Raw genomic sequence first — 95364 nt, 5'->3', positions numbered from 1 at the left:
CGCGGAGGGCAACGGGCGCGCGGAGGGCAACGGGCGCGCGGAGGGCAACGGGCGCGCGGAGGGCAACGGGCGCGCGGAGGGCAACGGGCGCGCGGAGGGCAACGGGCGCGCGGATACGACAGTGGTCGCCGGGGTGTTCCCGGCGACCCGCTCGTCGCGGTGTACGGCCCGCCTCAGCGGCGGGACGGGCTCAGCGGTGCCCCTCCGGGCGCTGCCGCCACCTGTCTTCCATCCGGTCCAGGATCGACCGGCGGCGACCGGACCGGCCGCCGCGGGAACGGCGACGACTCGTCGTGCCACCCACCACGTGCAGGTCGGGTGACTGCGCCCGCCGGTGCGACTGCACCGCGTACGCGGCCGACGCCAGCATGACGACGAAGCCCGCCACCGCCAGCGGTGGAGTCTTGATCACCGCGCCATAGACCAGTAGAGCCAAGCCAGCGATGATCACGCCGGCAGCGACGAGCAGGCGACGCCGCGCGTGGAAGCGCGGATCGCTGGCGCGCACGGCCGAGGCGAATTTGGGGTCCTCGGCAAGCGACCGCTCGATCTGCTCGAACAGCCGCTGCTCGTGCTCCGAGAGCGGCACGGCACTCCTCCCCGGTCACGTTGGTCGGGCCCACTCGGGCCGACAGACCGTGGCAGCCAACCGGCTGCTTACCCGCAAGTCTACGAGGGGGGTCGCGCGTCGGAAAGCGGGACGACCTACGGGTGGGGCGGATTTTCCTTTCGATGGGCGTCACGGTCGCCCATCAGACTGGCCGGACCTATGACGGACCGCCCGAATCGGGCAGCGGCGGCGTCCGCGGCAGCTTCCGCCTCCCGCCAACCGCGCTCCGGCGCGCCGAGGGTGAGTTGGCGGGGAGCGCCCTGCGCCGGGGCGAGCCCCTCCACCCGGACACCGACGAGCCGGATCCGCTCCCCCGGGTCGAGTGCGGTGTAGAGCGCCCAGACGGTGTCGAACATCTCGCGGGCCGTGTCGGTGGGCACGCCGAGGGTGCGTGAGCGGTTGACGGTGCGGAAGTCGGCCAGCCGTACCTTGAGAGTGACGGTGCGCCCGACCTGGCCGGAGCCGCGCAGCCGGACGCCGACCTTAGCGCTGAGCGCGAGCAGGGCGCGGCGGATCTCCACCGGGTCGGCCACGTCGACGTCGAAGGTGACCTCGGCGCCGATGGACTTGTCGATCTGCTCGGGGCTGACGCGCCGCGGGTCCCGGCCCCAGGCCAGCTCGTGCAGGTGCGCGGCGGACGCCGCACCCACCGCCCGGCGCAGCATGCCCACCGGCGCCTCGGCGAGGTCGCCGACGGTGGCCAGGCCGAGCCGGCGCAGCGCCTCGGCGGCGCGCTCCCCCACCCCCCACAGGGCGTCCACCGGAAGCGGGTGCAGGAAGTCGAGGACCTGGCCCGGAGGCACGACCAGCAGGCCGTCGGGTTTGGCCCGGGTGGAGCCCAGCTTGGCCACGAACTTGGTCGGCGCCACCCCGACCGAGCAGGTAAGCGCCTGCTCCTCGGCGACCCGACGCCGGATCAGCCGGGCGATGGTCGCCGGGGAGCCGAACAGTCTGCGGGCGCCTGTCACGTCAAGGAACGCCTCGTCGAGGGAGAGCGGCTCGACAAGCGGAGTGACGTCCCGGAAGATCTGCATGACCGCCCGGGACGCGGCCGTGTACGCGGCGAAGTCCGGAGGAAGGTAGACCGCGTGGGGGCAGCGGGCACGGGCCTGGCTGGTCGGCATCGCGCTGCGGACGCCGTACCGGCGGGCCTCGTAGCTGGCCGAGCTGACCACGCCGCGCGGCCCCACACCGCCGACGATGACCGGCTTGCCGCGCAGCTCGGGGCGGCGGCGCACCTCGACGGCGGCGAAGAAGGCATCCATGTCGACGTGCAGGATCGGGCTGGCGGAGTCGTCGGCGTCCGGCCCGAAGCGCGGATCGTCGCCCCGGGGCAACGACTGGCTGCGGCCCATCCCGGCAGGTTAACCCGGGGGTACGACAGCACCACCGACCGACCGGCCGGACCACGCGGCCTGCGCGCCGCACCGGCCCGGACCACGCGCGGCCCGGATCGTGCGTCGCTCAGCCTCGGACGACCAGCAGCGGCACTGTCAACTCGGCGGCGGTGTCCGCCCCGTGGTACGCCACCAGCTTCGACGCCATCGGCCGCTCGGTGCGGCTGGCCATGACGGCGTACGTGTCGTTGCAGGTCACCACCACGTCGCCGATCCGTTCCAGGTGCTCCTCGGGCACCGGCCCGAACCAGCCGGTGGCCACCGTCTCCGCCCGGGTACGCACCCGGGCCGCGTCGCCGAGCACCCCCGACCAGGCGGCCACCACGTCGTCGATCGCGCCCGGCTCGACGTGCAGGTAGCGCACCCGGGCCTCACCGGCGACCACGCGGACCCCGTCGCGCAGCCGTGGATCGGTGTCCAGGTCGAAGCGGTGCGCCAGAGGCACGTCGAGCTGGCCGTGGTCGGCGGTCACCAGCAGCGCCGCGTCCGGCGGCAGCCCGTCGACGAGCCGGGCGAGCAGGCCGTCCACCTCGGTGGCGGCGACCCGCCAGGGTGCCGAGTCGACGCCACTGAGGTGCCCGTGCCGGTCCAGGTCGGCGTGGTAGCCGGAGACCAGGGTCGGCCCCGGGCCGGCGGACAGCGCGGCGAGCATGGTGGCCGCCACCTCGTCGGCGCCGGCGGCGCCCCGGAAGTCGCCGCCCCGGTTGGCAGCAAGTGTCAACCCGCTGCCGCCGAACTCCGGCCGGCTCACCACGCTCACCGCCACCCCTGCCGCGCGGGCCCGTTGGAGCTGCGTGGGCACCGGCTGCCAGCGCAGCGGCGACGGGTCGGCGGCCCAGTCGGTGTGCGTGAGCACCCGGTCGGTGCCGGGCACCCGCACGGTGAAGCCGAGCACCCCGTGCGCGCCGGGCGCGACGCCGGTGCCCAGCGTCACCAGGCTGGTCGGGGTGGTGGACGGGAAGCCGGCGATGAGCGGCCGACCCACGGTCGCGGCCAGCCCGGCGAGCGTCGGCGCGTACGGCGCGGCGGTCGGCACCTGGTACCAGCCGAGCCCGTCGACAAGCAGGACGGCGATCCGGCGTACCCCGGCCAACGCGGGCACGAGCCCGAGCGGGTCGGTCGACCCGGGCACGCCCAGCACGGCGAGCGCGCTGGGCAGCACGTCGGCGAGCCGGTCCCCGCCGTCCGTCGGGCCGAGGACGGTAAGCGGCGGCGGCCCGGTCGGCGCGACGGTCATGCCGGCCGGCGGGCGAACAGGTGCAGCTGCGCGGCAAGATCCCGGTACGGCGATTGCGCCGCCAGCGCCAGCTCCAGCTCGACCAGGGCCGCGGACTGCCCGTCGGCGACCGCGGCCGGCAGCAGATCGGCCAGCACGCGTACCCCGTGGATCTCCTCGACCGCGAGCCCGGCGGCGGTGAGCAGCGCGGCGGCGCCGGGGGCGTCGTAGCGGCGGCGCAGCGTGTCGCGCGGCCCGGCGCTGCCGGCCGGGTCGGCGGCCAGCGCCGCCGCGACCTCCAGGTGGCCGTTCATGGCGCGGCCCAGCACGGCGGCGGCCCGCCCCGCGACCAGGACGCTCACCGCGCCACCGGGGCGCAGCGCGGTGGCGAGCGCGGCGACCACCGGCGTGGGGTCGTCGACGACCTCCAGGACGGCGTGGCAGAGCACCAGGTCGACACCGGCCGGCTCGACCAGCCCGGCCAGGGCGTCGCCGTCGCCCTGGACGGCCACGACCCGGTCGCCGACCCCGGCCTCGGCGGCCCGACGGGTTAGCGCCGCGAGGGCGTCCGGGCTCGCGTCGACGACTGTGACCCGGTGGCCGGCGCGGGCCAGCGGAACGGCGAAACCGCCGGTGCCGCCGCCCACGTCCAGCACCGTGAGCTCGGCGTCACCGCGCCGGTCCAGCTCGGCGCGCAGCACCGACCAGATCACTGCGGTACGGGGGGTCAGCGGCGGCACGGCGAACCGGCCTCGGGTCTGCTCCACCCGGTCGAGCCTAGTGGTCAGGACTCGGTGCCCTCGACCGCATCCTCGGCCCGGGATCGACGCTCGTTGGCCACCGGGCCGTTCGTCACTTCGTACTCGCGGGGGTCGGCGAGGTGTGACGGCATCCAGCCGGCGCCCAGCCGGGTCCGTCGGGCGTTGGCGATTCCACCACCGGTGTACGTGTGGTTACCCAGCACTGTCGTTCCCCCTTACGGATCACGGGCCGCTCTGCCCGTTCAGGACGAGTCTCCCGCTCGGAGGCGTCGAAAACCGTAATGTGGATCACTGTCTCAGCGGAAGTCGCGGGAGGCGGGACGGACCGGCGGGTCGATCGCGTCCAGTCGATCGGCGACCAGGTTGGTCACCCCCTCGTGCCGTTGCAGTCGCCCCCGGACCACAAGCGCGGCGCTGGTCCGGGCCACCCGCCGGTAGCGCTGCCACAGCCCCGGTGAGCAGGTGACGTTGAGCATCCCGGTCTCGTCCTCCAGGTTGAGGAAGGTGACCCCACCCGCGGTCGCCGGGCGTTGCCGGTGGGTGACGATGCCGCCGACCCGGATCCGTTGGCCGGGCTCCACCCGGCCGAGCCGGGCGATCGGCACCGCGCCGAGCACGTCGAGCTGACCCCTGATGAAGCGGGCCGGATGGCTCTCCGGCGACAACCCGGTGGCCCACACGTCGGCGACCAGCCGATCCACCGCCTCCATGCCGGGCAGCGTGGGCGCCGTCGCGCCGGTCACCGTGCCGGGCAGCCGGCCCGGTCGGTCCTGGGCCGCCGCGCCGGCCGCCCAGAGCGCCTCCCGTCGGGTCAGCCCGAAACAGGCGAAGGCGTCCCCGGTGGCCAGCGCCTCCAGCTGCGCCGCGGTGAGACCGACCCGCCGGGCCAGATCAGGCATGTCGCGGTACGCCCCGCCGGCCGCCCGCTCGGCCTCGATCCGCTCGGCCACGTCGGCGCCGAGGGTACGCACGCTGGACAGCCCCAGCCGTACGGCCGGGCCACCCAGCCCCCAGGCGTGCGGCGGCTCCCCCGGCCCGCTGCCCCACCGGGTGTCCGGGGTGGACTCCAGCACCGCCAGAGCGCCGCTGGCGTTGATGTCCGGGCGGCGGACCTCCACCCCGTGCCGGCGGGCGTCGTCGACAAGGGTCTGCGGTGAGTAGAAGCCCATCGGCTGGGCGTTGAGCAGCGCCGCCAGGAACGGCGCCGGGTGGTAGCGCTTGAGCCAGGAGCTGGCGTACACCAGGTAGGCGAAGCTCATCGCGTGGCTCTCCGGGAAGCCGTAGCTGGCGAACGCGGTGAGCTTGCGGTAGACGTCGTCGGCCAGCTCGCCGGTGATGCCCCGCTCGGCCATCCCGGCGTAGAGCCGGTCGGCGATGCGGGTCATCCGCTCGACCGAGCGTTTCGCGCCCATCGCCCGGCGCAGCTGGTCGGCCTCGGCCGCGTCGAAGCCGGCCAGATCGATGGCGAGCTGCATCAACTGCTCCTGGAACAGCGGCACACCCAGGGTCTTCTCCAGCGCGTTGCGCATCAGCGGGTGCGCGAAGGTCACCGGCTCCTGGCCGTTCTTGCGCCGGATGAACGGGTGCACCGAGCCGCCCTGGATCGGGCCGGGACGGATCAGCGCCACCTCGACCACCAGGTCGTAGAACTCGCGGGGCTTGAGCCGGGGCAGGGTGGCCATCTGGGCGCGACTCTCCACCTGGAACACGCCCACCGAGTCGGCCCGGCAGAGCATGTCGTAGACCTCCGGGTCGTCCAGCGTCATGTCACCCAGGTCGAGGCTCTCACCGATCATGTCGTAGCCGTAGTGCAGCGCGGAGAGCATGCCGAGCCCGAGCAGGTCGAACTTCACCAGGCCGACGGCGGCGCAGTCGTCCTTGTCCCACTGCAGGACACTGCGGCCGGGCATCCGCCCCCACTCCACCGGGCAGACCTCGATCACCGGTCGGTCGCAGATCACCATGCCGCCGGAGTGGATGCCCAGGTGCCGGGGGAACGTCTGCAACTCGTTCGCGTACTCCACCACCTGCTCCGGGATGCCCTCGACGTCGACCGTGGCGACGGACCCCCACCTGTCGATCTGCTTGCTCCAGGCGTCCTGCTGACCGGGCGAGAAGCCGAACGCCTTGGCCACGTCCCGTACCGCCGACCGGGGCCGGTAGGAGATGACGTTGGCGACCTGCGCGGCGTGTTCCCGGCCGTAGCGGGTGTAGACGTGCTGGATCACCTCCTCTCGGCGGTCGGACTCGATGTCCACGTCGATGTCCGGTGGGCCGTCCCGCTCCGGGGCGAGGAACCGCTCGAAGAGCAGCCGGTGTCGGACCGCGTCCACGTTGGTGATGCGCAGCGCGTAGCAGACCGCCGAGTTGGCCGCCGAGCCCCGACCCTGGCAGTAGATGTCCTGCTCACGGCAGAAGCTGACGATGTCGTAGACCACCAGGAAATAGCCGGGGAAGCCCAGCTCCTCGATCATGTTCAGCTCGTGGTCGAGCTGCGCGTACGCCGTCGGGTGCGCCTGCGGCGGCCCGTAGCGCTCCCGCGCCCCGTCGGCGGTCAGCTTGCGCAGCCAGCTCATCTCGGTGTGCCCCGGCGGCACCGGGTACGCCGGCAGTTGCGGCGCGACCAGTTGCAGGTCGAAGGCCAGCTCGGCACCGAACTCGGCGGCCCGGGCCACCGCACCCGGGTACGCGGCGAACCGGGCCGCCATCTCCGCGCCACTGCGCAGGTGGGCGGTGGCCGCCGCGGGCAGCCAGCCGTCGATCTCGTCGAGGCTGCGCCGGGCCCGCACCGCGGCGACGGTGGTGGCCAACCGACGCCGGCCAGGGGTGGCGTAGTGCACGTTGTTGCTGGCCACCGTCGGCAGTCCGGCCGCGGCGGCCAGCTCGGCGAGCGCGTCGTTGCGGTCGGCGTCGATCGGATGACCGTGGTCGGTCAGCTCCACCGCCACCGTCTCCGCGCCGAACAGCGCGGTCAGCCGGTCCAGTTCGCGAGCCGCCGCGTCCACCCCCTCGGTGAGCAGCGCCCCCGGCACGTGCCCCTTGCGGCAGCCGGTCAGCACAAGCACGTGGTCGCGCAGCTCGGCGGCGACCTCCTCCAGCTCCCCGTACACCGGGCGGCCCTTCTCCCCACCGCGTAGCTGGGCGCGGGCGATGGTGGTGGCCAGCCGGGCGTACCCCTCGTGGCCGTGCGCGAGCACCAGCAGGTGCGCGCCGTGCGGGTCGGGCTCGCCGTTCTGCGGGCCGGGCAGCCCGAGGGACAGCTCCGCGCCGAAGATGGTCGGCAGGCCCAGCGTGCGGGCGGCCTCGGCGAAGCGGACCACCCCGTAGAAGCCGTCGTGGTCGGTGACGGCGAGCGCGGTGAGCCCCAGCCGGGCCGCCTCCTCGGCCAGCTCCTCCGGGTGGCTGGCACCGTCGAGGAAGCTGAAGTTGGTGTGCGCGTGCAGCTCCGCGTAGGGCACCACGCCGTCGGGGCGGGCCAGCTCCGGCGGCTGGTACCGCTCGCGCCGGCGACTCCAGGCCGGAGAGTCCCCACCGTCGGCGTCCACGGCGAGCGGGTCCACCACGTGCAGGTGCCGCTCCTCGCGCGACCGCCCGCCGCCGGAGCCGCCGCTGGCCCGCCCGGAGAGCACCCGCTCCAGCTCCGACCAGGGCATCTTCGGGTTGTGGAAGCTCACCTGGCCGCCACCTCGCCCGGCCAGAGCTTGATCGACTCGACCTCCTGAAAATCGGGCGGTCCGCACAGGCGGGACACCGCGGTTTTCAGGATGTCGAGTCGATCACGGCCCGGGGACCTGTGCTCAGTCATAGATCGCCTCCACCAGCCACTGCCCGGCCTCGACGGCGAGCAGCAGAGCGGTGCCGTCGGCGAGGCCGACCTGGAACCGGGCCCGACGGCGGGCCTCGGCCGGGGCCCACCACCGCTCGTCCACCGGCCACGGGCCGGCCCAGCCCACGATCTCCGCCGGCCGACCGGCGCCGACCACCAACCGAGCCGGTGGGGCGCTCACCGCCAGCCGCGCGCTGATCACCACCGGCTCGCCGGAAGCGTCGTGCACGGTCGCGGCGAGCGGGCTGGGCAGCACCACGGCGGGCGCGGGCGGCGGCAACCGGCCCGGCCACGGCGGAACTGCGCCCCCACCGTGGTCAGCGAGCCGACCGGCACCGCCGGCACGGCCACCGCCGGCACGGCCACCGCCGGCACGGCTACTGCCCGCACGGTCACTGCCCGCACGGCCACCGCCGGCACGGTCACTGCCCGCACGGCCACTGCCCGCACGGTCACTGCCCGCACGGCCACCGCCGGCACGGTCACTGCCGCCGGCACGGCCACCGCCGGCACGGCCACCGCCGGCACGGTCACTGCCCGCACGGCCACCGCCGGCACGGTCACTGCCGCCGGCACGGTCACTGCCCGCACGGTCAGCCCGGTCACCGCCGGTGGCCGGATCGGCGCCGGCAACGGCCGGGGGGCCGGGCCGGGCGGGGAGACGTTCGTCGCCCCACGGCACCAGTCGTACCTGGTCGGCCGGGGAGCGGCCCCCGCCGAGCACAGCGGTGACCACCGCCTCCGGGCCGAGGATGCCCTGCACCCGACTCAACGCCCGATGCGCCCGCTCCCGCTCCTCACCCGTCTCCCCCCAGAGGCCGGTCTGCAGGCCGGCCTGGGCGAGCACCCCGTCCGGGATCAGCCGCAGCCGGATGATGCCGGCCGTCGGCCGGGCCGGTCGGGCACCGGCGCGACCGTTGCTGCCGGAGAGCCAGCCGTCGAGCTGCCAGCGCACCCGGTCGGCGATGGCGGCGGCGGTGAGCAGGCCGTCGTGCCGCCACACGCGGTGCAGCTCCTGGCCGTGCTCGGTGACCGCCTCGATGCCGAGCCGGGTACAGGCCAGCCCGTGCCCGGCGAGCCGGTCGTGCAACTGCTCGGCCAACGCGCGGGCGGCGAACGCCGCAGCGTCGACCCGGTCGATCGGCTCGTCGTACGTGGAGGTCACCGTCAGGTCGGTCGGCGGCTGCCGGACGGCGAGCGGGCGGTGGTCCCGGCCGGCGGCCAGCCGATGGGCCAGCGCACCGTCGAACCCGAATCGGGCCAACACGTCGCCGGCCGGGAGCGCGGCGAAGTCGCCGAGGGTCCGCACCCCCAGCCGGCGCAGCAGATCGGCAAGTGCGGACCGGCCGAGCGCCTCGACCGGCATCCCGGCCAGGAACGCCGGTGTTCCGCCCGGCGCCACCACCCGGCCGGCGCGGGCGGCCAACCCCGCGGCGAACACCCCGTCGGCGATGCCCACCTGGCTCTCCACCAGACAGGACTGGGCGACGTGCTCGATGAGCCGTTCGGCGGCCGCCTCCTCGCCGCCGAGGTAACGACTCGGGCCTCGGGCGGCAACCGCACAGGCGCCCGGACGGACCACCTCGACCCCGGCGACCAGTTCCTCCAGCGCGGCGACCACCGGCTCGAACGCTCGGGTGTCCCGGCCCGGGTCGTACTCGATGACGGTGAGCTGCGGACAACGGCCCTGCGCCTCCCGCTTGCGCAGTCCTCGGCGTACGCCCTCGGCGCGTGCCCGCTCGGAGCAGGCGACCACCCGGTTGGCGTGCAGCACGACGACAGCCTCGGTGGCCGGCACTCCGTCGACGATCTCGGCGGCGAGCACCGGCCAGTCCGGGCACCACAACAGCAGGGTCCGGATCGGCGCGCCGGTCACCCCGAGCCGACCAGGGCGAGCGGCACGGACGGACGGCTCACTGTCGACCGCACCGTCCGGGGAATGACCCGCGTGAGTTCGGCGCCGGGGAGCCAGACCTTGATCTCCTTGGGTCGGGCGGCTGCTCCGCGCCCCCGCGCCGAGACGGTGACCTCCCGGCGACGCAGCCGTCCCCGGCCCTGGCCGAGCCCTTCCCAGACGCCACGGACCACCTGCAACGTCACGTCCGCGCCGTCCCACCTGCCGTACGGAACGAGCACACTGCCGCGCTGCCGGGCCCGCGCGGCCAGCCGGGTGGCGACCGAGGCGGAGACCGCGGCGGGTACGGCGGTGACCACGACGTCCACCCCGTCGATCAGCGCGGCGACAACGGTGGCCCACTCGGGGCCGGGATTCGGCACCAGAGCCAGCCGGTCCAGTGCGATGCCCAGCTCGGCTGCCGCACCCGCGCCGAACGTCGGCACGCCGACCACGGCGCACCACGAACCGGCCCGGGACGCCTCGGCCAGCAGGGCCAGCACCAGCGAGGTGCCGCCACTGCGTCGGGGCTGACCGGCGGCGACCGCGATCGTGCTGCCCCGGCGCAGGCCCCGGTTGGGCAGCAGGCCGGTCAGCTCGGGCGCGACCGGCAGCACCCGGTGGCCGCCGACCGGATCGGGTGCGCTCGCCGGACGTACCAGATCGGCAAGTGCGGCGGAACCGACCACCATGCGGCCCGCCATGGGACCAACCCCCCGTCGTTGCTGTGGAACAGATCAGGACCGACGCACCGTGACGCCGCCCGCCCGGCTTCCCTTCCAGGCGGTCGGCGTCACGGTGGGCTCACGCGGCGAGGCCGTCCAGGGCCGGTTGGTGCGCCACGCCGAGCGCGGTCTCCACCACCGTGACGAACTGTTCGGCGGCGCGGAGCAGATCGTCGGCCTCCCGGGCGCTGACCACCCGAGGGATGCCTGCTTCGGCGGCGGCTCGTTTGCTGGCCCCGGCGGCGAAGAACCGGGACCACTCGTCGAGCTCGGGGGCGACGGCGCAGAGCAGGACCCAGACGCTGGTGATCCGGTTACGCCGGCTCGGGGCGGGTCGGGCCCGGGCGGCGAGCAGGGCGGCCGCCGCGCGCAGCGCCGCCAGGTGGGCGGCCGCGTAGCGCAGGCCGTCTGGCCGGGTCTGGCCGGCCTCGACCAGCCCACGGCGGGCCAGGGTGAGGAGCTGGGCAGGGGTGCGGTGCGGCAGCACGTGCGCCGGCACCGTCGGTGCCTGAGCCGGGTTGGTCGGCATGGACTGTCTCCTCCACGTGGCCGGGGCGTCGGCCGGGGCAGTGGTGCCGCCGACGAGACGCCGAGGTCGGGTGGTGCGGAGGAAGACGCACCGGGGGCGGCCGGCCGGGTGTGGATGCTTCCCCACACCACACCCGGCCGGCGTACCGGCGGGTTCGTCGCCCGCCGCCCGGGGGTCGTGGGCGGCGAGCGACGCTCCTGCCTGATGGGACCGGGCTCGCGACTGCCCGGAAACCCAGGTGCGGCCCGCGAAGCCACACCGCCCGGAGCTGGCGCCGCGAAACACCGCGCTCCGGCTGGTTGGAACGGGCGTTCGAGGCAATCGAACACTCGTTCTAACTGCTGCTGACAGTACACCTCCCCTCCGACGAAAATGCAACGTGTGACGCGCCGTGGCTCGCCGTCGATGGACACCGGTGTGAAACGACGCACGGCAGACCGGGAAGAATGCCCCCATGCAGCCACACCCGAACGTACGGGCGGTGCAGGACGCGCTCGACGGGGCCGGGGCGCGCGACGGCGCCGGCCAGCCCAGCACGGTCCGCCTGCTGCCCGACGCGGTGCACACCGCGGCAGCCGCCGCCGAGGCGCTCGGCGTCGAGGTCGGCCAGATCGCCAACTCGCTGATCTTCGACGCGGACGACGCGCCGCTGCTCGTGCTCACCTCCGGCGCGCACCGGGTCGACACCGCCGGCCTGGCCGCGTCCATCGGAGTCACCCGGCTGCGCCGGGCCACCCCGGAGTTCGTTCGGGAGCACACCGGGCAGCCGATCGGCGGAGTCGCCCCGCTCGGGCACCCCCAGCCGCTGCGCACCGTGGTGGACACGGCGCTGGCGGCGTACCCGCAGATCTGGGCCGCGGGCGGCGTACCGCGGGCGGTCTTCCCGACCACCTACGCCGAGCTGCTGCGCGTCACCGCCGGCACCCCGGCCGAGGTGGCGTGAACGCCGTACCGGAGCTGGTCACCCTGCACGTGTGGCGGACCTCCCGGGGCGCGCTGCCCCGGGCGCTGACCCGGATGGCGGTGGACCCGCGTCGGCTGCGGGCCCTGCCGGGCGTCCGGTTCGGCAAGCTGCTGGGCACGGGGACCGGCACCGGCTTCGGGCCGGGTGACGCCGACCTGACCCGGTGGGCGGCGCTTACCGTCTGGGACTCCCCCGCCGCGGCGGCCGGCTTCGACGACTCGCCGGTCGGACGCGCCTGGGCGCGGATCGCCCACGCCCAGGCCCGGGTCGACCTGCGGCCGCTGAGCAGCCGGGGCGAGTGGTCCGGTCAGCGGCCGTTCGGCGAGCCGCCGGGCGGCCGGGTCAGCGGCCCGGTGCTGGCGCTGACCCGGGCCCGGTTGCGAGCCCGCCGGGCGGCCACCTTCTGGCGGGCGATCCCGCCGGTGGCCGCCGCCCTGCGCGACGCGCCCGGATTGCTGGCCCGGTTCGGCGTCGGTGAGGCCCCGCTGGGTTGGCAGGGCACGGTGAGCGTGTGGCGTGACCCGACGGACCTGGTGGCGTTCGCGTACCGTCACCCGGAGCATCGGGCGGCGATCATGCGAACCCCCACCGCGGGCTGGTACGCCGAGGAGCTGTTCGCCCGGTTCGAGGTACGCGACGTGGTCGGCGACCGGACGGTCCTCGGGTGGGTCGCCGACGACGACCAGGCGACAGTGAAGGGTGGACGGGCATGAGGTTGGTGCGCTGGACGCCGGACGATCTCGTCCGACGGCTGGACGACGTGGTGGCCGTCTACGGCGAGGCGATGGGATACCGCACCGACCTGCTGGAGGCCCGGCGCGGTTACATCGCCACCCACGTCCGCCGGCCCGGGTTCCGGGCCGTGGCCAGCCTGACCAGCGAGGGTCACCTCGCCGGCTTCGGGTACGGCTATCTGGGCGGTCCGGGCCAGTGGTGGCACGACCAGGTGTACCGGGCGCTGGACGGCCCGACCCGCAAGCGTTGGCTCACCCACTGCTTCGAGGTGGTCGAGCTGCACGTCCGCCCGCCGGCGCAGGGGCACGGGCTGGGCGCCAGGCAGTTGCGGGCGCTGCTCACGATGGCCGAGGGCGACACCACGCTGCTGTCCACCCCGGAGGCCGAGGAGCAGACCTCGCGGGCCTGGCGGCTGTACCGGCGGTTCGGCTTCGTCGACGTGCTGCGCGACTTCCACTTCCCCGGTGACGAACGGCCCTTCGGCGTACTCGGTCGAGATCTGCCGCTTGAGCCGTCCGCGTCATGACCCGGCGGATCTCCTGGACGCTGCTGGCCGTCCTGGTGCTCGCCCAGATCTGCTACCCGCTGACCACCGGCGCCACCCGGGCCGGGCTGACCGTGGCCACCGTCGTGCTCGGCTGGCTGCTCTCGGTCGGTCACGCGCTGCTCAGTCGCGGGCCCCGGGTCGCGGCGGCGCTTGTCGCGGTGGCCACCGGCGGTGGGTTCGCGATCGAGGCGATCGGGGTGGCCACCGGTGTGCCGTTCGGCAGCTACGACTACTCGGGTGAGCTGGGACCCAAGCTGGCCGGTGTGCCGTTGATCATCCCGTTGGCGTGGACCTGGATGGCCTGGCCGGCGTGGTTGGCCGCGGTCCGCCTGACCGGCGGCAGCGGCACGCCGACCGGCAGCGGCACGCCGACCGGAAACGGCACGACGGTCGGCCGGTGGGTGGGCAGGATCGCGTTGGCCGCGGTGGGGTTGGCCGCCTGGGATCTCTTCCTCGACCCGCAGATGGTCGCCGAGGGCTACTGGGTCTGGCGGGACGCCGTCCCGGCGCTGCCCGGCCTGGCCGGCATCCCGGTCAGCAACTACCTGGGTTGGCTGCTCTTCGCGGTGCTGCTGATGAGCGCGCTGCGCCCGCTGGCCGGGCCGGCCGCCGAGCACACCGATCGGCGGGACCATCCGATGATCGCGCTGTACCTGTGGACGTACTTCTCCAGCATCCTGGCCCACGCGGTCTTCCTGGACCTGCCCGCGTCGGCGCTCTGGGGCGCGGCCGGCATGGCGGTCACCGCCGTGCCGTTGGCGGTGACCCTGCTGCGCGCCCGCCGGCCCCACCACGCGCGCCGGGACGACCACCAACCGCACCGTCCCGGCGTCGACGCGACCCGATGATCGTCCTGGTCGCCCTGCTGCTCGCCGTCGCCGCGCTGACCGGGCACACCTGGGTCAACGCCGCCGGATGGCTGCGCCGACCCACCGACCGGCCCGACGACGTCGACGAGCCGGTGGCCGTCCTGCTGCCGCTGCGCGACGAGGCCACCCGCGTCACGCCCTGCCTCCGCGCCCTGCTCGCCCAGCGTGGCGTGCCGGCGCTGCGCATCGTGATCCTCGATGACGGTTCCACCGACGGCACCGCCGACGTGGTCCGCGCGGTCGTCGGCGACGACCCGCGGGTCACCCTGCTCAGCGGGGTCGCCCCGCCGCCGGGCTGGCTGGGCAAGCCGCACGCCTGCTGGCAGTTGGCCACCCGGGCCGACCCGTCGGCCACCGCGCTGGTCTTCGTCGACGCCGACGTGGTGCTCGCTCCGCACGCCGTGGCCGCCGCCGTCACCGAGCTGCGCGCCGCCCGCGTGACGCTGCTCTCGCCGTACCCCCGGATCGTGGTGGCGACGGCCGCCGACCGGCTCGTACAGCCGCTGTTGCAGTGGTTGTGGTTGACCTTCCTGCCGCTGCGGGCGATGGAGCGCTCGCGGCGGCCGTCGCTGGCCGCGGCGGGCGGGCAGTTCCTGGTGGTGGACCGGGCCGGCTACACCGCCGCCGGCGGTCACGCCGCCGTCGCCGACAAGATCCTGGAGGACGTCGAGCTGGCCCGGGCGCTCAAGCGCGCCGGCGGGCGGATCGCCCTGGCCGACGGCTCCCGGCTGGCCACCTGCCGGATGTACGACGACTGGCCGCAACTGCGCGACGGGTACTCGAAGTCGCTCTGGGCGTCGTTCGGGCACCCCGGCGCGGCGGCCGCCGTGGTGACGCTGCTGCTCCTGCTCTACACCGCCCCGCCGCTGGTCGCGCTGGTCGGCCTCGTGGCCGGCTCGGCGCAGGTGGCCGTCGTGGGGCTGGCGGGCTACCTGCTCGGGGTGGCCGGACGGGTGCTCACGGCCCGCGCGACAGGCGGCCGGTGGTGGCCCGACGCGCTCGCACACCCCGTGTCGGTCGTGGTCCTCGGTTGGTTGACGCTGCGGTCGTACCATCTGCGAAAGCGACGCCGCCTGACCTGGCGGGGTCGCCCGGTCAGCTAGGAGGCGCGGCATGGCGCGGATCGTGGTCGTCGGCGCCGGGGTGGGTGGCCTCGCCACCGCCGCCCGGCTGGCCGCAACCGGGCACCAGGTGACCGTCTTCGAGGCCGCCGACACGGTCGGCGGCAAGCTCGGCAGGTACGCGCACGACACCCCGGCCGGGGCGTTCCACTTCGACACCGGGCCGAGCCTGCTCACCCTGCCGCAGGTCTTCCACGACCTGTTCGAGGCGACCGGGGCGAAGCTCGACGAGTACCTGGACCTGGCGCCGCTGGACCCGATCGTCCGGCACGTCTTTCCCGGTGGCGGCCCTTCCCTGGATTCGTGCGCCGACCCGGTGGAGTTCGCCACCCGGATCGGAGCTGCCCTCGGGGACCGGGCGGCGGCCGACTGGCAGCGACTGTGGCACCGCGCCGAACGGGTGTGGCAGGCCTCCGAACGGGACATCCTGCGCCGTACCGTCGACTCCCCCCGCGACCTCGCGTCGCTGGCCTGGCGCGTCGGTGACCTGGCCGCCATCGCCCCGGGCCGCACCCTGCGCGGCCTGGGCCGCCGGCACCTGTCCGACCCGCGGCTGCGGATGCTGTTGGACCGGTACGCCACCTACACCGGCGCCGACCCGCGCCGGGCGCCGGCGGCGCTTGTCGCGGTCCCCTACGCCGAGCTGACCTACGGCGGGTGGTACCTGCGTGGCGGGCTGGGCACGCTCGCCGACGCGCTGCTGACCCGCTGCCTGGACCTCGGCGTGGTCGTGCAGACCGGCACCGCGGTGACCCGGATCGACGCGGCGGGCGGGCGGGTGCACGGGGTACGCCTCGCCGGCGTCACCGCGCCGGTGCCCGCCGACGTGGTGGTGGCAAACGTCGACGCGCTCACCGTCTACCGCGACCTGCTGCCACACGCGCGCCGGCTGGCCACGTTGACCGACCGCAGCCTCGCCGGTTTCGTGCTGCTGCTCGGCGTCTCCGGCGACACCGGCCTGGCGCACCACAACGTCTTCTTCCCGCGCGACTACGACGCGGAGTTCGACGCGGTCTTCGGCGACCCGGGGCGGGGCGTACGGGCCCGGCCGGCGACCGACCCGACGGTGTTCGTCACCGTGGCCGACGACCCGATGGTCCGCCCGGCCGGGCACGAGGCGTGGTTCGTGCTTGTCAACGCCGCCCGGCAGGGCACCGCCGGTGGCGCGGTCGACTGGCGACGCCCGGGGCTGGCCGACGCGTACGCCGACCGGATCCTGGACGTCCTGGCCGAGCGCGGCGTCGACGTGCGGGACCGGTTGCTGTTCCGCGAGGTGCGGACCCCGGCCGACCTGGACGCGGCGACCGGTGCGCCGGGCGGCACGATCTACGGCACCGCCGGTGGGCTGCTCCGCCCGGCCAACCGGGGCCCGGCGCACGGGTTGTGGCTGGTGGGCGGCTCCAGCCACCCCGGCGGCGGCCTGCCCATGGTGACCCTCTCCGCGCAGATCGTCGCCGACGAGATCGGCCCCGCCTGGTAGGACGCCCGCTCAGCTCAGCCGGCGTCGAGCAGGGCGCGGCGGACGGTGGAGAGCAACTGCCCCAGCCCGAAGCCGGCCAGCAGCACCCACACCGCCGTCGCCATGGTGATGGTGCCGGCGGCCAGGTCCGGTTCGATCAGACCGGCCAGCCCGGCGACCACCAGGCCCGCCAGCGCGACCGAGACCCGGGTGGGTCGTTCGCCGACGGTCACCGCGCCGAGGTCGCGCATCCCGGCGGAGACCGCGCGGGCCCGGACGTACTCGTGCAGCCAGGACAGCGCGCCGCCCGCCACGACAAGCGCGCCCGGCGCGCCGACCAGCCAGAACGCCAGCAGCCACGCCACCTCGCCGAGCCGGTCGGCAAGCGAGTCGTAGACGTAGCCGAGCCGCGTGGTGCGGCCGGTGGCGACCGCCACCGCGCCGTCCACGCTGTCGGCCACCGCGGCGAGCAGCACGAACAGCGCGCCGAGGAACGGGCCGTCGCCGGGCCGGGTCGCCAGCAACGGTACGCAGAAACAGAGCAGCACCCCCACCACGGTGACCGGGGTGGGGCCGACCCGCAGCCGACCCAGCACATACCCGACGTGGTACGCGAACCGCAGCCAGGCGCGCACCACCGGCGCGGCGACCCGCGGGTCGAACCCGCCGTGCAACCGCGCCCACGCCGTGGCGTACTGGTCCCAGTTCAGCTGTGTGCCCACCTGAGGATCAACCGTAGTGCCGGGCATCAGGTGTCGCAGACTCCGGGTTCACACCCGCGCGCCGGCCTTGAGGTTCTGCCAGACCTCCCGGGTGGCGGTGGACCGGTTGAGGGTGATGAAGTGGATTCCCGGAACGCCCTCGTCCAGCAGTCGACGGCACATGTCGCTGGCCTGCTCGATGCCGAGCCGGCGCACCGCCTCCGGGTCGTCGGCCACCCGCTCGAAGCGCTCCGCCAGCGCCGGCGGGAAGGGCGCCCCGGACAGCTGCACGGACCGCTCGATGGTGCCGATCTGGGTCACCGGCATCACCCCGGCCAGGATGGGGGTGTCGCACCCGGCGGCGGCCACCCGGTCGCGCAGACGCAGGTAGTCGTCGGCCTCGAAGAACATCTGCGTGATCGCGAACTCGGCGCCGGCCCGGCACTTGCTGACGAACTGCGCGGTGTCGCTTGCCACGTCGGGCGAGCGGGGGTGCTTGTACGGGAAGGCCGCCACACCAACGCTGAAGTCGCCGGAGTCGCGCACCAGCCGGACCAGGTCCTCGGCGTAGTCGACGCCCTCGGGATGCCGGACCCACTCGCCGCCCGGGTTGCCCGGCGGGTCACCGCGTACGGCCAGCACGTTGCGCACCCCGACCCCGGCGAGGCGGCCGATCACGTGCCGCAGCTCGGCCACCGAGTGGTTGACAGCGGTCAGGTGCGCCATCGGCAGCAGGGTGGTGTCGGTGGCGATCCGCTCGGTCACCGCGACTGTGGTGTCCCTGGTCGAACCGCCCGCGCCGTAGGTGATCGACACGAACGACGGACGCAGCGACTCCAGCTCACGGATCGCCTGCCAGAGCAGCCGCTCCCCCGCCTCGGTCTTGGGCGGGAAGAACTCGAACGAGAAGGTCGGCTGGCGGTCACGGATGAGCTCCCCGATCGCCGGCTGCGGATTGGGGAGTACCGAGGGAAGACCGAGCGCCACGACCCGACTCTAGCGGGCGACGCCATCGACACCCAGACGCTTCCCACCGGCGGGGAAGACCGTCGTACCCCGGAGGTAGGAAGGAGGGGCGCGGGAGGGGCGGTGAGGGCCGGCCCGGGGGTCCGGCGCGGGGGTCATCGCAGCCGAGAGGTGCACCGGTCCCGTCCGCTCGGACGGGCGGGGTGTCACCGCGCCCACGCCCCGCCGGGAGGACCCATGACCTCGCCCCCACCACCGACCCGTACCCCGCTCGGGCCGCTCCTGGTCCGGCTGCGGCTGGCCCGGGGTTGGAGCCAGCGGCGCACCGCCGCCGAGTTGTGCGCCGCCGCGGGCGTGCCGACGTTGAGCCGCCACGAGGTGTCCCGGTGGGAACGGCAGCGACGCGTGCCCGGAGGGTTCTGGCTCGGTTGGCTCGCCGCCGTGCTGGACGTGCCGCTGGTGGTGCTGGCCGAGGAGGCCGCGCGCACCCGCCGAACCCGCCGGGCGGCAGCCGCCGGGCCGGGCCGGCGCGGGGTGGCGGGTGCACGGCCGGCCGGCCGGGCCGGTCCGGGTCACGCCGACGGGCGTCCCGGCGGGACTGCGCGTGGCGGTGGAGCACGATCCAGGGCGACCCGCTAGCGTCGTGGCGTGACCCACGCTGCTCCTGTGTCTCCCGTCGACCGTGCCGGCCTGCGGGAGCGGGTCGACAAGGCGCTCACCGAGTTCCTGGCCGCCCAGCGGGCCCGGTTGACCCGGGTGGACGAGGCCCTCGTCCCGGTGGCGGAGGCGATCGAAGCCTTCGTGCTCGGTGGCGGCAAGCGTCTGCGCCCGGCCTTCGCGTACTGGGGATTCCGGGGCGCCGGCGGGGTGGACGACGACCAGGTTCTGACCGCCCTCGCGGCGCTGGAGTTCGTGCAGGCCAGCGCCCTGATCCACGACGACCTGATGGATCGTTCCGACACCCGGCGCGGCGAGCCGGCGGTGCACCGGCGGTTCGCCACCCGACACCGGGCGGCCGGCTGGGGCGGCGACCCGGACGGGTTCGGCGACGCCGCCGCGATCCTCCTCGGCGACCTCTGCCTGGTGTGGTCCGACGAGCTGCTGCACTCCGCCGGCCTGGACCTGCGGGCGGTGGCCCGGGCCCGGCCGGTCTTCGACGAGATGCGCACCGAGGTCACCGTCGGGCAGTACCTCGACGTGCTGACCCAGGTCACCGGGGACACGTCTGTGGAACGGGCCAGCAAGGTCGCCCGGTACAAGTCGGCGAAGTACACAGTCGAACGTCCGCTGCTGCTCGGCGCCGCGCTTGCCGACGCCGGGGAGGACGTCCGGACGACCTATTCGGCGTACGGCTTGCCGCTGGGCGAGGCGTTCCAGCTCCGCGACGATGTGCTGGGGGTCTTCGGCGATCCGGCGCAGACCGGCAAGCCGGCCGGGGACGACCTGCGCGAGGGCAAGCGCACCTATCTGGTGGCGGCGGCCGTGGAGGCCACCGACGACGCGGGCCGGGAGCTGCTGCTCGGTCGCCTCGGCGACCCGAACCTGGACGAGCAGGGCGTAGGCCAGCTCCGCGAGCTGATCGACGCGAGTGGGGCACTGGCCCGCACCGAGCAGCGCATCGTCACGCTCACCGACTCCGCGCTGGCCGCGTTGACGGCCGTCGACCTGGACACCGAGGCCCGCCAGGCCCTGGTAGACCTGGCCATAGCCGCAACCCGCCGAGCCGACTAACCCGGCGCCACCTCCCCCCTTCCCCCCGCCCCCCGCCCCGCCCCCGCCCGCGCCCGCGCCCCGCCCCCGCCCCGCCCCCGCCCCCGCCCCCGCCCGCGTTGATCATGAAGTTATTGCCGCTCGCCTCGGCGTGTCGTGGCAATAACTTCATGATCAACGCGGGGAACGGGCCGGGGAGGCAGGGGAACGGGCCGGGGAGGGTGGGGAGGGGCCGGGGAGGGTGGGGTTAGAAGCCCAGGGCTTGGGCTCGGCGTTTGACCTCGCGGGCCTGGTCGCCGGAGAGGGCGGCGGCGGGGGTGTTGCCGGGGAGCGTGTCGTCCGGCTCGTAGAGCCAGCGCAGCGCCGCCTCGTCGTCGTAGCCGTTGTCGGCGAGCAGGTTGAGCACGCCGGGCAGGTGCTTGAGAACGACATCGTTGGCCACCAGCTCCGCGGGAATCCGGCGGATGCCGTCGCGGCGGACCGCCAACAGCTCCCGGTCGCGGATCATCTGGTGCACCTTGCTGATCGACACATCGAGTCGCTCGGCGACGTCGGGCAGGGCGAGCCAGCCCGCCGGGTCGGTGGGGCCGGCGAGCTCGGGGCCGGGTACGGCCTGGTCGGGTACGGATTCGGTCACCCGATCACCCTGCCACGCCGTCGCCGGCGAGGACCACCGGCACCCCGCACGAGCGGTCCGAGCCCACAGGCGATCACAACGGGACGGACCAGGTACGGCTCCTGGCTGTAGCATCCTGTTCAACTCCCACCGACTGGACACATAGACTCCCTGCCGATGGACACACAGGTCGCCGACACGTTGCTGGGCTCGCTGATCGACGGGCGCTACCGCATTCGCGGTCGCGTGGCCCGTGGCGGCATGGCGACCGTGTACACCGCCACCGACGAACGCCTCGAGCGCACCGTCGCGGTCAAGATCATTCACCCGACCCAGGCGCCCGAGGCGCGGGCTCGGATCGCCAACTTCGTGGCCCGGTTCACCGACGAGGCGAAGACCATCGCCCGGCTGACCCACCCGAACGTGGTCGCGGTCTACGACCAGGGCACCCACGCCGGCCTGCCGTACCTGGTGATGGAGTACGTCCGCGGCCGCACACTGCGCGACGTGCTGGCCGAGCGACACCGGCTCAACCCGGACGAGGTGCTGGCCATCGCCGAGCAGATGCTCGCCGCGATCGCCGCCGCGCACCGGGCCGGCCTGGTGCACCGCGACGTCAAACCGGAGAACGTCCTGGTCGCCGAGGCGCCCACCGGCGGCGTCGCCAACCTGGTGGACAGCGTCGTCAAGGTGGCCGACTTCGGGTTGGCCCGGGCGGTCGAGGCGAGCGCCGACGACGAGCAGGGCAACCAACTGATGGCCACCGTGGCATACGTCGCCCCGGAGCTGGTCACCGAGGGTCGGGCCGACCCGCGCACCGACGTCTACTCGGCAGGCATCGTGCTGTTCGAGATGCTCACCGGTCGAGTGCCGTACGACGGGGACCGTCCGGTGGACGTGGCCTGGCAGCACGTCGACCGGGACGTGCCGGCGCCCTCGACGCTGGTGCCCGGCCTGCCGCCGGCGCTCGACGGCCTGGTGCAGCGGGCCACCCGGCGTGATCCCGCCGCCCGGCCCGCCGACGCCGGAGCGCTGCTGGCCGAGGTCCAGGTCGCCCGGGATCGCCTGGGTGACGTCAACAGCACCAGCACCGCCGTACTGCGTCGGGTGACGGACGAGCCGCCGGTCTCCCAGCCGACGATGATGGTCGCCACGGTCCGCCCGGCCGAACGGCCGACCTGGGCCCGGCTGCCCGAGGGCGGCAGCCAGGGGCCGGGCCGGCGACGGGCCGCACCGGAGCCGGACGAGGGCCTGGGTGCCCGGCTTGCCGCGCTGCGCAGCGCCGTGATGGGCAACCCGCGCGGCCGGTTGGCCGTCGCCGCCGTGGTGGTGACGCTGGGCCTGGTGGCGGCGCTGGGCGGCTGGTGGTTCGGTGTCGGCCGCTACACGTCCGCCCCGCAGCTGGTCAGCCTGAGCAAGACCGACGCGCAGGCCCAGGCCGACCGCGCCGGCCTGACCCTGGCGTACGGGGAGCCGCGCTACGACGAGAAGGCTCCGAAGGACAGCGTCCTCGGTCAGGACCCGGCATCGGCCAGCAAGATCGTCAAGGGGGGCACGATCACCCTGACCCTCTCGCTGGGTCCGGAGCGCTTCCCGGTGCCGGATGTGATCGGCAAGGAGTACGAGCTGGCCGAGGCCGATCTGGTCAACGCCAAGCTGGTGGTGGCCAAGGGCGCTTCCCGCTACGACGACACCCTGCCGGCCGGCGTCGTCCTGGACAGCTCCCCGAAGGTGGGCGCCGAGGTCAAGCCGGGCACGAAGATCACGCTCATCCTGAGCCGCGGCCGGGCGCCGGTGTCGGTGCCGAACCTGGTCGGCAAGAGCCTCGCCGAGGCCCGGGCCACCCTGAGCGGGCTCGACCTGAAGCCGGTGGAGACCTACAAGGACTCCGACAAGCCCAAGGACGAGATCCTCGGCCAGAGCCCGGCCGACGGGACGGGCGTGGAGAAGGGCGCCCAGGTCAAGTTGGACGTCAGCAAGGGTCCGCCGCTGGTCGTGGTGCCCAGGGTCATCGACCTGCCCTGTCAGCAGGCCAAGCAGGTGCTGGAGAGCCAGGGCTTCCCGGTGACGGTCGCGCTCAACCCGAACGCGGTGGCCCGGATCCAGGCTCCCGGCGAGAATTCGCAGGTGCCGCCGGGCACCCCGGTCGTCATCACGTGCTTCTGATGACCGCGGTCTCCTCGCGTCCGGTGGGCGCGCACACTACGACCTCCGGCGGGCTGGCCCGGGCGGCCCTGCCGTACCTCGACGCGATCGGCGCCGAGGCCGTCCAGGTGTACGTCTCCAACTCGCGAGGCTGGGCGCTGCCTCCGGGCGACCCGGCGCAGGACGCGCTGTTCCGTGAGGGCTGCGTCGAGCGGGGCATCCCGGCGTTCATCCACGCCTCGCTGCTGGTCAACCTGGGCTCGCCCACGGCCGCCACGGTCGAGAAGTCGGCGCAGACGCTCGCGCACGCGTTGCGCCGGGGCGTGGCGATCGGCGCGCGGGCGGTGGTGTTCCACGCCGGCAGCTCGGTCGACGAGGGGCACGCCGAGGCGGCGATGCGGCAGGTCCGCCGGGAGCTGCTGCCCCTGCTCGACTGGACCGCCGAGGCCGGTGGGCCGATGCTGCTGGTCGAGCCGAGCGCCGGCGGCGGCCGCTCGCTCGCCTCCCGCGTGGAGCAGCTCGGGCCCTACCTCGACGCGGTGGACCGGCACCCGATGCTGGGAGTCTGCTTCGACACCTGCCACGCCTGGGCCGCCGGGCACGACCTGGCCGCCGAGGGCGGCATGACGGCGACCCTGGACACACTGGTGGCCACCGTGGGGTCCGACCGGTTGCGGCTGGTGCACGCCAACGACTCGAAGGATCTGTGCGGCTCCACCCGGGACCGGCACGAGAACATCGGCAAGGGCAGCATCGGCGAGCCGGCCTTCGCGGAGCTGATGACCCACCCGGCCACCGCCGGCGTCCCGATCGTGGTGGAAACCCCCAGCGAAAAGCACGAGGGTCACGCGGCCGACATCGCAACCCTCACCCGCCTGCGCCCCTGACCGGCCCACTGCTCGTCGATCAAGAGGTTTGCGTCAGATTCTGGCCTGCGAATGACGCAAACCTCTTGATCAACTGCGGTCTCGGGGTCAGGCGGCCAGGATCGTGGTCAGAGCGGTGGCCGCTCGATTGATCGCGGCGTCGTCGATGCCCATGTGAGTGACCAGGCGGGCGGTACGGGGGCCGAGCACCGAGACCAGTACGCCCTCCGCACGCGCGGCGACGGCGAGAGCGCGGGCGTCCAACGCGTGCTTGGTCAGGTCCAGCGGGACGAGATTGGTGCGGACCGTGCTGGCGAGCACCCCGAACGGCGCGATCGCCTCGGCGAGCCGGGCCGCCCTCGCGTGGTCCTCGGCCAGCCGGTCGACGTGGTGCGCGAGAGCGTACCGGCCGGCGGCGGCGAGGATGCCGGCCTGACGCATGCCGCCGCCCATCCGCTTGCGGATCATCCGAGCCCGTTCGATCTTCTCCGCGCTGCCCACCACCAGCGAGCCGACCGGCGCGCCGAGCCCCTTGGAGAGGCAGACGGACAGCGTGTCGAAGAGCCGGCCGTACTCGGTCAGCGGCACCCCGTCGGCGACGTGCGCGTGCCAGATCCGGGCGCCGTCGCAGTGCAGGGCCACCCCCGCCTCGTCGGCGACACCGCGCAGTTCCCGCAGGGTGGCCAGCGGGATCACGCCACCACCGCCCCGGTTGTGAGTCTGCTCGACGGCGATCGCGCGGGTGGGCACGGCGAAGTAGCCGTCCGGACGGATCATCCGGGCCACCAGCTCCGGGTCGATGTCCGCGCCGACCGCCGGCCAGGTCCGCGAGGAGATTCCGCCGTACGTGGCGGCGGCCCCGATCTCGTACGTGACGACGTGCGCGTCGGCGTCGCAGAGCAGCTCGTCGCCGGGCGACACCAGCAGTTGCAGGGCGATCTGGTTGGCCATCGACCCACTCGGGGCGAAGAGCGCCGACTCGTGCCCGAACAGCGCGGCGACCTCCGCCTCCAGCGCGTTGACTGTGGGGTCCTCGCCGTAGACGTCGTCGCCGACCTCGGCGGCGGCCATCGCCTCCCGCATACCGGCGGTCGGCCGGGTCACCGTGTCGGACCGCAGGTCCACGAACGCCTCAGCCATGATCATCCCTTCGTCCACCGACCGTGGCTGGACGATTCAGCCACGGAGTCAGCCTTTCGGCTGCCGACTGCGGGGCTCGCAAGCTCACTCCTCGCGTCAGCCACGGAGCATCTCCGCCACGAGGAAGGCCAACTCCAGCGACTGCTGGGTGTTCAGCCGCGGATCGCAGGCGGTCTCGTACCGGTCGGGCAGGTCGAGGTCCTCGATGCCCTGGGCGCCGCCGAGGCACTCGGTGACGTCCTCACCTGTCAACTCGACGTGGATGCCACCCGGGTGGGTGTCCAGGCCACGGTGCACCTCGAAGTAGCCGAGCACCTCGTCGACGATCCGGTCGAAGTGCCGGGTCTTGTAGCCGTTTGACGACTCGTGGGTGTTGCCGTGCATCGGGTCGCACTGCCAGACCACCTTGGCGCCGGACGCGGTGACCTTGGCGACGATCGGCGGCAGCGCGTCCCGGACCCGGTGGTTGCCCATCCGGCTGATCAGGGTGAGCCGGCCGGGGACGTTGTCCGGGTTGAGCTTCTCGCACAGCTCGATGGCCTCGTCCGGGGACGTGGTCGGGCCGAGCTTGACGCCGATCGGGTTGGCGATCCGGGAGATGAAGTCGATGTGCGCGCCGGTGATCTGCCGGGTGCGCTCGCCGACCCAGAGGAAGTGCCCGGACAGCCCGTACGCCCGGCGGTCGGAGACCCGGGTGAGCGCCCGGTCGTACTCCAGGGCGAGGGCTTCGTGGGAGCAGTAGAGGGTGACCGTCCGCAACGCCTCGTCGTCGGTCATCCCGCAGGCCCGGATGAAGGCCAACGCCCGGTCGATCTCCCGGGCGATCGCCTCGTAGCGCTCCCCCGCCGGGGAGGTCCGGACGAAGCCCTTGTTCCAGTCGTGCACCGCGTGCAGGTCGGCGAGCCCACCGGCGAGGTACGCCCGCAACATGTTCATCGCGGCGGCCGAGTTGGCGTACGCCCGGATCATGCGCTGCGGGTCGGCGACCCGGGCGGCCGGGTCGGCCTCCAGCGAGTTGATCATGTCGCCGCGGTAGGCGGGCAGGCCACGTGCGTCGGTCGGCAGCGAACGGGGCTTGGTGTACTGGCCGGCGACCCGGGCGACCTTGACCACCGGCAGCGACGCGCCGTAGGTGAGCACGATCGCCATCTGGAGCAGGGTACGGGCGTTGGCCAGCAGGTGGCTCTCGGTGTTGTCGACGAAGGTCTCGGCGCAGTCACCGCCCTGGAGCAGGAACGCCTTGCCTTCACAGACCAGGGCCAGCTTCTGTCGGAGCTGGTCCACCTCATAGGGCGCGACGACCGAGGGCACGGTGTCGAGCACCTTGCAGACCTGGGCGACGGCGGCCGGATCGGACCACGGTGGGATCTGCTCGCGGGGCAGGTCCCGCCAGCGATCCAGACCGAGGGCGGCGTCCTCGGCGGAGTCGACGGTCGGACGGCTGGTCTGCAGGCCCGGGCTGCCCACCGCGGGATGGCTCAGCTGATGCCACTCATGGCGCATGAGAGAAAGCGTACGGCGACCGTGGGCGTGCCCGGGCGGCGAGGGGGACGGTTCCGGCAGATGGGAGATCAAAATCCCTGGCTCTGCTCTGGAGGCGGCGAGGGCTAACCCTTGGGGCGCGGTGGGACTGCCGGCGACGACGGGGCGGTCGTCCTGCCCGGGGCCTCCCCTGCGATGCACCAGTCGCCGCCGTCACGGGTGACGGTGAACACCAGCGGGCGGGTGACCTTGCTCTTGCCGGCGGTGACCGAGACCGAGACGCTCACCTCCTGGCCGCGCGGGCCGGACCGGACGCCGGTGATGGTCGCCGCGGGCACCTGGAAGTGGTCGGCGAAGTCGCCGTTGGGGCCGGTTGCGGCGAGGTCGAACCCGTCGTGCAGCAGCTCGCAGAGCTGGCTGCGGCCGGCGGCGACGTCCTTGGCGGTCATCGCGTCGAGGTACGCCTGCACGCGCTCGCGGGAGCGGGTGCCGGCCTCCTCGGCGGGGGCCTTCGCGGGCTCGGCTGTCGACTCGTCCTCGTCACCGCCGCCGATCCCGCAGCCGACCAGGGCTGCCGGGAGCAGCACCAGCCCGGCGGCGGTCGCCGCCAGCCTGCGGTGAATCGGGCGCATGACCACCTCCGTCGACGGGAAATCGAGACGTGCCGAGCCGCGAGTCTGCCACATCGGGCCCGACCCACCCAAGGCCGGCGGTCCGGCCGCCCACCCACGGCCGGCGACCAGGCCGACCGACCCACGGCCGGCGACCCGGTCGACCCACCCACGGCCGGCGACCCGGTCGACGCTTGGCGTCGACCGGGTCGCTGCGTCACGGGCGAGGAGAGGCGGTGCGGGCCCCTCCCCGCTCGTGTGGGTGGTGCGCCGACCTTCGGCTCAGCCGAGGCCGCCCTTGATGGCGCCGATGAGCTCGCCGTTGCTGGTGTCACCGGAGAGCTCCCAGAAGAACGCGCCACCGAGGCCCTGGTTGTTCGCGTACGTCATCTTGCCGTTGATGGTCGACGGGGTGTCGTAGCTCCACCAGTTGTTGCCGCACTTGGCGTACGCGGTGCCGGCGACCGTGCCGGTGGCCGGGCAGGTGTTCTTGAGGACCTTGTAGTCCTCGATGCCCGCCTCGTAGGTGCCCGGCGCCGCGCCGGTGGCGCTGCCGCCCGGTGCGGCCTGCGTGACGCCCGTCCAGCCCCGACCGTAGAAGCCGATGCCGAGCAGCAGCTTGTTGGCCGGGACGCCCTTGCTCTTGAGCTTCTGGATCGCCGCGTCGGAGTTGAAGCCCTGCTGCGGGATGCCGGTGTACGAGGTGAGCGGCGAGTGCGGGGCGGTGGGGCCCTGGGCGTTGAAGGCGCCGAAGTAGTCGTACGTCATCGGCATGAGCCAGTTCAGGTTGCCGATGGCGCCGGCGTAGTCGGTGGCGTCGATCTTGCCGCCGTTGCTGCCGTCCGCGGTGATCGCGGCGGTGACCAGGGCGCTGGAGCCGAACCTCGACCGCAGCGCGCCGATCACGTTCTTGAACGCGTTGGGGCCGCTGGTGTCGCAGCTCAGACCGCAGGCGTTGGGGTACTCCCAGTCGACGTCGATGCCGTCGAAGACGTCGGCCCAGCGCGGGTCCTCGACCAGGTTGTAGCAGCTCTCGGCGAACGCGGCCGGGTTCTGCGCGGCCTGGGTGAAGCCGCCGGACCAGGTCCAGCCACCGAACGACCAGATCACCTTGAGGTGCGGGTTCAGCTGCTTGAGCTTGCGCAGCTGGTTGAAGCTGCCCCGCAGCGGCTGGTCCCAGGTGTCGGCGACGCCGTCCACGCTCTCCGCCGCGGTGTACGCCTTGTCGTAGTCGGCGTAGCTGTCACCGATGGTGCAGCGGCCGCCTGTGGTGTTGCCGAAGGCGTACAGGATGTGGGTCAGCTTGGCGGCCGAGCCGCTGGTCTGGATGTTCTTGACGTGGTAGTTGCGCCCGTAGACGCCCCACTCGGCGAAGTAGCCGACAACCTTCTTGCCGCCCGTGTTCGGCGGGGTGGTGGTCGGCGGGGCCGTGGTCGGGGGTGCCGTGGTGGGCGGGGCCGTGGTGGGCGGGGCCGTGGTCGGCGGCGCGGTAGTGGCCGGCGGGGTGGTCGGAGTGCCACCGCCGCCGCACGGCGCGCCGTTGACGGTGCAGTTCAGCGGCGCCTTGTAGGCGCCGGTGCCGTTGTAGCCCCAACTGAACGAGGTGCCCGGCGCGAGCCCGCCGGCCCAGCTCTTCTTGACCGCGACGTAGTGGTTGCCGCTGCTGGTGACGTCGGCGTCCCACGCGCTGCTGATGGTGGTGCCCGACGGCAGGTCGAACTCGATGCGCCAGGTGGCGACCGTGGCGCTGGAACCGTTGGTCACGGTCACCTTCGTCTCGTGACCGGTCCCCCAGTCCTGCGCCTTGGTGAACGTGGTGGTGACCGTGCCGGCGCCGAACGCGGTCGTCATCGGCACCGCCGCGACGGTCACGGCGACCACGGCACCGGCCCAGAGGGCCCGGCGGAGCGATCTTGTCATGAGGCGTCTCCCGAACTGTTAGGAAACTTTCCAAAAGAGATGGTGAGACGGTACTCACGCCGTCATCACTTCGTCAAGATGTCCATGTTTCGATTTCCTCTGGTGCGTGGAGTGCCCCTGCCCACCCCGTCTCGCGGCTCCTCACGCTGCGCGTAGCCTCGGCCCATGACCGTCTTCGACATCCCGATCGACGCCCTCAGCGGCGGGCCCGCCGACCTCGCCCAGTACCGGGGCCGGGCGCTGCTGGTGGTCAACGTCGCCTCCCGCTGCGGCCTCACCCCGCAGTACGCAGGCCTCCAGACCCTCGCGGACACCTACGGCGAGCGTGGCCTGGTGGTGCTGGGCGTGCCGTGCAACCAGTTCGCCGGGCAGGAGCCGGGCACCGCCGCCGAGATCAGCGACTTCTGCCAGGTCAACTACGGGGTGACCTTCCCGCTGACCGAGAAGGTCGACGTGAACGGGCCCGACCGGCACCCGCTCTACGACGCGCTTGTGGAGACTCCGGACGCCGACGGGCACACCGGGGACGTCCGCTGGAACTTCGAGAAGTTCCTGGTGGCCCCGGACGGCACGGTCGCGGCCCGCTTCGCCCCCACTGTCGAGCCGGAAGCAGAAGACCTCCGCACCGCCATCGAGAAGACCCTCCCCACCCCCGCCTGACTCCCTCCGGCTCAGCCCGCCGCCCACCGGAGGAGTGGAACGTTCCCGCAGGACCGGTCGGCGGTGCGCCTGAGCAGTACGTTGTGCACGACCCGCTCGTGGCGCGGCCGGGGTTCGGTGTTGGACCGCCGGAATAACCCACCGCGCCGGTCGGGAATGCGTCGTGGGTGGACGAAGTTGGGAAGAAGCATGACAACAGTGGGACTGATCGGCAGCGGCAACATCGGCAGCACCCTGGCCCGGCTGGCGGTGGCCGCCGGCTACGACGTGGTGCTGAGCAACTCGCGCGGGCCGGAGACGCTCACCGAACTGGTCGACGAGCTGGGCGAACGGGCCAGCGCCGGCACGGCGCAGGACGCGGCCCAGGTCGGCGACCTGGTGGTGGTCACCGTGCCGCTCAAGGCGTACCGGGCGGTGCCCGCGGAGCCGCTGGCCGGCAAGGTCGTCATCGACACCAACAACTACTACCCGCAGCGCGACGGCGCGTTCCCCGAGCTGGACGCCGGCGAGACCACCAGCAGCGAGCTGCTCCAGCAGCACCTGCCGACCTCGCGGGTGGTCAAGGTCTTCAACAACATCTACTTCAAGGCCCTGGCCGCGCTCCCCCGGCCGTCCGGGGCGGCCGACCGCAGCGCCCTCGCGATCGCCGGTGACGATGCCGCCGCGAAGGCCGAGGTGACCGCCTTCCTGGACCGGATCGGCTACGACGCGGTGGACGCCGGGTCGCTGGCCGAGGGGTGGCGCTACCAGCCGGACACCCCGGCGTACGGCACGATCTACTCCGCGACGCCTACCGACTGGGAGAGCCCCGCACCGGGTGACGCCGAGAAGCTGCGCGCCGCGCTGGCCGCCGCCACCCGCTGAGTACCCGCCGTCGCCCTGGGACGACCGCCTATCCGGTGGCCGTCGCCAGGACGGCGGCGAGTTCGTCGTCGTAGCCGGCGACGGGCCGGCCGTCCGCGGCGTACGCGACACGTCGGCCCTGCTCCTCACGCCAGCGCCGCCCGGCGATCCCGCATCGACCGAGGACAGAGGACCGTCACCGCCTGAGCCGAGCGCGACGCGTGGCGTCTGCCCTCGGGAGAACGGGGACCGCGTGTCGGGCGTCCGTTCGTAGCATCGGTGGATGGGAGCGACGAGCACACCCGCGTACGACGCCCACGCGGACTGGTACGAGGGCTTCATCTCCGGTGGCGGCGACTATCTCCGACGAGTGCACGCGACAGTCGCGGACCTGCTCGGAACCGGTGCGGGCCCCTGCCTCGACATCTGCTGCGGCACCGGCACGCACGCCTCGGTGCCGGGCGACCTGGGCTGGACGCCGCTGGGTGTCGATCTGTCCGGCGGCCAGTTGCGGCACGCGCGCGGGCGACTACCGGTGGCCCGGGGTGACGCGGGCGCCCTGCCGATCGCCGCCGCGTCGTTGCCGGCCGCGATGTGCGTCCTGTCCAGCACCGACGTCCCCGACTACCCGGCCGTGCTGCGCGAGGTCGGCCGGGTGCTGCGCCCGGGCGGGCGGTTCGTGCACGTGGGCGTGCACCCGTGCTTCGTGGGCGCGTTCGCCGACTGGGGTCGGCATCCGAGCGTCGTCGTCGACGAGCGCTACGCCGACCGGTCCCGCAGCTTCGACAGCTGGAACACCGAGGGCGTCCGGGTCCGGGTCGGCGCGTGGCACGTTCCGCTGGCCGACCTGCTCAACGCGACAGTGGCCGCCGGCCTCCGACCGGTCCGGTTCGTCGAGGCCAGCTCGGGCGGCGTGCCGGACCTGTTCGGCTTCCTCGCCGAACGCCACCGGTAAGGCCCCCGCCCCGGGACGCGCGAGAAAGTTCGCGTGTACAACTTGCGATGGAGTCCCACACACGGGACTCTGTCCGTGGGTTGCCGCCCGTTCACCGAACGTGCCTTCCGGAGGCGACATGCACACGCTTCGTACCGCGTCCCGTCGGCTGTTGGCCGGCGCTGGCGCGCTCCTGCTCGGCACCGCCCTCGCCGCCGCCACTGCGGCACCGGCCAGCGCGGACACCGTCGGATATGTCCGGCTCGCTCACCTCTCCCCCGACACTCCGGCCGTCGACGTCTACCTGGCCGCCCCCGACGCCGCGAAGCCGAAGGTGTTCCCGGGCGTCGGCTACGGCGTGGTCTCCGACTACCTCAAGTTGCCCCCGGGCCGCTACGCGGTGGCGATGCGCGTGGCCGGCACCCCCGCCAGCGAGCCACCGGTGCTCACCACCGAGGTCGCGGTGGTCAGCGGCCGCGCGTACACGGTGGCCGGCGTCGGCCGGCACGCCGACCTGGGACTGCGGGTGCTCACCGACGATCTGAGCGCTCCCGCGCAGGGCCGGGCCAAGGTGCGCGTCGTGCAGGCGTCCGTGCGGACGCCCGTCCTCGACGTGGCCGCCGCCGACGGGCCGACGATCGCCGACGGCGTGCAGTTCGCCACCACGACCGACTACCAGCAGGTCGAACCGGGCGCCTGGCGGCTGCGACTGACCGGCGCGGGCGGCCCGAGCACCGACGCCGAGGTGCGGCTCACCGGCGGCGCGGTCTACTCGCTGCTGGTGCTCGACGGCAAGCAGGGCGGGCTCACGGCGGAACTGCGCCGCGACGCCGAGGGCGGCTCCGTCGTACCCGCGGGTGGGGTGGACACCGGCGCGGGCGGCACGTCCGGTGCGGGGCTCGGCGCGTACCCCCTGATGGCCGGCGGGTTGGCCGCGGCGGCCGGCGTGGCGAGCGTGCTCCTGTGGCGTCGGCGGCGGCGCACCACCTGGTGAGCGTCGGGCCCGCCGCCGCGATCCGACGGCACCGCGACCGCCGGGCGCCGCTGGCCGCGCTGGTCGCGGCCGGCGCGGCTGTCTGTCTGGCCGCCGGGACGGGGGTCGGGCTGGCCACGACCGGCCCGCCGCCGCCGGCCGCGAGCTGGCACCCCGGTTGTGCCGACGGCTGCCCGTCGGTGGCCGCGTCGCCGCGTCCGGCGGGTCCACCCACTCGGGTACGCGTACCGCGCATCGGCGTCGACTCGGGGCTCACGGTGTTGGGCCTCGACCGTGCGGGCGCGCTCGTTCCGCCCACCGAATTCGACACCGCCGGCTGGTACGGCGGGGGCCCGGCGCCCGGTGACACGGGTCCGGCCGTGCTCGCCGGGCACCTGGACTCGCGGAGCGGCCCGGCGGTCTTCGCCCGGCTCGATGAGCTGCGTTCCGGCGACCGGGTCGAGGTGTGGCGCGGCGGACGGTGGCTGTCGTTCCGCGTGACCGGGTCGCTGCGTACCCGCAAGGATCGTTTCCCGACGGCCGTGGTCTACGGCCCGACGCCCGGGCCGGAGCTGCGTCTCGTCACCTGCGGTGGCGACTTCGACAGGCGGCGCGGGCACTACCGGGACAACGTCGTGGTGTTCGCGGTCGCCGACGGGTGATCGACTCGCCTTCCTGGAAGTCGGGGGTGTCCGGCTCGGCCGGATGCCCCGGATTCCCGAATCCCGAGTCGATCATGAACGGGAGCCGGCGGGCCCAGCGTCAGATCGGGCGGCGGCCGGCGAAGCCGCACTCGGCGCGGTGGTACCAGCGCACGTCAGAATCGCCCTCCAGCCAGCACCAGAGCACCGCACGGCCAGCCCGCTCGCCGGGGAAGTCGAGCAGCACCGGCGCGATGCCCTTGACCTGGATCTCGTGCTGGTGCAGCTCCTCGACGATGCCGTGCAGCCGGGCCTCCAACCCCTTCACCTCGGCCAGCCCACCGAGCGCGCTGACGCCGTGGTCGGCCAGGTCGACGCGCAGTTCGGCGAGGTCGGCGCGGAGCCGGATCAGCTCGTCGACCCGCGGCTGCAGGGTGGCCACCAGGTGCCGGGCCTGAGCGAGTGTGAACACGCCGCCAGTATGCGCCACGGGCCGCGCCGCGCACGCCCCCGCGAGTCGCGCCACTGCCGCGCCGCCCACGCCCGGCGAGTCCCGCAACTGCCGCAGCGGCACCCCCCGAGTCGCGCAACTGCCGCGCCGCGCACGCCCGGCAAGTCGCGGGACGTGTCGGTCGGCGGGCGCGGCCCGCTCGCCGAGACGTCAGTCGGCCTGGGCGGCCAGTTCGCGTGCGCGGTCCCGGGCGGCCTCCAGCGCGGCGAGCAGCGCCGCGCGGACGCCGTGCTTCTCCAGCTCGCGGATCGCGGAGATGGTGGTGCCGGCCGGCGAGGTGACCGCCTCGCGCAGCTTGACCGGGTGCTCGCCGGAGTCACGCAGCATCACGGCGGAGCCGATCGCGGTCTGCACGATCAACTCGTGCGCCACCTGCCGGGGCAGTCCGAGCAGGATCCCGGCGTCGATCATGGCTTCGACCAGCAGGTAGAAGTAGGCCGGACCGGAGCCGGACAGTGCGGTGACCGCGTCCTGCTGTGACTCGGGCACCCGGATGGTCTGGCCGAGGGGCTTGAACATCTCCTCGGCGAGGGCGAGGTGTTCCCCGGTGGCGTACGCGCCCGCCGAGATGGCAGTCATCGCCTCGTCGACGAGCGCGGGGGTGTTGGTCATGACGCGGACCACAGGGGTGCCCTCGGGCAGCCGGCGGTTGAAGAAGCTGGTGGGCAGGCCGGCGCAGAGCGAGATCACCAGCTTGTCGGCAGGCACCTTGGGGCCGATGTCGTCCAGCAGGGCGGCGGCGTCCTGTGGCTTGACCGAGACCGCGAGCACCGCCGCCTCGTCCACGGCGGTCAGGTTGTCGACCACCCGGACGCCGTAGCGGGAAGTCAACTCCTCGGCGCGGGCCGGTCGGCGGGCGGTGGCGAGCAGTCGCTCCACAGGCCATCCGGAGCGCAGCAGCCCGGAGAGCATCAGCTCGCCGATCTTGCCCGCGCCGATCACCGCGACCGTGTGCACCCCGGCTGACATCTCGGCCGTACCCCCTCGCGTCGTGCTGCGGCGCGACGGGCCACACGCCCGCTGCGCCGTCGAACGTCGGGTCACGGCGCGGCGTGGCCGCGGGGCCGTACGCGCCGTCGAACGTCGGTTGGCGGCGCGACGACCGCGAGGGCCGCCGCGCCGCGTACCGTCGATCAGCTGCCGAAGAAGACCTCGGCCTCTTCGTACCGCTCCAGCGGCACCGTCTTCAGCTCGCGGGTGGCCTCGGCCAGCGGGACCCGGACGATGTCGGTGCTCTGCATCGCAACCATCTTGCCCCAGTCGCCCTCGTTGACCGCGTCGATGGCCTGCAGGCCCAGGCGGGTGGCGAGCACCCGGTCGAAGGCGGTCGGGGTGCCACCGCGCTGGATGTGGCCCAGCACCACAGTGCGGGCCTCCTTGCCGGTCTTGGCCTCCAGCTGCTCGGCCAGCCACTGGCCGATGCCGCCGAGGCGGACGTGGCCGAAGGAGTCCAGCTCCTGGTTGGCGAGCACCATCTGACCGTCCAGCGGCTGGGCGCCCTCGGCGACCACCACGATCGGGGCGTACTGGTGCTGGAAGCGCTTCTCGACGTAGCCGGCCACCTGGTCGACGTCGAACTGCCGCTCGGGCAGCAGGATCACGTTGGCGCCGCCGGCCAGGCCGGCGTGCAGGGCGATCCAGCCGGCGTGCCGGCCCATCACCTCGACGACCAGGGTGCGGTGGTGGCTCTCCGCGGTGGTGTGCAGGCGGTCGATGGCCTCCATCGCGATGTTGACAGCGGTGTCGAAGCCGAAGGTGTAGTCGGTGGCGCCCAGGTCGTTGTCGATCGTCTTCGGCACGCCGACCACGTGCACGCCCAGCTCGTAGAGCTTGGTGGCCACGCCGAGGGTGTCCTCGCCGCCGATCGCGATCAGCGCGTCGACGCCCTGCTCGGCGAGGTTGTCCTTGATCCGCTCGACGCCGTTCTCGATCTTGAACGGGTTGGTCCGGGACGAGCCGAGGATGGTGCCGCCGCGGGGCAGGATGCCGCGGACGTCCGCGATGCCCAGGGGACGGGACAGACCCTCCAGCGGGCCCTTCCAACCGTCCCGGAAGCCCACGAACTCGTGACCGTAGGTGGCGACGCCCTTGCGGACCACCGCCCGGATGACCGCGTTGAGACCCGGGCAGTCGCCGCCGCCGGTGAGCACGCCGATACGCATGATCCGCTCATCCTCCTGGAGCATCAGGTAAAGCCCGATATGCCCCAGGGTATGTGTCAGGTCAGACCATCGGCGCCATTGCCGGCCCGGGGCGGGCCGTCACTGCGCACTGTAGTCGGCCTGCCTGCGCGACGACAGCGCGCCCCGGGGGCGACGGGTCAGTAGGTCACCTCGTGGTTCTCGCCGGCCGCCGGCGGATGGCCGGTGACGGCGGCCTTCGCGAACCCGAGCAGGTTGACCACGGTGCTGCTCGGCGAGTCCCAGTACTCGGCGGAGCTGGCGTGCACCTTGATCAGGGTCAGACCGGGCGTGTCCAGCCCGTCCGGGAACCAGGTCTTGAGCAGTGGGTTCCACAGCCGCTCGGCGCGTTCTCTGTCGAAGCCCTCGCTGGCGGTGCCCGAGACCGACACCCAGGCGTTGTGCTTCTGGTCGGAGAAGGCGACGTTGACCTCCGGATTCACCCGGATCTGGCGGGCCTTGGCCGAGTCGGCGTAGGCGAAGAACCACAGGTCACCGTCGAACTCGGCCTCCTGCAGCCCCATCGGCCGGCTCACCTGTCGCCCGTCCAGCGCGATCGTGGTGAGCATGCAGATCCGTGCGGCGCGGACCAGCTCGGTGACCCGCGCCCGGGCCTCGGCGACGCTTGTCGGATCGTTGCTCATGGCAGTCTCCCTCGGCTCGACTGGTCGAACCGATGCCCGGGACAGAACCGGCCAAACCTGCAAAGGTACGACGACCTCAGCGCGCCGTCATCGCCCGCCAGCGGGCCACGTTGTGCCGGGCGTCGACCAGAGCGTCGTGCCGGGCCGCGTCCGCGTCCGGCAGGGTCGGCCGGCCCCTGTCGTCCCAGAGCTGCCGCAGGTCCTTGGTGAACCGGGGGATCTCCCGGGGCAGCGCCGGCATCGCACCCCAGAGCTGGGCGAGGACCACATGGTCGTACGCCGCGTACCAGGCCCACAGCTCCATCTGCTCCCCCGGCCGGTCCCGGATCGGCTCCATGAGGAAGTCGTACAGGTCGTCACGGATGCGCTCCCGGGAACGCCAGGCCCGGTCCGCCGGCGACGGCAGCCGGTCCAGCACGTTGCGCCGGACCCAGGGCACGGCACGGGAGTCGTCGAACTCGGTGGAGACCGCGTAGAACTCGCGGCCGTACTCGTCGACGACACCTATCGACACGAGGTCGACGATCCGGCCGTCCTCGATGAACTCGCAGTCGTAGAAATAGCGGTAGACCATTCCGGCCATCCTCGCCCACCGCCGGGCGGCGACACCCGGCGGGTCCCGGGTGCGATCCCCGGCCGGTCCGCCGCGGACCAGCGACGACCCGGGCCGCCGACCTGCGACGAAGGGCCCGGGCAGGGGGTACGCACAGCTCGCGACGGTCACGGAAGTGCTTCGAGGGGTGTACAGCAAGCGACCGGACCGTCATGATCTGATGTGTACCGCTACCGGACGCCGAATCGGTGTCAGTTCACCTTGTCAGGGCCATCAGGTTCACCCGGTGAGCGATTGTGTGGTCCATGACCGGGGAGGGGTTGGGCCGTGGAGATGCGCCTGCCGGAGCCGGGTGACGCGCTCACGGGTGTCGAGATGTTCGCCGGGCTGGAGCCCGAGGTGCGCCAGCGTGTCATCGCGGCCGCCGTCCCCCGGACGTACCGCAAGGGGCAGTTGCTCTTCGTGGAGAACGACCCGGGCGAGTCGCTGATCGTGCTGCGCCGCGGCGCGGTCGCCGTCTTCCGCACCGCGCCGACAGGCGAGCGGGCTGTCCTGTCGGTGATCCGTCCGCCGGACGTGCTCGGCGAGGTCTCCCTGCTCGACGCCTCCACCAGGTCCGCGTCGGCCGAGGCCATCGAGGACTGCGCGGCGCTGGCCCTCTCCCGGGGCGCGTTCATGGAGCTGGTGCACTCCAACCCGCGCATCCTGGACGCGGTGATGCGCTCGCTGGGCGGGCTGATCCGCCGGCTCACCGAGCAGAACGCCGACCACGTCTTCCTCGACCTGCCCGGTCGGGTCGCCAAGACGCTGGTCCGACTGGCCGGCGAGAGCCAGGCCCCGATGATCACGATCGAACTCAACCAGAGCCAGCTCGCCGAGATGGCCGGCGGTTCCCGCCAGAGCGTCAACCAGGCCATCGGCTCCTTCGCCAGCCGTGGCTGGCTGCGGACCGAGGGCCGCCGGATCGTGGTCACCGACGTGGCCGCGCTGCGCCGCCGCGCCGGCATGAACGACCGCTGAGCCGCCGCTGCGGTTCCGGCGTCGACGACCGCCGAGCCGCTCGACGCCGCGGCACACCTGGACATGACACGGCCGGGTCGCCCGTGGGCGGCCCGGCCGGGTCGTCAGTTCACCGATGCGCGGTTCAGACCCCGGGGCTGCCCGGGCCGGCCCACTTGTCCGGGCCCTTGCCCTCGCCACCCGGGCCGTGGGACTGCTCGCTGACGATGCCCTCGGCCTGGAGCGTGGCCAGCGTGGCGGCGTCGACGTCCACCGACTCGCCCGCGGAGTGACTGACCCCCTTGCCGTCGGTCCAGTCGCTCTCCAGCTTGACGTACACCATTGACCTGTCCCCCTCTGGTCGCTGATCGAAGATGTGGCGGACTGAATGTAGTCCGCCAGACCCTTGGTGGACTGTCCACAAGCCAACAGGCCGGTTACCTGACAGGCGCGCGGGCGGGGATACTCCCTGTGACGGGACGACGGGGGGCGTCGGCCCGGTTCGCCATGGAGGGTGTGTCATCGCCGCGCAGTGTGGGCGCTGTGGACGCACGGCCGCCGACGGCGACCGCTTCTGCGGTGGCTGCGGTGCCGAGCTGGGTGCCGTCTGCCCGCACTGCCTCCGCCCGCTCGCCTCGGACGTCACGTTCTGCACCTCGTGCGGGTCACCCCGGCCGGGGGCGGACCGGGCGACCGCCGCCACCCCGCAGGAGGACCGCCGCCGGGTGAGCGTGCTCTTCGTCGACCTCATCGACTTCACCCCGTACGTCGAGCGGGCTGACCCGGAGCAGGTCCGTGGCATGCAGACCGGCTTCTTCTCGGCGGCCCGCCGGGTCGTCGGCCAGTACGGCGGGGTGGTCGAGAAGTACATCGGCGACGCGGTGATGGCACTGTTCGGGGCGCCGATCGCCACCGAGACCGACGCGCTGCGCTGTGTGCGGGCCGGGCTGGAGCTGCAGCGGGTGCTCACCCGGTTCGGGCCGACCGGCAGCACGGAGATGCGGTTCCGGGTGGGGGTGGCCACCGGGGAGGCCCTCGTCGACGTGGCCGCGGCCCGCGACGGCGGGCAGGCGATCGTGGCCGGCGACGTGGTGAACACGGCCTCCCGGATGCAGTCGGTCGCGCCTCCGGGCGGGGTGCTGGTGTGCGGCACCACGCACGCGCTGACCAGGGACACCATCCGCTACGAGGAGCAGCCCCCGGTCACCCTGCGCGGCCGGTCGTCGCCGACCGAGGTGTGGCTGGCGCTGTCGCCACTGCGGCGCCTGCCGACGGACCGCGAGCCGGACACCACGCCGCTTGTCGACCGGGAACACGAGCTGGGCATGCTTGTCAACGCCCTGCACCGGTCGCTGCGTGACCGGCTGCCACAGGTCGTGACGATCTTCGGTCGGGCCGGCATCGGTAAGAGCCGGCTCCTGCGCGAGCTGTACCGGCACACGGGCCGGCTGGTCGACGAGCCGCTGACGTGGCGGACGGGGCGCTGCCCGCCGTTCGGGGAGAACGTCACGTTCGCCGCGCTTGCCGACATCGTCAAGACCGAGGCCGGCATCCTGGACACCGACCCGGCCTCCAGCGCGGCGCAGCGGCTGGCCGGCGCGGTGAGCGAGCTGATCGGCCCGGGCGAGCGGGACCGGGTGGTGGACGCCCTGCGCCCGCTGGTCGGGCTGCCCGGCACGCCGCTGCCTGCGGAGGAGGCCGAGTCGGCGTGGCGGCGGTTCCTGCTGGCGTTGGCCGCCCGCCGCCCCACCGTGCTGGTCTTCGAGGATCTGCACTGGGCCGACGACGCGATGCTGCGCTTCGTGGAACTGCTCGGGGCGGCGGCCCGTGAAGCGCCGCTGCTGCTGCTCTGCACCGCCCGTCCGGAGCTGGTCGACCGGGATCCGAGCTGGGCCGGGTCCATCACCGGCTCGGTGACCATCACCCTGCCGCCCCTGCGCGACACAGGCATCGCCGCCCTGTACGCGCACCTGTTCGGCCAGGCCGCGTTCTCCGCCGACATGCTGACCCCGCTCATCGAGGTGGCCGGCGGCAACCCGCTCTACGCGCACGAGTACGTCCGGATGCTCATCGAACAGGGCGCATTGCGCCAGTCCGGGCGGGGCTGGTCGCTGGACAAGCAACTCGAACTGACCATGCCGGAGAGCGTGCACGCGGTGATCGCCAACCGGGTGGACCTGCTGGACGCCAAGGACCGCTCGGTGCTGCTGGCGGCCTCGGTGGTCGGGGTGCAGTTCTGGCCGGGTGCGGTGGCCGCCGCGCTGGGGCAACCGGTCGAGTCGGTCGAGCGCGCGCTGCGCCGGCTGGAGCAGCGCGACTTCGTGCACGAGCAGGCCGCGTCGACGATGGCCGGGCAGGCGGAGTTCCGGTTCCGGCACGTGCTGGTGCGCGACGTCTGCTACCAGCGGCTGCCGCGCACCGAGCGGGTGGCGCGGCACGAGCGGGCGGCGGACTGGCTCGACGCCCTGTCGCACAGCCGCGACACCGACCTGGCGGAGGTCCTCGCCCACCACCGCTGGGCGGCCCACGAGATCGCGCGTTCGCTGGGCATGCCGGTCCGCCGGTACGCGGGGCCGGCGCGGCAGGCGCTGCACCGGGCGGCCCGCCGGGCGTACGCCCTGCACGGGCTGGACGCGGCGGCGAGCCACGCGGGTCGGGCGCTGGGCCTGGCCGACGACAGCGACCCGGTGGGCCGGCTGCAACTGGAGCTGCTCAGCACGGAGATCTCGTTCTACCGCGACGGCAACGCGTTCCTCTCCGGGGGTGGGCCGGAGCAGGTGCACACGCTGGCGGACCGGCTGTCGGCGCACGGCGACGACGCGTGCGCCGCACGGGCGTGGACGCTGCTCGGCCAGGCCGCCTGGCTGCGCGCCGACCGGGGCGACGGGCTGGCCTGCCTGGATCGCGCGGTCCAGTTGTTCGAGTCGTTGCCGGACAGCCCGCAGAAGGCCGACGCGTACGCCGAGCTGGGCCGCCTGCACATGCTCAACTACGAGCGCGACCCGGCCGTGTCGGCGGCGGACACGGCGGCGGAGATCGCGGAGCGGCTGGGCCTGACCGAGACGCGCACCAACGCGCGGATCACCGCTGCCACCGCCCGCTACCAGGCCGGTGACAGGGTCGGCCTGGACGAGCTGCACGCGATAGTCGAGTTCGCCCGCGCCGGTCAGCTGCTCGCGCTGCCCCGGGCCACCCAGAACCTGGCCTGGGCCATCCGCGAGGAGGGCGACTGGCTGCGCTCGAACGCCCTGCTCTCGGCCGCGCCGGCGCGTACGGCCAGCGGCCAGACTCTCACCACCAGCTACTCGGCCGAGGCGATGCGGGCCTGGTTCGAGGGTGACTTCGGCCGGCTGCTCGCCGCGGCGGAGGCGTTCGTGGACACGCCGACCGGCAGTTGGGACATGCAGGTACGGGGGTTGCGCTGCTGCCTGCTGGTGCTGCGCGACGACGAGGATCCGGCCGATCTGATCGACGCGCTGACCACCGCGCGGCGCAGCGACTTCCACCGGCTGCGCTGGACGATGCTGAGCATGGCGGCGCTGTGCCGGGCGCTGCAGGGCCGCGACACCGAGGCGGCGGCGTTGATCGACGAGCTGGACCGGTCGTGGTCGGCGGTGCCGGCGCTGGCCAGTGGGGAGTGGATCGCCGCCGCCTCGTACGCCGCAGCCCTGGCCGGGCGGGACACCTCCGTGCGGGTTCGGGCGATGCTCGACCGGGTCGGGCATCGGACACCGTGGTCGGAGGCGGCGCTGCGGACGGTGACGGCGGCGGTGGCGGCCGCCGACGGCGACCACCGGCGGGCGGCCGAGCTGCACCTGGCGGCGGCCGAGACGTACGGGCGGATCCCGGACGTCAGCGACCGGGTTCTGGCGCTGGCCCTCGCGGCGGCGGAGCTGACCCGCGCCGGCGACCCGGTGGGCGCCCGGGTGCCGCGGGCCGAGGTCCGCACCTTCGCGCTGCGTAACGACGCCCCGGGCCTGCTGGCGCTTGCCGGCCGGCCGATCAGCCCCACCGGGCCGGCCGTGGCCTGCTGAGACGACTCGGGCGGGCACCGACCACCACCGCGGACGAGGCTCGGGGTCGAGGTGCCGCCTCGATCGCCGGCAGCTCATCAGTGCGGCGCACGGCGTGTCGAGTGACTCCGCTGCCAACGATCACCGAGATCGCACGTGTCGCGCAAGAACGGACAAAGAGCCACCGCCGCGACCTGCGGCAGCGCCCCTGACTTTGGAAGACGCGACACAACGCACTCCCGGAACCGGCCTCCGACGTGTCACGATTCAGAGCACGGCGTGCGGACGGGCGTCGAGGGGGCCGCGCCGCAGGGCGCGTTGAGGAGGATTGCCGGGTGTCAGCGGGTGGGGCCCGCCGGGGACGGCGGGACAACGGGCTCGACGCTAGCGAGTACGCCATCGTCGGCGACGTCGATCCGCGCGTCGGTGAGCACCTGCTCGACGTGCTGGCCGCCGGCGGGATCGCCGCGTACCTGCAGCCCTCCGCCGACCTCAACCCGGTCACCCGCACCACCACGGTTCCGGCCCGCCCGGTCGACCGGCTCTACGTCGACCGCTCGCACCTGACCACCGCCCGCGACTACCTCACGCAACTCGCCGACGAGAGCGCCCCGGAGGAGCCGCCGGCCCGCGACGAGCCGGACATCGACGCCGAGTGGGCCCGCATCGTGGCCGGCTTCCACACCACCTCGACGGCCGACGAACGCCCGTGGCCGGCGGCGGAGGACGTGGACGAGCACGACGACCGGGACACCCGGGACGAGTCGACGGCCGGTCCGCTCGCCCGCTCCGGCGCCGACGAGCCCGGGCCGACCGCCACCGACGTTCGTCGACTGCCGTCGGCGACCGACTTCTCCGGGATCTCGGTCGGCCGGAGCACCCGGGGCGACGAGCCCTCGCTGCTGGACGGTCTGGACACCTTCGGCGCCGACCTGCCCGACGACGACGAGGACGAGGGTTACCACCCGCCACCCCCGCCGCCGCTGCCGCGGATCTCCAAGTACGCGGTGGTCGGCGCGCTCGCGGTGGTCGTCGGGTTCGTGCTCTTCCTCTTCCCGTCGCTGCTCCCGGTGGACCGCTCGGCGGTCACCCTGTTCGGGTTCACAGGCATCCTGGCCGGCTTCGTCACGCTGATCTGGCGGCTGCGCCCCGGCGACGAGAACGACGACGACCCGGACAACGGCGCCGTCGTCTGACGCCCGCGCCCGCCGACCGCATCGCGGGACGACGACGCCCCCGCCCGGGGCGTAACAATGGTGTAACTTACTGTCAGTAGGAATACCGCTGTACGTCACTTCCCCCGCTGACTGACCGGTTTTTCCTTGCTCGTGGCGGTCAGTCCTCTGCTGATCGGAATGCCCGAGATGCGACAGAGTTCCCTCGTGGTGGTGGCCAACCGCCTCCCCATCGACGACAGCCAGGCGCCCGACGGGGCCTGCGAGTGGCGCCGCAGCCCGGGTGGGCTGGTCAGCGCGCTGCACCCCCTGCTCCGGCACACCCCGGCGATCTGGGTCGGCTGGGCCGGCGGCACCGGGTCGGCGCCCGCCCTGCCGGACGTGGACGGCGTCCACATGCACACCGTCGCCCTCAGCCAGGAGGATCTGCGCGACCACTACGAGGGCTTCGCCAACGCCACCCTCTGGCCGCTCTACCACGACGCGGTCGAGCAACCCGAGCACCACCGCCGCTGGTGGGAGGCGTACCAGCGGGTCAACCAGCGCTTCGCCGAGGCGACCGCCGAGGTGGCCGAGCCGGGTGGCGTCGTCTGGGTGCAGGACTACCACCTGCAACTGGTCCCCGGGCTACTGCGCGCGCTGCGCCCCGACCTGCGCATCGGCTTCTTCCTGCACGTGCCGTTCCCACCCCCGGAGCTGTTCATGCAGTTGCCCCGCCGCGCCGAACTGCTGCGCGGCATGCTCGGCGCCGACCTGGTCGGCTTCCAGCGCGCCCAGGCAGCGCACAACTTCGCCCAACTGGTCACCCGCGTGCTGGAGCTGCCGGCCACCGACCGCCGGATCGGGATCGACGACCGGGTGGTCCGCATCGGCGCCTTTCCGGTCTCCATCGACACCGCCGAGATGGCCGCCCTCGCCGCCCGCCCCGACGTGGCCGCGCGGGCCCGCCGTCTCCGCCAGGATCTCGGCGATCCCCGTCAGGTCATCCTCAGCGTGGACCGGATGGACTACACCAAGGGCATCGAGCAGCGGCTCAAGGCGTACAGCGAACTGCTCGCCAGCGGCGACGTCAAGGTCCGCGACACGGTGCTCGTGCAGGTCGCCATGCCGAGCCGGGAACGCGTCGGGCAGTACCAGATCCTGCGCGAACGGATCGAGCGTGAGGTCGGCCGGATCAACGGCGAGTTCGGCCGGGTCGGTGAGCCCGCCATCCACTACCTCACCCAGCCCTTCGACCGGGCCGAACTGGCCGCGCTCTACCGGGTGGCCGACGTGATGGCGGTCACTCCGCTGCGCGACGGCATGAACCTGGTCGCCAAGGAGTACGTCGCCGCCCGGGTGGACGACACCGGCGCGCTGCTGCTCAGCGAGTTCGCCGGCACGGCCGCCGAGCTGTCCCAGGCGTACCTGGTGAACCCGCACGACCTGGAGGGGCTCAAGCAGGCGCTGCGGACGGCGCTGCGGGCCAGCCCCGCCGACGTCACCGCACGCATGCGGGCCATGCGCGCCCACCTGCACCAGCACGACATCCGGGCCTGGGCACGCTCCTACCTGAGCGCCCTGGACGAGAGCGGCGCCATGGTCAGCCGCCTCACCAGCACCGACGGCGCCGCCGTGGTGCCGCGCCCGGCGACCCGGGTCACCACTGCCACGCAACACGCCGGCGGCTGACCGGGGGCACGCCCACTCAGCGCGCCGCGGGCTCCTTCTCCAGCCAGTCGAGAATCGCGTCGATCGGCTCGGCCCAGCGTGCGTCGAGCATCAGGTCGTGCCCCATGCCGGGAAAGAGCAGCGGCGCCGACCCGTACCGGCGGGCGATCCGCGTCAACGTCGACGCCGGCACGACCCGGTCGTCGGGGCTGCCCAGCACCAGGACCGGCGGCGCGCCCACGGCCGGCTCGGCCTCCGGCTCGCCCAGCAGCGCCCACTGCGCCCGCCGACCGGCCCGGCCCAGCCGCGCCACGTGCCGCCGGGCCTCCTCGTCGGGCAGCTCGCGGCTGAACAGCTGCGCGCGGCTGAGCCGCAGCGGCCCACCGAACACCGCGGGCAGCGTCCCGGCCGGGTTGCGGCGCAGCGCCGTGGACAACATGCCCCAGCCACCGAAGACCGGCGCGACCAGCACCGCGCCGCGCGCCGGGTAACGCGCCAGCGCGTGCGCCACCACGAGCGCCCCGGCGCCGTGCCCCACCAGCACCGCCTGGCGCGGCAGGCCCGCCGCCACCTGGACCACATCATGGGCGTACGCGCGCAGCGTCGCCTCCGGCGCGGGCTCGCTGCCGCCGTGCCCCCGCAGGCTCAGCGCGTACGCCGGAAAGCCCCGCGACGCGGCGTGGCCCAACCAGTGCTCGGCGAACGCCCACGCACCGTGGCCGAACCCGGGCACGAAGAGCAGCGGAGGCCGCCCCTCCTCCACCTCGGGAATGGCACTGAGCACCTCACGTCGCGCCGGCCGGACCGGCCGGGACCACTCCCGCCCCCGCATGATCCGCAGCTCGGTCACTGGTTCAGCCTTTCGTTCGCGACTGCGGGGCTCGCAAGGCCACTCCTCGCGCTCACCGGGCTCGCCTTTCGTTCGCGACTGCGGGGCTCGCAAGCTCACTCCTCGCGCTCACTTGGCCTCCAGGTCGTGCAGGGCGCGCTGGACGGCGCGCAGGTAGTCGGCGTGCCCGACCTCGAACCAGTGCCGGCTGCTGTCCTTCACCTGCCCCGAGTAGCGCTCCCCGGCCCGGTCGCGCACCCGCTGCGCGAAAGCCGCGGCCCGCTCCGGCCGGTCCCGACGGGCCTGCAACAGCCGGGCGAAGAGCACCGTCTGCCAGTGCGACAGGGTGAAGATCCCGGAGTCCGGCTGCACCAGGCCGGCGACCGCCAGCGTGGGGTGCCCCGGTGTGAAGGCGTTGAGCCAGAGCGTGGGCCGGCCAGTGCCGGCGCTGTCACCGAACACCGAGGCGTCCAGGAACTCGAACCGCGGCAGGTAACCGGTGGCGAAGATGACCAGGTCGGGGTCGATCTCGCGGCCGTCGGCCAACTCCACCGCGTACGGGCGGAAGCGGGCCAGGTCGGGCACCGGGCCGATCCCGCCGTGACCCACGTAGTAGACGAGCTGGCTGTTGGCGATCGGGTGCGTCTCGTACACCCGGTGGTCGGGTTTGGGCAGGCCGAAACGGGTCAGGTCGCCGACGGTCAGGCGCAGCGTCCAGTGGTAGAGCCACTGGCGGACCCGCAGCGGCACCCGCATCGCCAGCAGGGCGTCGTTGACCTGGTCGGCCGGGCGCCCGAGGACGTACTTCGGCGCGTACCAGTAGCCGCGTCGGGTGGAGTGCCAGCAGCGCGACGCCTGCTGGGCGGCCTCGACGGCGATGTCACAGCCGGTGTTGCCGGCGCCGACGACCAGCACCCGCTTGCCGCGCAACTGCGCCGGGTCCTTGTAGGACGACGCGTGCATGATCTCGCCGCGGAACTCCTCCAGCCCTTCGTAGCGGGGCAGTTTCGGCGACCAGTTGTGCCCGTTGGCGATGACCACGGCGGCGTACCGGGAGGTGCGCTCGGGCCCGTAGCCGCCGGTGGAACGGGTGGTCACGTCCCAGCGGTCCCCCTCGGCGGGCTCCACCCGGATCACTTCGGTGCCGAACCAGACGTGCGACCGCAGGTCGAAGTGGTCGGCGTACCGCTCGAAGTACGCCAGGAGCTGGCTGTGGTGCGGATAGTCCGGCCATGAGTCCGGCATCGGGAAGTCGGGGAACTGGGTGAACGGCTTCGACGACAGCAGGTGGGTGCTGGCGTACACCGGGCTGCGGTCGTGCCGCCAGTTCCAGGCGCCGCCGACGCCTGTCTCCCGTTCGTAGCAGTCCACCCCGAACCCGTGCTCACGCAGATTCTTGATGGCCGTCAGGCCGCTGGCCCCGGCCCCGATGACGCAGACCGTGTCGCCCCGGTCGGAGAGCGGACGGCCGTCGCGGCTCTGCGCGGACGGAATCGCATCCGGGTCGGGCCGGCCGTGGTCGGTGGAGGTGGACACCGGGACATCTCCTTTTGTGCGGCACGGGTGCCGGTCGCCGCGAAATCCTCTCCACAACGGAGCCGGATGTCCAGCCCCGGCGCGGACCGATCGGCGGGTCCGGCCGGTGGGGGTCAGCCCGCGGTGGGCAGCAGCAGGTCGACGAGGACCGGGAAGTGGTCACTGGCCCGGCGGGTCTGCGGAGTGTCCACCACGTCGTAGTCGACCACGCTGATCCGGGGATCGACGAACAGCGCGTCGATGCGTCGGCGCGGGTCGGCGCACGAGTAGGTGAGCCGGTCCGCCCGGTCGGCGGCGATCGCCGTGTCGGTCAGGCCACGCGCCACAGTGGCCCAGGCCGGACCGTCCGGGCCCTCGTTCAGGTCGGCCCCGGCCACCACCGGACTGCTCGCCGCGGCCAGCCCGCGCCGGAACTCGGCGGCCTGGGCGGGCCGCTCGGCCGGGTCGGTGGACAGGTGCGAGCCGGCGAGGGTGAACCGGGCGTCGCCGACCCGGCAGTCGGCGTACGCGGCGCCACGCAGGTGCCGACCCGGTGTCAGCGGGAAGCGCTCACAACGGGTGCCGCGCACCTGCACCCGCAGGCTGGTCAGCAACAGGTTGCCCAGGGCGGGCAGACCGCCGGCGGCCACCACCAGGCCGAAGGACTCGGCCAGCGTGGCGGACTTCTGCCGCCACCGGAACCGGCGGGGCCCCTCCTGCACGATCACCACGTCCGGCCTCGCGGCCCGGACCACCGCCGCCAGCGCGGCGGTGTCGTCGCGCTGGCTGTGGATGTTGTACGACACCACGCGCAGCGGTACGCCGACAGCCTCGCCCATCGCCTGCCGCCTCAGATCCGGCGGGCCAGGTCGGCCGCGCCGATCACGCCGGCGCTGTTGCCCAGCTCGGCGGGCAGCACCTCGGCCACCGGCAGGCGACCCCGCTGGGCGAGCGCGTCGAGATACGAGCGGCGCGTCGGGCCGAGCAGCAGGTCACCGGCGTCGATCACGCCGCCGCCGACGACAAGGGTCTGCGGGTCGAGGATCTGCGCCATGTCGGCGAGGCTGGTGCCCAGCCACCGGCCGATCTGCGCGAACGCCTCGGCGGAGACCGGGTCGCCGCCCTGCGCGGCGGCGGTCACCATGTGCCCGGTGATCGCCTCGGCCTCGCCACCGGCCAGGTCCAGCAGGGCCGCGGCTCGCTGCGGTTCCTGCCGGGCGCCGGCGCGGGCGAAACGGACCAGGGCGCTGCCGCTGGCGTACTGCTCGATGCAGCCCAGCCGCCCACAGCCGCACTGGTGCCCGTCCGGCACGGCAAGCATGTGGCCCAGCTCCGCGGCGACGCCGTGCGCGCCGCGCATCAGCTCGCCGCCGAGCACGATGCCGCCGCCGACGCCGGTGCCGATGGTGAACATGATCATGGAGTCGTCGGCGTCCCGGGCCGCGCCGTAGCGGAACTCGGCCCACGCGGCCACGTTGGCGTCGTTCTCCACGATCACCGGCACGCCCACGGCGGCGCTTACGTACTCACGCAGCGGCTCGTCACGCCAGGCCAGGTTCGGGGCGAAGAGCACTGTCGAGCGGGTGGCGTCGATCCAGCCGGCCGCGCCGATCCCGACGGCCTCGATCGTCCGCCCGGCGGCCAGCTCGCCGACCAGCTCGATGATGACGTCGCGGGTCTTGCCGACGTCATCGGCGGGAGTGTCCCGTCGGCTCTGCACGAGAACCGTGCCGGTGTCGTCCACGACACCGCCGGCCACCTTCGTGCCACCGACGTCGACTCCGATGGTCAGCGTCACCGCTGCCGCTCCCCTCTGCTGTGCTCTCCGGCCCGCGCGCCGATGGCACGCCGGTCCGGATCGCGATGTCCCGCGCTCAGGCGCCGCCGCCCGGCGCGTCCGCGCCGGTGTCGTCGGACGCCCGCGACGCGGGCACCGCGGGTCGGCTGGTCGGCACCGGTGCGGCCACCGACCCGGCGTCGTCGACGGGTGCTGCGGTGGCCGGGGCGGATGGGCCCGCCGACCGGGTGGCGACCGACCAGACATCCCGCTCCGGCGCCGGCTGAGAATCATGCCCGGTACGGGTGGCATCGCGCCACACGTGCGCGTCGGCGGCTTCGGCGGACCGCTCGGGCGCTGCGGAGGTCGGTGCCTCGTCGTCGCTGCTCGCGGCGGATGCCGGCCACGTCGGCGCGGACGGCTCCGACGCACTCGTCGGCGGCGGCTCCGGTGGCGCGAACGCGCGGAGCAGGCTGGCCACGCCGGCCGCGAGGTCTCCGGCGCCGGTGGCGAGCCGTTCGGCGAATTCCGGACTCGGGTCGCGCAACGCGGCGATGCCGCGACAGACCGGGCAGACACAGCATTCCGGCGAACCGGTGGCGAAACCACCACCGCCGTGGGTGCCGCCGCCCGGAGCGGCACTGTGACCGAGGACACCGGCCAGCATCCCGCCCAGCGGGCCGAACGCGCCGCCCGCCGACCCGCCGGAGGCCAGTCGCGCCCCCGCGAGCAGGGTGGCGACCAGACGCTCCGCCTCTTCCCGGGCCGAACCCGGATCCGTTCCGCCCACAGTCGGCTCCTCTACCCTGCCGCCGGACGCGTCACTGCGCCGCACCGGTTGCTTCTACCCGGCGCTTGAGCTGCTTCAACGCGGTGTCCATGATCATTTTCTCGGCCTTGCGCCGAAACATGCCGAGCATCCCCACCGACAGCTCGACCTCCAGCTTGTACGTCACAGTGGTGCTCCCGTCCGGGTTCGCCACGAGGTCGTACGAGCCGCGCTGACTCCTCTGCATCCGGGAGGGGGCGAGCAGGTGCCACTCGACGCGGGACAGGTCCTCGGCGTACTCGTAGGCGAGCACGTACTCGTCGGCCATCACGCCGGCGTCGATGGCGAAACGCACCTGGCTCGCGTAGCCGTCCTCGTACTCCTCGATCACCTCGGCGTGGCGCACCGCCTCGGTCCACTCCGGGTAACTCGGGAAGTCACAGATGACCGCCGCCACCCGGTCCGGTGACGCGCCGATGATGATCGACTGGGTGGAGGAGTCCGCCATGGGGGGAGGCTACCCGGCGGGTACCGCCCGCACGCCGCGCCGCCCCCGCCGGGTAGGTTTCGACAGAGCCGACAGCCGTGGATGGGCAGTGGCCCGGCCAGTGCGAGCACGAAGGAGTGCAGGTGCGCGAGTTCTCCGTTCCGCCGATCGTCACCGTTGGCGACGCGGCCAACCTCACCGATCCGGTCTGGGACAACGCAGAGGCCGCACCGGACACCGTCCAGTTCGCCCGCGCCACCCGCTCGCCCGACGGCAGCGGCACGACCTGGGCCGAGGTGACCTGCCTGCAGTTCCGCGACGAGGTGGCGGCGGTGGCCCGGGGCCTGATCGCCGCCGGCGTCTCCCCGGGCGCCCGGGTCGCGCTGATGAGCCGGACCCGCTACGAGTGGACCCTGCTCGACTACGCCATCTGGACGGTCGGCGCGGTCACCGTGCCGATCTACGAGACCTCCAGCGCCGAGCAGGCCGCCTGGATCCTTGCCGACTCCGGCGCGGTCGCCGCCGTGGTGGAGACCGACGCGCACGCCGACCTGGTCGCCGGCGTCCGCGACCGCCTGCCCGAGCTGACCCACCTCTGGCAGATCGAGCGGGACGGGGTCGACGAGCTGGTCACCGCCGGCGCCGCCGTCGAGCTGGCCGAGGTCGAGCAGCGCCGCAAGGCCGTCCGGGCCGGCGACCTGGCCACGATCATCTACACCAGCGGCACCACCGGCCGCCCCAAGGGTTGCGTGCTCACCCACCGCAACATGTACGCCGACATCGCCAACGCGGTGCCGGTGCTGCCGAACCTGTTCAACGCCGGCGCCACCACCCTGCTCTTCCTGCCGCTGGCGCACGCGTTCGCCCGGCTCATCCAGATCGGCGTGGTGCAGGCCCGGGCCACCCTGGCGCACTGCGCCGACACCAAGAACCTCGTCGGCGAGCTGCAGGAGTTCCGACCCACCTTCGTGCTCTCCGTACCCCGGGTGTTCGAGAAGGTCTACAACGCGGCCAAGCAGAAGGCCGAGGCCGACGGCAAGGCCGGCGTCTTCGCCCGCGCCGAGCAGGTCGCCATCTCGTACAGCGAGGCACTGGAGACCCCGCGCGGGCCCGGCCTCGCGCTGCGCGCCCAGCACGCGGTCTTCGACCGGCTCGTCTACCGCAAGCTGCGCGCCGCGCTCGGCGGACGGTGCCGCGACGCCATCTCCGGCGGGGCGCCGCTGGGCGCCCGGCTCGGTCACTTCTTCCGCGGCGTCGGCGTGACGGTCCTGGAGGGGTACGGGCTGACCGAGACCTCGCCGGCCGCGGCCGCGAACCTGCCCACCGGCACCCGGATCGGCACCGTCGGGCGGCCGCTGCCCGGCGTGACCGTCCGGATCGAGGACGACGGCGAGATCCTGATCTCCGGCGACCTGGTCTTCCAGGGCTACTGGCACAACGAGGCGGCGACCACCGAGGCGCTCAGCGCCGACGGCTGGTTCCGCACCGGCGACCTGGGTCAGCTCGACGCCGACGGCTACCTGAGCATCACCGGCCGCAAGAAGGAGCTGATCGTGACCGCGGGCGGCAAGAACGTCGCCCCGGCGGTGCTGGAGGACCATGTCCGCGCTCACCCGCTGGTCAGCCAGTGCGTCGTCGTGGGGGACGCGAAGCCGTTCATCGCCGCGCTCGTCACCATCGACGAGGAGGCGTTGCCGACGTTCCTCGCTGGCGCCGGTCTGCCCCCGGACACCCCGCTCGAGGAGCTGCGCGAGCACGAGGGCCTGCGCGCCGAGGTCCAGTCCGCGATCGACGCCGCGAACCAGGTCGTGTCGAAGGCCGAGGCGATCAAGGTCTTCCGGATCCTGCCCCGCGACTTCTCCGAGGCCACCGGTGAGCTGACCCCGTCGCTGAAGGTCAAGCGACAGGTCGTCCACAAGACGTACGCGGCGGAAATCGCCGACATCTACCGCAGCTGACTACCATCCGTCACGTGCCCGCATCCGTATCCGCCACACCACACCCGCATCCCCTCGCCGCGGCCGCCCGCCTGGTGATGCTGGCGCTGGTCGCGATCCTGACCCTGTTCGCCACCCGCGACGTCACGCAGCTGTGGTGGATCGCGCTGCTGGCGGTGGCCGGAGCGCCGTCCCTGCTCGCCCCGCAGCACCGGCTGATCGGGCCGCTGAGCCGGGTGGCCGAGGTGGTGGTGCTGGGGCTGGCCGCGAGCCAGGTCGCCGCGGTCGCGTCGATCGGGGGCACCGTCGACGGGCTCGGGGCCTCCGCGGTGCTGCCCTACCTGGCGGTGCCGGTGACCGTCACCGCCCTGCGCCGCCGCTTCCGCGAGGGCACGGCGCTGCTCGCGGTGACCGCCGGCACGCTGCTGGTCAGCGGCGGGTTGACCGAGGTCGACGGTGGGCGTCAGCTCGGCCAGGTGGGTTACCTCGCGGTCTGCGCGCAGTGGCTGATCCTCGCCGCGCTCGGGCTCTACGCCGCCGGCACCCTGCACCGGGTGATGGCCGTGCGCGGGGAGGGCAAACCCCAGCCGTACGCCGAGGCGACCCGGTTGCTTACCCAACTACGGACGGTGGCCCGGCAGCTGCCCGGGGCGACGCTGGACCCGGGCGGCATCTCCGAGCACCTCCTGGAGGAGTTGCGCACGGTTGCTCGGGCGGACCGGGGCGCGGTGCTGTCGGCCAGCGGCGGGGGCCGGCTCGTGGTGCTCGCACAGGCCGGGTTGGACCGGGTGGACTGGGAGACGACCCTGGACGCGGACTCGGCTATCGCCGACGCCTGGGCCAGCCAGCAGGCCACGACTGCCGCCCGCTCGCAGTCGCGCTCACACCGGGGCGGGGACGTGTCGGCGCTTATCGTCCCGCTGGTCGCCGGGGTGCGCACGGTGGGGCTGGTGGTGCTGGAGGCGGACGTCGGGCAGGCGTACCCGCCGCCGGTGGTGTCCCGGGTGACCGGGCTGACCCGGCCGGCCGCGCTGCGGCTGGAGGCGGCGCTGCTGTTCGACGAGGTCCGCTCGCTGGCCACCAACGAGGAGCGGCAGCGGCTGGCCCGGGAGATCCACGACGGGGTGGCGCAGGAGTTGGTGATGGTCGGCTACGGCATCGACAACGCCATGGCCACCGTCTTCGACGACGCCGACGAGACCGCCGAGGCCCTGCGCACGCTGCGCGGCGAGGTGACCCGGGTGATCCAGGAGCTGCGGCTGAGCCTCTTCGAGCTGCGCAGCGAGGTGGACCGGCAGGGCGGGCTGGCCGCGGCGATCGCCGAGTACGCCCGGACCGTGGGCGCCTCGGGCGGGCTGCGGGTGCACCTGTCGCTTGACGAGTCCACCGCGCGCCTGCCGGCGGCCACCGAGGCCGAGTTGCTGCGCATCGCGCAGGAGGCGGTGACAAACGCCCGCAAGCACGCCGGAGCCTCGAATCTCTGGGTCACGTGTGAGGTGGACCCCCCGTACGCCCAAATTGAAGTGTCGGATGACGGTCAGGGGATGGCTGACCAGCGCCCCGACGGACGGTACGGTCTTGCGATCATGGCCGAGAGGGCGGAACGTATCCGGGGCCGGTTGGAGATCAGGCCGCGGCAACCCAGCGGCACGACCGTGGCGGTGGTTCTCGGCACCTCGTCCCGGCGCGACAACGTGCGCGACAGCGCAGCACCAGAAGGGGAGTAACCCGAGGATGACCACAAGTCCGACACCGGCCACCCGCACCAAGGTCCTCCTTGTTGACGATCATGACCTGATTCGCAAGGGCCTGCGGCACGCCTTCGAGCGCGACCGCCAGTTCGAGGTCGTCGGCGAGGCCGCTACCGCGGCTGAGGGGGTACGCCAGGCCGGCGCCCTGCAGCCGGACGTGGTGATCATGGATCTGCGGCTGCCCGACGGCAGCGGCCTGGAGGCCACCCGCGCGCTGCGCAAGTCCAGCGCGTCGATGGGCATCGTGGTGCTGACCATGTACGCGGGCGACGACCAGCTCTTCGGTGCTCTGGAGGCCGGCGCGAGCGCCTTCGTGCCGAAGACCGCCCCGGCCGACGAGGTGGTGGCCGCCGCGCGGCACGCCGCCTCCTCGCCGAGCGCGTTCACCGCCGCCGACCTGGCCGAGGCGATGAAGCGTCGCCTCGCCCCGTCCGGCCCGCAGCTCTCCCCGCGGGAGGGGCAGGTGCTGCGCCTGCTCGCCGACGGGATGAGCGTGGCGGGCATCGCGAAGCAGCTGTTCGTGAGCGAGTCCACCGCCAAGACGCACATCTCGAAGCTCTACGAGAAGCTCGGCGCCGCCAACCGGGCGCAGGCGCTGATGACCGCGCTGCGGCTCGGCCTGCTCGAGGCGCCGGACGCCCCGAAGTTCTGATCCGTGCCCGCTCGTCGAGCGGGACACCGCGACCGAAGGTCCGCGCCGGCTCCCCCCGGCGCGGACCTTCGTGTATCGACCGACGTCGGCGGGAATCTGGCGGCAGGCTATGGTCTGGCGGGCACGTCGGGGGCAGAATACCCGCGCGGGCGACGACGCCCGCGTCGCGGACTCAAGGGGTTGAGCGCATGCAGCGGCCGGACTGGGCACCCGACACCATCGACATCGAGCGCCCGAGCGTCGCGCGGATGTACGACTACTACCTCGGCGGATCGCACAACTTCGCCGCCGACCGGGCCGCCGCGCAGGCGATGGTGGCAGCCGTACCGGAGGCGCCGCTGATGGCGCAGGCCAACCGGGCGTTCCTGCGCCGGGCGGTCCACCATCTCGCCGAGGCCGGCGTCCGACAGTTCCTGGACATCGGCTCGGGCATTCCGACGGTCGGCAACGTGCACGAGATCGCCCAGCGCATCGACCCACGGTCGCGGGTGGTCTATGTGGACGTCGACCCGGTAGCGGTGGCGCACAGCCGGGAGATCCTGGCCGGCAACGACCGCGCGGTGGTCGTGCAGGAGGATCTGCGGAACCCGGAGCGCATCCTCGCCGACCCCGACGTCCGCAAGCTGCTCGACCTGAGCCAGCCGGTGGCCGTGATGATCGTGGCCGTCCTGCACTTCGTCTCCGACTCCGACCGTCCGGCGGAGTTGCTGGCGACGCTGCGCGACGCGTTGGCGCCCGGCAGCTACCTGGTGCTGTCCCAGGTCAGCGACGACGGGCGCAGTGGGGACGAGCGGGCCGAGGCGGAGCGGGTCTACCAGCGCACCGACAGCCCGCTCTGGATTCGCAACCGGACCGAGCTGACGGCGCTCTTCGACGGGTTCGAGCTGGTCGACCCCGGCGTGGTCTGGGTGCCGCAGTGGCGACCGGACACCCCGGAGAGCGCGGAGGACGCCGAACGTGCGGCCTTCATGGGCGGCGTCGGGCGACTCGGTGACTGAGTCGCCCGGGGCGGGCACCCGCCCGGGCACCTTCGCCCGCGCGTGGGCCAAGGCGGTCTCCGGCACGAGCTACCTGCCGATGACCCAGGCCCAGCTCGAGGCGCTGTTGCACCGGCTCACCGGGCAGCTGGCCGGCGCGCTGCTCGCCGAGCCGTTCGACCTGCGGGCCGGGCACCGGGTCGGCGCGGAGCTGGTCGCCGCGCACATCGCGTCCGCGGAAGGGCTGGGCCGTACGGTCGAGGTCATCCAGCTCCGGCTCGTGCGGGACCTGGGACTGGTGGCCGAGGACGTCGAGGACCGGATGGCGCGGCTGCTGGCCGCCGTGGCGACCGGCTACGCCCGCGCGCTGCGCGACCGGACCCTCGACGAGCAGGAGTCGATCCGTCGGGCCGCCATGGTGGCCCGCACGCAGGCCGAGCGGGCGCTACGGACCAGCGAGGCGCGGTTTCGCCACCAGGCCACCCATGACCCGCTCACCGGCCTGCCCAACCGGACGCTGTTCACCGAACGACTCACCGCCGCGCTCAACGAGCCGGGCCGGGGCGCCCAGCGCGTCGGGGTGTGCTTCCTCGACCTGGACCGCTTCAAGGTCGTCAACGACAGTCTGGGGCACCAGGTCGGCGACCGGCTGCTGACCACTGTGGCCGAGCGGCTGCGTCAGACGCTCGGTGAGCACCTGGTGGCCCGCCTCGGCGGGGACGAGTTCGTCATCCTGGTGGAGGACGCCGCCGGCACCGACGCCGTCGTGGAGGTGGCCGAGAGCGCCCTCGCGGCGGTCCGCACACCGGCGGTGGTCGACGGGCACGAGCTTCAGGTCACGGCGAGCATTGGCATCGTCGAGCGGCAGGTCGCCGGTGCCAGCCCCAGCGACCTGATGCGGGCCGCCGACAGCACCCTGCACTGGGCGAAGTCGGCCGGAGGGGCGCGCTGGGCGCTCTACGACGCCGAACGCAACCGCCGCGAACTGGCCCGCTACGCCCTCTCGGCGGCCATTCCCGCCGCGCTGGAGCGCGGCGAGTTCTACCTCGACTACCAACCCCTCACCTCGCTGCGCGACGGCCGGCTGCTCGGCGTGGAGGCGCTGGTCCGCTGGCGGCATCCGGAGCTGGGCGTCCTGCGGCCGGACAGCTTCATCGCGCTGGCCGAGGAGACCGGCCTGATCGTGCAACTGGGCGGGTGGGTGCTGGCCGAGGCGTGCCGGGAGGCGGAGGCGTGGTCGGCGGGGGGCGTCCAGGCGCCGTTCGTGAGCGTCAACCTGGCGGTGCGGCAGGTGCACCGGCCCGGCCTGGTGCAGGAGGTCCGTACGCTGCTGCGCCAGACCGGTCTGCCACCCGAGCGACTCCAGTTGGAGATCACCGAGAGCACGATGATGAGCAGCGCGAAGGAGCCGGTGCGCGCGCTGCGGGTGCTGGCCGATCTCGGGGTACGCATCGCCATCGACGACTTCGGCACCGGCTACAGCAACCTGGCGTACCTGCGGGACCTGCCCGTCACCGAGCTGAAGGTGGCCGGGGAGTTCGTGGCCGGCCTGCGCTCTCCTGCGGTGGGGCGTACCGACGAGCGGATCCTCGCCTCGCTGGTGTCGCTGGCGCACGCGCTGGACCTGACGGTGACCGCCGAGGGGGTGGAGACCGCCGGGCAGGCCGAACGGCTGCGAGCGATCGGGTGCGACGCCGCCCAGGGCTGGCACTTCGGCCGGCCGGCCCCCGCCGATCGCATCCTGGCCCGCATCCGCTGAACCGCAGCCGCCGGTAGACAGCGTCTACGCCCGGCTGGTAGACAGTGTCTATGAGCGCGGAGGAGGCGGGCGTACGGGCCCGGCTGGTGGCCGCCGGCGTGGACCTGGTGCTGCGTGAGGGCCAGTCGGCGGTGTCCCTGCGGGAGATCGCCCGTCGGGCGGGCGTCTCGCACGGCGCGCCGCGCCGCTACTTCCCCACCCACGTCGACCTGCTCTCCGCCATCGCCCGGGAGGGCTTCGCCGACCTCAGCGCCCGCGTCGAGGGGACCCTGCGCGGGGCGGGCCCGGACCCGCGTACCCGCCTGGTGGCGCTGGCCCGGACGTACCTGGACTTCGCCGCGGCGCATCGCGGCATGTTCGAGCTGATGTTCCGCCACGACCTGCTGGCCAGCGGTCGTCTGCGGCTGCGCGAGACGAGCCTGCCGCTGTTCACCCTGCTTGTCGACCTGGTCGCGCAGGTGCGCCAGCCGACCGACGCGCCCGCGCCGGTGCTGGCCGGCGCGCTCTGGGCCAACCTGCACGGCATCGCCCAGCTCTGGGCCTGGGGCAGCCTGCCGCTGGCCACCGGCGCCACCGACGACGACACCCTGCTGCGGGCCGCGCTCGACGCGCACCTCGGCCCCGCGCCGCACTGAACCGGAGAAGACGTGCCCCTGCTGTACGACCTCACCAAGCTGACCGTCGGCACCACCCTGCGCCTGGGCTGGCGACCCCAGGTGGACGGGCTGGAGCATCTGCCCCGACACGGCGGCGCGATCCTCGCCAGCAACCACCTGTCCGTCGCCGACGAGATGTTCCTCGCCAGCTTGTCGCCCCGACACGTCACCTTCTGGGCCAAGGCCGAGTACTTCACCGGCCGCGGTCCGGCTGGCTGGCTGAGCCGGCGGATCGTCGCCGGCATGGGCGCGATCCGGGTCGAGCGGGCCGGCGGCCGAGCCGCCCTCACGGCCCTCGACGCGGCCGTGCCGGTGCTGCGCGCCGGCGGTCTCGTCGCCATCTACCCGGAGGGCACCCGCTCCCCCGACGGGCGGCTCTACCGGGGTCGGACCGGCATGACCCGACTCGCCCGCGACGCCGAGGTGCCGATCATCCCGGTCGGCGTGCTCGGCACCGCCGAGGTCCTGCCGGTCGACGCGCGGCTGCCCCGCCGGCACCCGGTCACCCTGCGGTTCGGTCCGCCGATCCCCGTCGCCGGGCGTATCACCGGGCCGCGCGACATCCGGACGATCACCGACGAGGTGATGGCCGCGATCCAACGGCTCACCGACCAGGAGTACGTGCCCCGCTACGCCCCGCCCCGGCCGGCGCGCGGCTGAGCACGGGCGGGCGTCAGCCGGCGAGCAGAGCAGCCATCCGCTGCGCCTGCGCCTCCCAGCGCCACTCCCGCTCCACCCACGCCCGACCGGCCGCGCCCAGTTGGCGGGCCAGATCGCGGTCGGCGAGCAGCCGGGACACCCGGTCGGCGAGCTGGGCGACGTCCCGGCCACGGACCACGTACCCGGTCTCTCCCTCACGGACCGCGTCCGGGGCGCCGCCGGAGTCCCCGGCCACCACCGGCAGACCGGTCGCGGACGCCTCCAGGTAGACGATGCCCAGCCCCTCCACGTCCAGCCCGCGGTTGCGGGTGCGGCAGGGCATCGCGTAGACGTCGCCGGCCGCGTAGTGCGCCGGCAGGTCGGCCGCCGGCACCGAACCGGTGAACACCACGTCCCGCTCGACGCCCGTCTGCCGGGCCAGCTTCTCCAGGGTTGCCCGGTACGGCCCGCCACCGACGATCAGCAGCGCTGCGTCGGGCACCCGGCGGCGGATCTCCGGCAGTGCCCGGATCAGCATGTCCTGGCCCTTGCGCGGCACCAGCCGGGACACACAGACCACCACCGGCCGGTCGGTCAGCCCCAACCGGGCCCGGACCGGCTCACCGTCCACCGTCGGGTGGTAGGTGTCCACGTCCACACCCGGTGCCAGCCGGCGCAGGTCGGTCACCCCGTCCAGCACCCGGGCCAGCCGCGTGCGGGTGTACTCGCCGAGGTAGGTGGTCACGTCGACACCCCTACCGATGCGCCGCAGCGCCGGCCGGGCGGCCGGCAGCGCCGCCCAGCCGACCTCGTGGCCGTGGGTCTGCGCCACCACCCGGCGGATGCCCGCCCGTCGCCGCAGCCCGGCGGCGAGCAACCCCAGCGGGGCCGCCGCGCCGAACCACACGGTGTCGCAGTCGTACGCGCGGGCGAGGCGGGCCGCCCGGCGGGCGATCAGCGGGGTGGGCAGCAGCACCCGGGTGCGCTCGCGGATCACCTCGAACGGCTGGTCGGCGTCGAACTTCGCGGCACCGCGCCAGCTCGACGCGTACACGACCACCGAGCCGGCCGGTTGGCGCACGGCGAGGTTGTGCACGAAGGACTGGATGCCGCCCGGACGGGGCGGGAAGTCGTTGGTGATCAGCAGCGTGCGGCTCATCGGGCGGCCTCCCGGGCGTACGCGCGGGCGGCGGCCATCCGCTCCACCGTGGACGGATGCGAGGCGGAGTAGAGGTATTCCCAGCGCGGCGGATCGGGATCGCCCAGGTTCACCGAGCCGAGGCGGCGCTGCATCGACTCGAAGGCCACCGGATCGCCGGTGAGCGTGAGCGCGTGCGCGTCGGCGCGCGCCTCCACCCGGCGCGACAGCAGCGCCTGCACCGGGGTGGCGACCAGGCCGGCCACCGTGACCAGGGCGATCAGCAGCGGAAACGCGCGTGGATCGGCCACCGAGTCGACGCCTGCCAACCGCAGCAGCAGCCCCCACGAGCCGAGCAGGTAGAGCGCCACCACGGCGGCGGCCGCGCCCAGCGCCCCGGTCAGGGTGCCCACCGTGACGTCGGAGTCCTTCGCGTGGCCCAGCTCGTGGGCCACCACCGCGGTCACCTCGGCCGGGCTGGCCTCGCGCAGCAGCGTGTCGTAGACGACCACCCGGCGGGTCGGCCCGAGGCCGGAGACGTACGCGTTGACAGCCCTGGTGCGCCGCGAGGCGTCGGCGACAAGCACGTCGCGCACCGGCACCCCGTCCCGGGCGGCCATGCTCATCAGCTCGGTGCGCAGCGGCCCCTGCTCCAGGGGGGTGAACTTGTTGAACACCGGCTCCACAAGCACCGGCAGCACGAACGAGAGCAGCACCACCAGCAGGGCCGCGCCGGCCGCGCCGAACGCCCACCACCAGCGCGGGGCGAGCCGGATGACAGTGTAGAAACCGAACAGCGCCACCGCGCCGATCACGGCGCTCACCGCGTACGACTTGAGCAGGTCGACAGCCCAGCCGCTCCACCCGTTGGTGCTCAGCCCGTAGCGGGTCAGCACGCTCTGCCGCCACGCCGAGAACGGAAGCGTGAGCAGGTCGGCGACGAGCACCACGGCGAGACCGCCGAGCACCGCCCGCGCGATCCAGTGCCCGCCGAACGGCCGGCCCACCAGCTCGACGAGGCGACTGCCCAGCGGCGTGAGGCCGAGCGCGACGGCGATCAGCAGCCCGACGGCGAGCGCGGCGTAGCTCCCGGGGCGCAGCGCGGCACGAAATTCGCGCCCCTTGGCCACCTGCTCGGCCGGGAGGTCGCGCAGCGCGGCGAGCTGGTCGGCGCGGGGCGCCGGCGGCCGGTGCCAGGGAATGAACAGCGCGGCGGTCACCAGCAGGGCCACCGTCAACCCGGCCAACGTCAGCAGCGCCCAGCCGCGCGGCGTCACCGGCGCACCGCCGTGCGCGCCACGCGATGGGCGCGCGCAGCATCGACGAGCTCGCCGTGCTCGCGTCGTACCCCGCTCATCCCGCCGCTCCTCCCGCCGTGACCGCCCATCCTATGGCCCGCGAAAAGCCCGCTCCGGACGCGGTGTCGCGCTCCCGACGACCTGGCGCGCGGGCGGACTCAGGCGACCGGCGGACCCGGGGTGCGGGCGGACTCAGGCCACCCAGCGACCTGGCGTGCGGGCGGACTCAGGCCACCCGACGGACCCGGCGTGCGGCGACGCCGGGCCGCGCGGGCGCGGCCAGCACCTCGACGTCGAAGCCGGCCCGGGCGAACACCTCGATCGCCTCGACCTCGGCGGCGACAAGCCCGGCCGCCGGGGACGTCTCGTCGAACAGGGCGGTCAGCGGGCAGCCGGAACAGCCGTCGGCCCGCTTCGCGCACCCGTCGCAGTCGATGAGCATCGCACCTCCCGATCGCTCGCGGTGCGCAGTCGACGCCCTGTCGTCGTCGCCCGAGCACCGTCGGTCACATCGACGCTATCCACCGGGTACGACAGAACCGCCCGCACCGCCCCGTTGAGGGCTAGATCGACTCCAGATCAGCGAAATCGGGGTATCCCGACCGGTCGGACACCGCGACATCGGCGATCCCGTGACGAGCCAATCGCCGGTCAAGTGCCGGCCAAGCGCCTGTTCCGTCCATGGTGTCCACTGCGATCGTGATGCCACGGCCGAGCGGAACCGGCCGAACCCCAGGTCGACCCACGGAGGACTCGACATGCGCGGACCAACCTCGACCACACGCTCCCGCCTCGCGGCCGCCGCGCTCCTCGCGGTCGCCGCGACGGCCGCGAGCGGGCTCGTCGCCACGCCGGCGCAGGCCACCTCGGCATTCGGCTGCAACTACCCCCGCGTCTGCTTCTGGGTGACCGGGAGCCCGTACGACGACGCCCCGCCGACCGCGTCGTTCCAGGACAACTACTACCAGACCCTCGGGTCCCGCAGCCGGGGCGCCGACTGGGTCTACAACACCCGCAACGACGACGGCGCGAAGATCTTCTACTCCAACGGCGACTGGGTCTGCGTCGCGCCGGGCGAGCTGGCATACCTCGAGCCGTACGGCTACGCGGTCGCCCTCGACATCATGGACTCCCCCTACTGCTCGTACTGACCGCCCACCGGAGGTTGAAGACATGAATCCACGACGTCTCCTGGCCGCGTGCGCCGTCACGGTGACCGCAGCGGTCGGCCTCGTCGCCACCCCCGCGTTCGCCGGTGGCATCTTCCAGACCAAGACCGACCTGAACCTGCGCTACTGCCAGTGGCTGAACAACTCGCAGTGCTCGGTCATCCTCACGATCCCGAAGGGCCAGTCGGTCTACCTGAACTGCTGGGCGCCCGGATCGTCGGTAAACGGCGACACCGTCTGGTACAACGCCTTCTACGGCAACGCGAGCGGCATGCTCGCCGGTGACTACATGAACACGGGCCACGACCCGAACCCCGCCGTCTACCGCTGCGTCTAGCGGCACCGGGGCACCGGGGGGTTCGAGATCCACTCCAGATCACCGATGTCGGGGTGTTCGGACCGTCCGGACACCCCGATATCGCCGACCTCGTGTCGATCACGGAACGGGCCAGCGCGGCCTGCGGCCCTCAGGAGCGGGCGAGGCGGCGCAGCAGCGAGTCGGCGCCCAGCGGGTACGCCCCGTGCCTGCGTACGCCGTCGGCGACCTCGCGGTCGGACGAGATCACGACGACCGGACGGCCGGCCGGCTCGGCGCGGACCAGGCGGCGAATCAGCTCGTCGGCGGTCTCGCCCTTGCGGGAGAAGAGCACCCGGACGCCGCGCGGCGCCGGGGGCAGCCCGTGCATCCGTTCGGCGCCGTCGAACACGACTGTGACCTCGTCGCCGGTCTGCGCGGCGATCCCGCCCAGGCCCGTGATGAGGCGTTTGCGCTGCTGTTCCAGCGACATCTCGCCGAAGCCGCGCTTGGTGACGTTGTAGCCGTCCACCACGAGGTGCGCCCGGGGCAGGGCCAACAGCTGGTCCAACCGGGCCGGGTCGTCGGTGTCGCGGGCGCGTGCGGCCGGGCCGGCCGGGGCGGTGCCCGGCTGCTCGGCGAACGCGTCGGCGACGAAGTCGGCGGGGAGCTTGTCCACCGGGTCGAGCGCCAACTCCCGGCGCAGCCCGACGGCGGCCTGACCGATGGTCTCCAGCAGCAGCCAGAGGCGGGCGTCGTCGACCGAGCGCGCCTCCTTGGCACTGGCCCGGGCCACCCCGGCGGCGGCCTCCGCCTCCGCGAGTCGGGCGCGGGCGCGGCGCAGTTCGGCGTCCACGTCGGCGCTGGCGCGTGCGGCCCGCCCGCGCTCGGTGGCCAACAGTTCGGTGGCCTTGCGCTCCCGGGCCTGCGTCTCGCGCAGGGTGCGGGCCACTTGACGGGACTCCTCCCGGAGCTGGCCCAACTCCTCGCGGACCCGCGCCAGCTCGTCGCGGAGCTTCTCGGCCTCGACCCTTGCCACCGCCCGGTCGTGCTCGGCGCGGGTGGCCCGCTGCTCGGCCTCACGGACCAGCTCGGCGACGACCGCGCTGTCCGCCTCCGCGCGAACCGCGGCGCCGCTGGCCTCGATCAGCTCCCGCCAGCCGCGGGGTCGGGCCAGGTAGGCGAGCGCGGCCACCTCGACCGGGTCGGCGGCGGCCGGCGCGGTGCCCTCGATCACGGCCGCGCCGAGGTCGCCGGCGTCGGCCAGCACCCGGGCGGTGACCCGCTGCCGGAACAGCGGGTCGGCGGTGAGCTGGGCGGCGATGGCCGGGGCGCCGAGGCGGGCCCGGCGGTTGGGGGCGAACTTGGCCACCCGGCGCAGCGGCACCGGCACCTCGTCGGCGGGCAGGGTGGGCAGCACGGTGGCCGTCAACGTCACGATCCGCTGCCGGACCGGCTCGGGCAGCGTCGGCTCGGGCTCGACCGCCGGATCGGCACCCGAATCGACAGGTGTGTCACTGGTGTCCGGGTCGCCCACGGCACCGTCGACCACGACCGGATCCTCCTGCGGGAGGTGGTCGTCGTGCGGCTCGGTGAGGGGCATGTGGCAAGTCTCCCACCGCGACCGGGCCCACCGCCCGGTGAGTGAGCCGATCTCTCATCCTAGCCCCATGGTGAGTGCTGGGACTGCTGCGACGGGAGTGTCGGACCGGGGCGTTACCGTGCCGCCGATGGCACAGGCGGAGTACGTCCAGGAGTCACTGGCCGGTCTCGACCCGGCGGTGGGCGGGGTGGACCCGGCCCTGCCGCTGTACGCGACGACCTTCGTGGTGGTCGACCTGGAGACCACCGGCGGCGCACCGGACGGCGGCGGCATCACCGAGATAGGCGCGGTCAAGGTGCGCGGCGGCGAGCACCTGGGCGAGCTGGCCACCCTGGTCAACCCGGGGCAGCCGATTCCGCCGTTCATCACCGTGCTGACCGGGATCACCCAGGCCATGCTGGTGCCGGCGCCGCCGATCGAGCAGGTGCTGCCCAGCTTCCTGGAGTTCCTCGCCGACGCGGTGCTTGTCGCCCACAACGCCCCCTACGACGTGGGGTTCCTCAAGGCCGCCTGCGCGAAGCACGGTCACCGCTGGCCCAATCCGCGCGTACTGGACACGGCGGCGCTGGCCCGCCGGGTGCTGACCCGCGACGAGGTGCCCAACCGCAAGCTGGGCACCCTGGCCGCCTACTTCCGCACCGCCACCCAGCCCACCCACCGGGCACTCGATGACGCGAAGGCCACGGTCGACGTGCTGCACGGGCTGATCGGCCGCCTCGGTGGGCACCGGGTGGACACGGTCGGCGACGCCATCGAGTTCGCCCGGGCGGTCACCCCGACCCAGCGCCGCAAGCGTCACCTGGCCGAAGGGCTGCCCAAGGTCCCGGGGGTCTACATCTTCCGGGCCGCCGACGACCGGCCGCTCTACGTCGGCACCTCCGTCGACATCGCCACCCGGGTGCGCAGCTACTTCACCGCCGGCGAGAAGCGCGCAAGGATCTCCGAGATGCTGGCCGCCGCCGAGCGGGTCGAGGCCGTGGAGTGCGCGCACTCGCTGGAGGCCGAGGTCCGGGAGCTGCGCCTGATCGCCGCGCACGCGCCTCCGTACAACCGACGGTCGAAATACCCGGAGCGGATGGTCTGGCTCAAGCTGACCGACGGTCCGTATCCTCGGCTGTCGATCGTCCGGGACCTCTCCCCCACGGACACCGCCTACCTTGGGCCGTTCACCTCACGGCGGGCCGCCGAGCTGGCCGCCGCCGGCTTCCACGACGCGGTGCCGCTGCGCCAGTGCACGCACCGGCTCTCGTTGCGCACCATCACGCCGGCCTGCGCGCTGGCCGAGCTGGGCCGCTGCCCGGCACCCTGCGAGCACAGGATCACCCCCGAGGAGTACGACGACAGAGCCGCCGGGCCGTTCCGCACCGCCACCGCCAGCGACCCGCAGCCGGTGGTGGACGCGCTGCTGGCCCGGATCGACGTGCTCGCCGCCGACCAGCGCTACGAGGAGGCAGCAGTGGTGCGGTCCCGGCTGGCCGCGGTGCTGCGCGCCACCGTGCGGATGCAGCGGCTGGCGGCGCTCACGTCGATCGTCGAGCTGGCCGCGGCCCGACCGGCCGCCCGGGGCGGCTGGGAGCTGGCCCTGGTCCGCCACGGTCGCCTGGCCGGCGCCGGGGTTTCCCCGCCCGGCGTCCACCCGCGACCCACGCTGAACGCCATCCGGGCCACCGCCGAGACGGTGTCGGGCGGGCACGGTCCGGTACCGTCGGCCACGGCGGAGGAATCCGAGCGCATCCTGTCCTGGTTGGAGCGGCCGGAGACCCGGCTGGTCGAGATGTCGTCCGGTTGGTCGTCCCCGGCCGGCGGGGCGGGCCGCTTCCGTGACCTGCTGGCGAAGGCCGAGAGCGGGGGGTCGCACCAACTCTCGACCGAACGCTCATGACCAACTGACCGATCGGACTACGTCGACTCCCTTAGGCTGTTAGAGAAGTGCAGTCCTGCCCGTTTCGTGGGCCTGCTTCCGATCGCCCCGTCCGGCGGTCGCGGAGCCGGGGTGAGGAGGTGTCCCTCGTGGACGTCGACGCCGGACACGGCGCCGCCCTGGGGGGCGCCCTGCCGACCCAGTCGGGTGAGCTGCCCCTGACCCGCCGACTGCGGTCGTTGCTCACCTGGCCGACCACCGACTCCGACCCGGTCACCCACCTGGTCCGCACCCATCGGGGCATCCACTCCGGCACCGACCCGGCCGTGCTGCGCCGGGCGTACACGATCGCCGAGAACATGCACCGGGGTCAGTTCCGCAAGAGCGGCGAACCGTACATCACCCACCCGCTCGCGGTGGCGCAGATCTGCGCCGAGCTGGGCATGGACACCACGACCCTGGTGGCGGCGCTGCTGCACGACACCGTCGAGGACACCCGCTACACGCTCCAGGCGCTGTCGGAGGACTTCGGCGGCGAGGTGGCCCACCTGGTCGACGGGGTGACCAAGTTCGACAAGGCGTTCTACGGCAAGGCCGCCGAGGCGGAGACGGTCCGCAAGATGATCGTCGCGGCCGCCAAGGACGTCCGGGTGCTGATCATCAAGCTGGCCGACCGGCTGCACAACATGCGTACGCTCGGTGTGCGCTCCGCGGCGTCGCGGGAACGGATCGCCCGCAAGACCCAGGAGGTGCTGGTCCCGCTCTGCGACCGGCTGGGCATCCAGACCCTCAAGCGCGAGCTGGACGACGTGGTGCTGCTGCACCTGGAGCCCGACGAGCACGCCCGGCTGGCCCGGCACGTGCACGATCGGCCCGGCTGGGACTCGTACCTCGACTCGGTGGTGACACGGGCCCGGGCGGCGCTGCGTCGCAGCCGGGTCGACGCCGAGGTGAGCCCGCGCCCCCGCCACCTCTACTCCATCTGGAAGGACACCATCGCCGGCGGCCACACCGCCCCGTTCGACCTTCCCCGCATCTCGGTGGTGGTCGACGGGCCCGCCACGGACTGTTACGCCGCCCTGGGCGCGATCCACGGCACGTGGCGGCCGGTCCCGGGCCGTTTCAAGGACTTCATCGCCTCACCGAAGAACAACCTCTACCGCTCGCTGCACACGACCATCTGCGGCCCGCAGGACCGCACGGTGGAGGTGCTGATCCGCACGGAGGAGATGCACCGCGCGGCCGAGTACGGCATCGCCGCCGACTTCCGCTTCCCACGCTCCGGCGGCGGCAGCGCGGCGGCCCGGGCCGAGCAGTTGGACTGGCTGCGCCGCGTGCTCGACTGGGAGCCGGACGCCGCCGACCCGGCGCAGTTCTACGAGTCGCTGCGCTGCGACCTCGCCGAGGGCCAGATCCAGGTCTTCGCCGAGGGGCGTCAGGTCGTGCTGCCGGCCGGCGCCACGCCTGTCGACCTGGCGTACGAGCTGGGCAGCCAGCGGGGCGACCACTGTCTCGCCGCCCGGATCAACGGCCGGCTGGCGCCGCTGAGCTCGGAGCTGGACGAGGGCGACGTGGTGGAGATCTTCACCGAGAACGACGGCGACAACGGCTTCGAGGCCGGCGTGGCGCCACGCGGTCCGCGCAAGGAGTGGCTGGGCTTCGTCAAGTCGCCGCACGCGCAGATGCAGATCAACAGGTGGTTCGCCGAGCACACCGAGCCGGGCATCACGATCAGCGACAAGGTCCGCCTCGGTCGGGCCACCATCGGGCTCGCCCTGCGCCAGCACAACCGCGGCCTCGCCAGCGACCTGCCGCTGCTGCGGCTCTCCGAGGAGCTGGGCTATCCCGACCTGGAGACCCTGCTCGTCGCGGTCTTCGACCGGGTGATCGAACCGGACACCGTGGTACGCCAGCTCATCGACCTGGTCGACCATCGACAGTGACCGGCCGGCCCCAGCGCGTCCGAGGGACATTCGTGACCACTAGCCTGGGGTCATGATCCCCCGTTCCCGCGCCACCGGTCGGGCCATCTTCTACCAGGCCTTCTACCGGCTGCCGCTGCCGGTGCGCCGTCGCCTGGTGAAGCTGGCCGTGCCCAAGTACATCGTCGGGGCGGTCACCCTGGTCCGGGACTCCGAGGCGGCGGGCGCGGGCCGGCTACTGATGTTGCGCCAGCCCCCCGGCAAGGGCTGGTCGCTGCCCGCCGGCCTGCTCAACCGGGCCGAGCCGCCCGTCGTGGGCGCGGCCCGCGAACTGTTCGAGGAGTCCGGCATCCGGCTGCCACCGTCCCGGCTGCGCCCGGCGGCGCCGAACGCGATCGTGCACGCCAAGGGCTGGGTGGACATGGTCTTCGAGACGGAGGTGCCGGCGTCCACCACCGACCTGGCGGTCGACGGCGCGGAGGTCTTCGAGGCCGCCTGGCATCCGCTGGACGACCTGCCCAAGCTCACCTGGCCGACGGCCCGGCTGCTCGCCTACTACGACATCGGGCCGCTGGCCGGGCAGTTCCCGCCCCCGATCGCCGACGACCTGCCGTGACCGGTCCGGCTTCCGTGCCGGCCGAGCTGTGCGCGGTCGTGCTCGCCGCGGGTGAGGGCACCCGGCTGCGCCCGCTCACCGCACGGGTGCCCAAGGCGCTCTGCCCGGTCGGCAACGTGCCACTGCTGGACCGGGCGCTGGCTCGCCTGGCCGGCCTCGGCCTGAGCGGTCCCGCTCGCGTGGCCGTGAACGCCTGCTACCTCGCCGACCAGGTGGTCGCACACGTCGGCGGCCGCGCCCACCTGTCGGTGGAGCCCGGCGACCCGCTCGGCACCGCCGGTGGGGTGGCCAACCTGCGGGACTTCATCGACGGCCGGCCGGTGCTGGTCGGCAACGCCGACGCGTACCTGGCCGACGCCGCCACTCCCCCGGGCCCCGACGTGGCCGCGCTGCTGGACGGCTGGGACGGAAACTCCGTACGCCTGCTCGGGCAGCCCGCCGCCGACCCGACGGCGCCCGGCACCTTCGCCGGGCACTGCTTCAGCGGGTTCTCGCTGCTGCCGTGGCGGCTGGTCCGCGACCTGCCGGTGGTCTTCTCCGACCTGGTACACGCGGTGTGGCGGCCGGCCGAGGCGGCCGGCGCGCTGGAGGTGGTGCCCTATCCGGGCACCTTCTACGACACCGGCACCCCCGCCGACTACCTGGCGGCCAACCTGCACGCCGCGGGTGGCGATGCTCTCGTCGACCCGTCCGCGACGGTGACCGGGCGCTGCGTGGAGTCGGTGGTAGGCGCGGGCGCACGGGTGGACGGCGAGGTGCGGCGCACGGTGGTGTGGCCGGGCGCGCTCGTACGCGACGGCGAGCGGCTGCACGACGTGATCCGGTTCGGGGACGGCTGCACGGTCCAGGCTGCCGCGCGAAGCTGAGCCGACGCGGTACACCCTCTCCCGGTCCAGGCGGAGACATCTAGCATGGGCGACGACGCCGACGAACGGAGAATTGCCCCGTGATCACCGCGATCGTGCTGATCGACTGCGCCACCGACGCGATTCCCGAGGTGGCGGAGACCCTTGCCAATGTCACAGGCGTCAGCGAGGTCTACTCGGTGGCCGGGCACGTCGACCTCATCGCCATCGTCCGGGTCCGCGAGTTCGACCAGATCGCCCAGGTCATCGCGGGCAGCATCTCCAAGGTGCCGGGTGTGCTGAACACTGAGTCGCACATCGCTTTCCGGGCGTACTCCCAGCTCGACCTCGAGGAGACGTTCGCGATCGGCCTCGCCGACGCCGACTGACCCGCGACGCCGCGTGGGAGGGCCGCCGCCGGACGCGGCGCGGCCGGCCCACCCCTGCGGGTGGACCGGCCGTCTGCTGCCGCTACGTCAGCTCTCGCTGGGAGCGGGCCGCTCGGTGGTGCCGAGGCCCGGTTCCGGCGACTCGGTGATGCCGCCACTAGGAGCCGGCGACTCGGTGGTGCCACCCGGAGCCGGCGACGAGGTACCCGGGCTGGGCGTACCGCTGGCGCTGGTCTGCGGGACCGGGACGCCCAGCTGGTTGGCGAGCTGGACCAGCTCGTCGTAGTGCGCCTGAAGCGTCGGCAGGGCGTTCTGGGCCAACTGGACCACCGACTGCTCGGAGCCCTGCGAGATCTCCGTCTGGGTGGCCTGGATGGCCTGGACGTGACCGGCCAGCTCACTGGTCACCCAGAGCCTGTCGAACTCCGCGCCGTTGGCGTTGTTCAGCTTGTCGATGACGGCCTGCTGATCGGCGCTGGGCTCGTTCGGCAACTCGACGTTGAGCTGGGACGCCGTCTGCTGCACCGTCTGGTCGAGCTGGGTGTGGTCGGTCTTGAACATCGCACCCAGGTCCTTGACCCCCTGGTTCTGGCCCTTCTGCTGAGCCAGGTCACCGGCGGTGATCTCGAACAGGTTCACCTGGTGCACCGCCTGCAGATACTGGGTGTCCTGCGTCGACGGCTGTGCCGCGGCCTGCGCGGCCACAGCCGGCGCGACACCTACCAGCACCAGCGCGGCCAACAGGCCGAGGCGTTTGAGACCCAACATGCTTCCCCCCCTAGAGACGTTGGACCGCACGGATACCCGGCTCACGGGGGTTATTCCTGCGATCGCCCGGCGCACGGGGTCGACCGGTCCCGCCGTGGCCGTCCGACTCCTGCTCGGATGGGCGACGGGACACCGACAACGACGTGGCGCCCGCCGGAAGTCCGGCGGGCGCCACGTGACGGTGCGGTGGGGGTCAGTGGCGGCTCTCGCCGCTGCCGATCTCCGCGCGCTCGGGCCGGGGCTCGACCGGCGGGTGACCCGGCGAGACCGGCGCCTCGACCGGCTTCTCGATCGGGTAGAAGAAGCCCCGGACCGCCGGGCCGAGTGCCCCGAGCCGGTTCATCTTCTTCGGCACCACCCAGCCGACGTAGTCCAGCTCACCGTGGCCGTCCGCGTGCCCGTTCGCCGCGCTGAGCGGCTGGTGCACCTCGACGAACCGGCCGTCCGGCAGGCGCCGGATGATGCCGGTCTCCACGCCGTGCGCGAGCACCTCCCGGTCGTGCTGCTGCAGACCCAGGCAGAGCCGGTAGGTGACGTAGTACGCCAGCGGCGGGACCACCAGCAGGCCGACACGGCCCGCCCAGGTCATCGCGTTCAGGCTGATCTGGAACTTGTCGGCGATCACGTCGTTGGCGCCCGAGAGCGTCAACACGACGTAGAAGGCGACGGCCATGGCGCCGACGGCCGTACGGGCCGGAACGTCGCGGGGCCGCTGGAGCAGGTTGTGGCTCTTGCGGTCCTTGAGGTGCCGGGCCTCCAGGAACGGGTACATCGTCGACAGGCCGACCAGGATGCCGGGCAGCACGACAGTGGGCCAGAACAGCGGCGGGATGACGTACCCGTCGCCGATCGGGATGTTGAGCTGCCAGGCCGGCATGAGTCGGGTCGAGCCGTCGAGGAACATGACGTACCAGTCGGGCTGACTGGCGGCCGAGACCACCCACGCCTCGTACGGGCCGAACAGCCAGATCGGGTTGATCTGGAACAGACCGCCCAGCAGCGCGATGACGCCGAAGACGACCATGAAGAAGCCGCCCTGCTTCAGCGCGTAGCGGGGGAACATCCGCTCGCCGACCACGTTGCCGTTGGTCCGGCCGGGGCCGGGCCACTGGGTGTGCTTCTGCTTGAAGACCAGGCCCAGGTGGGCGCTGATCAACGCGAGCAGCAGACCCGGGATCAGCAGGACGTGGGCGATGAAGAACCGGCTGATGATGATCGTGCCGGGGAACTCGCCACCGAAGATCGACGACGTGAGCCAGGAGCCGATCACCGGGATGGACAGCATGATCGCCGAGGCGATCCGCAGACCGGTGCCGGACAGGCCGTCGTCCGGCAGCGAGTAGCCGGTGAAGCCGGCCAGGAAGCCGACCCAGAACAGCAGCGAGCCGATGATCCAGTTGGTCTCGCGCGGCTTGCGGAAGGCGCCGGTGAAGAACACCCGCAGCATGTGCACGACGATCGCGGCCATGAACAGCAGCGCCGCCCAGTGGTGCATCTGCCGCATCACCAGGCCGCCGCGGACGTCGAACGACAGGTCCAGGCTGGAGGCGTACGCGGCGGACATCGGCGTGCCCTGCAACGGGGCGTAGCTGCCGTCGTAGACCACCTCGGTCATCGCCGGCTCGTAGAAGAAGGTGAGGAACACACCGGTCAGGAGCAGCACGATGAACGAGAACAGCGCGATCTCGCCCAGCAGGAACGACCAGTGGTCCGGGAAGACCTTGTTCAGCAGCTTGCGCAGCGGAGTGGCCACCTGGAAGCGGTCGTCCACCCCCACCGCGGCTTTGCCCGGCGTGGCTGCCAGGTCAAACTTTCGACGCTTCATGGCCGCTCCCAGAAATCAGGCCCGACGGTCTCGGTGTAGTCGGACTTCGCCACGAAGAAGCCCTCGGGGTCCACCTCGATCGGCAGCTGCGGCAGCCGCCGGCTGGCGGGGCCGAAGACGGGCCGGGCGTTGTCGGTGATCAGGAACTGGGACTGGTGGCACGGGCAGAGCAGCCGGTTGGTCTGCTGCTCGAACAGGCTCGCGGGGCAGCCGGCGTGCGTGCAGATCTTGGAGAACGCCGCGTAGTTGCCCCACATGTAGTCACCGTGGCCGACCCGCTCGTTGGCCCGGCGCGACTCCTGCGCGTCCGAGTCGCGCAGGTGGATCAGCAGCGTCGGCGAGTCGGCGTGCCTGTTGCTCACACCGTTCTCGATGCCCGGGAAGACCGTCAGCTGGCCACCGGTGCTGATGTCCGCCGGGCGCACCGGGCGGCCGTCCTCGCGGACGAGGCGGATCCGCTGGCCGCCCTCGGCGGCGGCGAACCCGGTGGTGAACATCTGGTTGTTCTTGTGCGGCTGCGAGATCAGACCGCCGACCAGCGGCGCCGCCGCTACCGCGGCGACCGGCGCGAGGCCGGCCAGCAGCGAGATGCCGAGCAGTGGACGACGCTTCACACCCAGCTCGTCGGCCATGTAGAGCATGGTCTGGCCGGTGATGGTGCGACCGTCGGCGTCCACCGCCCCCTCGTGCCGGTCCTGGATCGAGACCTCCTTGGGCAGCAACTTCTTGCCCCAGGTCAGGATGCCGAAGCCGACGGCGAGCAGCGCCACGCCGAGGGTGAACCCGAGCAGCGGGGTGTAGAACTTGTCGCCGCCGCGGCCCGGCTCGTACTTCCACGGCCACCAGATGTAGATGGCCAGGAAGGCGGTCGCCGCCAGGCCGGTGATCAGGAAGAAACCGGCCACCACGCGGGTCAGCCGACGCTCGGCCTTCGTGCCGGGCAGCACCTGCGGCTCGTAGTGCACGATCTCGATGTCGTCCCGACGCGCGCCCTCACGGACGATGTCGAACCGGGTCAGCCCGGGGTCGTTCACGTCGAGCGGCTCCCGGCCCTGCGGGGCCTGGTGCTCGGTGTGCGTGCTCATGCCGTCACCTCGCTACGGGTGGCGCCGAGCGGCACCACGGCACTGAATCTGACGATCCGCTCGGTCACGACTTACCCGCAATCCACAGGCTAGCGAACACGAGCGCCACAATGCCAACCAGGAAGATCGCCAGGCCCTCGGTGGACGGCCCGTACCGACCGAGGTTGAACCCGCCCGGGTCCTGGTCGGTCTTCAGCGTCTCCTGGATGTAGGCGATGATGTCGGCCTTCTGCTCCGGCGTGATCTGGTTGTCGCCGAACACCGGCATGTTCTGCGGGCCGCTCAGCATCGCCGCGTAGATCTGCCGGTCCGTCGCCGGGTGCAGGCTCGGGGCGAACTTGCCCGACGAGAGCGCGCCACCGCCGCCACCGAAGGCGTGGCACTGGGAGCAGTTGATCCGGAACAGCTCGCCGCCGGCCGCGACGTTGCCGTCCTCGTGGAGGTTCTCCTCGGTGCCCGGGACGACCGGACCGCCACCCAGCTCCTGGATGTACTGGCCGAGCTGGCGGACCTGCTCGTCGGTGAAGACCGGCGGCTTGCGGTGCGCCTGGGCCTCCTGGCGGGCCAGCGGCATACGGCCCGAGCTGACCTGGAACTCGACCGAGGCCGCGCCGACGCCGATCAGGCTCGGCCCGCGCCCCTCGACGCCCTGGGCGTTGCGGCCGTGGCAGGTCACACAACTCACGTCGAACAGCGCCTTGCCCTCGGCTGCGGCACCGGTCAGCGGCGGATTGTCCTGCGCCTGCGCACCGGGGGCGAAGACGGTGTATGCGCCGCCGGCGAGCATCAGCGCGGCGAACAGCCGGACCGCGGCGCCCAGCCGGCGGCGGCCCCTGCTGCGCGCGGCGGGCCGCCCGCGCAACCGCGCGAGCAGACCGCGTCGGCGGTCGTTGTCAGAAGTCATGAGCTGTGTCCTTAACCGGTTGGACCTTGTCTCAGGGGACGGAGCAGCGGCGCGGTTCGTGACGCGCCAAGATCACTGAAGCCAGTAGATCATGGCGTACAGCCCGATCCACACGACGTCGACGAAGTGCCAGTAGTACGACACGACGATCGCCGAGGTCGCCTGCGCCGGCGTGAACCGGCCCATGGTCGTGCGGACCATGAAGATGATGAAGGCGATCAGACCGCCGGTCACGTGCAGGCCGTGGAAGCCGGTCGTCAGGTAGAACATCGAGCCGTACCCGTCGCCGTTGATCCTGACGCCGTCCTCCACCAGGTGGCGGTACTCGTTCACCTGGCCGAGCACGAAGATCAGACCCATCACGAAGGTGACGGTGAACCAGCGGCGCAGCGCGTGCACGTCACCCTTCTCCGCCGCGAAGACGCCGAGCTGGCAGGTCACCGAGGACAGCACGAGGATCACCGTGAAGGTGGTCGCGTACGGGATGTTCAGCGATTCGGTGTGCTTCTCCCACTGCTCCGGCGCAGCCGCGCGGATCGAGAAGTACATCGCGAACAGCGCCGCGAAGAACATGAGTTCGCTGGAGAGCCACACGATCGTCCCGACGCTGACCATGTTCGGTCGGGTCAGAGAGTGGATCCGGCTCTTGTCAATGGCTGGGGCCGCAGTCACGCCGTCATTATTGCCCCTGACCGGGGCCGCCCATCAGCGGGGTGGCAAACCTGCGCCTTCCGTGGCCCGACCGTCGAGGTCCGGTTCGCCTGGCCTAGCCTGAAAAGCGTGCTGCACGTCGATCCGATCCTCGCCGCCACCTCGGCCGTCCCCGCCGATGTGCTCGCCAGCGCCACCGCTGGCCCCTCGAGCCTGCCACCGTTCAGCATCGACCGGGTGCTGACCGAGGCCCGGCTGGACAGCTGGCTGGCGCTCGGCCTGGTGCTCGCCGCCGGCCTCTACCTCTACGGGGTGTACCGGCTACGTCTGCGGGGCGACGCCTGGCCCCTCGCGCGTACCGTCTTCTTTCTCGGCCCCGGCCTCGGCGGCATCGCGCTGGTCACCGTCTCCGGGATCGAGACCTACGACACCGCTTTGCTGTCGGTGCACATGGTCCAGCACATGGTGCTCTCCATGGTGTCGCCGATCTTCCTGGCGCTCGGCGCGCCGATGACGCTCGCCCTGCGGACCCTGCCGGTCGGGCCGCGCAAGCGCCTTCTGGCGGTCGTGCACAGCCGCGTCGCCCGGGTCTACAGCTTCCCGCTGGTGGCGTTCGCCATCTTCGTGGTCAACCCGTTCGCGCTGTACTTCAGCGACCTGTACCGCTTCACCCTGGAACACGCCTGGGCGCACGAGCTGGTGCACGCGCACTTCATCATGACCGGCTGCGTGTTCTTCTGGCCGCTGCTCGGCCTCGACCCGCTCCCGGGCCGCTGGCCGTATCCGGCGCGGGCCCTGCTGATGCTGCTCTCCGTGCCGTTCCACACCGTGCTCGGGCTCACCATCATGCAGAGCACCACCCTCTTCGGGGGCGACTGGTACCCGTCGCTGCACCTGAGCTGGGCCGACCCCAAGGCCGACCAGGTGGTCGCCGGCGGCATCCTCTGGGCCGGTGGCGAGTTCGTCAGTGTGACCATGCTCGCGGTGCTCGTCGTGCAGTGGGTGAAGCAGTCCGAGCGGGAGGCCCGCCGGGTCGACCGCGAGCTGGACCGCCAGGAGGCCCGCGAGCGCGCCGCCGACGCCGCGACGACCTGAGCTGCGCAGACGGTACGCCGTCGGCCGGGCGTCGGGCGGGATGTCGGCTACGTCACGTCGACCGGTACGATCGGCGGGCAGCTACGAGGTGGGAGCCTGTCAGCCATGAGCGATCGTCTGTGCACCGTCCTGCTCTACAGCGACGACCCGCAGGTCCGTGACCGGATGCGGCTCGCTGTCGGCACCCGGCCCGCGCCCGGGCTGCAGATCGAGTTCGTCGACGCGTCGACGTACGCCGAGACCATCCGGCTTGTCGACGACTACGAGATCGACCTGCTGGTGCTCGACGGTGAGGCGAGCCCGGGCGGCGGCATCGGCATCGCCCGCCAGATCAAGGACGATCGGGACGACGCCCCGCCCACCTGCCTCGTGATCGCCCGCGCCGCGGACCGATGGCTCGCCGCGTACGCCGAGGTCGACGCGACGCTTGTGCACCCGCTCGACCCGGTGACCACCGGCAGCACGGTGGCCGAGCTGCTGCGGACGCACGCACCCGCCTGACGTCCCCCGCTCTCCGGCACCGACGCGGCGCCGGACCAGCCGGCGCCGGTTCCAGCCCACCCGCACTTCGTACGCTCGGGAGGCCCGCCATGGGCGATCGGACCTGGCCGCACCTGCTCAACTCGCTGCTGCGCGGCGAGGAGCTGTCCACCGCCGACACCGCCTGGGCGATGGGTGAGATCATGGCCGGCTCGGCGGGCCCGGCGCAGGTCGCCGGCTTCGCCGTGGCCCTGCGTGCCAAGGGTGAGACCTCGGCCGAGCTGGCCGGCCTGGTGGAGACGATGTTGAGCCGGGCCGTCCCGGTCGACCTCCCCGACGAGCTGCGCTCGACCGCCCTGGACGTGGTGGGCACCGGCGGTGACCTCGCCCACACGGTCAACATCTCCACCATGGCCGCGCTTGTCGTGGCGGGCGCCGGTGTCCGGGTCGTCAAGCACGGCAACCGGGCCGCTTCCTCCCTGTGCGGCACCGCCGACCTGCTGGAGTTCCTCGGCGTCCCGCTCGACCTCGACCCGGACGCCATCGTGCGCTGCGTCACCGAGGCCGGCATCGGGTTCTGCTTCGCCGCCCGGTTCCACCCGGGGATGCGGCACACCGGGCCGGTCCGGCGGGAGCTGGGCGTTCCCACCGTCTTCAACTTCCTCGGCCCGCTGACCAACCCGGCCCGCCCCCGCGCGGGCGCCGTCGGCTGCTTCGACGCACGGATGGCGTCGGTGATGGCCGGCGTGTTCGCCGCCCGGGGTGACTCGGTGCTGGTGATGCGCGGCGAGGACGGGCTGGACGAGTTCACCACCGCCGCGCCGACCCGGGTGTGGGCGGCGCAGGGCGGCACCGTACGCGAGGCTGTGCTGGACGCGGTCGACCTGGGGGTGCCCCGGTCCACCCTCGGCGACCTGCGGGGCGGTGACGCCGCGTACAACGCCGGCGTGGCCCGTCGCCTGTTGGCCGGCGAGACCGGTCCGGTCCGCGACGCGGTGCTTGTCAACGCGGCGGCGGCGCTGGCGACGCAGGGTCCGTTGGACGGCGACCTGACCGAGGCGCTGCGTGCCGGCCTGGACCGCGCCGCCGAGTCCATCGACTCGGGCGCGGCGGCGGCCACCCTGGACCGTTGGATCGAGACCGCGACCACCGCCGAGAAGGCCGCCACCGCTTGACCGCGTCGGGAGCGTGATCGACCCGGGTTCCTGGAATCGGCGGTGTCCGGCCGGTCGTGATGCCCCGACTTCCCTGATGTCGAGTGGATCACGCCATGGTCCGGGGGCCCCTGAACGGTGGCCGCGGAGATTTGTCGGACCCGCGTGGGAAACTACAGGCGAGTCATTCTCCGCTTCCGTTGTGCGCCGCTGTCGCATTTCGGGGGCCTGTCGCCTGGAGTGAGAGGAGACGCCCGTGTCGCATCACGAGCTCTACTGCGACGTCTGCGACGGCGTGGCACCGTTCGAGGCGCCGCCCTGCGTCGACGGCCACGGCAGCGACTGTCCCGAGCTGATCTGCACCGGTTGCGGCGCCGCCGTGGTGATCGCCACGTACGCCGTCAGCGTCACCCGGCTGGCCGACCGCCGACGTCGCGTCCCCGCCCACCGCCACGCCGCCTGACCCGTCGACAGGACACGCCACGACGAAGGCCCGCTCCCCCGGTCGGGGTGCGGGCCTTCGTCACGCCTGTTGGTCGCGGACGACCGGGTGGATCAGTGCTCGGCGGTGCGCCGGGTGCCTGTGTAGTACTCGAACAGCAGGCCACAGGCGGCGAAGACGACCGCCAGCAGGCCGAGGCCGATCAGCCAGAACTGCCAGAACACCATGCCCAGCGCGGCGGTCGCGGCGGCCAGCGCCAGACCGAACGGCCAGTAGCTGCCCGGGCTGAAGAAGCCGACCTCACCGGCGCCGTCGGCGATCTCGGCGTCCGGCCGGTCCTCCGGGCGCAGGTCGATGCGGCGGGAGACGAACCAGAAGAAGCCACCGCACATCGAGCAGAGCAGGAACGACAGCAGCAGGGCCACGGTGCCCACCCACTCGACGTTGCCGGACTCCCCGTGGGTCCAGGCGCCGTAGAGAATGGTGGCGCCGAAGAGGAACCCGGCGATGATCAGGAAGATACGCCACTCGGTCTTCATGCGGCTGCCTCAGCTTCCCGTGCCGGCCGGAGCGCTGTCCGGGTTGAAGTTGCTGTGCGTCCGCCGGGTGTCGAACGGCTGCGTGGTCTGCGCGTACGGCTGCTCGCCGATCTCGGTCAACGCGTCCTGCGTCGACTTGCCGCTCTGCTTGGCCGCGAGGAACTTGTCGTACTTCTCCGGCGAGACCACCCGCAGCTCGAAGTTCATGAACGCGTGGTAGCTGCCGCACAGCTCGGCGCAGCGGCCGACGTACGCGCCCTCGGCGTCCAGCTTGGAAACCTCGAAGACGTTGCGGATCTTGCCCGGCATGACGTCCCGCTTGAACAGCAGCTCCGGCACCCAGAACGAGTGGATGACGTCGCGGCTGGTCTCCTCGAACCGGATGGACCGGTTGGTCGGCAGCACGAGCACCGGGATGACCTCACTGGTGCCCAGCGTCGACGCGGTGGTGCGGGCCTCCGTGCCCTGACCGTCGCGGTAGTTGAACTGCCAGTTCCACTTGAAGGCGACGACCTCGACCGTGACGTCCGGGTTCTTCGACAGCTTGTCGACGTCGGTCTGCACGATCGCCGTGTAGTAGAAGAGCACGGAGACGATCAGGATCGGCGCGATGGTGTAGAGGAACTCCATCGGCAGGTTGTAGCGGGTCTGCACCGGCAGCGCGTTGCCGCGCTTGCGGTACCGCACCACGCACCAGAAGATCAGGCCCCACACGAATACGCCGACCGCGAGCGCGGCGACGCAGGAGGCGATCCACAGGTCGTACATGCGGTGCGACTCCGCCGAGATGCCGCCCTGCGGCCAACCGAAGCCGTCGAACGTCTTGCCCACGTCACAGCCCGTGAGCAGAACCAGCAGAGCCACGCCCCCGAGACCGAGCCCGGCCAACCGACCAGCACCGCGTCCCCGGCGTCCACCGACCCCTGGGGCAGCACCGTGCCGTACGGCCGACGGCCGTACCTCCGAACTCCTTGCGACCACCTGGTCCTGCCTCCCTAGCGCGCCGCGGTGCGTCGTTCCTCAGCACCGGCGGCAAAGGCGTCACCGACGGTCGCAGATTACTCGACCATGAGGGACTCGGCCGTGGTGGGGTCACTGTCCGCCCCCATCGGGGGGATCCTGGGCATAACGTCGCGATAGCGTCTGATCCGTGAGCGCGAGGAGTGAGCCGGGGTTGCGAGCCCCGCAACCCCGAACAAAGGCAGGTCCGTGAGCGCGAGGTGTGAGCCGGGGTTGCGAGCCCCGCAACCGCGAACAAAGGCAGGTCCGTGAGCGTCTCTTCGGTCTACCTGGACGCGGCAACGGCCGCGCCGCTGCATCCGGTCGCCCGGCAGGCGCTGCTGGCCGCCCTCGAGGACGGCTGGGCCGACCCGGGAAAGCTCTACGGCCAGGCACGCCGCGCCCGGCAACTGCTCGACGCCGCCCGCGAGGCCGCCGCGCAGACGCTCGGCGTCCGCGCCGACGAGCTGTCCTTCACCAGCAGCGGTACGACGGCAGCCCACGGCGCGGTGCTCGGCGGCCTGGCGGGACGGCACCGGGCCGGGGCGACGCTCGTGCACTCGGCGATCGAGCATTCCGCCGTCCTGCACGCCGCCGAGCGGCACGTCGCGGCCGGTGGCGTCGCCCACTCGGTGCCTGTCGACCGGGTGGGCCGGCTGGATCTGGCCGCCTGGTCGACGGCCGTCCGCGCGCCCGGGGTCGCGCTGGCCGCGTTGATCACAGCCAGTCACGAGGTGGGCACCGTGCAGCCGGTCGCCGAGGCGGCGGCCATCTGCGCGGATGTCGGGGTGCCGCTCTACGTCGACGCGGCGCAGTCGGTCGGGCGGGTGCCCCTGCCGGCCGGCTGGGCGCTGCTCAGCGCCAGCGCGCACAAGTGGGGCGGCCCGCCCGGGGTGGGGCTGCTGGCGGTCCGCAAGGGCACCCGCTGGGAGTCGCCCTGGCCGGCCGACGAGCGGGAGGGTGGGCGTACCCCTGGGTCGGTGAACCTGCCCGCGGTGGTGGCGGCGGCGGCGAGCCTGCGCGCGGCGGCGGCCGACGCGGCCGCTGAGGCGACCCGGCTGGACCCGCTGGTGGACCGGATCCGGACGCGGGTCGCGGCCGAGGTGCCCGACGTGGAGGTGGTCGGCGACCCGGTGCTACGCCTGCCCCACCTGGTGACGTTCTCCTGCCTGTACGTCGACGGCGAGACGCTGCTGCACGCGCTGGACCGGCGGGGGTTCGCGGTGTCGTCCGGCTCGTCCTGCACGTCGTCCACGCTGCGGCCGTCACACGTGTTGGAGGCGATGGGGGTGCTCTCGCACGGCAACGTCCGGGTCAGCCTGCACCGGGACACGACCGAGTCCGACGTCGAGCGGTTCCTGGCCGAGCTGCCCGGGATCGTCGCCGGGCTGCGCGCCGACGCCGGGGTGGTGGGGCTGTGACGATGCCGGACGAGGTGCTCGACTGTCGGGGGCAGCGCTGTCCGCTGCCGGTGATCGCGGCGGCCCGCCGGATGCCGCAGGTGCCGGTCGGCACCGTGGTCCGGGTGCTGGCCGACGACCCGGCCGCCGCGGTGGACATCCCCGCCTGGTGCCGGATGCGCGGCCAGGAGTTCCTCGCGGCGATCACCGGCCCGGACGGCCCCGCCTACGACATCCGCCGCACCCACTGACCCCGGTTACGGGAGGATGTGCGGGCGGATCTCCTCGGCGGCCGTGTCGCCGTAGGACTCGGCGAGGCGCTTGACGAACAGGTCGCGGCGGACGTCGTACTCCTGGGTGCCGACCGTCTCCAGGACGAGCGTGGCCAGCAGCGAGCCGACCTGGGCGGCGCGCTCCAGGCCGACACCCCAGGAGAGCGCCGTGAAGAAGCCGGCCCGGAAGCCGTCGCCCACACCTGTCGGGTCGACGGCCCGGATCTCCCGCGCGATCGGCACGTGGATCGGGTCGATGCCCCGGCCGGCGATCTCCACCCCGTCCTTGCCCAGCGTGGTGACGCGCACCTTGACCAGGTCCAGAAGCTGGTCGTCGCTGAGCTTCGCCTTGCTCTGCAGCAGCGACTTCTCGTAGTCGTTCGTCATCAGGTACTCGGCGCCTTCGATCAGCGCCACCACGTCCTCGCCGGGCATCCGGGCGAGCTGCTGGGAGGGGTCGGCGGCGAAGGCGTACCCACGGGTGCGGCACTCGGCCGAGTGCCGCAGCATCGCCTCCGGGTCGTTGGCGCTGACCAGCACCAGGTCCAGACCGCCGAGCCGGTCGGCGACCGGAGCGAGCTCGATGTTGCGGGCCTCGCTCATCGCCCCCGCGTAGAACGACGCGATCTGGCACATGTCGGTGTCGGTGGTGCAGACGAACCGCGCTGTGTGCGCCACCTCACTGATGTGCACGGAGTCGCAGTCCACGCCGTGCCGCTCCAGCCAGGAGCGGTAGTCGGCGAAGTCCGCGCCCACCGCCCCGAGCAGCACCGGGCGCAGCCCGAGCTGGCCCATGCCGAAGGAGATGTTCGCCGCGACCCCGCCACGGCGGAGCACCAGGTCGTCCACCAGGAAGGAGAGGGAAACCTTGTGCAGCTGATCGGCGATGAGCTGGTCGGCGAAGCGACCCGGGAAGCTCATCAGGTGATCGGTGGCGATCGAGCCGGTCACGGCGATCTTCATGTCAACCCTCGGGGTCGGGAGCAGGGCGCGGTCAGCCTACCGGCCCGGCAACAGTGACGTGACCGGTCGGTCGGGCAATGGCAGCCGTCCGGTCACGCCCGCTGCGGAACCGCTCCCACCGACACGAAAACGGCGGGGCCGCCCCGAAGGACGGCCCCGCCGTGCTGGTGCGTGGGTGACTCAGTTGAACGAGTCGCCGCAGGCGCAGGAGTTGCCTGCGTTGGGGTTGTCGATGGTGAAGCCCTGGGCGTCGATCCGGTCGGCGAAGTCGATCGTCGCGCCGGACAGGTAGGGGGCGCTCATCCGGTCGACGACGACCTCGACGCCACCGAAGTCGGTGACGACGTCACCGTCGAGCGAACGCTCGTCGAAGAAGAGCTGGTACCGCAGGCCGGAGCAGCCACCCGGCTGCACCGCGACGCGGAGCCGCAGGTCGTCGCGGCCCTCCTGCTCGATCAGGGCCTTGACCTTCTGCGCCGCGACGTCGGTGAGGACGACGGAAGTAGGGGCCTGGGCCTCGGTCGACTCGGTCTGCGCTGGCGTGGTCACGTGGAAGTCTCCCTGCGCGGTTTTGGGTCCGGACGCACTGGCCAACGCCGCGCGCCGTCCAGTGATTCCCGGTTGTGGTCCGGTTCCGATCGTACGCCGCCCCGGCCGCGCCCACCCGCGTGGCGTGATCGCCGCCGCAGGTGGGCCCCGGTCACGCGCCGTCGGCCGCCTCAGCGGCTCCACTGCCGGGCCAGTCGGGCGCCCAGCTCGCGCAGACCGTCGGCGGGACGGCTCAAGGCGGCGTCGAGCCCGCCGGCCTGCTCCCCACCGAAGTGCTCGACCAGGCTGTACGCGTCGGTCACTCCCGCCGAGGCGGCCTCCCGTCGGCCGGTGCTGACCTGGCCGGCCACCACCACGCAGGGCACCCCCCGGTCCCGGGCGGCCCCGGCCACCCCGGCGACGACCTTGCCGCGCAGCGACTGGTGGTCGAAGGACCCCTCCCCAGTGATCACCAGGTCGGCGGTGTCGAGCGCGGCCTCCAGCCGGGTGGCCCGGGTGACGAGACCGATGCCCGACTCGCAGGCGCCGCCGAGCGCGAGGACGGCCGCGCCGAGGCCGCCGGCGGCCCCACCGCCGGGTAGTGTGCCGAGCCCCACCGGGCAGCCGGGGAGATCCCGCTCCAGCACCGCCGCGAAGCGCTCCAGAGCCGCGTCGAGCAGCAGCACGTCGGCGCGGTCGGCGCCCTTCTGCGGGCCGAACACGTTGCTCGCCCCGTGCAGGCCGAGCAGCGGGTTGTCCACGTCGGTGGCGGCGATCAGCCGGGCGCCGCGCAGCCGGGGAGCGCCGTCGAGGGCGTCGGCCACTGCCAACGCCGCCCCGCCGTACGGCAGTGCCGCGCCCGTGGCGTCGAGCGCTGTCGCGCCCAGCGCGGTGAGCATGCCGGCGCCGCCGTCGTTGGTGGCGGAGCCGCCCAGCCCGATCACCACCGTCCGGGCGCCGCTCTCCACGGCGGCGGTCACCAGCAGACCCAGCCCGTACGACGTGGTGACCTTCGGATCCCGCTCGCCGGCGGCCAGCAGGTGCAGCCCGCACGCCTGCGCGCTCTCCAGATAGGCGGTCGTGCCGTCGGTGGTGAGGAGGATCTCACCGGCCGCCGGCCGGCCCAGCGGGTCGACGGTCGACACCGGCACCCGCCGGCCGCCGAGCGCGCCGGCGAGCACGTCCACGAAGCCCGGCCCGCCGTCGGCGAGCGGCCGGATCAGCAGGTCGTCACCGTCGGCGACGCTGCGCCATCCGTCCGCCACCGCCGCGGCGACCTCCGGTGCGGGCAGGGTGCCGGCGAACTTGTCCGGGCAGAGCAGCACGCGCATGCCGAGCAGTGTGGCAGCCCACACCGAGCGGAGCTGCGGCGCGCTCGCGCTGTGGGACCATGGGCTACGTGACTTCGACCTGGGTGGAACCCTCCAACACGGCGACGGCTCTGCTGCTGCTCGGCCGGGGCAGCGACCCCGACACCGAGCGCGGCGTCGAGTGTCCGGGCGACCTGCCGGCGCCCAGCGATCCGGATCTGGTGGCCCGGGCCACGGCCGCGAAGGCGAAGCTGGGCAGCAAGGTCTTCGTGCTGGGGCACCACTACCAGCGCGACGAGGTGATCCAGTTCGCGGACGTGACGGGCGACTCGTTCAAGCTGGCCCGGGAGGCCGCGGCCCGCCCGGACGCCGAGTACATCGTCTTCTGCGGCGTGCACTTCATGGCCGAGAGCGCCGACATCCTCACCACGGACGCCCAGCGGGTGATCCTCCCCGACCTGGCGGCCGGCTGCTCGATGGCGGACATGGCCGTCCTGGGTCAGGTCGAGGCCGCCTGGGACACGCTCACCGAGCTGGGCATCGCCGGCGAGACCGTGCCGGTGACGTACATGAACTCCTCGGCCGACATCAAGGGCTTCGTCGGTCGCAACGGCGGCGTGGTCTGCACCTCGTCCAACGCCAAGCGCGCCCTGGACTGGGCGTTCGAGCAGGGCTCCAAGGTGCTCTTCCTGCCGGACCAGCACCTGGGCCGTAACACGGCGGTGCTGGAGATGGGCCTGTCGCTGGACGACTGCGTCCTCTACGACCCGCACAAGCCCGGTGGCGGGCTCACGCCGGAGCAGTTGCGCGACGCCAAGATGATCCTGTGGCGGGGGCACTGCTCGGTGCACGGCCGGTTCACCCTCGACAGCGTCAACGACGTGCGCGAGCGGGTGCCCGGGGTCAACGTGCTGGTCCACCCGGAGTGCCGGCACGAGGTGGTCACCGCTGCCGACTACGTGGGCTCCACCGAATACATCATCAAGGCCGTCGAGGCCGCTCCGGCCGGTTCGGCGTGGGCGCTGGGCACCGAGCTGAACCTGGTCCGCCGGCTCGCGCTGGCCCACCCGGACAAGCAGATCATGTTCCTCGACAAGGCCGTCTGCTACTGCTCGACCATGAACCGGATCGACCTGCCGCACCTGGTCTGGGCCCTGGAGGAGCTGGTCGCGGGCCGGGTCGTCAACCAGATCACGGTGGACGCCGACACCGCGCACCACGCGCGGGTGGCGCTGGACCAGATGCTCGCCCTGCCCGGCGCGGACACTCCACCCCCCACGGCCGCCTGATCACGATCCGTGACGCTCCTGGCACACAAAAGTGCCGGATCACCGATTAATGCCACACACGCCCGTGTGACCGAGTCCTTCTTCGTCACCGAGGGCTATGCTGCCGGGGCGAGGACGCAAGCGGGCCGTTTCGATATGGCCGCATCCGGGGTAGCGACAGAGTTCACGCTCCCCACCATCAACACAGCAGCACCGAAGCGCTGGAGGTTGCGTTGACCGACGACGTCCTGGTCGTGCACGGAGGGACTCCGCTCGAAGGGCGGATCCGCGTGCGCGGCGCGAAGAACCTGGTTTCGAAGGCGATGGTCGCCGCACTGCTGGGCGACAGCCCGAGCCGGCTGTTCGACGTGCCGAAGATCCGCGACGTCGAGGTGGTCCGGGGTCTGCTCGGTCTGCACGGCGTCAAGGTGACCGACGGCGCCGAGGACGGCGAGCTCGTCTTCGACCCGGCGAACGTGGAGAGCGCCAGCACCGACCAGATCAATGTGCACGCCGGTTCGAGCCGGATCCCGATCCTGTTCTGCGGGCCGCTGCTGCACCGGCTCGGGCACGCGTTCATCCCGGATCTGGGCGGCTGCCACATCGGCCCGCGCCCGATCGACTTCCACCTGCAGGCGCTGCGGGAGTTCGGCGCCACCGTCGACAAGCGGCCCGAGGGCCTGCACCTGTCCGCGCCGAACGGGCTGCACGGCACCAAGTTCGCCCTGCCGTACCCGAGCGTCGGCGCCACCGAGCAGGTGCTGCTGACCGCGGTGATGGCCGAGGGCGTCACCGAGCTGCGCAACGCCGCGGTGGAGCCGGAGATCATCGACCTGATCTGCATCCTGCAGAAGATGGGCGCGATCATCAAGGTCCACACCGACCGGGTGATCGAGATCCAGGGTGTGCCGAAGCTGCACGGTTACACTCACCGGCCGATCCCGGACCGGATCGAGGCCGCCAGCTGGGCCGCGGCCGCGCTGGCCACCCGTGGCCACGTCGAGGTGCTCGGCGCGCAGCAGGCCGACATGATGACCTTCCTGAACATCTTCCGGTCCGTCGGCGGCGAGTACGAGGTCACCGACACCCGGCCGCCGAAGCTGGGCGACCCGGGCCAGGAGGGCGGCATCCGCTTCTGGCACCCCGGTGGCGAGCTGAACGCGGTGGCGCTGGAGACGGACGTCCACCCCGGGTTCATGACCGACTGGCAGCAGCCGCTGGTCGTGGCGCTGACCCAGGCCCGCGGCCTGTCGATCGTGCACGAGACGGTCTACGAGCAGCGGCTGGGCTACACCGAGGCGCTGAACTCGATGGGCGCCAACATCCAGGTCTACCGGGACTGCCTCGGCGGCACCCCGTGCCGCTTCGGCCGGCGCAACTTCAAGCACTCGGCGGTGATCGCCGGGCCGAGCAAGCTGCATGCCGCCGACCTGGTCATCCCCGACCTGCGGGCCGGCTTCAGCCACCTGATCGCGGCGCTCGCGGCCGAGGGCACCTCCCGGGTGTACGGCGTCGACCTGATCAACCGGGGCTACGAGGACTTCGAGGCGAAGCTCGCCGACCTCGGCGCGCACGCCGAGCGCCCGTAACCTGTCTCACCATCGTTCGGCTCCGACGGCTCCAGATCGCGCGCTGCGGTCGGGAGCCGTCGGCCGCTGTACCGCGATGTGCAGCGTGTGCGGACCGTTGGCTACCCTTGCCGCGTGCCGTCGCTCTTTCGCCGCAAGTCCACCGACCTCGTCGACGAGGCCGTCTCCTCGGTGACCCCCGAGGAGACCGCTGACCGTCCCCGGGGTTACACCCCGGCCAAGGGTCGGGAGACGCCGAAGCGACCCACAGTCGGCCGTCGCCCGGCCGGGCCCACCCGCCCCCTCACCAAGGAGGAGGAGCGGGAGCGGCGCCGCCAACTGCGTACCGAGGCCGCTGCCGATTTCCGCCGCGAGGGTGGCCCCCGCGACCGGGGCCCGGAGCGGCTGCTGGCGCGCAACGTGGTCGACTCCCGTCGTACCGTCGGCACCTGGTTCTTCGGCGGCGCGTTGATCGTGCTGATCGGCTCGAACGCGGCGATGCCGCCGGTGGTCCGGCTGATCTCCAACGTGCTCTGGGGCGCGCTGGCCCTGGGTGTGGTCGTCGACTCGCTGCTCATCTGCCGCAAGATCGGCAAGCTGGTCCGGGAGCGCTTCCCGAAGACCGACCAGCGGATGGGCTCGCTGTACCTCTACGCCGTGATGCGGTCGATCACCTTCCGGCGGATGCGCGCTCCGGCCCCGCAGGTCAAGCTCGGCGACAAGGTCTGATTCCGGCTTCTCGGCGAGCCGGGACCGCCCTGGCGGAGGCTGCCCGGCGAAGGCTGCGGCCGTGTCGGGGTTCGTCGTGGGGCCCGCGTTGGGGGCAAAGCACAGCGGGAAGCATCCGGGCAGCGGCTGATCGTTGTACCGTGCGCGTAGTTCATCACGGTGAACAGGTCGCCCGTTGTTCGTCACCGCGAACGTTGATCCAATGGAGCGAACACGCATGCCTGGAGAACCGGCTGCCCCGTTGGCCAACATCGCCGCCGCCCTGCGCCGCGAACGGGAGCGCGTCGGTGTCTCGCTGACCGAGCTGGCTCGTCGGGCGGGGGTGTCCGAGTCGACGCTCTCCCACCTGGAATCGGGGACGGGCAACCCGAGCGTCGAGACGCTCTGGGCGCTCGGCGTGGCGCTGGGCGTACCGTTCAGCCGGCTCGTGGAGCCGGCCGACGTCGACATCCGGGTGATCCGTGCCGGGGAGGGGCCCCGGGTTCGTTCCGAGCAGGCCGACTTCACCGGGACGCTTCTCAGCGCCGGCACGGCGCACCTGCGCCGGGACGTGTACCTGATCGAGTTGGAACCGGGCGCGGTCCGGGAGGCGGACGGGCACACCCCCCGCAGCATCGAGCACGTGGTGGTGGCCGCCGGACGGCTGCGCCTCGGCCCCGAGGGGGGCACCGTGGATCTCGGTCCGGGTGACTACGCGACGTTCCCCGGTGACATGCCGCACCGGTACGAGGCGCTGGTCCCCGGCACCTTCGCCGTCCTCGTCATGGAGCACCCCTGACCCGAGTCTCCGGTCCGCCGGGTGGGGTATCGTCGAAGGTCAGATTGGGTTATCAACCTAAATGTCCGGAACCATCGGATAACGTTTGCGCCCATGGGCGGTGCCACAGTGGCGGTGAACGAGCCCGCGCCGTTACCCTCCATCCGCAGCCACGCCCTGCCGGAACGGGCGACCCGACCGGCACGCGAGGCCCCAGCGCGACAATGTGCAACGAGGTGACAACGCCGTGAGCGAGCGGACGCGAGCCGGCCACCGGGGCGTGGCAGGCGGCGACCGGACGCCCACCGGTCAGCGCGGTACGACCGCGGACACCGCACCGTCGACGGGGAGCGGCCACGCGGCCGGGTGTGGCGACGGGCTCGACGGATGAACGGCCGCTACACCGACCGGTGGCGGGACCCGAACGAGCCGTCCTGGGTGGTCGAGCCGACCACCGAGTGGCACCCCCAGTTCCCCGGCCAGCGCTACCCCGGCGACATCGGGGTCACCCACCAGCCCCCACCGCCGCCGCGCGGACGAGCGAGCGTGGTCGGTCGTACCGAGGTGCCGCCACTCGCGCCCACCCGCCCGGACGGCACCTACCTCGGGCGCTCCTGGGCCGACGAGCCTCCGGAAGACCCGGCCCCCAACGGCCGTTGGGGAGCGGACGACGAGCTGGCTCCCCACGGCCGTTGGGGGGCGGACGGCGGACCCGCCGAGACGTCGGCCTACGGCTGGCCCCACGGCGACGAGCGTCCGATCGACATGGCACACCACGGGCGGCCCGAAACCCCGCACTACGACCATGAGCCGTACCGCCGCCCGCTCCCCGAGCCGCCCCGACGGGAGGAGCGCCGCTCCCCCGAGTCGGACCGGCGGACCGCCTGGTCCGACCGGCGCCCCGGCGACGACCGGGGACCGGCAAGGGAGGCCGCCTGGCACCGCGAGCAGCCCACTTCCGAGCGGTACGACGGCCGTACGTCCCGACAGGAGCCGGCCGACCGGGACCGGGCGTACCCGGCCGCGCCACCCGTCTCTCCCGCACCACGCAGTGACTCCGGCTGGGTGCCCGAGCCGGACGAGACGCCGCGCCGACGCGGCACGTCGGAGCGGCCGGCCGCGAGTCACGAGCGGCACCCCGACGACGGGTACGGTGCACGACCGGTCAGGGGCCACGACGGCCGCCCGACCGACGGCTGGGCTGCCGAGGGGGCCGGCCCGTGGGCGCCCGTGGACAGTCGCTCCCGCTACCGGCCGGACGGCCACACCGACCGCCTAGCCGACGACGCCCGCCGCTCGGAACGGCTGCCTGATGACGCCCGCCGCTCGGAGCGGGGTGTTGCCGACGGTCGGTCCCGCGTGGAGGCTGGCCCCGGTACGCCCACCGACCGGCAGCGCCGGCCGGACGAGGCTTTCGGCCCGCCGTCGACGTCCGAGGGCGGACGGCGGCGACGCCCCGAACCGGAGGCACCGGAGCAGCCCCGCCGCGACGACGAGCGCCGCCGCCCCGATGACGAGCCGCACCGACACCAACCCCGCGAGGCGGCAGCCCGCACCGAGGCGTACCCGGACCGTCGCCCGCGCGAGTCCACGCGGCCGGAGCCCCACCGCGAGGAGCCCTACCGCGAGCCCCGGGCACAGCCTGAACCCCGGTCGGCTGGCGGCCTACCCTGGCCGGCGCCCGGACCGGTACACCCGGACCGCACCCGCGAGCCGGGCTACCGACCCGAGCCGCACCGCTCCGAGCCGGGCGTGCCGTCGCGGCCGGCCGCCCGACCCGAACGGCCACCGGCGGAGCAGCCCCGATACGACGAGCGGTCCGCGCGGCCCGCCGCGACGACATCGCCCACCTCGGACCGGGCCACTCCCGTCTCCCCGGCCGCGTCGGGCGCCGGCCGGGCGGCTCCGATCCCGCCCACCCCCGTCTCCCCGGCCGCGCCGGGCACCGGCCGGGCGGCTCCGGTTCGACCGATGTCGCCGGAGCGACAGGTGTCGCCCGCCGCACCCGGGCGAGACCGGCCGGTGTCCGCCGCTCCGGTCTCCCCCGCCCCGTCGGACCAGGGGTGGCAACCGTCCACATCGTCCGCGCGCCCGGAGTACGAGCGGCAGGGGTCGGCCGCACCGGTCTCACCTGCGGAGGTCCCCGTCTCCGGTCCACCGGCCGCCCGGCTGCGGCTGGAGTTCCTGCCCGCCCCGGTGGATCCCCCGGCGTCGGACGAGCGGTCCGAGCCGCCGCAGCGGCCCGAGCACCGCACACCCACCGAACCGGCTTCGACTGTCGACGCCCGGTCCGCGCCACCGCGCTACCCCGGGCCGGATGCCGGCAACCGCTCGCCCGATCGGTGGCGGGACGACGAACCGGCGGCCGAGCAGCGGCATCCGGCGGCCTCGGGCACTTCTGTCCCGCAGGGCCGGCCCACGCATCCCACGCCTGGGCCGCGCCCCGCACCGACTCCCGACGATCGCCCGCCGGTCGCGCCGCCGCCGGCCTGGCAGCGGCCGGAACAGCCCGCCGCCCCCGGGACGCCGACGTCCTCGGCACCCGCGCCGGAACCCGAGCCGGCGCTTCCGATCGCCCCGGGTGTGCCGCGTCGCTACGTGCCCCCGGCGCCCGAGGAGGCGCCCGTGCCCAGCGCTCCGGAGCCAACGGAGGCGTCGGCGCGAGGGCCGGAAGCCTGGTTCAGTCCCGCCGCCCAGCCGGCCGAGTCCGACCAGGACGACACGCCGGCCGACCAGCGGCCGACCGAAGGCACCGCAACCACCACCGTCACCGAGACGACCGAGAACGGGACGCCCGGCGACGGCTCGGCCGGCTCGCCGCCACACACCGAGGACGAGCACGACCGATCGATGGCGTCCCGCCAGCCGGTCGGTGACCCCCCAACCGACCGGCGACCCGACCCGGCCGTCGAAACCGCTGGGACACAGGTCTCCGGACCACCCGCCGAACCGGCCTCCCCGCCACCGACCCGGCCGGCGTCCGCACCGCCGGTCGACCCGACCGCGACACCACCCGCCCCGCCCGACTCGACACGACCAGTGTCGGCACCGCCTGTCTCCGCGCCGCCGGTCTCGGCATCGCCCCACTCGGCGTGGCCCGTCTCGGCACCACCGGCCTTCGCACCACCGGCCTCGGCACCACCAGTCTCGGCACCGCCCGTCGCCGCGCAGCCCGACTCGGCCTGGCCCGTCTCGGCACCACCGGCCTTCACACCACCGGTTTCGGCACCGCCAGTCTCGGCACCGCCAGTCTCGGCGCCGCCCGTCGCCGCGCAGCCCGACTCGGCCTGGCCCGTCTCGGCACCACCGGCCTCCACCACGCCCGTGGAGGTGGCCAACGGTGAGCGTCGCCCCATCGACGACGGCCTCGCCGCCGAGGCCGCCGCCGAGATGACCCCGACCGACGAATCGGAGCCGGTCGCCGGACCGCCGGCACACCAGGTCTCCGATGCTCCACGCGTCTGGTTGGACGATCTGGTCGACGATGCCGCGGACGACGACGCGCCAACCGTCGAGCCGGCATCGGCCGAGATCCACCGTCCGCTTGGGGACGAGCCGCACGCCGAGACGCCGGGGCACCACAGCGGACTCGCCCCCGACGACGTCCACGAGGTCAGCGGCCCGACCAGCGCGCCGACCGCCGACACATCCGCCGACGCGTCGCCGGACGGCCTCCCCGACGCCGAGCCGTCGGACCGACCGATGTCGGTGCCGCCCGCGTCGAGTAGCGAGTACCCGCCGACCGCCGGGCCGGACACGGATGCCGGCCTGGCCGGTTCCGGCCCGGCGACCGAGGCGACGGGCACGCCGCCAGAGCCCGCAGCGGAACGCCCCACCGCGACGACGCCCGTCTCCGCACCGCCAGCCCCCGCGCCACCGGCCGCGGCGACGCCCGTCTCCGCACCACCCGCCGCACAGACACCCGCCCCCGCGACGCCCGTCTCCGCACCACCCGCCGCACAGACACCCGCCTCCGCGACGCCCATCTCCGCGCCACCCGCCGCACAGACACCCGTCTCCGGGCCGCCCGCCACGCCTGCGGCGCCCGTCTCCGCCGTACCGTTCGCTGGCATTCCCGCGCCGCGCAGTGGATCGTCCGACCAGGACGCGCCGGTGTCGGCGCCGCCCGCCACGACACCCCAGACGCCTCGTCCCTCGCTGGCCGATCAGGGCGACCCGGAGCAGGTGCTGGCCGCGTACCGCTGGCGGCTGGACCCGGTGACCCTGCGCGAGGAGTTGACGGAGCCGGACGCCATGCGGGCCATCCGGCGGCGGCTGACCGAGAAGCTGGGCTCGGCGGTCGACAACCGGGCTCGGGCGCGGCTGCTCAGCCTGCGCGCGGTCGCCTCGCGGATCCTCGGCGAGCTCGACGACGCGTTGGCCGACGGACGGCTCGCCCTCACCTACGCGGAGGCCACCGGTGAGCTGCGCCGGACCGCGCTGGCTCAGGCCCGGCTGGCCCACGTCCTGCGCTGGCGGGGCGACTACGCCGAGGCCGACCAGCTCTTCGCCGAGGCCAACTCGATCGAGCTGCCCGATCGACTGCGGGCCGCCCTGCACGAGCACGCCGGGCGGTGCTGCTATGACCAGGGCCGGCTGATGGAGGCCTGTCACCACTTCGAGCGGGCGCTCGACCTGCGCGGGGCCGGCGACGCCGAACTGCTGGACCGGGTCCGGGTGGCGCTCGACGCGGTGACCGCGCGGGCTTCGGCGGAGGGCTTCGGGCCGTACCCCCGGGGTCGGGACGAGGTGCTCGACCGTGACCGGCCCCCGCAGCCGGACCGGGACGGACCGCTGTGGGGTTACACCGACCATGCCGGCGAGCTGGTCATTCCCGCCCGCTACGCCGAGGCGCAGCCGTTTCACGACGGGCTGGCCTGGGTCCGGCGGCCGGACACCGACCGGTGGTCGTTGATCAACCTGCTGGGTACGACTGTGATCCCGCCCTCGTACCGGGCGGTCCGCCCGTTCAGCGACGGCCTGGCCTGGGTGGTCACCGACGGCGGGTGGACGGCGATCGACCCGACGGGCGCAGTGCAGGTGCCGCCCAACTTCGCCGACGTACGGCCGTTCCGCCGAGGGCTGGCCGCGGTGAAGCGCGAGGGGTGGGGGGCGGTCGACCGGACCGGGCGGATCGTGGTGCCGACCCGCTACCACGGCTTCGTCACCGAGCTGACCGAGGGAGGGCCTGTCGACGGCTTCACCGACGAGGGTCTCGTGGTCGTCGACGTGGCCGGACGACGCGGCGTGGTGGACCGGACCGGCGCGGTGCTGGTGCCGCCGTCGTACCCGATGGTGGTCATCCACCCGGTGGCGTTCCTCGTCGGCAGCGGCGGCGGTCGGTGGGGTGCGCTGGACCGGCGTGGTGAGCCGCTTATCGACCCGGTGCACCCCGATCGCGCGGCGGTGCTGGAGGAGATCGACCGGCTGTTGACCGACGCCAACCCGGTGCTCTGAGTCGCCGCTCGGCGATCGTGATCCACCGGAGTTAGGGTCGAGGCATGGAATTCCGACACCTGGGCCGTTCCGGCCTGATGGTCAGCGAGATCTCGTACGGCAACTGGATCACCCACGGTTCACAGGTCGAGGAGGACGCCGCGAACGCCTGCGTCCGGGCCGCCCTCGACGCGGGGATCACCACCTTCGACACCGCCGACGTGTACGCCGGCACCCGGGCCGAGGACGTGCTCGGCCGGGCGCTGCAGAACGAGCGTCGCGAGGGCCTGGAGATCTTCACCAAGGTCTACTGGCCCACCGGGCCGGGTCGCAACGACCGCGGCCTGTCCCGCAAGCACATCATGGAGTCGATCAACGGCTCCCTGCGCCGGCTGCGCACCGACTACGTGGACCTCTACCAGGCCCACCGGTACGACTACAGCACGCCGCTGGAGGAGACGATGGAGGCGTTCGCCGACGTCGTGCACTCCGGCAAGGCGCACTACATCGGCGTCTCCGAGTGGACCGCCGAGCAGCTGCGGGCCGCCCACCCGCTCGCCCGTGAGCTGCACGTCCCGCTGGTCTCCAACCAGCCTCAGTATTCGATGCTGTGGCGGGTCATCGAGACCGAGGTCGTGCCGGCCAGCGAGGAGCTGGGCATCGGCCAGATCGTCTGGTCGCCGATGGCCCAGGGCGTGCTCTCCGGCAAGTACCTGCCGGGGCAGCCGCCGCCGGCCGGTTCCCGCGCCACCGACGAGAAGTCCGGCGCGAACTTCATCTCCCGGTTCATGAACGACGACGTGCTGACGCGGGTGCAGCAGCTCAAGCCCCTCGCCGAGCAGGCCGGGCTCAGCATGGCCCAACTGGCCGTGGCGTGGGTCCTGCAGAACCCGAACGTGTCGTCGGCGATCATCGGCGCGTCCCGCCCCGAGCAGGTGCACGACAACGTGAAGGCGGCCGGGGTCAAGCTCGACGCCGAGCTGCTCAAGGCCATCGACGAGATCGTCGAGCCGGTCACCGAGCGGGACCCGGCGAAGACCGAGTCCCCCGCCGAGCGTCCCTGACGCGGCTCCGGTCCGGTCGGCGCACCCGCGCCGGCCGGACCGGACAACTCAGCTCTGCCAGAAGCGGATCAGGTCCAGACCGGCGGCGTACAGCCACGACGGCAGGCCGAGCAGGTCGCCGACGGCGAAGACCGCGTCGAAGAACCAGCCACCGATGCGCGGGTTCCACAGCAGCGCGAAGAGCAGAAGAAAGCCGTACGGGGCGAACAGGTCGTACATCCTGCGCCACTGCGGGTTGAGCCACGGCTGGATCATGTTTCCGCCGTCCAGGCCGGGCACCGGCAGCAGATTGAGCACGCTGGCGGTGAGCTGGAGGAACGCCAGCAGCGCCACCCCGGCCCAGAACTCCACCGGGCCGCCCGAGGACGTGCCGAGTCGCACCGCCGCCACGAGCAGCAACGTGAACAGCACGTTCGTCGCCGGGCCGGCGAGGCTGACCAGGGTGTGCCGCAGCCGCCCCGGAATGGCGTGCCGGTCCACCCACACCGCGCCGCCGGGCAGGCCGATACCGCCGAGCAGCACCACCACCACCGGCAACACGATCGACAGCAGCGGGTGGGTGTACTTGAACGGGTTGAGCGTCAGGTAACCGCGGTGGGCGATGTCCCGGTCGCCGGCGCGGTAGGCGACCACCGCGTGGGCGTACTCGTGCAGGCA

Annotated in this window: 89 protein-coding genes (1 of these 89 running past the window's edge); 45 read left to right on the top strand and 44 right to left on the bottom strand. The window is 73.2% G+C overall.

Annotated features, from left to right (window positions below; all coding sequences use genetic code 11):
* Positions 1-190: 190 nt before the first annotated feature.
* The 10 genes from ACGFIE_RS19340 to ACGFIE_RS19295 all read right to left on the bottom strand — a co-directional run bounded on the left by ACGFIE_RS19340 (position 191) and on the right by ACGFIE_RS19295 (position 10958).
* Entirely contained in the window at positions 191-589 is a 399-nt protein-coding gene (locus ACGFIE_RS19340; RefSeq protein ID WP_393296324.1) for a DUF3040 domain-containing protein, read from the bottom strand.
* Positions 590-705: 116 nt separating this feature from the next.
* Positions 706-1965 (bottom strand): DNA polymerase IV, encoded by a 1260-nt coding sequence (locus tag ACGFIE_RS19335; RefSeq protein ID WP_393296322.1) that lies wholly within the window; start codon positions 1963-1965, stop codon positions 706-708.
* 109 nt (positions 1966-2074) lie between these two features.
* Entirely contained in the window at positions 2075-3244 is a 1170-nt protein-coding gene (locus ACGFIE_RS19330; RefSeq protein ID WP_393296320.1) for an alkaline phosphatase family protein, read from the bottom strand.
* The gene (locus ACGFIE_RS19325; protein WP_393296420.1) at positions 3241-4011 is read right to left on the bottom strand and encodes a methyltransferase domain-containing protein; all 771 of its coding nucleotides are present in this window, start codon (positions 4009-4011) and stop codon (positions 3241-3243) included. Before ACGFIE_RS19325 ends, ACGFIE_RS19330 begins: the two co-directional genes overlap by 4 nt.
* Positions 4008-4187 carry a hypothetical protein gene (locus ACGFIE_RS19320; RefSeq protein WP_393296319.1) on the bottom strand — a complete coding sequence of 60 codons (180 nt, stop codon included), beginning with the start codon at positions 4185-4187 and terminating at the stop codon, positions 4008-4010. Before ACGFIE_RS19320 ends, ACGFIE_RS19325 begins: the two co-directional genes overlap by 4 nt.
* 93 nt (positions 4188-4280) lie before the next feature.
* A complete protein-coding gene (locus ACGFIE_RS19315; protein WP_393296317.1) occupies positions 4281-7658 on the bottom strand; it encodes an error-prone DNA polymerase in 3378 nt (1125 codons plus the stop codon).
* Positions 7655-7789 (bottom strand): hypothetical protein, encoded by a 135-nt coding sequence (locus ACGFIE_RS19310; RefSeq protein WP_393296315.1) that lies wholly within the window; start codon positions 7787-7789, stop codon positions 7655-7657. The genes ACGFIE_RS19315 and ACGFIE_RS19310 overlap by 4 nt, the downstream gene beginning before the upstream one ends.
* A complete protein-coding gene (locus tag ACGFIE_RS19305; RefSeq protein WP_393296313.1) occupies positions 7782-9686 on the bottom strand; it encodes a DNA polymerase Y family protein in 1905 nt (634 codons plus the stop codon). Before ACGFIE_RS19305 ends, ACGFIE_RS19310 begins: the two co-directional genes overlap by 8 nt.
* Positions 9683-10408: a hypothetical protein gene (locus tag ACGFIE_RS19300; protein ID WP_363683034.1), complete on the bottom strand. Its 726-nt coding sequence runs from the start codon at positions 10406-10408 to the stop codon at positions 9683-9685. Before ACGFIE_RS19300 ends, ACGFIE_RS19305 begins: the two co-directional genes overlap by 4 nt.
* A 100-nt stretch (positions 10409-10508) precedes the next feature.
* Entirely contained in the window at positions 10509-10958 is a 450-nt protein-coding gene (locus ACGFIE_RS19295; protein WP_007463070.1) for an SAV_6107 family HEPN domain-containing protein, read from the bottom strand.
* 454 nt (positions 10959-11412) lie between these two features.
* Here ACGFIE_RS19295 and ACGFIE_RS19290 point away from each other — a divergent pair, with 454 nt between their 5' ends.
* The 6 genes from ACGFIE_RS19290 to ACGFIE_RS19265 are packed head-to-tail and all read left to right on the top strand — an operon-like array spanning position 11413 to position 16674.
* Positions 11413-11901, top strand: coding sequence for a YbaK/EbsC family protein (locus tag ACGFIE_RS19290; RefSeq protein ID WP_393296311.1), 489 nt, complete (start codon positions 11413-11415; stop codon positions 11899-11901).
* Positions 11898-12635, top strand: coding sequence for a monooxygenase (locus ACGFIE_RS19285; protein ID WP_393296309.1), 738 nt, complete (start codon positions 11898-11900; stop codon positions 12633-12635). The genes ACGFIE_RS19290 and ACGFIE_RS19285 overlap by 4 nt, the downstream gene beginning before the upstream one ends.
* Positions 12632-13183 carry a GNAT family N-acetyltransferase gene (locus ACGFIE_RS19280; RefSeq protein WP_393296307.1) on the top strand — a complete coding sequence of 184 codons (552 nt, stop codon included), beginning with the start codon at positions 12632-12634 and terminating at the stop codon, positions 13181-13183. The genes ACGFIE_RS19285 and ACGFIE_RS19280 overlap by 4 nt, the downstream gene beginning before the upstream one ends.
* Positions 13180-14052, top strand: coding sequence for a carotenoid biosynthesis protein (locus ACGFIE_RS19275; protein ID WP_393296305.1), 873 nt, complete (start codon positions 13180-13182; stop codon positions 14050-14052). The genes ACGFIE_RS19280 and ACGFIE_RS19275 overlap by 4 nt, the downstream gene beginning before the upstream one ends.
* Complete coding sequence (locus ACGFIE_RS19270) at positions 14049-15176, top strand: glycosyltransferase (protein WP_393296303.1); 1128 nt, start codon at positions 14049-14051, stop codon at positions 15174-15176. Before ACGFIE_RS19275 ends, ACGFIE_RS19270 begins: the two co-directional genes overlap by 4 nt.
* A gap of 10 nt (positions 15177-15186) precedes the next feature.
* Positions 15187-16674 carry a phytoene desaturase family protein gene (locus tag ACGFIE_RS19265; RefSeq protein ID WP_393296301.1) on the top strand — a complete coding sequence of 496 codons (1488 nt, stop codon included), beginning with the start codon at positions 15187-15189 and terminating at the stop codon, positions 16672-16674.
* A gap of 14 nt (positions 16675-16688) precedes the next feature.
* Here ACGFIE_RS19265 and ACGFIE_RS19260 read toward each other — a convergent pair whose 3' ends face one another.
* Together ACGFIE_RS19260 and metF are read right to left on the bottom strand one after the other, a co-directional pair.
* On the bottom strand, positions 16689-17402 hold the full coding sequence (locus ACGFIE_RS19260) for a CDP-alcohol phosphatidyltransferase family protein (RefSeq protein WP_393296299.1): 714 nt from the start codon (positions 17400-17402) through the stop codon (positions 16689-16691).
* Between the two features lie 21 nt (positions 17403-17423).
* On the bottom strand, positions 17424-18341 hold the full coding sequence (gene metF / locus ACGFIE_RS19255; RefSeq protein ID WP_393296297.1) for a methylenetetrahydrofolate reductase [NAD(P)H]: 918 nt from the start codon (positions 18339-18341) through the stop codon (positions 17424-17426).
* 216 nt (positions 18342-18557) lie between these two features.
* Here metF and ACGFIE_RS19250 point away from each other — a divergent pair, with 216 nt between their 5' ends.
* Both ACGFIE_RS19250 and ACGFIE_RS19245 read left to right on the top strand, forming a co-directional pair.
* Positions 18558-18959, top strand: coding sequence for a helix-turn-helix domain-containing protein (locus ACGFIE_RS19250; RefSeq protein ID WP_393296295.1), 402 nt, complete (start codon positions 18558-18560; stop codon positions 18957-18959).
* Between the two features lie 9 nt (positions 18960-18968).
* Complete coding sequence (locus ACGFIE_RS19245) at positions 18969-20051, top strand: polyprenyl synthetase family protein (RefSeq protein ID WP_393296293.1); 1083 nt, start codon at positions 18969-18971, stop codon at positions 20049-20051.
* A gap of 226 nt (positions 20052-20277) precedes the next feature.
* On the opposite strand, the gene ACGFIE_RS19240 is transcribed toward ACGFIE_RS19245, so the two are convergent.
* The gene (locus ACGFIE_RS19240) at positions 20278-20667 is read right to left on the bottom strand and encodes an Rv2175c family DNA-binding protein (protein WP_363683056.1); all 390 of its coding nucleotides are present in this window, start codon (positions 20665-20667) and stop codon (positions 20278-20280) included.
* 156 nt (positions 20668-20823) lie between these two features.
* Here ACGFIE_RS19240 and pknB point away from each other — a divergent pair, with 156 nt between their 5' ends.
* Both pknB and ACGFIE_RS19230 read left to right on the top strand, forming a co-directional pair.
* On the top strand, positions 20824-22812 hold the full coding sequence (gene pknB / locus ACGFIE_RS19235) for a Stk1 family PASTA domain-containing Ser/Thr kinase (protein WP_393296291.1): 1989 nt from the start codon (positions 20824-20826) through the stop codon (positions 22810-22812).
* The gene (locus ACGFIE_RS19230) at positions 22812-23678 is read left to right on the top strand and encodes a deoxyribonuclease IV (protein ID WP_393296289.1); all 867 of its coding nucleotides are present in this window, start codon (positions 22812-22814) and stop codon (positions 23676-23678) included. The genes pknB and ACGFIE_RS19230 overlap by 1 nt, the downstream gene beginning before the upstream one ends.
* A gap of 87 nt (positions 23679-23765) precedes the next feature.
* Here the strand turns inward: ACGFIE_RS19230 and ACGFIE_RS19225 are convergent, their stop codons facing one another.
* The 4 genes from ACGFIE_RS19225 to ACGFIE_RS19210 form a co-directional block, all read right to left on the bottom strand.
* On the bottom strand, positions 23766-24797 hold the full coding sequence (locus tag ACGFIE_RS19225; protein WP_393296287.1) for a threonine aldolase family protein: 1032 nt from the start codon (positions 24795-24797) through the stop codon (positions 23766-23768).
* A 96-nt stretch (positions 24798-24893) separates the two neighbouring features.
* Positions 24894-26300: a class II 3-deoxy-7-phosphoheptulonate synthase gene (locus ACGFIE_RS19220; RefSeq protein ID WP_393296285.1), complete on the bottom strand. Its 1407-nt coding sequence runs from the start codon at positions 26298-26300 to the stop codon at positions 24894-24896.
* A 104-nt stretch (positions 26301-26404) separates the two neighbouring features.
* Positions 26405-26911, bottom strand: a complete 507-nt coding sequence (locus ACGFIE_RS19215) for a nuclear transport factor 2 family protein (protein WP_393296283.1) — start codon at positions 26909-26911, stop codon at positions 26405-26407.
* A 261-nt stretch (positions 26912-27172) separates the two neighbouring features.
* Entirely contained in the window at positions 27173-28810 is a 1638-nt protein-coding gene (locus ACGFIE_RS19210) for a glycosyl hydrolase family 18 protein (protein ID WP_393296281.1), read from the bottom strand.
* 165 nt (positions 28811-28975) lie between these two features.
* Between ACGFIE_RS19210 and ACGFIE_RS19205 the strand changes: the two genes are divergently transcribed.
* From ACGFIE_RS19205 to ACGFIE_RS19185, 5 genes are all read left to right on the top strand, one after another.
* Positions 28976-29470, top strand: a complete 495-nt coding sequence (locus tag ACGFIE_RS19205) for a glutathione peroxidase (protein WP_393296279.1) — start codon at positions 28976-28978, stop codon at positions 29468-29470.
* A 189-nt stretch (positions 29471-29659) separates the two neighbouring features.
* Positions 29660-30334, top strand: a complete 675-nt coding sequence (locus ACGFIE_RS19200) for an NADPH-dependent F420 reductase (RefSeq protein ID WP_393296277.1) — start codon at positions 29660-29662, stop codon at positions 30332-30334.
* A gap of 262 nt (positions 30335-30596) precedes the next feature.
* Positions 30597-31268, top strand: coding sequence for a class I SAM-dependent methyltransferase (locus ACGFIE_RS19195; protein WP_393296275.1), 672 nt, complete (start codon positions 30597-30599; stop codon positions 31266-31268).
* A 118-nt stretch (positions 31269-31386) separates the two neighbouring features.
* Positions 31387-32241: a DUF4397 domain-containing protein gene (locus tag ACGFIE_RS19190; RefSeq protein WP_393296273.1), complete on the top strand. Its 855-nt coding sequence runs from the start codon at positions 31387-31389 to the stop codon at positions 32239-32241.
* Positions 32211-32882: a class F sortase gene (locus ACGFIE_RS19185; protein WP_393296271.1), complete on the top strand. Its 672-nt coding sequence runs from the start codon at positions 32211-32213 to the stop codon at positions 32880-32882. Before ACGFIE_RS19190 ends, ACGFIE_RS19185 begins: the two co-directional genes overlap by 31 nt.
* A gap of 100 nt (positions 32883-32982) precedes the next feature.
* On the opposite strand, the gene ACGFIE_RS19180 is transcribed toward ACGFIE_RS19185, so the two are convergent.
* The 5 genes from ACGFIE_RS19180 to ACGFIE_RS19160 all read right to left on the bottom strand — a co-directional run bounded on the left by ACGFIE_RS19180 (position 32983) and on the right by ACGFIE_RS19160 (position 36770).
* A complete protein-coding gene (locus ACGFIE_RS19180; protein ID WP_393296269.1) occupies positions 32983-33333 on the bottom strand; it encodes a DUF2203 domain-containing protein in 351 nt (116 codons plus the stop codon).
* Positions 33334-33522: 189 nt separating this feature from the next.
* Positions 33523-34341, bottom strand: a complete 819-nt coding sequence (gene proC, locus ACGFIE_RS19175) for a pyrroline-5-carboxylate reductase (RefSeq protein ID WP_393296267.1) — start codon at positions 34339-34341, stop codon at positions 33523-33525.
* Between the two features lie 164 nt (positions 34342-34505).
* Positions 34506-35534: a 6-phosphofructokinase gene (locus ACGFIE_RS19170; protein WP_039906634.1), complete on the bottom strand. Its 1029-nt coding sequence runs from the start codon at positions 35532-35534 to the stop codon at positions 34506-34508.
* Positions 35535-35692: 158 nt separating this feature from the next.
* The gene (locus tag ACGFIE_RS19165; protein ID WP_363683082.1) at positions 35693-36196 is read right to left on the bottom strand and encodes a pyridoxamine 5'-phosphate oxidase family protein; all 504 of its coding nucleotides are present in this window, start codon (positions 36194-36196) and stop codon (positions 35693-35695) included.
* Between the two features lie 76 nt (positions 36197-36272).
* On the bottom strand, positions 36273-36770 hold the full coding sequence (locus tag ACGFIE_RS19160) for a polyadenylate-specific 3'-exoribonuclease AS (RefSeq protein WP_393296418.1): 498 nt from the start codon (positions 36768-36770) through the stop codon (positions 36273-36275).
* 306 nt (positions 36771-37076) lie between these two features.
* Between ACGFIE_RS19160 and ACGFIE_RS19155 the strand changes: the two genes are divergently transcribed.
* Entirely contained in the window at positions 37077-37769 is a 693-nt protein-coding gene (locus ACGFIE_RS19155) for a Crp/Fnr family transcriptional regulator (RefSeq protein ID WP_007463121.1), read from the top strand.
* Between the two features lie 124 nt (positions 37770-37893).
* Here the strand turns inward: ACGFIE_RS19155 and ACGFIE_RS19150 are convergent, their stop codons facing one another.
* Positions 37894-38091, bottom strand: a complete 198-nt coding sequence (locus tag ACGFIE_RS19150; RefSeq protein ID WP_363683084.1) for a hypothetical protein — start codon at positions 38089-38091, stop codon at positions 37894-37896.
* Positions 38092-38269: 178 nt separating this feature from the next.
* Between ACGFIE_RS19150 and ACGFIE_RS19145 the strand changes: the two genes are divergently transcribed.
* The 3 genes from ACGFIE_RS19145 to ACGFIE_RS19135 all read left to right on the top strand — a co-directional run bounded on the left by ACGFIE_RS19145 (position 38270) and on the right by ACGFIE_RS19135 (position 44607).
* Positions 38270-41782 carry an adenylate/guanylate cyclase domain-containing protein gene (locus ACGFIE_RS19145; protein WP_393296416.1) on the top strand — a complete coding sequence of 1171 codons (3513 nt, stop codon included), beginning with the start codon at positions 38270-38272 and terminating at the stop codon, positions 41780-41782.
* Between the two features lie 314 nt (positions 41783-42096).
* Entirely contained in the window at positions 42097-42957 is an 861-nt protein-coding gene (locus ACGFIE_RS19140; protein WP_393296265.1) for a DUF308 domain-containing protein, read from the top strand.
* Positions 42958-43125: 168 nt separating this feature from the next.
* Positions 43126-44607, top strand: coding sequence for a trehalose-6-phosphate synthase (locus ACGFIE_RS19135; protein WP_393296263.1), 1482 nt, complete (start codon positions 43126-43128; stop codon positions 44605-44607).
* Positions 44608-44623: 16 nt separating this feature from the next.
* On the opposite strand, the gene ACGFIE_RS19130 is transcribed toward ACGFIE_RS19135, so the two are convergent.
* From ACGFIE_RS19130 to ACGFIE_RS19105, 6 genes are all read right to left on the bottom strand, one after another.
* Positions 44624-45418, bottom strand: a complete 795-nt coding sequence (locus tag ACGFIE_RS19130; protein WP_393296414.1) for an alpha/beta hydrolase — start codon at positions 45416-45418, stop codon at positions 44624-44626.
* A 126-nt stretch (positions 45419-45544) separates the two neighbouring features.
* Positions 45545-46951 carry a flavin-containing monooxygenase gene (locus ACGFIE_RS19125; RefSeq protein WP_393296261.1) on the bottom strand — a complete coding sequence of 469 codons (1407 nt, stop codon included), beginning with the start codon at positions 46949-46951 and terminating at the stop codon, positions 45545-45547.
* Between the two features lie 113 nt (positions 46952-47064).
* A complete protein-coding gene (locus tag ACGFIE_RS19120; protein ID WP_393296259.1) occupies positions 47065-47769 on the bottom strand; it encodes an endonuclease/exonuclease/phosphatase family protein in 705 nt (234 codons plus the stop codon).
* 11 nt (positions 47770-47780) lie between these two features.
* Positions 47781-48728: an ROK family glucokinase gene (locus tag ACGFIE_RS19115; protein ID WP_363683094.1), complete on the bottom strand. Its 948-nt coding sequence runs from the start codon at positions 48726-48728 to the stop codon at positions 47781-47783.
* Positions 48729-48804: 76 nt separating this feature from the next.
* Complete coding sequence (locus ACGFIE_RS19110) at positions 48805-49497, bottom strand: hypothetical protein (RefSeq protein WP_393296257.1); 693 nt, start codon at positions 49495-49497, stop codon at positions 48805-48807.
* Positions 49498-49528: 31 nt separating this feature from the next.
* On the bottom strand, positions 49529-49984 hold the full coding sequence (locus ACGFIE_RS19105) for an SRPBCC family protein (RefSeq protein ID WP_393296255.1): 456 nt from the start codon (positions 49982-49984) through the stop codon (positions 49529-49531).
* Between the two features lie 122 nt (positions 49985-50106).
* Between ACGFIE_RS19105 and ACGFIE_RS19100 the strand changes: the two genes are divergently transcribed.
* The 7 genes from ACGFIE_RS19100 to ACGFIE_RS19070 all read left to right on the top strand — a co-directional run bounded on the left by ACGFIE_RS19100 (position 50107) and on the right by ACGFIE_RS19070 (position 58355).
* Positions 50107-51921 (top strand): AMP-dependent synthetase/ligase, encoded by a 1815-nt coding sequence (locus ACGFIE_RS19100; RefSeq protein WP_393296253.1) that lies wholly within the window; start codon positions 50107-50109, stop codon positions 51919-51921.
* Between the two features lie 77 nt (positions 51922-51998).
* On the top strand, positions 51999-53627 hold the full coding sequence (locus ACGFIE_RS19095) for a GAF domain-containing sensor histidine kinase (RefSeq protein WP_393296412.1): 1629 nt from the start codon (positions 51999-52001) through the stop codon (positions 53625-53627).
* Positions 53628-53634: 7 nt separating this feature from the next.
* On the top strand, positions 53635-54303 hold the full coding sequence (locus ACGFIE_RS19090) for a response regulator transcription factor (RefSeq protein WP_007072219.1): 669 nt from the start codon (positions 53635-53637) through the stop codon (positions 54301-54303).
* A gap of 188 nt (positions 54304-54491) precedes the next feature.
* Positions 54492-55301, top strand: a complete 810-nt coding sequence (locus ACGFIE_RS19085) for an SAM-dependent methyltransferase (RefSeq protein WP_393296251.1) — start codon at positions 54492-54494, stop codon at positions 55299-55301.
* Positions 55302-55380: 79 nt separating this feature from the next.
* Positions 55381-57039: a putative bifunctional diguanylate cyclase/phosphodiesterase gene (locus ACGFIE_RS19080; protein ID WP_393296410.1), complete on the top strand. Its 1659-nt coding sequence runs from the start codon at positions 55381-55383 to the stop codon at positions 57037-57039.
* Positions 57040-57089: 50 nt separating this feature from the next.
* Positions 57090-57674 (top strand): TetR/AcrR family transcriptional regulator, encoded by a 585-nt coding sequence (locus ACGFIE_RS19075; RefSeq protein ID WP_393296249.1) that lies wholly within the window; start codon positions 57090-57092, stop codon positions 57672-57674.
* A gap of 12 nt (positions 57675-57686) precedes the next feature.
* Positions 57687-58355 carry a lysophospholipid acyltransferase family protein gene (locus tag ACGFIE_RS19070; protein WP_393296247.1) on the top strand — a complete coding sequence of 223 codons (669 nt, stop codon included), beginning with the start codon at positions 57687-57689 and terminating at the stop codon, positions 58353-58355.
* A gap of 13 nt (positions 58356-58368) precedes the next feature.
* Here ACGFIE_RS19070 and ACGFIE_RS19065 read toward each other — a convergent pair whose 3' ends face one another.
* The 3 genes from ACGFIE_RS19065 to ACGFIE_RS19055 all read right to left on the bottom strand — a co-directional run bounded on the left by ACGFIE_RS19065 (position 58369) and on the right by ACGFIE_RS19055 (position 61212).
* Positions 58369-59493: a glycosyltransferase family 4 protein gene (locus ACGFIE_RS19065; protein WP_393296245.1), complete on the bottom strand. Its 1125-nt coding sequence runs from the start codon at positions 59491-59493 to the stop codon at positions 58369-58371.
* Positions 59490-60749, bottom strand: a complete 1260-nt coding sequence (locus tag ACGFIE_RS19060; RefSeq protein WP_393296243.1) for a M48 family metallopeptidase — start codon at positions 60747-60749, stop codon at positions 59490-59492. Before ACGFIE_RS19060 ends, ACGFIE_RS19065 begins: the two co-directional genes overlap by 4 nt.
* A 247-nt stretch (positions 60750-60996) precedes the next feature.
* Positions 60997-61212, bottom strand: coding sequence for a hypothetical protein (locus ACGFIE_RS19055; protein WP_363683114.1), 216 nt, complete (start codon positions 61210-61212; stop codon positions 60997-60999).
* A 316-nt stretch (positions 61213-61528) separates the two neighbouring features.
* Here ACGFIE_RS19055 and ACGFIE_RS19050 point away from each other — a divergent pair, with 316 nt between their 5' ends.
* Both ACGFIE_RS19050 and ACGFIE_RS19045 read left to right on the top strand, forming a co-directional pair.
* The gene (locus tag ACGFIE_RS19050; RefSeq protein ID WP_393296241.1) at positions 61529-61921 is read left to right on the top strand and encodes a hypothetical protein; all 393 of its coding nucleotides are present in this window, start codon (positions 61529-61531) and stop codon (positions 61919-61921) included.
* 22 nt (positions 61922-61943) lie between these two features.
* A complete protein-coding gene (locus tag ACGFIE_RS19045) occupies positions 61944-62276 on the top strand; it encodes a hypothetical protein (protein WP_393296239.1) in 333 nt (110 codons plus the stop codon).
* A 130-nt stretch (positions 62277-62406) separates the two neighbouring features.
* Here ACGFIE_RS19045 and ACGFIE_RS19040 read toward each other — a convergent pair whose 3' ends face one another.
* The gene (locus ACGFIE_RS19040; RefSeq protein WP_393296237.1) at positions 62407-63837 is read right to left on the bottom strand and encodes an NYN domain-containing protein; all 1431 of its coding nucleotides are present in this window, start codon (positions 63835-63837) and stop codon (positions 62407-62409) included.
* A 127-nt stretch (positions 63838-63964) separates the two neighbouring features.
* On the opposite strand from ACGFIE_RS19040, the gene ACGFIE_RS19035 reads away from it, so the two are divergent.
* The 5 genes from ACGFIE_RS19035 to ACGFIE_RS19015 all read left to right on the top strand — a co-directional run bounded on the left by ACGFIE_RS19035 (position 63965) and on the right by ACGFIE_RS19015 (position 69470).
* On the top strand, positions 63965-65719 hold the full coding sequence (locus ACGFIE_RS19035) for a DEDD exonuclease domain-containing protein (RefSeq protein WP_393296235.1): 1755 nt from the start codon (positions 63965-63967) through the stop codon (positions 65717-65719).
* Positions 65720-65847: 128 nt separating this feature from the next.
* Positions 65848-67641: a RelA/SpoT family protein gene (locus ACGFIE_RS19030; protein WP_393296408.1), complete on the top strand. Its 1794-nt coding sequence runs from the start codon at positions 65848-65850 to the stop codon at positions 67639-67641.
* 52 nt (positions 67642-67693) lie between these two features.
* Positions 67694-68236: an NUDIX hydrolase gene (locus ACGFIE_RS19025; RefSeq protein ID WP_393296233.1), complete on the top strand. Its 543-nt coding sequence runs from the start codon at positions 67694-67696 to the stop codon at positions 68234-68236.
* Positions 68233-69102: a sugar phosphate nucleotidyltransferase gene (locus tag ACGFIE_RS19020; protein WP_393296231.1), complete on the top strand. Its 870-nt coding sequence runs from the start codon at positions 68233-68235 to the stop codon at positions 69100-69102. Before ACGFIE_RS19025 ends, ACGFIE_RS19020 begins: the two co-directional genes overlap by 4 nt.
* An 80-nt stretch (positions 69103-69182) precedes the next feature.
* A complete protein-coding gene (locus ACGFIE_RS19015; protein ID WP_007463184.1) occupies positions 69183-69470 on the top strand; it encodes an Lrp/AsnC family transcriptional regulator in 288 nt (95 codons plus the stop codon).
* Between the two features lie 87 nt (positions 69471-69557).
* On the opposite strand, the gene ACGFIE_RS19010 is transcribed toward ACGFIE_RS19015, so the two are convergent.
* From ACGFIE_RS19010 to ACGFIE_RS18990, 5 genes are all read right to left on the bottom strand, one after another.
* A complete protein-coding gene (locus ACGFIE_RS19010; RefSeq protein ID WP_393296229.1) occupies positions 69558-70238 on the bottom strand; it encodes a DUF4142 domain-containing protein in 681 nt (226 codons plus the stop codon).
* A gap of 193 nt (positions 70239-70431) precedes the next feature.
* Positions 70432-72063, bottom strand: a complete 1632-nt coding sequence (locus tag ACGFIE_RS19005) for a cytochrome b N-terminal domain-containing protein (RefSeq protein WP_393296227.1) — start codon at positions 72061-72063, stop codon at positions 70432-70434.
* The gene (locus tag ACGFIE_RS19000) at positions 72060-73148 is read right to left on the bottom strand and encodes a ubiquinol-cytochrome c reductase iron-sulfur subunit (RefSeq protein ID WP_393296225.1); all 1089 of its coding nucleotides are present in this window, start codon (positions 73146-73148) and stop codon (positions 72060-72062) included. Before ACGFIE_RS19000 ends, ACGFIE_RS19005 begins: the two co-directional genes overlap by 4 nt.
* A 64-nt stretch (positions 73149-73212) precedes the next feature.
* The gene (locus tag ACGFIE_RS18995; RefSeq protein ID WP_363683129.1) at positions 73213-74052 is read right to left on the bottom strand and encodes a cytochrome c; all 840 of its coding nucleotides are present in this window, start codon (positions 74050-74052) and stop codon (positions 73213-73215) included.
* Between the two features lie 72 nt (positions 74053-74124).
* Positions 74125-74724, bottom strand: a complete 600-nt coding sequence (locus ACGFIE_RS18990) for a heme-copper oxidase subunit III (protein ID WP_266244549.1) — start codon at positions 74722-74724, stop codon at positions 74125-74127.
* A gap of 108 nt (positions 74725-74832) precedes the next feature.
* Between ACGFIE_RS18990 and ACGFIE_RS18985 the strand changes: the two genes are divergently transcribed.
* The 4 genes from ACGFIE_RS18985 to ACGFIE_RS18970 all read left to right on the top strand — a co-directional run bounded on the left by ACGFIE_RS18985 (position 74833) and on the right by ACGFIE_RS18970 (position 77895).
* On the top strand, positions 74833-75798 hold the full coding sequence (locus tag ACGFIE_RS18985) for a cytochrome c oxidase assembly protein (protein ID WP_393296223.1): 966 nt from the start codon (positions 74833-74835) through the stop codon (positions 75796-75798).
* Between the two features lie 105 nt (positions 75799-75903).
* Complete coding sequence (locus tag ACGFIE_RS18980) at positions 75904-76299, top strand: hypothetical protein (RefSeq protein WP_007463197.1); 396 nt, start codon at positions 75904-75906, stop codon at positions 76297-76299.
* A gap of 89 nt (positions 76300-76388) precedes the next feature.
* Positions 76389-77453: an anthranilate phosphoribosyltransferase gene (gene trpD, locus ACGFIE_RS18975; RefSeq protein ID WP_393296221.1), complete on the top strand. Its 1065-nt coding sequence runs from the start codon at positions 76389-76391 to the stop codon at positions 77451-77453.
* Positions 77454-77688: 235 nt separating this feature from the next.
* The gene (locus ACGFIE_RS18970) at positions 77689-77895 is read left to right on the top strand and encodes a hypothetical protein (protein ID WP_393296219.1); all 207 of its coding nucleotides are present in this window, start codon (positions 77689-77691) and stop codon (positions 77893-77895) included.
* A gap of 92 nt (positions 77896-77987) precedes the next feature.
* On the opposite strand, the gene ACGFIE_RS18965 is transcribed toward ACGFIE_RS18970, so the two are convergent.
* The gene (locus ACGFIE_RS18965; RefSeq protein ID WP_363683137.1) at positions 77988-78413 is read right to left on the bottom strand and encodes a cytochrome c oxidase subunit 4; all 426 of its coding nucleotides are present in this window, start codon (positions 78411-78413) and stop codon (positions 77988-77990) included.
* 9 nt (positions 78414-78422) lie between these two features.
* Entirely contained in the window at positions 78423-79394 is a 972-nt protein-coding gene (gene coxB / locus ACGFIE_RS18960; protein WP_393296217.1) for a cytochrome c oxidase subunit II, read from the bottom strand.
* 287 nt (positions 79395-79681) lie between these two features.
* Between coxB and ACGFIE_RS18955 the strand changes: the two genes are divergently transcribed.
* Both ACGFIE_RS18955 and ACGFIE_RS18950 read left to right on the top strand, forming a co-directional pair.
* Positions 79682-80833 carry a cysteine desulfurase family protein gene (locus ACGFIE_RS18955; protein WP_393296215.1) on the top strand — a complete coding sequence of 384 codons (1152 nt, stop codon included), beginning with the start codon at positions 79682-79684 and terminating at the stop codon, positions 80831-80833.
* Positions 80830-81063, top strand: coding sequence for a sulfurtransferase TusA family protein (locus tag ACGFIE_RS18950; RefSeq protein WP_203178961.1), 234 nt, complete (start codon positions 80830-80832; stop codon positions 81061-81063). The genes ACGFIE_RS18955 and ACGFIE_RS18950 overlap by 4 nt, the downstream gene beginning before the upstream one ends.
* A 6-nt stretch (positions 81064-81069) precedes the next feature.
* Here the strand turns inward: ACGFIE_RS18950 and ACGFIE_RS18945 are convergent, their stop codons facing one another.
* The 3 genes from ACGFIE_RS18945 to ACGFIE_RS18935 all read right to left on the bottom strand — a co-directional run bounded on the left by ACGFIE_RS18945 (position 81070) and on the right by ACGFIE_RS18935 (position 83906).
* Complete coding sequence (locus ACGFIE_RS18945) at positions 81070-82047, bottom strand: carbohydrate kinase family protein (RefSeq protein WP_393296213.1); 978 nt, start codon at positions 82045-82047, stop codon at positions 81070-81072.
* A gap of 180 nt (positions 82048-82227) precedes the next feature.
* Positions 82228-82596, bottom strand: a complete 369-nt coding sequence (gene erpA / locus ACGFIE_RS18940) for an iron-sulfur cluster insertion protein ErpA (RefSeq protein WP_007463211.1) — start codon at positions 82594-82596, stop codon at positions 82228-82230.
* A 170-nt stretch (positions 82597-82766) separates the two neighbouring features.
* Positions 82767-83906, bottom strand: a complete 1140-nt coding sequence (locus ACGFIE_RS18935; RefSeq protein WP_393296211.1) for a glycerate kinase — start codon at positions 83904-83906, stop codon at positions 82767-82769.
* Positions 83907-83974: 68 nt separating this feature from the next.
* On the opposite strand from ACGFIE_RS18935, the gene nadA reads away from it, so the two are divergent.
* The 6 genes from nadA to ACGFIE_RS18905 all read left to right on the top strand — a co-directional run bounded on the left by nadA (position 83975) and on the right by ACGFIE_RS18905 (position 94707).
* Positions 83975-85174, top strand: coding sequence for a quinolinate synthase NadA (gene nadA / locus ACGFIE_RS18930; protein WP_363683149.1), 1200 nt, complete (start codon positions 83975-83977; stop codon positions 85172-85174).
* Between the two features lie 212 nt (positions 85175-85386).
* Entirely contained in the window at positions 85387-86742 is a 1356-nt protein-coding gene (gene murA, locus ACGFIE_RS18925; RefSeq protein WP_007463216.1) for a UDP-N-acetylglucosamine 1-carboxyvinyltransferase, read from the top strand.
* 114 nt (positions 86743-86856) lie between these two features.
* Complete coding sequence (locus ACGFIE_RS18920) at positions 86857-87450, top strand: DUF3043 domain-containing protein (RefSeq protein ID WP_007463218.1); 594 nt, start codon at positions 86857-86859, stop codon at positions 87448-87450.
* A 217-nt stretch (positions 87451-87667) separates the two neighbouring features.
* Positions 87668-88228 (top strand): XRE family transcriptional regulator, encoded by a 561-nt coding sequence (locus ACGFIE_RS18915; RefSeq protein ID WP_363683151.1) that lies wholly within the window; start codon positions 87668-87670, stop codon positions 88226-88228.
* 366 nt (positions 88229-88594) lie between these two features.
* Positions 88595-93664 carry a WG repeat-containing protein gene (locus tag ACGFIE_RS18910; RefSeq protein WP_393296208.1) on the top strand — a complete coding sequence of 1690 codons (5070 nt, stop codon included), beginning with the start codon at positions 88595-88597 and terminating at the stop codon, positions 93662-93664.
* Between the two features lie 44 nt (positions 93665-93708).
* On the top strand, positions 93709-94707 hold the full coding sequence (locus ACGFIE_RS18905) for an aldo/keto reductase family protein (RefSeq protein WP_007463224.1): 999 nt from the start codon (positions 93709-93711) through the stop codon (positions 94705-94707).
* A 48-nt stretch (positions 94708-94755) separates the two neighbouring features.
* On the opposite strand, the gene ACGFIE_RS18900 is transcribed toward ACGFIE_RS18905, so the two are convergent.
* Positions 94756-95364, bottom strand: the 3' portion of a protein-coding gene (locus ACGFIE_RS18900) for a site-2 protease family protein (protein ID WP_363683159.1). It continues 189 nt past the right edge of the window; only the last 609 of its 798 coding nucleotides appear in the window; the start codon falls outside the window, past its right edge — the gene reads right to left on this strand; its stop codon occupies positions 94756-94758.

The organism is Micromonospora sp. NPDC049275, assembly GCF_043197115.1.
Lineage (GTDB): Bacteria > Actinomycetota > Actinomycetes > Mycobacteriales > Micromonosporaceae > Micromonospora.
This window is presented reverse-complemented; position numbering and strand designations above follow the sequence as displayed.

Coding starts and splice junctions, on each gene's coding strand:
- ACGFIE_RS19335 (WP_393296322.1), bottom strand. CDS start 1,965: ATGGGCCGCAGCCAGTCGTTGCCCCGGGGCGACGATCCGCGCTTCGGG.
- ACGFIE_RS19330 (WP_393296320.1), bottom strand. CDS start 3,244: ATGACCGTCGCGCCGACCGGGCCGCCGCCGCTTACCGTCCTCGGCCCG.
- ACGFIE_RS19310 (WP_393296315.1), bottom strand. CDS start 7,789: ATGACTGAGCACAGGTCCCCGGGCCGTGATCGACTCGACATCCTGAAA.
- ACGFIE_RS19300 (WP_363683034.1), bottom strand. CDS start 10,408: ATGGCGGGCCGCATGGTGGTCGGTTCCGCCGCACTTGCCGATCTGGTA.
- ACGFIE_RS19295 (WP_007463070.1), bottom strand. CDS start 10,958: ATGCCGACCAACCCGGCTCAGGCACCGACGGTGCCGGCGCACGTGCTG.
- ACGFIE_RS19290 (WP_393296311.1), top strand. CDS start 11,413: ATGCAGCCACACCCGAACGTACGGGCGGTGCAGGACGCGCTCGACGGG.
- ACGFIE_RS19280 (WP_393296307.1), top strand. CDS start 12,632: ATGAGGTTGGTGCGCTGGACGCCGGACGATCTCGTCCGACGGCTGGAC.
- ACGFIE_RS19275 (WP_393296305.1), top strand. CDS start 13,180: ATGACCCGGCGGATCTCCTGGACGCTGCTGGCCGTCCTGGTGCTCGCC.
- ACGFIE_RS19270 (WP_393296303.1), top strand. CDS start 14,049: ATGATCGTCCTGGTCGCCCTGCTGCTCGCCGTCGCCGCGCTGACCGGG.
- ACGFIE_RS19265 (WP_393296301.1), top strand. CDS start 15,187: ATGGCGCGGATCGTGGTCGTCGGCGCCGGGGTGGGTGGCCTCGCCACC.
- ACGFIE_RS19260 (WP_393296299.1), bottom strand. CDS start 17,402: ATGCCCGGCACTACGGTTGATCCTCAGGTGGGCACACAGCTGAACTGG.
- ACGFIE_RS19250 (WP_393296295.1), top strand. CDS start 18,558: ATGACCTCGCCCCCACCACCGACCCGTACCCCGCTCGGGCCGCTCCTG.
- pknB (WP_393296291.1), top strand. CDS start 20,824: ATGGACACACAGGTCGCCGACACGTTGCTGGGCTCGCTGATCGACGGG.
- ACGFIE_RS19230 (WP_393296289.1), top strand. CDS start 22,812: ATGACCGCGGTCTCCTCGCGTCCGGTGGGCGCGCACACTACGACCTCC.
- ACGFIE_RS19225 (WP_393296287.1), bottom strand. CDS start 24,797: ATGGCTGAGGCGTTCGTGGACCTGCGGTCCGACACGGTGACCCGGCCG.
- ACGFIE_RS19220 (WP_393296285.1), bottom strand. CDS start 26,300: ATGCGCCATGAGTGGCATCAGCTGAGCCATCCCGCGGTGGGCAGCCCG.
- ACGFIE_RS19215 (WP_393296283.1), bottom strand. CDS start 26,911: ATGCGCCCGATTCACCGCAGGCTGGCGGCGACCGCCGCCGGGCTGGTG.
- ACGFIE_RS19210 (WP_393296281.1), bottom strand. CDS start 28,810: ATGACAAGATCGCTCCGCCGGGCCCTCTGGGCCGGTGCCGTGGTCGCC.
- ACGFIE_RS19205 (WP_393296279.1), top strand. CDS start 28,976: ATGACCGTCTTCGACATCCCGATCGACGCCCTCAGCGGCGGGCCCGCC.
- ACGFIE_RS19200 (WP_393296277.1), top strand. CDS start 29,660: ATGACAACAGTGGGACTGATCGGCAGCGGCAACATCGGCAGCACCCTG.
- ACGFIE_RS19195 (WP_393296275.1), top strand. CDS start 30,597: ATGGGAGCGACGAGCACACCCGCGTACGACGCCCACGCGGACTGGTAC.
- ACGFIE_RS19190 (WP_393296273.1), top strand. CDS start 31,387: ATGCACACGCTTCGTACCGCGTCCCGTCGGCTGTTGGCCGGCGCTGGC.
- proC (WP_393296267.1), bottom strand. CDS start 34,341: ATGTCAGCCGGGGTGCACACGGTCGCGGTGATCGGCGCGGGCAAGATC.
- ACGFIE_RS19170 (WP_039906634.1), bottom strand. CDS start 35,534: ATGCGTATCGGCGTGCTCACCGGCGGCGGCGACTGCCCGGGTCTCAAC.
- ACGFIE_RS19165 (WP_363683082.1), bottom strand. CDS start 36,196: ATGAGCAACGATCCGACAAGCGTCGCCGAGGCCCGGGCGCGGGTCACC.
- ACGFIE_RS19160 (WP_393296418.1), bottom strand. CDS start 36,770: ATGGTCTACCGCTATTTCTACGACTGCGAGTTCATCGAGGACGGCCGG.
- ACGFIE_RS19150 (WP_363683084.1), bottom strand. CDS start 38,091: ATGGTGTACGTCAAGCTGGAGAGCGACTGGACCGACGGCAAGGGGGTC.
- ACGFIE_RS19135 (WP_393296263.1), top strand. CDS start 43,126: ATGCGACAGAGTTCCCTCGTGGTGGTGGCCAACCGCCTCCCCATCGAC.
- ACGFIE_RS19130 (WP_393296414.1), bottom strand. CDS start 45,418: ATGCGGGGGCGGGAGTGGTCCCGGCCGGTCCGGCCGGCGCGACGTGAG.
- ACGFIE_RS19120 (WP_393296259.1), bottom strand. CDS start 47,769: ATGGGCGAGGCTGTCGGCGTACCGCTGCGCGTGGTGTCGTACAACATC.
- ACGFIE_RS19105 (WP_393296255.1), bottom strand. CDS start 49,984: ATGGCGGACTCCTCCACCCAGTCGATCATCATCGGCGCGTCACCGGAC.
- ACGFIE_RS19095 (WP_393296412.1), top strand. CDS start 51,999: ATGCTGGCGCTGGTCGCGATCCTGACCCTGTTCGCCACCCGCGACGTC.
- ACGFIE_RS19090 (WP_007072219.1), top strand. CDS start 53,635: ATGACCACAAGTCCGACACCGGCCACCCGCACCAAGGTCCTCCTTGTT.
- ACGFIE_RS19085 (WP_393296251.1), top strand. CDS start 54,492: ATGCAGCGGCCGGACTGGGCACCCGACACCATCGACATCGAGCGCCCG.
- ACGFIE_RS19080 (WP_393296410.1), top strand. CDS start 55,381: ATGACCCAGGCCCAGCTCGAGGCGCTGTTGCACCGGCTCACCGGGCAG.
- ACGFIE_RS19075 (WP_393296249.1), top strand. CDS start 57,090: ATGAGCGCGGAGGAGGCGGGCGTACGGGCCCGGCTGGTGGCCGCCGGC.
- ACGFIE_RS19065 (WP_393296245.1), bottom strand. CDS start 59,493: ATGAGCCGCACGCTGCTGATCACCAACGACTTCCCGCCCCGTCCGGGC.
- ACGFIE_RS19055 (WP_363683114.1), bottom strand. CDS start 61,212: ATGCTCATCGACTGCGACGGGTGCGCGAAGCGGGCCGACGGCTGTTCC.
- ACGFIE_RS19050 (WP_393296241.1), top strand. CDS start 61,529: ATGCGCGGACCAACCTCGACCACACGCTCCCGCCTCGCGGCCGCCGCG.
- ACGFIE_RS19045 (WP_393296239.1), top strand. CDS start 61,944: ATGAATCCACGACGTCTCCTGGCCGCGTGCGCCGTCACGGTGACCGCA.
- ACGFIE_RS19040 (WP_393296237.1), bottom strand. CDS start 63,837: ATGCCCCTCACCGAGCCGCACGACGACCACCTCCCGCAGGAGGATCCG.
- ACGFIE_RS19035 (WP_393296235.1), top strand. CDS start 63,965: ATGGCACAGGCGGAGTACGTCCAGGAGTCACTGGCCGGTCTCGACCCG.
- ACGFIE_RS19025 (WP_393296233.1), top strand. CDS start 67,694: ATGATCCCCCGTTCCCGCGCCACCGGTCGGGCCATCTTCTACCAGGCC.
- ACGFIE_RS19010 (WP_393296229.1), bottom strand. CDS start 70,238: ATGTTGGGTCTCAAACGCCTCGGCCTGTTGGCCGCGCTGGTGCTGGTA.
- ACGFIE_RS19005 (WP_393296227.1), bottom strand. CDS start 72,063: ATGAAGCGTCGAAAGTTTGACCTGGCAGCCACGCCGGGCAAAGCCGCG.
- ACGFIE_RS19000 (WP_393296225.1), bottom strand. CDS start 73,148: ATGAGCACGCACACCGAGCACCAGGCCCCGCAGGGCCGGGAGCCGCTC.
- ACGFIE_RS18995 (WP_363683129.1), bottom strand. CDS start 74,052: ATGACTTCTGACAACGACCGCCGACGCGGTCTGCTCGCGCGGTTGCGC.
- ACGFIE_RS18980 (WP_007463197.1), top strand. CDS start 75,904: ATGAGCGATCGTCTGTGCACCGTCCTGCTCTACAGCGACGACCCGCAG.
- trpD (WP_393296221.1), top strand. CDS start 76,389: ATGGGCGATCGGACCTGGCCGCACCTGCTCAACTCGCTGCTGCGCGGC.
- ACGFIE_RS18965 (WP_363683137.1), bottom strand. CDS start 78,413: ATGAAGACCGAGTGGCGTATCTTCCTGATCATCGCCGGGTTCCTCTTC.
- ACGFIE_RS18945 (WP_393296213.1), bottom strand. CDS start 82,047: ATGAAGATCGCCGTGACCGGCTCGATCGCCACCGATCACCTGATGAGC.
- ACGFIE_RS18935 (WP_393296211.1), bottom strand. CDS start 83,906: ATGCGCGTGCTGCTCTGCCCGGACAAGTTCGCCGGCACCCTGCCCGCA.
- ACGFIE_RS18915 (WP_363683151.1), top strand. CDS start 87,668: ATGCCTGGAGAACCGGCTGCCCCGTTGGCCAACATCGCCGCCGCCCTG.
- ACGFIE_RS18910 (WP_393296208.1), top strand. CDS start 88,595: ATGAACGGCCGCTACACCGACCGGTGGCGGGACCCGAACGAGCCGTCC.
- ACGFIE_RS18905 (WP_007463224.1), top strand. CDS start 93,709: ATGGAATTCCGACACCTGGGCCGTTCCGGCCTGATGGTCAGCGAGATC.